Genomic DNA, 115,343 nt, shown 5'->3' with positions numbered 1-115,343 from the left:
TAAATATTGTTAATGCTTTGAGAGGAGGTTAAAAACAATCCTTTCAGATCTTTTCGCAGTTAAGTTCAAAATCATCAAAATGAGAAAGAATTTCATCTAATTTCCTCATTATTGGATCAAACTACTGTCTGGAATTAAATTAGATTATTAATTTGCAGCATCGGGGTTGATTTCCTATTTTTGCAAGCCAAATGTCAAATAAAATTATCATAGCAATAGACGGTCCCGCCGGTTCCGGTAAAAGTACTGCTGCTAAAAACATTGCTCAAAAGCTCGGATTCATATATTTGGATACGGGTGCAATGTACCGCGCAATAACTTTTCTTGCTCTCCGTGACGGAATTTCGGAAGATATCTCCGCTGTTATCGAATTGGCGAGGCGGATTAATCTTAAGCTAAGATTTGAAAACGGCATTACTAGAGTCTTTGCAAATGATGAAGAAGTTACCGAGCAGATTAGAAGCGCAGAAGTGAATGCAAAAGTGAGCGACATAAGTAAAATTCCTGAAGTTCGCTCGGAACTTGTAAAAATTCAGAAAAAGCTTGGCAACGAAGGCAATATTGTTGCCGAAGGACGAGATGTTACTACTGTCGTATTTCCTAATGCTGATCTGAAAGTTTTCCTAACAGCAACTATTGACGTCCGTACAAAAAGAAGATTGAGAGAATTTCAGGAAAAGAATTTTTCAATCACTTATGATGAAGTAAAAGAAAATCTTGAAAAGAGAGATAAGCTTGACAGCGGAAGAGAAGTTTCTCCTTTACGTAAAGCAGAAGATGCAATCGAGTTTGATAATTCTGCGTTAACTCCGGAACAAGATTTGGATTATTTATTGGTGAAGATTAAAGATGTGCTAAAAAAAAGTTAATGAAGTAACTGAGTGACTGAGTAAGAGATTTTGACTAACAGCTAATTGCCAAAAGCTTTTAGCTATAAAATACCATCACAAAAAACTGATGTATAACTAAACAAAAACTGCCAAGATTTCTTTGATGGTAGGATAATCGAAGCAGAGTAAGACAAGCAGGAGCTCAGATGTTCGAACAAGAAAAAGATACTGTTAAAAAAGTATCTAAAGTAAAAAAAGAAAGATTCATCAATGAAGATGAATACTCACCGGAAGATTTAAAAGAATTATCAAAACTTTATGCAGATTCATTTCGCGAATTTAAAGAAGGCGAAATTGTTACCGGAAAGATTGTTGGCATAAACGCAGATAACGTTGTTGTAGATGTCGGATTCAAATCCGACGGCTCAATTTCTAAAGCAGAATTCAATTCAACTGACGAAATTAAAATTGGCGAAAGCGTCGAAATCGTTATTGAAAGTGTTGAAGATGAAGACGGCAATCTTATCCTTTCCAAAAAGAGGGCAGACTTCCTTAGAATTTGGGGAAGAATCATGGATTCATTCGAAAACGAAAAAATCCTTCCTGGAAAAATTCTTAAACGTATTAAAGGCGGAATGGTTGTTGACTTGATGGGAATTGAAGCATTCCTTCCAGGTTCACAAATTGATATTCGCCCGGTTCGCGATTTTGATGCATTCGTCGGTCAGACAATGGATTTCAAAATTGTGAAGGTTAATGTTCCTACAGAAAATATAGTTGTATCCCACAAAGTTCTTATTGAAGAAACGATCTCCGATCAGCGAAAAGAAATTCTTGATAAGCTTGAGAAGGGACAAATTCTTGAAGGTACTGTTAAAGCAATTACGGATTTTGGTGTGTTTATTGATCTTGGCGGTGTTGACGGTCTTGTTCATATTACAGATTTAAGCTGGGGAAGAATTAATCATCCTAGCGAAGTTGTTAAACTTGATGAGAAGATTAAAGTTGTTGTTACAGATTTCGAAATGGAACGCAAGCGAATTTCACTTAGCTTGAAACAACTCTTGCCGCATCCATGGGAAAAAATTGAAGATAAATTAAAAATCGGCGATAAAGTTGCCGGTCGTGTTGTATCGCTTACAGATTACGGCGCTTTCATAGAGATCGAAAAAGGAATTGAAGGATTAATTCACATTTCTGAAATGAGCTGGACTCAGCATATCAGTCATCCTTCACAATTCGTTTCTATGGGACAAGTTGTTGAAGCTGTTGTCTTAAGTTTGGATAAGAATGACAAGAAAATTTCTCTTGGTATGAAACAGTTAACGCCTGATCCGTGGTCTGACCTATTAAAGAAATATCCGGTCGGTTCACAACATCAAGGAATCGCACGCAACTTAACAAATTTTGGTGTGTTCGTTGAACTTGAACCGGGTATTGACGGCTTAGTACATATCTCAGATTTATCATGGACTAAAAAAATACGCCACCCCGGTGAAGTAGTAAAGAAAGGTGATAAGATTGATGTTGTTGTTCTTGGTGTAGATACCGATTCAAGAAAAATTTCTCTTGGTCATAAACAGATAAACGAAAATCCTTGGGAAAATTTTGAGAAAGAGTATGCTGTTGGAAAGAAAGCAGACGGTAAGATTGTCCGCATCATCGAAAAAGGATTGATCGCGGAACTTTCACTTGGTGTTGATGGATTTATTCCTGCAACACAGCTGTCGACTTCCAAAATTAAAAATCTTTCTTTCTGTTTCCCAATCGGAACCAAATTGGAAATGAAAGTTGTTGAGTTCGATAAAGAGAACAAGAAAATTGTTCTTAGCGCACTCGCTGCTTTGAAAGAAAAATCAGATGAAGAAATTGCTCAATATATTACCGACTTTAAGTTGGAAAAAGTATCGGTCGCAGACGTAAAAACTGCCGATGCCGGTAAGTTCGATTCATCCGATTTCAATTTATATGAAGATGCTAAGCCGCAGACACAAAGAGAAAGTAATCGTCCGGCTGAAGAAGAAAAGAAAGAAACTACTGCTTAAGCTTGCAGCATTTAGCTCTTAGCAATTAAGATTGGGCTGTGTTTAATCAAATATGTTCTTATGTTTGAATTAAATGCAGCCCATTTTATTATAGAAATTTGAAAACCATTTTTTGTTAATCATGCTCTTGATCCTGATCTTTTCCGATAACGATCAAGTTCATGAGTAAGATCAAGAATTAAAGGTAGTAATGGCATCTAAAGTAGCATTCCATACATTAGGCTGTAAACTGAATTTTTCGGAAACATCTACGATCGGCAATCAATTTTTAAAACGCGGTTTCAAAATTGTTGATTATGAAGATGCAGCCGATGTGTACGTGATCAACACTTGCACGGTTACCGATAACGCGGACCGCGAATGCAGGCAAGTTGTTCGTCGCGCATTGCGGAATAATCCAAATGCGTTTGTGGTTGTTACCGGATGTTATGCGCAACTTCGTCCGGATGAGATTGCCAAGATTGACGGCGTAGATGCTGTTCTGGGAAGTAACGAAAAATTCAATCTTTTTTCATACTTAGAAAATTTTGAGAAGAAAGAATTATCGTGTATCCACGTTTCACCAACTGAAGAATTAAATTCGTTTAACTCTTCGTTTTCAACTGATGCCGATAGCCGGACACGTGCATTCTTCAAAGTTCAGGATGGATGCGATTATAAATGTTCATTCTGTACAATTCCATTAGCGCGCGGTAAAAGCAGAAGCGCTCAACCTGAAGAAGTAATAAAAGAATTTAAGGAATTACTCAAACAAGGGTACAAAGAAATAATTCTTACCGGCGTTAATGTTGGAGATTATAGTTCTCCTTCTAATCATGATCTTGCTCATACTCTTGATCATGATCAAGAGCAGGAAATGGATTTGTATGCATTGTTAAAGAATATGTTAAAAGTCGAAGGTGATTATAGAATAAGAATCAGTTCAATTGAACCGAATCTTCTTACAGATGATATTTTAGAATTGGCTTCGAGTGATCCAAGAATTAGCAATCATTTTCATATTCCGCTCCAAAGCGGCAGTTCGAAAATTTTGAAGTTGATGCAAAGACGTTACCGTGTCGAAGATTACAAAGAACTAATATTGAAAGCAAAGGGGAGAATAAAAGATTTAGGAATTGGCGTTGATGTTATAGTTGGTTTTCCCGGAGAAACAGAAGAAGATTTTTTGGATACTTATAATTTTCTACGTGATTTGCCGATCTCTTATCTTCATGTTTTTACTTATTCGGAAAGACCCAACACAAAAGCGATTGAAATGCCTAATTCGGTTGATGTTATTGAACGGAAGCGAAGAAGTAATATGTTGCGTATTCTAAGCGAGAAGAAACGTCATGAATTTTATCAGAGTATGATAGGCAAAGAATTAACTGTGTTGTTCGAACATGAGAACCATGATGGTTTTATGAAAGGATTTACTTCTAACTATGTAAGAATAAAAGCACTATACAATTCAGAAATAATTAATAAATTTGTGAAGGCAAAAATTAAGGAGGTTGATGAAAATATTTGTACGGCAGAGAAACTTGAAATCAATGAATTGTTAAAAATATCGCCAGGTTCAAAATGAAAAATATTATTTCTCTAGTTGTACTTATGTCATCAATTCTGATTGCCCAAACATCTTCTACAAAAAGTCTTGCTGAACTGAAACAAGCTACAGCAATCAGCCATCAGCTATCGGCAGTCAGCAATCAGCAGTCAGCAATCAGCAACCATACACCAGACATCCAGAATCCGCAATCTCAGAAGAAAAATCCGGCGCTTGCAATTTTATATTCTATGATATTACCCGGAATGGGTGAGCTTTACGCGAATGGTTACGAGAGCGGAAAATATTTTACAATAGCCGATGGTGTTTTGTGGGGTACCTTTACCGGATTTGATTTGTATGGAAATTGGCAGGCGAAAAATTACAAATCATTTGCAGAATCCAAAGCAGGCGCTAAACTTGACAACAAAGATTCGGAGTACTTTGCCAATATTGGTATTTATCAGAGTTTGGATGAATACAACAGCGTAATGGAATTAGATCGTAATTTTGAAAAAGTTTATAACCCGGCAACACATTACTGGAATTGGTCCAACCCTGATCAGCGTAAAGAGTACCGGAATATGTGGACCTCCAGCGAAGCTGCTTATACTAATGTTAGATTTGTTGTCGGTGCGTTAATATTGAACCGTGTTATAAGTGCAATTAATGCCGTTAGATTGGTTGCGGCTTATAATAAAAATCTTCCAAAAGAATTAAGCTGGAATGTTTATTTTAATATAGAAAACAGGCAGACAATTCCACAGACTATAACACTGAATTTCGTGTCAAAACTTTAAAACCGCCTTCAAAAAAATAATTCAGAAATAAATTTTCTTTGTAGCAAAAGGGCTTTGTTGAATTATTGATATCGCAAACTTCTCAAAGATGGCTAAATAATCTTCTTTTGCCGGGGTATCTAATAATTTTATTTTTTGATTTAATCTCCCATATGATGCAACTCTCATATTTTTAACATCCCATAGTACATATTCCAAGCCTGCTTCCAAAGAATATGAAGTTTCAGACCCCCTTCCCACACTAAGTCCTTTATCATCATTATACTTCAAGATAAATAAATCTGTAAAAAGAGCTAAATAGTCGGGCACTTCTGATTTAAAAATTTTTTTGTCGAAAGAAGGGATGAAAATTTCAAAATTATCAACAGTTTTGTTCTTAACTATTTGTTTTGAAAATTTAAAATCCTCCAGATTGGGTAAATTACTTGCACTACTTATTTTTGCTCGTGTATTATCTGCGATCAGTTGTGTCATATAATTATCAAATAATTCTACTTCTCTATTGGTAATCGGTTTCTTCTCGCGGTTTTTTTTATCTATCAGTAACTCTTTTTGTTGAATATCCAATAATTTTAAAATAAACGGCATTACCATCACTTTAACTGTTGTTTCATTTCTGCTTTTGTATTCTTGTGAGATATACTGGAATTGTGATGAACTTGAGCAACTTATTAATAAAACAGAAAAATATATTAATAGCATATACCGAGAAAGATTTTTAATAAGTGGATGGAATTTCATGTGGTTAGCTCAAATAATGATCTGAATGTTACTTAAAGAGACTTTTATATGTTCAAAAAGTTTTGGGTTAAAAAAAAAGCATTTCCTTTTGCATTAAAAAATTTTCCATTACTATCTTCATAAATATATTACATTAAAATTATTATATACATAAATTTGAACAGAAAAACTTTTTTCTATAAAAAAGGGCTGCAATTCTGCAGCCCTTTTTTGTAATTACCTATGACTTGTTCATTAATGCAAGTTAGGATTGGCAAGTCTTTCTCTATCCGGAATAGGCAGGTAATGCCATGTTCCTGCAGCTAAGTGCCAATTACCCGTTCTGTTCTGGTCCATTAGGCGAGTTCCTTGGCAGAACAATTCTTTATCGCGTTCAACCAATACACCATCCGTTGTAATGGATGTTAATGCACTGAGTGAGTGTGAATCTCTTACATCATTTACAAGGGCGAGGGCATTACCTGTCGCATTTCCTCTTAGGATTAATTCTGCAAGCATCAAATTATTTTCCTGCCATGTCATAACCGGCATAGGGGAATCTTGGTTAGGATATTTAATTTGATAATAGTAAGTAGCTCCGCTAGTGCCTTTTACCGTTTTTATTTTAATTCTGTTGGCTTCATTGGCATCTGCTGTTATATAATCGTTGAACCTGGAATTTACTCCTGCTTGAACGCGGCCGTTTCCAGCAAATCCCCACCACCAGGTCTGGCTTGTACTGCTATATAATGCATCGAATTCTGCATCACCTTTCGCCATTCCCAAGGCAGCATACGTTGCGGCATTTGTATAATCGCTTTTGGCTAAATATGCTTTTGCAATCAACGAATTTACAATCCTTGTGTCAGTCGCTTTTGAAGTAACAGTCAATGCGCTTTTAAGTTTGTCAATTGCCTGGTTTAATAAATCGGATTGTGCAATGAAAGGACCTGCATCAATAGTATTTCCGGGTTGATTTTGATTTAAACCAAAGTTTACTGCCATCAAATATCTTGCATAACCGCCATAGAGGTAACCGGTAAACAAACCATCATTCTGTATTGTAGTACTTGTAAAGGTTATAGTACCAATTCTTCTAACAAGGTCATCAGCATAGAATCTTAATGGACCAAGAGCTAAGGTAAGATTTGTCACTGATGCATTATTAGTTAATATCAACCCTTTATCTATCTCCTCGAATTGCGGAAAACTTGCTGTTGGAATGTCGCTTGTATATATAACTTGATCTGATAGCATATCAGATTCGCCAGCAAGCTGAGATGCAATGTTTGCAAATTGTTGTTTTACTCCTGCAACCAAGAATGGAACTTGCGCCTCGGTATTTAAGAGGTTATCCTGGGCTTGAGTTATTAACGGCTGTACATCCGAAACATAATCATTGCAGGCTACACCAAACAAGATTAGTACCGGGACGGCTAGAAGATATTTTATTTTATTCTTTTTCATTTTCATGTCTCCTTTCGTTATAAACCAATTCTTACCCAGAAATTCAGCGTTCTGGGCGATTGGAGAGTTAGGAAATCCTGTCCATAAGATAACGAACGTGAACCCGCAGTGTTAATTTCTGGATCGGCACCTGTATATTTAGTGAATCTAACAAGATTTCGTACTGAAAATCCGGCTGTTAAAGCTTTAACATAAGTATGGATGTCGAAATCCTTAAGAAGATCTGTGAAATCGTAACCCAAACTTAATTCACGTACTATTAAATAATCGCCGTCTTCTACATAATTTAATCCGTATGTGACATCGTAATGGGAATATTCATCCGCCGTCTGTTTATATTCAGGTGTTCCGGGAGTTATCGGTGTAACGTCAGTTGGTGCTACTCCAGGTGCAAGTGCAGATAATCCAAGTAATGCTCTCAACCTATTTACATATGGATTATTTCCAAATCTTGTTGCAAAGAATTTAGTATAATTCACCACTTTGAAATTGAGAGCCCATTGAGCTAAGGCATAAAGATTAAAATTCTTTAAGAATTTAAAATTAACAGAGAATGAACCGCTATGGTCCGGAGTCGGACTACCAAGATCTATTTTTGTAGCAACTCCATTTGCATCTACTGTTGGTTGAGGCGCTGAGTATTTTCCGGTTGTTGTACTTAAAATTGCACCGGTAGAAACAAATCCGAAAAATTCATGTTTCTTCATCCCTTCTTGTATCACATTGAAACCGAATCCATCATAAATTGGCTGAGCTCCGCCAAGACTTTCAACCATATTTGTTTGATAATTCCAAGTTAAACTTAGATCCAAATTATAATCGATTGACCTGATTGGAGAATATTGTATTAAAGTCTCCCATCCATGGCTCTTAATTGCACCAATGTTAAATGGTTGAGATGAAGCAGTTTTACCTGTTGATGGTGCATTCAATAAACCAATGATTGAATTAACCGCATTACCTTTGTAGTAAGTAAATTCAAGAGAGATATCTGTAAATAATTCAGTATCAAAACCTAATTCTAATTCTTTGACTCTTTCGGGCTGAATAGCAGAGTTACCGATGATTGAGAGTACAGCACCCGCGCCGTAACCGCCTGTTTGTGCTGTCCATAATAATGGTATGGCATCTGTTGTTCCCGGTAGCACACCGCTTTCTCCGTAAGCTGCACGCACTTTCAAAAGACCAACCCATAAAGGTAAAAAGTCATACTTATCTAAACGCACTGCAAAACTTGCTTTAGGATAAGTGATTGATGGTGCCTCTTCTCCGATTACACTAGCATAATCTTTTCTGAGACCGAGAGTTAGAAAATATTGATCGAGGTAACTGAATGAATGCTCAGTGAAAATACCAGCTTGTTTTAAATCAGTTATTCCTTCATCATAAAAAATAATTTTTCCAGCAGCTCCGATTGACGATATTAAATTTGAAGAGAATTGCTGTCCCTGTTGGGCACTAAATCTTAAAGTTTGAGTAAAAATTTGAGACCCGATTAATGATCTCACATTAATCATATCGAATAATTTAAAAGAATAATTTGCATTGAAATCGTATGTAAATTGTCTGTTATTTCTGTTATAGATATCCTTTTCGCCCGTAGTAATTAAACCACCACCATAGCTATATCCATAAGGAAATAATCTCTTTTCTTCCCATCCAGAATTATCGACACCGATACCTGCAACAACTTCGAGGTTTTCTATTGGTGTCCAAATAGCGGAAACATTCCCAATGAATTCGTTAACAATACTTTGATCATCCAGTACGCGCATTGCCGCATCCGAAGTGAATGTGTAAGATGTTGGTCTAAGCAAAGTATTACCAAGCCACCCGAAAACATTGTTATCGCCCCATGGTCTTAATAATTTGTTATAAACATAATTGGAACTTAACTTCAAAGTAAGATTATCCGATGGAAAAGAACTGACATTCAACCTAACAGAAGTTCTGTTTTCCGAATTCCCGGGTATAATTCCTAATTCACTCCGGTTCTCAATTGAAGTATAATATCTTAATCTAGTTCCTCCACCGGCAACATTAATTGCATGGCTTCGTAAATATCCTGTCACGAATATATTGTTTGCATCATTTGCACTTATGAAATCTCCGGTTTTGTATGAGTACATTTTCTGGTTATAACCGTAATTGAATTTGTAATCAATCGAAAGTCCTTGACCTAATCCTTGAGCTAATTTTCCGGCCTTGGTCGTAATTAAGACAACACCGTTTGAACCGTTTGTGCCATACATTGCCGCCGCCGCCGGGCCTTTTAAGAATTCAATCTTATCTATATCATCTGTATTTAGATTTGATAAAAGACTTGTACCCTGACCGCCGTTTCCAAAATAATTGATTTCAGTGTTATCTAATCTGGTTCCATCCAAGTAGATTGTTGGTTGTTCGTTACCGTTGAGACCGCCGCCTCCACGTACAAAGAATCTCCAGCCAGAACCAACGTTACCCGACGAAGTATTTAATTGGACTCCGGCAACTTTGCCTCCTACCAATTGTGAGAGACTGTTGTAAGTATTAATCGTAGATAGATTTGCAGCATCAACTCTTCCTACCGAAACTTCGGCTACTGCTTTAGCCGTTTTTGACGCGATACCTGTTACAACAATTTCTTCGTTCTGAAAAACATCTTCATCTAGAGCAAAGTTGTGCGTTATGTTTGTACCATTTAGTGTGACTCTGACAGTTTTCTTTTTATAATTTACAAAAGAAGCTGTTAGGTCGGCGCCTTGACCGTTAGCAAGACTTTTGGGTACATCAAAAGTGTAATTGCCCTCTAAATCTGTCGCAGCGCCGAGATTTAAAGTTTTCAGCATTACGTTGGCTCCAATCAATGCTTCGCCGGTTTTGGCATCCGTTACCTTACCGGAAACCTTAAATGTTTCCTGGGCGAAAAATAGACTGGGAACCAGAGCAAGAATGAGGAAGGACAGTAATAATCTTCTCATAGATTCTCCATGTAAGTTATTAATGAGATTAGTGAATTAATCAGTGCTTTGTTTATCAAAGTCCAAAAATTTAAAAACAAAATCTCAGTATTAAGGTACAATTCCAGATTAGGAATAAACATCAATCATGTTAAGAGAAAATGTAAGAGTAAAAGAAAGAGTATAAGGAAAAGAATAATTTAGCCGTGTAAAAAAATAATTCAAATTCTTCTTTAATGTAATTTATTTTGTTTATAAATACAATTATTACTTAAATATATTCGAAAATTTATCAACCCTTAGAATCCCGGGATGTATCCGATTGTTGAGATTAAATCCATTTGTGCTATTTGCAAGTTGGTCGATCCATGATGAAGGATGAATAATTGTAATTAATTAAAATCATTGAACGCACAGTACAATAAACAAACCTCACCTTTTAAGGTATTTTTTGGACTTGTGAATTAACAATTAAATATATTTATAGCCGTGTAAAAATAGATATCAGGTAAAACTTGTAATTCAAAATTGTTCAATACTAATCGAAAATAATTTTTTCCGGAGAAATAAACAACTTTTATCTATTCTATTATAAAAATTTACCCGCATGAAAATGTGGGATAATTATATTGAGGCATCGTGAACAATTATCGGCTAACTATTCAATATGACGGTTCCAATTATGCAGGCTGGCAGGTTCAGAAAAATGCCATGTCGGTTCAGCAAAAAGTTATTGATGCTGTTGAAGTCATAAATAAAGAACGTGTGAATTTAATCGGCTCAGGCAGAACGGATACCGGTGTTCATGCATGGGGACAGGTGGCTAACTTTAGAACTGTGAATGAATTGGACATTTATAAATTCAAGTACTCGCTCAATTCAATTCTGCCTAATGATATATCAATTATAAAGATGGGAAAAGTTGATGAAAATTTTCATGCCCGGTTTGATGCGAGAAGCAGAAGTTATATTTACATTTTCAGCCATCACAAATCACCTTTCTTTTATAAGTATTCTCATTACTATCCTCCAATAAATAAAATTGATTTTTCTGATCTGAATCGATTATCAAAAGTTTTATTAGGCGAGCACGATTTCACTTCCTTCTCAAAGAAAAATAAAGATATTGAAGACAAAATCTGCAACGTCTCAGAAATCTGGTGGAGAAAAGGGAAAGATATTTCAATGTTCTATATTACGGCAAACCGTTTTATGCACGGAATGGTTCGCACGATTGTAGGCACTTTACTTTATGCCGCTGAAAAAAATCTAGATGAAAATTATTTATTAAAAGTATTTGAAGAAAAAAACAGAGAAGAAGCAGCCGAAGCGGTTCCGGCAAAAGGTTTATTCTTATTTAAAGTGAGGTATTAACATGATAGATCTGACAAATAAAGTCGCAATTGTAACCGGCGGTTCACGCGGAATTGGCGAAGCATGCGTTAAATTGTTTTCGCAGGCAAATGCTTCTGTGGCGTTTACTTATAAAAATGCCGAAGATCAGGCCAAGAAACTTGAAAAAAAATTTGATCGATCATCTAATAATCAATTTCCTAAAGTGAAAGCATACCGCGTTGATATGGAATCCGAAAAAGAAATCAATGAAATGATTGTGAAAGTCTCCGATGAATTTGGAAAAATTGATATCCTTGTTCATAACGCCGGGATATGGAACGATGGCGCATTGGATGAAATGACTCTTGATCATTGGAATGAACTAATGAGAGTTAATCTCACTTCTACATTCATATTTTGTAAAGCCGCTGCACAGCAAATGAAGAAAAATAATTTCGGAAGAATGATATTGGTTTCATCAACTGCCGGTCAGCGTGGAGAGGCATTTCACTCACATTATGCGGCATCCAAGGGAGGAATTATTTCATTTACTAAATCACTTGCAGTTGAATTGGCACAATATAACATAACTGTAAATTCTGTTGCACCCGGTTGGGTTGATACGGAAATGTGCAGTAAAGTTTTTTCCGATGCTAAATACAAAGAGAGTGTTAGAAAAGAGATCCCTGTTGGAAGGATTGCGACTGCGGAGGATATTGCCGGTCCAATTTTATTTCTCGCTTCGGATCTTGCTCGCCACATTAACGGGGAAATACTAAATGTGAATGGCGGAAGTATTTTGTGCGGCTAATTCATTTTTGAATATTGAGTTCATTGTCATATATTTGAAACAGGTTGAAATATTTCAATGAAAGATTATAAATGGAATTTCTATCACAGATTCATCCGCGTATTGTTCATTTTCCGGTAGCATTTTTCATTATGTATTTTATTCTTGAAACGTTTGGAATGATTTTGAAAAAAGATCATTTGGTAAAAGCCGCTTACCTGTTGTTAATTGCCGGAGTTTTCACAGCACTTATAGCAGTACTAACCGGTAATCAGGCTTATACTGCAGCTAAATTGTTAATCGGTAAAAAAAGTGATCTGAATGAGCTTATCGAAATTCATGAAAATTATGCAACAATCACAGTCTGGTATTTTTCTGCTGTTCTAATTTTTAGGACTTACTTGATGGCTAAGAAAAAAATTTGGAAGTCAATAACTTCAGAAAACAACAACTTAAAATATGCATTTGTATTATTGGGATTGATAGGCTGTTATTTAATTTATATGACGGGAATTCATGGGGGAGATCTAGTCTTTCAACATGGAATTGGCACTCAGATCTTTGTAAAGTAAAATCACTCTATAAATAAATGAAAAAAATATTTTTATTAATTGTAATCTCTGCTTCTGTAGTCCTTGGACAATTTCGGCTTGGAGAAGCAAAAGGACTGTTCATGGGAATCGGTGTCGGTCCCCGTTTTCCTATAGGCGATATGTCTCAAAAGCATAATATCGGTATTGGCGCCGATGTAACCCTATCTTATACTGATAATATTTTCATTCCTTTTTTTATTTACACTTCAATCGGTTATGGACATTTTCCAGGTAGTCAAGCTTTTTATAAAACTAGCGATTATTCATCTTACTCAAGCAATGCACTAATACTAACAGGTGGCGTACGTTATTATTTCAAACCAATTCTCGAAAACATTGTACTGCTTATGCCGATTATTGATGTTGGCGCCGAGTTCGGATATTTTGAAAACCTAAATCAATTTAAAATTGGAAGCGGTAAGCAAGATTACTTGGAAGATATTGGTAAATTTGGTTTTCATGTCGGAGCCGGATTTTCGATGTTCATTTTGGATGTAATCACTTACTATAATTATTTACCGGCAAATCAATATTTATCATTCAACTTGAGAGCTAATATTCCAATCTTTGTAAAATTTTAATGAGGTTATTATGGAATACAAAAACATTTTATTTGAGATAAAAAATAATATTGCATTTGTTACAATCAACAGACCGGATAAATTAAATGCTCTCAATAATTCAACTCTTGATGAACTAAAAAATTGTTTTAACGAAATTAAATATGACAATACTGTTAATGTCGCAATTATAACTGGCGCAGGCGAGAAGGCTTTCGTTGCCGGGGCTGATATCTCCGAGCTAAATAAATTAAACACAGTTGAAGGAAAACTATTTTCAGAGAAGGGGCAAGAAGTTTTTAACATTATTGAAAAGCTGGGCAAACCGGTAATTGCGGTTGTAAACGGTTTTGCACTTGGCGGAGGATGTGAGTTAGCATTAGCATGTCATATACGTATTGCAAATGAAAAGGCAAAGTTTGGTCAGCCGGAAGTTAATCTCGGAATTATTCCCGGATACGGCGGAACCCAACGCTTAACTCGTTTAATAAATTCCGGTCTTTCCTCAGAATTGATTTTGACCGGTGAACCGATTAATTCAACTGAAGCACTGAGAATCGGTCTTGTGAATAAAGTTTATTCAAGTGAAGAGACAATGAGCAAAGCGATCGAGATGGCAGAAAAAATTTCTTCTAAAGGACAAATTGCCGTAAAAATGGCATTGCGAGCAATAGTCTCTCGTAGCGAAACATCTGAAGCCGAAGGTCAAAACCAGGAATCGAGTTTATTTGCTATCTGCTGCGGCACCGATGATTTTAAAGAAGGCACTTTAGCATTCCTGGAAAAAAGAAAACCAAATTTTAAAAATGAATAATCTCTAACGTAAAATTTTTATTCTGCATACTTAAATAACACAGATTGTAATTCTGTGTTCGGAAACCCTTGTGACAAACCGGAAACAAAAATTCATCAAGTATCTTTTTGCTTTAACAATTATTCTGTTAGTAACCGATATCTCGATAGATCATTTCAAGAAAAAGCAGAGACTCCCAGTTGTTAGTAAAATCTCCGTAAGGCAAATAGATTCCGTATTTAAAAAAGTGCTTGATGATTACGGTATACAGAGCAAGTGGATCTCAAGCAAAAAAGTAAAACCAACACAGGATGATTCAACTGTTGCACAATATTTTATAAAAATTCCTTCCGATATTCCCGTACCCTTTATTCTAAGGGATATAAATAACATTATAGAAAAAGATATAACCGGATTCATATCCGAAGAAAAGAAAATTTATGGCACAACTGAAATCAGAATTTACACAAACGAAATTTTAAAGCTGAGGGCAACACTTTCTCCGGATAAAAATATAATACGCACAAACAACGAATTGTCATTTATTATATCCGATGCTCTGGATTTGAGTGAAAGCAGTTTCAATGCTTTTTTATCGGTTCCTTATCCTCTTGCCTGTACGGTAGTCCCGGGTAAATCAATTATTCTAAAAGTTGATTCCTTGAAAAATTACAGAAAAGAATATGCAATGATTCTTAATAACGATATAAGCGATTCCGAAATGAAATTAAAACAAGAATTTCAAAAGGAATTGTTACGGGGATCAATAAAAAATATAATAAGCTCATTCAAAGATGCCCGGGTTTTTCTTGTGGATGAGAAATCGACATTATTCAATTCTCCCATTTACAATTTTGTTAGAGATGATTTTAAGATGCGCGGAATTACACTTTATCCCAAATCGGAGTTGATCGAGTTGAACGCTAAAGAGGATTCGGAACTATTTTCCAAATTCAAATTTTATTGCAACGACACTACGGGAGTTCATCAGAAACTTTTTATCAGTACATTCGAGAATTACGAGAAGATTTTGCCTGTACTTGTAAGACTTAAAAAGAAAGGTCATAAAATTATTCCTCTCTCAAAAACTTTTCTTATTCAAAAAACAAATTGAAACTTATTCCTTGACATTCCCGTCATTGTCCAATTCAACCGCATCTTCTCCAATCAAATTTTTCACCTGATCGGGAATTTTTTCGCGATCTCCAACTGCAACTACAACGAGCTCATCCGGAAAAACATTTTCAACAGCCGATTTAATCACACTTCCATCAGCGGCAGACTCAATTTTCGCTGTGTAATCTGCTAGTTCATTAAATGAAAGATTGTGAATGAGAAGTTGTTCGATATTCTTTGCTACTTGAGAATAAGTTTCAAAACGAGATGGAAATTGTTTAATCAAATATGATTTGGCAAATTCAATTTCTTCATGTGAAATGTTTTTGCGTATCCCTTCAAGTTCTTTAATTATTTCAGAAATAGAAGCGCCAGTATTTTCAATGTTCACTGCAGTGGATACTTCGAATGCACCGGCATCTTGAAAATATTGAAAACCCGAATTTGCGCCGTAAGTAAATCCTTTCTCTTCACGTAAATTATGATTGATGCGGCTTGAAAATTGTCCACCGAGAATTGTATTCATAATTCTTGCCGGTATGTAATCTTCGGCATTACGTTTTTTTGAAATATGCCCGACACGAATTTCGCTTTGGGCGGAATTTTCTTTGTGAACGAAGTAAAATTGTGTCGGATTTCTTTTAGGCATTTCGAAGGAAACTGATGATTTTATGGAACCTTCCCATCCGCCTAAATATTTATTGAATTGTTCAACAGCTTCTTCTTCGGTTAAATTGCCGACAACAATAAATTTGGTGTTGGATGCCGTAAAAATATCTTGATATAATTTTTTTACATCACCGTTCGAAATTTCATTTACCGAATTAACATACCCGATTTCCGGATATGCGTAATAAGTCTTTCCGAAGAGGACTTTATCAAAAGCAGTTGACGCAATAAATGATGGCTCATCTTTGAGTTGTAATATTCTGTCTAAAACTTTCTTCTTCTCTCTCGCAAAATCTTTTTCTTCGAACTTAGGTGACAAAATTACTTTGGAAAGTAATTCGAGAGAACGGATAAAATTTTCTTTCAGCGAAAGAAGAGTCATCGAAATCAAGTCGTGATTCGAATTAACAGAAAAAATAGATCCAAGTTTTTCAAATTCATCGCTTAACTGCAAAGAATCATATTCACCCGCACCTTCGTCAATCAAAAGGGAAGTCAAATACCCCAGTCCTCGTTTATCTGATGGATCGAATTTGCTTCCGGCTAAAACCAGAACATTTGTATATACTATCGGAAGCTTCTCTTTCCGAACGAAATAAAGACTTGCACCGTTAGATAGCTTAAGTTCTTTTACTTCAGGCAAATTAAACAATAAACTTTTTTCTGGTGCGGGCGCTGTTGATCTATCTATCATTTTTAACTCATCATTTTTCTTTTGAGCCGTCACTTTTGGGAATTACATTTAGTTCGACATGAGGCTTTATTAAATAATTTTTTGCAGCTTCAATTACTTGTTCACGGGTTACATTTTCATATCTCGATAAATCAAAAACGAATGAATCGGGTTCATTTAGGAAATAGTTGTAGTGATTCAAATGGTCAACGATCAAATCAAGTTTTTGAAGTGAATAAATATAAGATGACTTCAGACTGTTTTTTGCGCGTATCAGTTCATCGGTAGTAATTCCATTTTTGATCAGATCGGCAATCGTGTTCTCAATTTCAATCTTTATATCTCCCAGTTCAATTCCAGGCTTTGCGGTTGACACAATAATAAATGAACCATCCAGTTTAGCCGAATACTGGAATGATGAAATATCTTGTACAATCTGTTTTTCAAAGACAAGCGATTTTTGCAGACGCGCATTTTTGGATGAAGTCAATATATCGGAAAGAATATCAAGCGCCGCATCGTTTGTACTAAATGCTTTTTCTGTATGCCATGCTAAATAAATTCTCGGAAGTTGAACATTGTCTTCCATGATTATTTTTTTTGTTTCAGTTAAATTTTGTCTAGTTGTTTTTACTTCGGGGACTGAGATGCCCTTAGGAATATTTCCAAAATATTTATCAATTAAATCTTTTATTCTAGGGACATTAAAATTTCCGCCCACAACAAGAGTCGCATTATTCGGACAATAATAAGTGCTGAAAAATTTTTTTACATCGTCCAATTCAAATTTCGCAATGTCTTCCATCCAGCCAATTGTTGGCCATGAATATGGATGTTCTGCAGAAAATAAATTTGAAAATAATTTTTCCCAGGCCATTCCATACGGTTGATTTTCGTAATGCTGGCGCCGTTCATTCATTACTACATCTTTTTGGTTCTCAAGTTTCTCTTGTGTCAGTCCCGGAATCATAAATCCCATTCGATCGGATTCCAGCCAAAGTGGAAGTTCGAAATAATTTGCCGGAACCGTTTCATAATAATTTGTCCGGTCTATACTTGTGGAGCCGTTTAAACTTCCGCCAGCTTCTTGAACGTAACGGAAATGTCCTTCCTTTGGAATATTCTGAGAACCTTGAAACATCATATGTTCGAACAAATGCGCAAAACCAGTTTTACCCGGTTTTTCATTTGCCGATCCAACCCTGTACCATACATTTACCGCAACAAGAGGGAATGATTGATCGGGATATAGTATAACCTGCAATCCATTCGCAAGCGAATATTTTTCGTAATCAATCTTTAAAAGATTTTTAGTCATCAGTTTTCACTTAATTATTATTCAAAATGAATTCAATCCGATCGAGTCTGCCGTCAATATTTGTGCGTGGATAAATATCAAAAATTTTGCACAGCAATGGGTAGATATCAATATTCCATAAAGTGCCGGTGTGATAATTTTTCTTAAAACTAGGACCGGTAGCTAAAAAGATTCCATGCATATCTAACTGGTTGTTATCATATCCATGGTTCCCTTTCTCATCTCTTTCCGATTTTCTATGATAATTAGAAATAGCAGACCAGCCAAGATCAGCAATTACTACAATGGACGAGATAAACGGATGATCATTAAAATGATAATACTCCGGAATTTCATTGCGGTAATAGACTTTATAATGGTTCTCATTTTTCTTAAGAATATCATAAACCTCTTTTAGTTTTTCTTTCTGAGGTTCAACAAACATAATAGGACCCATATCAGAAAACTTACATTTATCTGATCCGGCAATTTTTTCAATATTAACTGTTCGCTCTTTAGAAACTTCCGTCATACCATGATCTGAAACAAAAATAACATTTACACTATCCTTCATTTTAATTTCATTCAGCTTCTGGAAAAGGTAACCGGCAATATAGTCGAGCCGTTTTATCGCTTCGTTCGTTTGAGGTGAGTCGGGACCAAAATCGTGACCTTGTGTATCGGTTTCGTGGCAATAAAGAGTTATAAAATGCGGACGCTTATCGGCTGGAAGTTTTAACCAATCTATAACCCCGTCAACTCGTTTTTCATACGGTCTATCGTGTTCGTAAGCTTCATTATATGTTGGTTTACGGTATGGAATTTTCAAAACAGATCCGGGCCAAAAATAGCTCGCCGTAATTATTCCTTGACGCTCGGCTGTTTCCCAAAACGCTTCTCCAAGATACCACCTTCCATCCTGCACTGCATTTGTATCGCTCATCCGGTAGAAAGTCTTATCAAATGGATCGGCAAAATTATTTAGAATTATTCCATGATGAGCAGGATACATTCCAGTTATAATTGAAATATGATTAGGAAAAGTTTTTGAAGGAAATGATGGACGTAGAGAAAGAGCGGAAACTCCCTCTTCTCTTATTTTTTCCAGGTTCGGTGAGATTCCCCGGTTTAGATAATCCCATCTAAATGCATCGAATGAAACTAAGATTACGTATGGTTTTTGAGCAATACTTATAGTTGTAATGAACAAAAGACTAATGAGAATAAGATATTTTTTCATATGAAAGATCCATCTGAGTTAAATATTGTCTGTAAATATAACGATGAAATAATTCTATATTGACTTTCTTGTGAGGCTAATCGAAAAATAGTTTTTCAGTGAATATAGTAGATAAAAATCCAAATATGTCAATAATCTAGATCGGATAAAAAATAATTTAAATCCCTTTTGACATTAAACGGATTTTCATATCTTCCAAGTGTAAAAAAAAATCTCCATGGCTAAATTAATTCAAAGAAAGTGAATTAAAAATAATATACTTCCTCTCAATGAATCTGAAAATGAATTTTTATACTCTAGGTCGCAATTCAAATATTTTTCCTCAAATTAAATCTAAAAACGATATTCTTTTAATTAATAATTCATCAACCTACTTAGGAGTAATCTATGAGAAAAGTTAAACAATTGATTTCCTTCTTCCTGTTTGTGGTTGTAATGTTTAGCTCTCAGTTAATGTATTCCCAGACAACTGCAGCCATTAATGGTACAATAGTTGATCAAAACGGAAGCCCATTACCGAGTGCTACAATTATTGCAATTCATTTACCATCAGGAACACAATATGGTACTACCGCACGAGCAGACGGAAAGTACAACTTGGTTAACTTACGAGTTGGAGGTCCATATAAAGTTACTGTTTCAATGATCGGTTATACGCCTCAAATTGAAGAAGGATTCAACCTAGAATTAAGCCAGAATTTACAAATCAATTTTAAACTTCCAGAACAGGCTGTTCAGCTTACCGGTGTAACGGTAACGGCAGAAAGAGGCGCAGTACTTAGTCAAGCAAGAACCGGTGCTGCTCAGAACGTCTCTCTTAAACAGATTGAACAAATTCCAACTATTAGCAGAAGGTTTTCAGATTTTGCTAAATTATCTCCTCTTTTCTCCGGTTTAAATGCACAAGCCGCAGGTAGAACAAGCAGATTCAATAACATTCAGATTGACGGAGCTCAGTACAACGACTTATTCGGTCTTGGTTCATCTGGTACACCTGGCGGTACTGCAGGTACAAATCCAATCAGTTTGGATGCTATCCAAGAGTTTCAAGTTGTTATTGCTCCTTATGATATCAGATATGGCGGATTCACAGGCGGTGGAATAAATGCAATTACCCGTTCCGGCTCAAATACTTTTTCCGGTTCAGCATTCTTATTTGGCAGAAATCAGAATTTCATTGGACAAAGAAATGCTATTACAGGGGAAGATAAAAAAGTTGCTGATTTTTCTAATTACCAATATGGTTTCCGTATTGGCGGTCCGATAGTTAAAGATAAACTTTTCTTCTTTGTAAATGGTGAAATGACTACAAATACAAGACCACTATACAATACATCATTACAAGTTGGATTTGGAAATAATACTGTAGCAGATTTGCAAGCAAAAGTTGATCAATTCAGAAATCTATTGATTGCAAAAGGAATGACAAATCCCGGTAGTTCTGATGTTTTCAGTTCTGAACAACCAAGCACGAAGTTGTTGTTAAGATTTGATTACAACTTAGGTGAGAATCATCAACTTTCTCTTACCAATAATTATGTTGATGCATATCAGGATAACTTAGCTGGTAGAGGTACATCTAGCATGAGTTTCGATTCCTATAATTATAGAATGAATAGCGTTACAAATTCAACTACTCTTAGATTAAACAGCCGTTTCGGCAACAATATCTCAAACGAACTAATTGTGGGTTACACAACAATTCGTGATCACAGAACAAATACTGGTGCCCTTACACCCAATGTATCTGTAAGCGAATTAAACCGTACATTTACAATGACAGCCGGTTTCGATCAGTATTCCGGAGCTAATCAGTTAGATCAAGATATTATTGAAGTAACTGATAACTTTTCTTATTACGCCGGAAATCATACTATCACGATCGGTACACACAATGAATTCTTCAAATTCAGAAATCTATTCATCAGAAATTTCTTGGGCTATTATCAATATAATAGTCTTGCAGATTTCCAGAATGATTTAGTTGCTACTTATTATCATGACTATTCAAGAACGCCCGACCCACAACCGTCCGCCGAATTCAGTGTAGCTCAATTTGGTTTCTACCTTCAGGATGAATGGGCGGTTTTACCACAGTTGAAATTGACTTACGGTGTACGTGTTGACATTCCTATTTTCCCGGATTCACCGGCAAAGAACGATTCTGTTTCAAAATATCTACCGGGAATGAGTACAGATCAAGTGCCATCAGGAAATCTTTTATGGTCTCCAAGAGTTGGTTTTAACTGGGATGTTTCCGGCGACAGAACAACTCAGATTAGAGGCGGTGTTGGTATTTTCACAGGCCGTCCGGCTTATGTATGGATTTCAAATAATTACGGCAATTCTGGTATGTTGATTGCCGAAGTCAGCGCCTTTGGTAAAACTTTACCATTTAGAGCTGATCCGAACAATCAGTATTTACCAGGTCAGCATGCTTCATTAGGTGCGCCAACTGTAAAATCTGAAATTGACTTGGCTGATCCAAATTTGAAAATGCCACAGTTGTTAAGATATAACTTAGGCGTAGATCAGGAATTACCATTCGGATTTGTTGGAACTGCGGAATTCCTTTATTCGCAATCAATCAATGACTTACTCTACAAGAAACTCAACCTTATGGCTCCTACTGGAAAAGTTGCACCTCTCGGCAGCGGTAATGACGGTCGTCCGATTTATGGCGGAACCAACAGCTACAATAATAATTTCAATGATATTATGTATCTATATAATACGAGCGATGGTTATCAGTACAATTTAGTTTTCCAGATTCAAAGAAATGTTGCGAGAGGATTCTCGGTTAGTACAGGTTACACTTACGGCAGATCATATGATCGTAATAGCGTAACTTCTTCACAAGCTCAATCTCAAATGAGATATTCAGCTGTCGACTTTGATCCGAATTCTCCGGCATTAACCACATCTGACTGGGAAATCCGTAACAGATTTTTTGCATCTGTTACATTCACACATGAATTCTTTAAGAATGCACCGACAGCGATCACATTATTCTACAACGGCCAAACCGGCTCGCCATTCTCATTCACTGCAAGAGGAACGGCATCGAACAATTTGAATAATGATGGATTTGATGGAAATGATTTATTCTACATTCCAAGAAACAGTAGTGAAATTCTTCTTGGATCAATTTCAAATAATCAGTTTGTTCCTTCAACAAAAGCAGGTACAACTTTCGCTGACTTAGATGCTTTTATTAAAAACAATTCTTACTTAAATGATAATCGTGGAAAGATTTCAGAAAGAAATGGTGCTTCTGCTCCTTGGAGAGAATATTTTGATCTTCATGTTGCTCAGGATATTCCTGACCTTTGGGGTTTAGGTGCATTCCAACTAACGCTTGATGTTCAGAACTTACTCAACTTACTAAATCCGGAATGGGGACATGTATATGATGTTGCTAATGATACCCCAACTTTTATTTCTTATCAAGGCAGAATTACTTACAACGGAAAAGCCAACACAGCAGTTTATAGTTTCACCAAACCTAAGGATAACGTGGTTTGGAGTTATTCAGACTTAGCCTCACGTTGGTCAATGCAGTTGGGAGTTAGATACTCTTTCTAATTCTGGAAGAAATGAAATAAAAAAAGAACCCCGCATTCAGCGGGGTTTTTTTTGAATGTTTCCACATTTTTCTATCAAGAAAAAAACTTTAATCGGGCTCTGATAAAAGAATCATTCCGTTAGTCTTAAGTGACTAATCCAATTGTTGCCAACAAATTTCTTTCCATTCATTTTGCAAATGATAATTAGTTCCAATTAAATAATCTCAATTATCATTTGTTAACAATTTCTTAATCATAAAAGATATTTGATCTTTTTAAGAAAATTGTTATTATTCTTCCCGAGTTCAAAAAATGTACTTCAAGTCTTTTATTAATTAAAATTTACTAACCTAGTGAGGAAAAATTTATGAGAAAAGCTAAACTATTTATTTCTTTTTTCGTGTTTGTGGTTTTACTACTTAGCTCTCAGTCGATGTATTCCCAAACTACTGCATCCATTAACGGAACAGTAGTTGATCAAAACGGGAGTCCATTACCGAGTGCTACAATTATTGCAGTCCATGTACCTTCAGGAACACAATTTGGTACAACTGCTCGCGCAGATGGAAAGTATAACTTGGTAAGTTTACGAGTTGGCGGTCCATACAAAGTAACAGTATCCATGATTGGATATACCACGCAAGTTGAAGAAGGTTTCAATCTGGAATTAAGTCAGAATTTACAAATCAATTTTAAACTTCCAGAACAAGCAGTTCAGCTTACCGGCGTAACGGTAACCGCTGAAAGAGGTGCGGTACTTAGTCAAGCAAGAACCGGTGCTGCACAGAACGTTTCATTAAAACAAATTGAAGAAATTCCTACACTCAACAGAACATTTGCAAGTTTCGCAAAACTTTCGCCTATGTTTTCGGGAACCTCAACTCAAGCGGCTGGTCGATCAAGCAGATTCAATAATATACAAATTGACGGAACTGCATATAACGATTTATTTGGTCTTGCATCATCGGGTACTCCCGGAGGACAGGCAGGAACCAACCCAATAAGTTTTGATGCTATTCGTGAATTCCAAGTTGTTATTGCACCTTACGATGTTAGAATGAGCGGATTTACAGGTGCCGGTATCAATGCTATCACACGTTCCGGTACAAACAATTTTAGCGGTTCTGTATTCTTTTTAGGGAGAAACCAGGATTTTACTGGACAAAGGAATCCAACTACTGGTGTAGACAAAAAAGTTACGGATTTTACGAGTTCGCAATACGGTTTCAGATTAGGCGGACCAATAATGAAGGATAAGCTTTTCTTCTTTATAAATGGAGAAATAACGACTGATAATAGACCGGTAGTTACACCATCTCTACAAACGGGTATTGGCTCCAATTCAGCCGCTCAACTTCAAGCACTTGTAGATCAATTTGCAGTCGCTTTAAGAGCTAAAGGAATGGAACCGGGTAGTTCAGCCGATTTCACAAGAAAAAGTCCAAGTACCAAATTATTGTTGAAATTTGATTACAACCTCTCTGATAACCACCAGTTAACATTACGACATAATTATGTTGACGCATATCAGGATAACCTCGCTGGTAGAGGTACTTCATCTATGAGTTTCGATTCGTATAATTACCGCTTCAACAGTACAACTAATTCAACTGCATTATTATTGAATAGCCATTTTGGAAATAATATGTCGAATGAATTAATCGTAGGTTATACTACAGTAAGAGAAAAGAGAACTGCAACTGGCGGACTAACACCTTTGGTTACTGTAAGAGAACTAAGTTCAACTTTTACAATGACTGCAGGTTTTGATAACTTCTCCGGCGCAAATTCGCTGGATCAAGATATTATCGAATTCACAGATAACTTCTCGTACTTTGTTGGTAACCATACTATAACAATTGGTACGCACAATGAATTTTTCAAATTCAAAAATTTGTTTATCCGGAATATTCTTGGAAACTATTCTTATAATAGTTTAGCTGATTTCAATGCGGACCTCCCGAATAGTTTTACAAGAACATATGCAAGGTTTGGAGATCAAAGCAGCAGGCCTGCAGCAAGTTTCAGTGTTGCGCAATTAGGTTTTTATGTTCAAGATGAATGGGCTGTTTTACCGCAATTTAAAATTACTTACGGTCTAAGAGTAGATGTACCAACATTCCCGGACGCTCCCGCACAGAATGACTCAGTTTCAAAATATTTTCCGGGAATCAGTACAAGTTCAGCACCTACTGGAAATCTTCTATGGTCTCCTCGTATTGGTTTTAACTACGATGTTTCGGGAGATAGAACCACACAAATTAGAGGCGGTGTAGGAATCTTTTCAGGCCGCGTTCCTTACGTCTGGATCTCAAATAATTATGGTAATTCAGGAATGTTAACACAGCAAATCGATCTGAAAACTGCAAGAACCAATTTAGTCTTCAGACCGGATCCTAATAATCAATATACAGTTGGGTCGAGTGCACTACTGGGAGCTCCGAGTGTTAGATCAGAAATCGATTTAGCCGATCCAAATCTTAAAATGCCGCAGCTAATTAAATTTAATGCTGCAGTTGATCAAGAGTTGCCGCTTGGTTTTGTTGGTACTGCAGAGTTTCTATATTCACAAACTGTTAATGATATTATTTATAGAAAACTCAATCTTAATCCAATAATCGGTTATGTTAGATTACCCAACGGGGATTATGAAGGTTCAATAAAGAGACCTATTTTCGGTGGTGAAAACTTGTATAACAATAATTTCACAGATGTTCTTCAGGCATATAATACGGGCGATGGTTATCAATATAATTTATCGTTCCAGGTTCAACGAAGTGTAGCAAGAGGTCTTTCTCTCAGCACAGCTTATAATTATATGCAGGCATTTGATCGCTCAAGCGTTACATCTTCTCAAGCTCAATCTCAAATGTCGTTTTTAGCAGTAGCCGGAGATCCAAATTCACCTCCACTAACAACAAGTGATTGGGAAATTACTCACAGAGCGTTTATATCAGCATCATTTGTTTGGGAATTCTTTAAAAACGCACCTACAACAATATCATTATTCTACAATGTTCAGTCCGGTAGGAAGTTCTCATTTACTTCACAATCCGGTTCAATAACTACCGGTACCGGAACAACCGATCTTAACGGTGACAATTATCCTGGTAATGATTTGTTTTATATTCCAAGAAACGCAAATGAAATTCTTATTGGTAAAATCACTAGCGGTCAATTTGTACCTGCCACAACTGCGGGAACAACTTACAACGACCTTGATGCGTTCATTAAAAATGATGAGTATTTAAATACTCACCGCGGTCAAATAGCTGAAAGAAACGGAGCTACAGCACCGTCGCGATCTTATCTTGACATGCATATTCAACAAGAAATTCCTGATTTCATGGGATTTGGTGCTTTCCAAGTTTCTTTGGATATTTCTAATGTACTCAATCTAATTAATCCAAATTGGGGTCAAGTGAAAGATGTTGATGGTTTTAACGATACAAAAAATGTCGTTACTTACCAGGGCAGGATTGCTTATCAAGGAAATGCTAATGTACCGGTTTATAGTTTTACAAAACCTGCAAATAATACTGTATTCGTTTATGATGATCTTTCTTCACGCTGGCAAATGCAGTTTAATGTTAGATACTCATTCTAATTTTGGTTTCTAATAATTACAAAAGAGCCCCGCAAATCCGGGGCTCTTTTTATTTTAAACATAGCGGAGTGAAAAATTTATTTATAGTTTGTGAATTGAACCGGGAATTCGAGATCGGCTTCTTTAATTAATTTCATTATAGCTTGTAGGTCGTCAATTTTTGTTGCTTGTACACGTACTTGTTCATCCTGAATTTGCGACGTCACTTTGAGTTTACTCTCTTTGATCATTTTGGTTACGGTCTTAGCATGCTCTTTGGAAATTCCGCTTTGAAGATCAATGGTTTGCTTCAATCTTGAATTTGCAGCCGGTTCGGGTTCGGAATATTTTAATGCTTTAATGGAAATGCCTCGCTTAATAAATTTTGTTTGAAGGATATCAATTGATTGTTTGCGGGAATAATCATCTTTTGTATTTAACGTTATCTGTTTTTCTTTCTTATTCAGAACAAGTTCTGTATGAGAATCCTTTAGATCATAGCGTTGAGCAATTTCTTTTATAGCCTGATTGAGGGCATTATCTACTTCTTGAAAATCAATTTCAGAAACGATATCGAAGGAATGATTCGTTGCCATATAGTCATCCTTTTTTTGATGTAAATTTAGATAAAATTATTCAAAGGTATTTCAGTTAGATCGAATGTCCCGGCACAATTCTATTATTAGCTAATTTATGCTTTGAAATTATGTAATCTAATTCTTATATTCTGCCAGTAATTCTAAGGGTTGAAACTTCTGGTAATATTTTCTTTTCCTAATTTCTATTTCTTTTCTTGCTCAGAATAATACTTGAAAGACCGCAAATTTTGAGATTATATAATATTTCATATTCGAGACAAATATTTTTCTTCTGTTTTATTCTTTTTGTGAATAATCTCAGTTTTGGATATGATGATGGAGCTATTAAGGATAATCTAATCCGTAAATTGGTTAATAGCGGATTTGAAAATATTCGTGTGAAGATAGATGATCAAAGAGTAATTATTGCTTATGAGAATCGAGTTTATAGATTTGATATTGAGGCAATGAAAGAGATACTCAAAATAGTGGTAACGGAATTAAACGATCAGCAAAAAATTATTTTGATTCCGCAAAACAGAAAAATTCCTATTGTATCCATAGAAACATCGGCGGAAGATTGTAAAAATTATTTCAACGGAATATTTTCCGGAAAGGAATTTGCTTCCAAACTAAAAATTGATTTCAACACGGATGATATATTTAAGGAAATTCAGGATGTTGAATTGATGAATTCTTCTTCATTTAAATTTGATATTGCCGTTAAACCACAATTAAAATTTGAATTCGGTCCTTATGAGAAACCGGTAATCTCTCAAATAAATGCCGTTCCGGAATTAAAAACTAGTTTTTGGAATGGGATGAGTTTCAACTATGAATTACTTATTCCAATTATTAACGAATTTGGAACCAGTGAGAATTCTGTTAGACCAGGTATTATTGCCTTGAACCAGGTGCTCAGACTTCCAAATGATTTTTTTGTCTCTTCATCAGTAGGATTTTTTACTCAGAACCGTTTTGGTTTGGATTTTGACTTGAAGAGATATTTTATGAATGGTGATTTTAATGTTGGACTTAATTTTGGATTAACAAGCTTCGTCTCATTTTCCGGGATGACCAAAATTCTCTATAATGAAATATTCAAATGGACAGGTTCTTTAAGTTTAGAATACAGAATTCCTAAATATGATTTGACTCTGGGCTTAATGGTTGGTAAATTCTTGATGGGAGATAATAGTTTTCGGATAGATGTTTCAAGAGAATTCGGTGAAATTGAAATAGGCTTTTTCGCCATTAGATCCAGCACAAGCGTCTCTAACGGGGGAATAAATATTACTATTCCTCTATTTCCAGCGAACTATTGGCGACCAAGTTTTGTTAGATTAAGATCAAACGAAAATTTTTCTTGGAGCTACCTAGTTAAAACAAATCCCGATCAGTTAATTGGGTTAAGATATAATACAGATAATAGAATTGGAATTTTTAATAAAAAACTGAATCCAAATTTTATAAAGAACTATTTCTCGATAAATTAATAAAGTAGAGTGAGGTACAATATGAAAAACCACAAGACTACTGCGATGTATACTGTTGGTTCATTTTTCTTCCTTATATTCGGATTATTATTACTCTCAAGTTGTGAGAGTTCTAGGATTGGACCGGAACTGCCACAACCAAATCCTCCTGCGGCGGCGGCTCAACCACTTATCTTGAACTCCTACGTTAAAGACGCATCGAATCAAATCGGAATTTCAGGTGCTACAGTTAAAATTGTCCGGACAGACGGTATTGTTTTAGCAACCTCTCTTTCCGATAATAGCGGAAAATTTTCTTATGATGCATCCGCCATTACAGATAACTCCTTATCTGTAAATGCTACCAAAGATGGTTATTCTTTTGGAAGCAGAATAGCCACCCTAAACAAAGTAGCAAATTCTGCAATTGTTTCAGATATACTGCTGACAAAATTACAAGTGGCTTCTACAACCGTTACTGTTGCCACGGGTGGAAATGCCTCTACTACAAATACACAATCGGTTTCAAATCAACCTTTAACTGTGCAAGTACCTTCAAATGCAGTCTCTTCTAATGTTCAACTTACTGTCTCCTCAATTCCGGCAGGACAAATTCCTCGGCCAACTGCCGCAAACACTTCAATTGTGAGTGCCGGACAATTCGGTCCTTCGGGTACACAGTTTTCTCAGCCTGTTACAATTTCCTTCCCGCTTCCTTATTCACGTACACCTGGAACAACTTTCTCCTTGATGCAACTGAATGAATCAACCGGTGCATATACAAACTCAGGCTTTACTGCTACGGTAAACGCTGATGGTACTTCAGCTTCTGCACAAGTTACGCACTTTACAACCTATACTTTGCAAGAAGGTGTTACACTTACTTTAAATACTCCTTCTTCTTCAACTGCAAATGAATTTTATATAGCTCTTACGAGCGGTTCAGAATCAAGAACGCTTTCAACTGTAAATGCAATTTCACTTTCTGGTACCGGAACTGTAAATGAACTCTGGCTGAAAGATGAGATTGCAAGTAGATTATCATTCTCAATTGGTTCTACATCTCAAACACTTTCTTTTAATATAATTGCCTTACCATCTCAGTATATACAAAATGGTGTTCAAGTTGGTCCAGCAGGGCATGAAAACGAAAAAGGAAATTGGGAATTCAGATCGTATTATGCCTTACAAACAACATCAACCACTGGAACTGCAACTGGCGCAAGTTGGACAAGAACTCTTACAGCCACAAATCAGCAGTGGTTAATAGTTCATCAAGGTTGGTACTGGGTACCTCATGATCAAGGTGGAATATTTTTTGGACCATTTTAAGATTTGATTTTTAGTCGGGGTGGGGAGATTCGAACTCCCGACCTCTTCGTCCCGAACGAAGCGCGCTAACCGGGCTGCGCTACACCCCGAAAAATGAACGGGGCTAAGATAAAATTTTTTACGGTTAGAAAAAACATTAAGATGTCAATTAAATTAATTACATCAAACAAAGGAGATAAAAAATGAAAAAAATTTCTATAATATTTTCTTTTTTATTGATTGTGTTTGTTGATATAAATCAAGCACAATTAGTAACCGATAGCTGGTCATTCGGTTTTGGCTTTAGATATCCTAGATATGTAAGTGCAAATGTTCAACCGCTTAACTCTAACTATGGCGGCTTTATTTCATTACAAAGAAATTTCTCCGAACATGTGGGGCTAAGATTGAGGCCAAGTTACTCTCATTTTGAAGGGGAGTTTACAGATGTAACTTTAACCAAAATAACTTCAAGCACGAACGCAATAATGGGAGACCTTGATTTTCTTTATTATTTTTTCCCTTGCGAACCGGTTTCACCTTATTTGTTTGTTGGTGCTGGTGCTGGTTTAAGAACGATAAAAAATAATGCAACAAAGACTTTGGATGAAAATGAAACCGTTCTAGCTTTCAATATTGGTACTGGTGTGGAAGTGGGTCTTGATTCAGATTGGAAAATCATGGCAGAGTTTGGTTACCATGTTACTAACAATTCTGAATTCGATGGTGCTATTGGCGCTGGAGAAATTAACGGACGCGATTCTTATTTTGGACTCAGTCTGGGTCTTAATTATCTCTTTGAGAAAGGTGAACCCTCAAAATATTGTCAGCTCTATTCCGGCATCACCCAAGAGTATAAGGATATGACTGATTACAATAAAATTGAATCGATGATAGTTAAACATATCCCTAAAGAAGTTGTAAAAGAAGTCGTTGTTGAAAAACCGGCTAAAGCAACTTCAATGATGGAAAAATGGGTTCTTATTGGTGTTAACTTCGATTTTAACAAATCAAAATTATTACCAGAATCATATCCAATTCTTTATGATGCTGCAAAGACTTTATTAAGAAATCCGGATATGAAAGTTGAGATACAAGGTTATACAGATAACATTGGATCTGAATCTTATAATATAAAGCTAGGCCAACGACGAGCTGATGTAGTGAAGGATTATCTCGTTTCCAAAGGAATTGCCGCAAACAGAATTAATGCAATTAGTTTTGGAGAAGGCGGTCCAGTTGCTGATAATAAAACAGCAGATGGTAGGGCAATGAACAGACGAATTGAATTTAAGGTGCAATAATTATTTTTGAAAGGGAGCTTCTAAGCTCCCTTTTTTTAATCACTATTTTGTTCTAATTGATTTTAAATCTAAGTTTGTATCAGAAAATATTTCCTTTAACTTTATCCGGAGAGATAGGCAAGGGATGAAACACAAAATAAAAATAGAAAACAAAAATGGAGACCTCGGCGACTGAATAGTCAACGAGGATTTTTTTTATATGGAAATAAAAGCGAAAATTATTGATGAAGAAGGTCTTAACCGGACCTTAACCCGTCTTGCTCACGAAATTCTTGAAAAGAACAAAGGTTCTAAAAATCTAGTTCTTATTGGAATGCGTACGCGTGGTGAATTCATTGGAGAAAGAATTAAAGAGAAGATCAGGGAAATTGACAAATCCGAACCAAATTTCGGTGTTCTAGATATTACCTTATACCGAGATGACTTCCGCACCCGTCTTAAACAGCCGGAAGTTTCAGTGACGAACATTACATTCGATGTAAATGACCGAGACATAATCCTTATTGATGATGTTCTCTATACCGGAAGAACTGTACGCGCTGCACTTGATGCGCTGATGGATCTTGGAAGACCTAATACTATACAACTTTGTGTTCTAGTTGATAGAGGACATCGCGAACTGCCGATACGTGCCGATTTTGTGGGGAAAAATATTCCAACTTCAATCAACGAAGAAATCCGTGTACGGATAAGAGAAACTGATGGTGAAGATGCTGTTTATTTAATAAACGTTCCAAGTAAAAATTAGAGAGAAAAAAATGTCATTATCAAGCAGACACTTATTGGGACTGAACGGAGTACCTAAGGAAGATCTTCAATTGATTCTTGATACTGCAACAACTTTTAGAGAGGTTCTAGAAAGACCAATCAAGAAGGTGCCGACTTTACAGGGCAAGACAATTGTAAATCTTTTTTATGAAGATTCGACACGAACAAGAATTTCTTTTGAACTTGCACAAAAACGTCTTTCCGCAGACACAATAAATTTTTCTACTTCTACAAGCAGCGTCAAAAAGGGAGAAACTTTTAAAGATACTGTGAGAAATATTGAAGCAATGAAAGTTGATATGATTGTTGTGCGGCATAAATCTGCCGGAGTACCGCAGTATCTCACAAGAATATCTAAAGCAAATATTATTAACGCCGGCGACGGTTTGCATGAACATCCGACGCAAGGATTGCTGGATATGTATTCAATCAGAGAACGCCTCGGTAAGTTAGAAGGTTTGAAAGTATGTATTGTTGGAGATGTTGCGCACAGCCGGGTTGCGCTCTCAAATATTTTTGGTTTGAAAACAATGGGTGCAACTGTTTCGGTGTGCGGACCGTTAACAATGATTCCGCTTGGAATCGAATCGCTCGGAGTAAAAATTTATACCAACATCGATGAAGCCATGCAAAAGAATGATGTTCTGAACGTTTTAAGGATTCAGCTGGAACGTAATGCCGGAACACGAATTCCATCATTAAGGGAATATCATAAATATTTTGGAATTACATCCGAACGAATTGAAAAACAAAATAAAGAAATTGTAATTCTTCATCCGGGACCAATTAACCGCGGTGTTGAAATTTCCTCTGAAGTTGCTGACGGACCGTATCAAGTTATTCTTGATCAAGTTACAAATGGTGTTGCTGTACGAATGGCAGTTCTATATTTACTTGGTACAATGCATTAATCTATAGGTGAAAAATGAAAATTATATTCAAACAAGTTGTTCTACTGAACCCCGATCAAAAATTAAATCAAAAAAATGATCTATTGATTGAAGACGGTATAATAAAAAAAATAGGCGGACTGAAAGAAGAAGATTTTAAATCATCCAAAATTTATGACTTTGAGAACAAATTTTGTGTACCCGGATTATTTGATATGCACGTTCATTTGCGCGAACCTGGTAGAGAAGATGAAGAAACGGTTGAAACCGGAAGTAACTCTGCAGCCGCAGGCGGATTCACAGGTGTTGCATGCATGCCGAATACAAATCCGGATATTGATTCTGCCGAGGTTGTCCGTTTTATAAAAGAGAAAGCTAAAAACCATCTTGTTGATGTTTATCCGGTAGCTGCAGCAACTCTTGCGCGTAAAGGTGAAGCTCTTTCTCCTATGTACGAATTATATGAAGCCGGAGCCATTGCTTTTTCAGATGACGGCGTTGCAATTAAGAATGCCGGTGTTTTAAGAAATGCTTTAGAGTATTCCAAAAATTTTGGAACTCCGATCATTGAACACTGCGAAGACGAAACACTTGCAGATGGGGCAATGAACGAAGGATTAAATTCAACAACACTTGGTCTGCAAGGAATTCCAAATGTTGCTGAAGATCTAATTGTTGCTAGAGATATTATGCTTGCCGAATTTATCGGAGGTAAAGTGCATATTGCTCACATCAGTTCAAAGAACTCGGTTGAACTTGTCCGGCAAGCTAAAAAGCGAGGAATTAATATTACCTCTGAAGTTGCACCGCATCATTTTACTCTGACAGACGATTCTCTAAAATCTTACGACACAAATTATAAAATGAATCCGCCTTTGCGAACCCGAGCCGATCTTGAAGCGTTGTTGGAGGGACTGAAAGATGGAACAATTGATTGTATCGCGAGTGATCATGCACCGCATTCTATCGAAGAAAAAGAGATGGAATTTATTTACGCACCAAACGGAATTGTAGGACTTGAAACTACTCTTGCATTAACCTTAAGCGAACTTGTTCACAAAAAACATTTAACTCTTGCTCAAGTAATTGAAAAACTTTCTATCAATCCAAGAAAAGTATTGAATCTTCCGGTTCCTCAGTTTAAAGAGGGTGCCCCAGCAAATCTTACTATTCTAGATCCGGATTTGATCTGGACTGTTGATGTTTCAAGTTTCAAATCCAAATCGAAAAATTCACCATTTGACAAAAGATTGATGACGGGTAAAGCTATAGCTGTTGTCAATAATCAGAAAATGTACTTCGAAGAAAAATATTTCCTTATCTAAAATTATTTTACTAAACTGTTCAGGGCTGTTCAATTATTGCTACAGCTCTGACGGTTCTTTCACACAAATCAATATTTTATATGAAAACCTGCCATCAAATTGAACTAAAAAGTAAGATTACTATCTCAAGTGATAGAAATTTCTTTGGCACTATGATTGAGTAATAGAATATAGAAATTTACGGAGGATGCAATGAAAACCTTAAAAAGAACTTTTTTATTAACTTTAATCGGTGGAATAATATTTCTCACTGGCTGTGATAATATGAACGGCTATCGTGATAATACACCGCCTGCACCACCGAAGAATGTTTATTCAGTTACCGGTGATAATAGGATCGATATATTTTGGGATTCTAATCCGGAGAATGATTTAGCCGGTTACAATATTTATTATTCCTACACTTATGACGGAAAATATACGCTTATCGGCAGTACACAAAATGATTCCTACATTGATGATGGCGCAAAAAACGGAGTAACCTACTATTATGCAGTTACAGCTTATGATTATGACGGCAATGAAAGCGAGCTAAGTAAAGACGAAGTTTATGATACACCAAGACCCGAAGGACTAAATCAAACCATTTTCGATTACACGCTATTTCCAAATAACTCCGGTTACGATTTCAGTAATTTTACTGTCCTTCCTTATAATGATAATTCGACTGATTTCTTCTTTGAAAATTACAATGGACAGTTTTACATCAATGTATGGGATGATTCTGAAATTCAAGATATGGGTCCAACGAAAGATATCTGGGATATAAGCTATGCACCACTTACCGGATGGATTCCATTAAAGCCAGATGAAAATGTTAAGTATGCGCCGGCAATTGTTGGTCACACATACGTAGTTAGAACTTGGGATCTCCATTATGCCAAAGTCAGAATTTATAGTCTAACAAGTGACAAAATGATTTTCGACTGGGCTTATCAATTAGTTGAAGGTAATAGAGAACTTAAAAGAGGACAAATTCCAGAGGTTAGAAAAACAATTCCTGCTAATGTTGAAAAGCAGTACTAAACTCGATGCACTATACTCCTTGTTGAAAAAGCATACCCGGGTGGTATGCTTTTTTATTTCTTTTGGTTTATTTTGCAAATAGTTAATTATTAAGTGAATATGCAATCACATCACAAATCATATCTGATTTTATTTTTGCTGCTTTCTGTATTCAGTTCCGCTTGGTATAATACTTCGGCACAGGAGACTAAAAGCAAAGAGGCGCAAAAAATTTTTTTAAGAATTGAAGAAGGAATAAATTCGGCAGCAGTAGATAAATTCTCGAATTATTTTAGTGCAAAAAATTACTTCAGTTTTAATGACGGTACTACGGGGTATTACAGTGCAAATCAATCTTACTATGTTATTAAAGATTTCTTAAGCATATATCAGCCAATTTCGTTTAAGCTGACAAATATTGTTACAGAAACAGCGACTCCTTTTGCTTCCGGAAATTTGAAGTACAACAATAAAGGTATTAGGGGTAATGCAATTGTATTTATCTCTCTGCAAATGACCGATAACAAATGGCACATCTCTCAGATAACAATAAATTAGAATGATCAAAAAAATATTCACACGAAATAGAATTTACTTTTCGCTGATAACATTTTTGTTGGTCTTAATTATTGTTTCGGGCATTATTTCTCCAATCATTCTGGAAAAAGAAAAAAATGATTGGGACAAAATTTTAATTGATAAAACAGATTTTTTTGAAAATAACATCAATCAAGCGTTCGACAATAAATCTAGTTTACTTATAACGACGGGTTACGAAGTAAAAAGAAAATTGCGCAGCCTTGTTACAAGTCCCGCCCTTGATCGGAAAAAGGTTATTAACCTTATAGCAGATCCAAAATTCCGGGATTTTTCTATCCATCTTTATAATTCCGAAATGAGTTTAGTTGCCTGGAATTCCGAGCCGATTCTTTCTTCTAACGAATTACAAAATCTCCCGCAATTTTTTAATCAAACATTTTTTAGCGGTAAAAAACTATTCACCTATCTATCGTTTGTAGATACACTGAAAGCAAATGAACAAGTTTATACGCTGGTCTCAAGTATTCCGATTGAAAAACATTTTTCGCTCACAAAGAAAGACGAGCCGTCATTTAACATAGTTGATTCGCTTTCGCGTGGTTTCTCAATTGGAATTGAAATCGAATACTCTCCGTTTGCAAAGTTGTCAAAAGACGGTAGAAAATATTCTTTTGCCGTTCTTAATAATTTCAAGAACAAAATTGCAGTTGCCACATTTGATAAACCCTCGCTCGAACTTAATCTAAACAGTATCCGTAAGTCGACCGAGATTATACAATATTTATTAACTGCTTTTATTGTAATGATTCTAGGGCTCTGGGCAAGAGTCTATTTGCGGCGCATAGATAAAAAAAGATACCGGTTCGCTCTCTTCACGGTTTATATGGCTCTACTTCGAACAATTCTCTTTTATTTTGGAATTCCATCTTCGTTTATTCATAACTCCTTAACAGATGCTTCTAATTTTTCTTCAGTATTTGTTTTTGGTATGGTCCGTTCACCATTGGAGTTTTTTATTACGGTTCTATTTCTTCTAATCATAGTTTTGATTGGCTATAAATATTTTTTAGAGTTCATATACAACCGATCTGAAACGAAATCCGCAAGTTTATTCAAAACCATGGCATCATTTATAATTTCTATTTTGTTATTCCTTCTTACCTACAGAGGAATTGGTGCCGCAATTCGCAGTGTGGTCTTCGATTCGACGATTCGTTACTTCAAAGATTTTTCTTTAATACCCTCTCCCGCCATTCTACTGATGAATTTCAATATTCTTATCCTTGGTTTGAGTGCCATCATCTTCTCATTAATCTTAATAACATTCATTTACTCTCAATATTCTTTTATGGAAGAAAAGAAAAAGAGAAATCTTTTAATATCGCTTTTTATTCTAACCCAGTTCTGTGGCTGGATTTTCGACGGACTTCAACTTGAGCCGCAAGGAACTCCACTTATTCGAATAGTCTATATAACAATTGTCTTTGTGCTTTTTTATCTTTTTCTCTTTAACAATAAGCCAAAAACGATAGCACTGATCTATTATGCTTTTGCGGCATCAATAATTTCTGTCAGCCTTCTTACATATTATAATTCTGAAATAGAAAGAGAATCGTTAAAAACAACCGCACATGAGTTGATCCGGACCGATGAAAACATGGTTGACTTCATGGTAGTACAAACATTGACTCAGGCAGTGCAAAACGAACGGATTCAAAATTCATACGCGGAATTAAAAGATCTATCATCAGATGCATTTGTTTTGTGGAGCAATAGTTTGCTCTATCGGGAGGGAATCCGCTCAGCAATAAATTTTTATGATACGCAAAAACAGTATTTAGGCGGATTTGAAACAGGCAAGGAGTTTTCTCGAGAATTGTTTGAAACTTATATTCAACATGCAGGAGACTCTTTAACAATTAACCGGCAATCCAATATCTTCGGAGATGAAAAAACATTCATTGGTATAGCGCCGGTAAAGATTAATGATCAGCTTGCGGGATATGCTCTTGTTTCTGCAATATATGAAGAAGACTATCTTAATTTTGCTGAATTTCCAAAATTTATAATTACAACCAAGGCGGGAATTTCTTCTGTAATTAATCTTGATAAACTCAAGATTTTTGATTTTCAGGATAACCAATTAAAATACACATACGGTAGTGCCATATTATCTAGCGATGATGAGAACTCAATCTTAAAATCTAATTTTACTAATCTGGATGAAGCATGGCTAAAACTGGACCTGAACGGTGAAAGAAATTTGATCTATGCTTTAAAAGTTAATTTACCAAAGAGCAATAAAATATTGGCAATTGCTCTTGAAGAAAAAAGCTTCTCATGGAATCTATCTGACTTCTTTAAAATCTTTTTTGTTCATACTATAATTATTGTAAGTCTTCTTCTGATATTTTCTGCTTTACGTTATAAAAAAAATAAAAATGTATTGGCATCCTACAGAACACGTTTAACCGGCGCATTCTTGGTTGTTTCGCTTATTCCGCTCTTTCTTATCGCAATCTATTTCAGAAATTTATCTGAAGGTAAAAATTCCGAGCTGGTTGAAAAACGATTAACCGAACTTACCGATCAGGTTAAATCTTATATATCGTTGTACTCTAATGATTCTTCTTTAAACCGGCAGGTAATTTTCGATAAAGCTGCACGTGATCTCAGCATCAGCTTTTCTATTTATGAAGATAAAAATTTGATCTACGATTCACACAAAGTGTACAGCGATATTGGATTACTACCGGCAACGCTAAATGATATTGTGTACTTAAATTGCTGGCTTGGCAGGGATCAAAAACTCTTTCTTAAAGAACCGATTGAAAATTATCCGGTTAATTCAGTTTATACTCTTGCTGACATTTCGGGATCCGGGTACATAATTCAAGTGAATGATCTTTTTAATAGAATTGTTCTTCCTCTTTCCGATGTTGAACTTGATATTTTTCTGTTTGGAATATTTTCTCTTGCCGTAATATTATTAGTTATTTTCAGTACGGTATTGGCAAATCAAATTTCTTCGCCGATCAGAAAATTAACCTATGCAACAAAATCTGTTGGCAGCGGAGATCTTAATGTTGAAGTAAATTACAAGACCACAGGAGAAATCAAAGAGCTTGTGGACGGATTTAATCAAATGGTTAAGAGAATAAAACAAAGCCAATCCGATCTTGCACAACTTGAACGCGAATCCGCATGGAAAGAGATGGCAAAACAAGTTGCTCATGAAATTAAAAATCCTCTAACACCGATGAAACTTTCTGTTCAGCAGCTTATTGCCGCTCACATTGATAAATCTCCCAAATTCGATTCAATTTTCGAAAAGGTTACTTCAACAATTATTTCTCAGATAGAAATATTAAAAAACATCGCTTCGGAATTTTCCAATTTTGCCCGTATGCCGAGAGTTAATATTGAAAAATTGAATGGAGTGGAAACTATAAGAGAATCGCTTAACCTGTTCGAAGATGAAGAAATATCGATAAATTTTTACTGTAAAGAAACAGAAATATTTATTAATGCCGATCAAGATCAACTGAAAAGAACCATTGTCAATCTAGTTCGCAACTCAATTCAGGCCGGGGCTAAGAATATTAAAACAGAATTATCTTTGCACGAAAATTTATGCGAAATTAGAATATCCGACGACGGAGAAGGAATAAGCAAAGAAAATTTTGAAAAAGTTTTCGAAAATAACTTTACCACAAAACGGGGCGGCATGGGTCTGGGTTTAAGTATGGCTAAAAGATTTATCAATGTACTCGGCGGAACGATATTGGTGGAAAGATCATCAAATGATGAAGGAACTACAATTTTAATCACAATTCCATTGGCAAACTAATGCACCAGCTTACTCCTCAACAGAAAGAAGCGATCAATTATAAAACGCACATCTCGTTGGCTGCAAATGCCGGCTCAGGAAAGACTTTTGTACTTTCAAAACGATTCGTAGAAATTTTTTTAAATGAAGAGATCGATCTGAGCAGTATCGTTGCAATAACTTTTACAGATAAATCGGCAGGAGAATTAAGTAAAAAAATTGCGAGTGAGGTTGATGAACGAATTGTATCCGAAACCGGTGTTCAGAAAAGGAGAAAACTTGAAAGTTTAAGGCGCCAGCTTGTATCTGCAAACATCTCAACGATCCATTCTTTTTGTATAAATATTTTAAGAGAATTTTCACCTGAGGCAGGAATTGATGCAAATTTTAATCCTATCGATCAAAATACATCCAGTGAACTAATTGAATTAAGCGTTGAAGAAACTATTAACAGCCTGATCGAGAACAAGGAATATTCCGGAGAGTTGAAATATCTGATCCGTTTCTTCGGTTCAAAAAAAATATTTACTCAACAGTTGGAAAATTCGATTAACAAGAGAAGAATCATTGAACAATTAAACGATTCTTTCTACTTAAAAGACGAAAATGAGATTGCCGGTTTGTTCAAGCAGAAATTTCAGAATGAATTTAAAGAATTATTTTCATCCCAAATTATAAATGGGCTTAATATAATTGGAATAATTAATGAATTTGTTCTACGCCAAAAATCAAATAATGAAACCGCTCTGGCAATACTAGAACAGCTCTCGAAATATTCAAAAGAAAAAATACTTGCCGGTCAGCTGGCAATACTAAGCTCAATTAAAAATTTATTGCTTACCAAAACCGATGGCAAATTACGCAACCGGGGATACTTAAGTAAGAACCGCGATGAACTGGAGAAAGAAATAGCAGAAGTTGAATCTCTATTGGCCGACCTAAATGATTTTCTTTCACTCGAAAAAACAGAAGAAGCAGAAAAAGAACTTGCCAACTTTGGTAAAGCATTTATAAAAATTCATCTTTATATGAAGAGTCTCTATACACAAAAAAAGAAGCAAAAAGGATTTCTCGATTTTGAAGATATTCTCCTTTTTACTCAGAAAATATTATTGAGAGACGAAGTGAGGAAATATCTGAGCGATAAATTCAAGTATATAATGATAGATGAATATCAGGATACGAACGAACTTCAATACGAAATATTTATGCCGATACTTGACCACCTGAAAAGCGGAAATTTATTTGTAGTCGGAGATGAGAAGCAGAGTATTTATATGTTCAGGAATGCGGAGCCTGAGGTTTTCGAGCGCACAAAAGAAGAAATTAATCTACCGGAAAATAAAGGACAAATATTAAGTCTGCCGCATAGCTTCAGAATGTCGCCTCAACTGGTTCTATTCACAAATCTGCTTTTCAAAAATTTATTTAAGAATCCAAATCCGCATTTCAACGATGTCGCACAGAGCAGCTTGATTTGCGCTAAGGATGAAACAGAAAAAGGAAACGTTGAATTTCTGCTTGCCGATGAAGATTCAGATGTTACAGAAAGTGAGTTGACCGCGAATAAAATTTTACAACTTGCATCTTTGAAAACAGATAGCGCAATTGCGTTCAAAGAAATTGCGGTTCTATGCCGCAAACGCGATTCATTTGCCGAATTGGAGAAATCATTCGTCAAGCACGGAATACCATTTACAATTGTCGGAGGAAAAGGATTTTACCAGCGGCAAACTATTTATGACATTTATAATTATTTGGCTTTTTTGCTCAATAAAGAAGATGATGCCGCGCTTGTCGGTCTTCTACGATCTCCGTTCTTCAGCCTTTCAGATTTGCAGCTTTATAAAATCTCGCTTGAAAATGGAAACTCGTTCTTCGAAAAAGTAATGAATTTATCGAACTCAAATATCGAAATTAAGATTGTGTGTGATAAGCTAAATGAAAATTTGAAAATTGCATATAACAGTGAAATATATTCAATTATTCGAAAGATACTTTTGGAGAGCGGATATTGGTCCGTAATTGCATCGAAACAAAATTCATCTCAAGAGCTGGCAAACAATGAAAAATTGCTTTCGCTCGCACGGACATTTTCTAAAAAGAGTTTTAAAAATTTATACGACTTCACAGTTTTCTTGCTCGAATCAATTGAAGGTTACGAAGACGAAGGGCAAGCTCAAGTGGCTCGAGATGAAAATACTGTAAAACTTCTTACAATCCATCAAGCAAAAGGACTTGAGTTCAAGGCAGTATTTCTTTACGGTTGCAATCAAAAAACTCAGGAAGATTCAATCCGGGCAAAATCTCTTAGCATTGATAAAAATTACGGATTGCTTACAAAAGTTCCGCTTAGTAAAAATTATTTCAACACTTATTCTTCCGCGCCCATTGCCGCACTTTATAATTATACAATCAAACGGAAAAATGCAGCTGAAGTTAAACGGCTTTTATATGTTGCCGTCACCCGCGCAATTAATTATCTTTTTATAACAGCCACACATAAGGAATTTAGTTGTAAACCCGGTACCTTCTTACATTTGTTTAGTGAAGGACTGGAAACAGATTTTACGACAGATAAAATTAGTCTTTCCTCCCAAGTTGATTACATGAAGTTTTCTGATGATAAATATGAATCATTTGCCAGAACGGTATCACTTACAATTCCGGTAACAACTAAACTTGATGAGACGGTTTCAGCTATCTCAGCGGCGGAGCAGAAGAAAGAAGAAATAATTCAACTCACTCAAAAAATTAATGATGTACCTAAAAGGGAAATAATTTCCGCTACAAAAATTTCGATGTTCACTCAATGTCCGGTTAAATATCAACTAACTTACGAGCTCGGTTACTCTACTATTTACAAGCTAATAAAAGAAAAAACGAATGATTATGAATTCAGCTCGAACGAAGATGATGAAATGCGTCCATTCGGGCAGATTAAAGGGAGACTTATTCACGCAGCTCTCAAAGATGAAATCAGCGGTGAGAAACTTCAAACATTTCTCTTAAGCAAAATTGCTGCAGAGGATTTTTCCGAAAATGAAACAGTAAGAAATAAGTTTATAACAACAATTGTCAATGATCTTGAACAATTTTACAAATCGGCAGGCTATTCCGAAATATCCTCGTCGAAAAATTATAAGAACGAATTTGAAATATATTGTGAAGAGGGAGAACATTATCTCTACGGAATTATTGATAGATTGATCATAGAGAAGGACAAACTGATTATTATTGATTATAAGACGGATAATATTACTTCCGAGCAGTTAATCTCGCGAACAGAAGATTATCTGCCGCAGCTTAAATTCTACGCATACATTCTTTCAAAACTTTTTAGGGAATGCGATCTGTTTGAATTGCGGATTATCTTTCTGAAATATGCCGACCACACGGGCTCATATCAAATTAACCGCAATGATTTAAAAATCTTCGGCACTGAATTGAATGAAGCAACAAGTAAAATTTATTCGGAACAATTTAAGCCGAATTTAAATCATTGTTCTAAATGCCATTATGCATTAGAAGGGAACAAATGCGTAAAATTATTTTCATAACCATTCCGGCAATTTTATTGTTGCTTCTAGTATATGCTTGTTCATCTTCACCGGTTATTCCACTTTACGAATATCCGCCCGATTGGAAAGACAAAGCGACTCGTGAAAAAACTATTGCAGATTACTCAAAATATCTTTCCGGCAGAAAAATCTTTTTAGATCCCGGGCACGGTGGAGAAGACCGGAAGAATAAAAATAAGGACGGAAGTGTAATTGAAGCCGATGTAAATTTGCGTGTTGCACTAAACTTGAAAAAATATCTTGAAGAAGCCGGAGCGCAAGTTTTTATTTCGCGCGAGATTGATAAAACTGTTGCACTTGCACTTCGATCTGAACTCGCGAATCAAAGCGGTGCGGAAATATTTATAAGCATTCACCATAACGCACCCTCAAAAGTTGAAGATGATTACACGAATTATACTGCAGTTTACTATCATGCGAAACAAACTGACTATGAATACGAGCCGTGCAATCATGATTTAGCCCGTTATATTGAACGTGATCTTTCATATGTGATGAGAAATCCGGGAGGACTCGGTTCGTTCGACGGAACATATTCCGATTATAATATTTATCCCGGTGAAGGATTTTCTGTGCTTCGCAAAACAAACATACCGGCAGTTTTAGTTGAGTGCGCGTTTCATACAAGTCATTTTGAAGAACTTCGTCTTAATAATGAAGAGTTCAACCAAATTCAAGCCTGGGGAATTTTTAGAGGAGTTGCAAAATATTTGCGTGCAGGTAAACCGGAAATAAATATTCTTGCCGATAGTTCGAAAATTGAGAACAATTTATTAAAGGTGTCATTAATGCTTACAGATTCTTCCGGTATCGATCCGAGGTCAATTCAAGTCTTCTTCAATAAAGAAGAAAAAGAATTTTCTTTTGATAAATTATCCGGCATTGTAAATGTCAAAATTGATTTACCAATTCCGGGCGAATATGCTCTTAAAGTAGTTGCCGCAAATAAAAATGGGAACTATTCGTTCCCATTCCATAAAAAAATTATTGTAAGTGACCTTCTTGAACCGGAAATTATTGATTGATTTTATTAAAGTGTATCGAATATTATTTCTTGAAGGTCATTGCGAGGAATGAAATGACGAAGCAATCCAGATTTTGACTAAAAAACTAATTTTCCTTTGCTTCGCTTCGCTCGCAAAGACAAATACAATATTCCGCCTTAGAATATCAATCAACTTTGCAGAGCTTTCTTTTTGTCAATCTTTTCCGTTACATATTTAAAAACAAAGAGTGCAACCGCTGCAACAAATCCAATTGCTAGAAAGTAATACCAGATATGACTTGCGTTTGAATAATATGCCGCACGTTGAACTTCCGTCAATCCGGCGGGTAATGTTTTCGGATCCGGGCAGTAAGCATCCAATAAAAATCCGCTCATTATAAAACCGGCTAATGATGAAACAAAATTATATAAATGACTGAAGCCGAGATATAAGCCTTCTTCACCTTTCGGAGCTTGCAAAGAAAAATATTCAAGATAACGCGGCGAGATAAAACATTCAGCCAATCCTTGAATGGCAATTCCGATAATCATCATCAGTGTTAATGGATGAAGAGAGAATAATCCAAAGATAGAAATCTGATGTGCAAATCCGCCTTCAAAACTCTGCCCCAACGACATCGCAAATGCCGAAAAGGGCATTAACAACATTCCGACAAAAATTGATGTAACTGCTTTTTTCTTTCTCATTAATTGAGTTACGAGTACAACAAAAAGAACAACAAAAAGGGGATTTACATTTGCGAGCCATTCTGGTTTGGCGCTTTCACCTAATAGACGGATCACATATTTAGGCATCGAGGCGTAAAGCTGACCTTGCGTAATCCAGAATCCCGAGACGATTAATATTAAGATTATTAGTCGCGGAGTTCGGACAACTTTTAAAAGTGTTCGGGCAATTTGTCTGATACTTTTTCTTTCGCCGGAGAAATTTTTCGGCTTGTAGAAAAGGAAAGTAAAGAGGAGCGCAATAAGAGCCATTGCGGAAGAAAAGAAATAAACATTTTCTAAACCAAGTCCTTGCCTTACAAATGGAACAAATGTTTTTCCAGCAAATGCACCGATATTTACGACCCAATAAAAAAGAGAATAACCTCGCGCACGATTTTCCTCGGTAGTAGTTTTAGCAACTGTTCCGGTAATCAGCGGCTTTATAAATGAACCTCCAAGCATTACTATCACTAAAAAGAAAAGTACTACAACTTTTGTATGAAGCATTGCTAGTGAGAAATAGCCTATAGATAAAAAAGTAAAAGTTAGTAACATTCCGTTTCGAAAGCCGATCTTATCTGCCATGGCGCCCATGAATGGAGTAAGAAAAAAGATTCCTGCATAAAAAATTCCGGCTATAACTCCCGTTTCTTTGTCGGAAAATCCCACAATGTTTGTCAAATACAAAGTAAGTACAATGAAAAAACTGTAGTAAGCGGCTCTCTCGAAGAGCTCCATCACATTTGCGATCCAAAAATCATTCGGAAATTTCCAGCCGGTTTTTGATTGGGTGTTTGTTTGTTGAGGCATAAGTTTCCAGTTGATGAAAAGTGAGCGGCAAGTTAGATAATTTCATTCACTTAAAAAATGTTAGATAATATTTTTTCATGTTTGCGGGAATTGAAAAGAAAAATTGCATAGATTCAACCCCGGAAATAATTGATTAATCGAAATAGTCCTTGAAAAATAACAGCATCTGTCTTTGCGAGCGGAGCGAAGCAAACTAATTCTTATTTATTGATCAAAAGAGAGATTGCTTCGTCACTTCACCTACCTGCCGGTAGGAAGGTTCCTCGCAATGACCCTTAATTAAAATTATTCAGAGAACCATTAAGTAAAACCTAAATGGATTAAAACGGAGTTCTAAATGAAAATTTATTCTAAACATGAATTGAACAACTACTCACTCTCGCTTACTTATGATGATATAAGTCTTATTCCTACAGAAGTGTCGCGTGTTAAAACGAGATCCGAAGTAAATATAAAATCCAATTTTTTAGGCAAAGATTTAGCAGTTCCGGTCGTTTCAAGTCCGATGGATACGGTAACAGGAATAGCAATGGCTAAAGAGCTTTCTGCTTCCGGATGTATTGGAATTGTCAACAGATTTGATTCCTCACTAAATGAATTATTTACAAATGGAAGTGTAGCCGAAGGCATTCAAGCTGTTTCCGTCAGTTTGAACGCCGAAGATGATTTGTTGGAAAAAATTGCAGCGAACAATTTGATAGTATGCATTGATACGGCTAACGCAAACAATGCCAACGTACTTCAAAAATGCGAAGAGATTAAGAAGAGATACAAAGTGAAAGTGATTGTCGGAAATATTGCTCACGGCGGAACACTTAAACAATTAGTTGATGCCGGAGCGGATGCAGTCCGGATCGGAATCGGCGGCGGAAGCATGTGCACAACATCGATTCAAACTGGAATTGGAATCGGACAAGTATCATCATTGATCGATACATACTTTGTACGTGAAGAACAGAAATTGAATATTGCGTTAATTGCCGACGGCGGAATTAAATCTCCAGGTGATGTAGCAAAAGCGCTTTCGGCGGGTGCGGATGCAGTTATGCTTGGAAGAATGCTAGCCGGCACTAAAGAAACTCCCGGCGAGGTAATTAAATACAGCGATCAGCTCTGGAAAAAATATCGCGGCTCCGCATCGTTTGGTGTTAAAATGAAAGGGGAGTTTATTGAAGGTGAAGAAACTATGGTTCCATACAAAGGTGCAGTAAAAAGTGTTATCAACGCAATATCCGACGGATTGAAAAGTGCTATGAGCTATTTGAATTGTGAATCGCTGAGTGAATTAAAAGAGAAAGACTCATTTGCGGTGTTGAGTACAAGTTCCTATCTGGAACGCTTGCCGAGGAAATAAGCATGTTATAAAAAATAATAGAACGCAGATTTTATAAGATGATTATGATTTTTCATGATCTATCATAATCAATCATGATGATCAGTGTTCTATTAGCGATTTATTCTTCTCTCTTAACTCTATCAATCGTAAATGCCGGAACACAAACCGAAACATATTCGCACGGCTGATCGAAGGGATTTGAGTAGCGTACACGGCTTCCTTTCTTCACACAAATTGACTGATTCTTTTCCAGAATAATTTCATCTCCGTCGACTTCAAATTTTTTCTTTCCGCTGAAGATAAAAGTGATCTCGTCAAACTCCGGAACTTGGAATGGTTCGGACCACCCCGCAGGTGCGATCATGTGAGCGAAGCTGTAATCTCCAATATCAATGCTTGCTTTGCCATAATGTTCTTCGATCAGTTTGCCGTCGGTGGTAGGAACGATAAAAGGGTTTGTTTGGAGTTCGTAGTTTTTCATATGCTTCCTTCTTTAATAAATTTCGATTCTTAGATTCTTAGTGACTTTGTGGCAATTAACAAATTGTCTTTGCCACCAAGACTCAAAGTCAGTAAGAAATTATATTTTTACTCTTTTCAATCGTAATGAATTGCTTACGACCGAAACGGAACTAAGGGACATTGCAAGTGCGCCGATCATGGGATTAAGCATTCCAAGTGCCGCAAGCGGAATTCCAACCGTATTATAAATAAAAGCCCAGAATAAATTTTGCTTTATTGTACTGATTGTATGCCGCGAAAGATTAATTGCTTTTGATACGCTTAATAAATTGCCTTGCACCAAAGTAATCTGTGCGGTCTCTATTGCAACATCGGTTCCGGTGCCGATGGCAATTCCCACATCAGCTTGAGCGAGTGCGGGAGAATCATTTATCCCGTCACCGACCATCGCAACGACTTCTCCTTTATTCTGATATTCTTTAACAATATCAGCTTTGCCCGCCGGTAGTACTTCCGCACGGAATTCCGAAATTCCTATTTTATTAGCGATTGTCTCTGCGGTTTTATAATTATCACCAGTGAGCATTACTGTCTTTATTTTCATTCGGTTTAATTCTTTTATTGCATTAACGGAACTCTCTTTCAGTTTATCCTCAACAGCAATCATTCCTTTAAGTTCACCATCAATCGCAATGTAAATAACTGTTCTGCCACCTGTACTTAATTTATCAAACTGCTCTTTCACAATTTCTGATTTGATTGAATACTCGCTCATCAGGTTCAAGTTTCCGATTAAAAGGGCATGTTCATTCACAATTCCCGTTAAACCAAATCCTGATAAATTTTGAAATGATCCCGGCTTCGAGAAAGAAATATTTTTCGATTTAGCCGCTTCAACAACCGCAATCGCCAATGGATGCCCGGAATTAGATTCGAGTGAAGCGCTAAGTTGAAGCAATTCATTTTCGGAAATATTAAAAGTCACAATTTCAGTAACTGCCGGTTTGCCTTCTGTAAGTGTCCCGGTTTTATCGAAGATGACAGTCGTAATTTTTTGCGCGATCTCTAAACTCTCTCCGTTGCGAATTAATATTCCATTTGACGCACCTAGTCCGCTTCCAACTATTATAGCTGTGGGTGTTGCAAGTCCAAGCGCGCACGGACAAGCAATAATTAAAACGGCAACAAAATTAATTAAAGCAACACTAAACGGATTATGTACGCCGATAAACATCCAAACTGTAAATGTGATGATTGCGATTAGAACAACAACCGGAACAAAAACAGCAGCAATCTTATCGACTAATTTTTGTATTGGCGGTTTAGATGATTGCGCTTGTTCTACGAGCCGTATGATTTGAGCCAGAACTGTATTATTCCCGATTTCAGTAACTCTAAAATTGAATGCACCGTTTTTGTTGATTGTACCGCTAATAACTTTTGAACCGATAATTTTTTCGGCTGGAATGCTTTCACCGGTGATCATTGCTTCGTCGATTGCGGAACTGCCCCAGACAATTATTCCATCTGCTGGAATTTTATCTCCCGGTTTGATTACAACAATATTTCCAACTTGCAGGTCGGAAATCTTTATTTCGGTTTCTTTTTCACCGATCAAGATTCTTGCGCTTTTCGGTTTGAGCTCAATTAATTTTTTTATTGCAGTATTGGTTTTCCTTTTGGCGTTATGCTCAAGTAGTTTTCCCATCAGAATGAGAGTAATAATAACACCGGCAGTTTCAAAATAAACATGCGGAAGTCCACCATGAATTGAGATAACATCCGGGAATAGAGTTGCAACTGTACTGTAGCCGTATGCTGCGCCCGTTCCAATTGCGACAAGAGAATTCATCTCTGCAGAAAAATGCTTGAGGTTAGTCCAGAATATTTTATAAAATCTTTTTCCGCTGATGAATATTACCGGCGTTATCAATATTAATAATATCTTATGAGTGCTGTCTACAGAGAAGGGCCAAATGTTTTTGAAGAAAGAATAATCCATCAACATGCTGATGGCAAAAACGGGAAGCGTCAGAATAAGAGCAAGAAGAAAATCTTTTTTGATTTCGGCAAAGTATTCATCCTTTTCTGAAATTGATGATGCATCACTCTCTGATTGCGATTTTGGATTGGCAGGAGATTCCAATTTTAATTTGTAGCCGTAATCTTGAACCGCCTCTGCAACAGAATCAAGATTAAAATCATCTTTTTCCACATCGAATGAAACTCGTTCCGTAGCAAGATTTACGTTTACATTTTTAACGCCCTCGAACTTGCTAATTATTTTTTCAACCCGCGTAACACAACTGGCACACGTCATTCCCTCAACGGGAAGATTGATCTGTTTCATTAGAAGTCCTTTCTATTTTACGACCTTATAGCCTGCTTCGGTAATGGCGTTCTCAATTGTTGATGAATTTACTTTTGTCTCGTCAAAATGTACTTTGGCCGAACCAATCTCAACTTCAGCAGAGATCAAATTTAATTTTGAAAGTTCTTTCTTTACAGCCATTACGCAATGACCGCAACTCATGCCTTCTATTTTGAATTCTTGTGTCGTCATTTTGAATCTCCTTGATTGTTTTATTTACACTGTAAAAATAATCCTTAGCAGGAATTTACCGTTACATAATTTTAGAAATTTGTTATAAACTTTACTGGTTTGTTTTGCTGGGGAAAATGACGATTAACTTATTTTGTCTAACGGTTTGCGCATATTTTTTGTAAGAGATCTAAATTGGCTGGCGGTGAATCCGGTAACCTTTTTGAATTGATTGGAAAGGTGCTGAACGCTGCTGTATCCTAATCTATAGGCAATCTCGCTAAGAGTTAGTTCCCCATATTTCAGAAGTTCTTTTGCCCGCTCAATTTTTTGCAGAATAATATATTGTTCAATTGTAATACTTTCTTGAGAAGAAAATAAACTGCTCAGATAATTATAATCGAGCCCAAGTTCCTTCTCAATAAGCAGCGAATATTTATGATTTTCACTTATGATCTTTTCGTTTTCGTAAATCGTTTTGATCAAGAAATTTTTAATCTTTTCAACCGCTTTTGCTTTTTTGTTTTCGATAAGTTCAAAACCGTTTTTTTCTAAAACTTCTTTTATCTTATCTAACGGTAATGCTTCCATGGATTGCTCTGTCTCAACTTCTCCTAGCGAGATATTTTTTATAGCTACGCCAAGCTTTTCCAACTCTTCCTTAACAACCTTAATACATCGGTTGCAAACCATGTTCTTGATATATAAAACGTTCTTTGGTTTCATGTCTAAAACAATATTATCCTTTCGGCTTTTCTTTTTTCGCTTTTACGTTTAGTGTGTATAAACTACTATCATTTTCTTCAACATATTTATCAAGAATTTCACCACCAAGCGAATTGGTAGGCTCATTCTCAATTTTCTTTTTAGAATCTTTAATTTTTGTCTCTTGCTTTGCATTCTCGGTGAGATTTTTCAGAATTGTTAATCTTTTATTCCGGTTTTTTGGTTTGTCAGTATTATTATCAGCTTTTTGTTGAGCAGAAATTTTTCCAATATCTTTTTTTTGATCTTCACCTTTTTCTTTTTCTGCAATTGATTTTTCTTTTTTATCGGCAAAAGGTCTAGGGATTGGTTTTAGATGGTCTTCAATAATTTCTTCTTGTTCTAATTGTTTGTGACTGTTCTTAAGCGGTTTAACCGTCTCTCCGTTTTTCAGTTTTACTTTATTATAGAAGTATGATAAAGCCAAAGTCAAGAGAGTTAACAGCAGAACAATTATTAAAGCAGTAGATATGATTGGGACTATTTCCATATCTCAAAATATAAAAATATCCTTTCTGCAACAATTTTCTTATTCTATGCTAAATTGCTTTGGTCGCTTGCGGTGTAGATAATGTAACCAAATCAAGATCTGATTTATCGCTATAGAAAGTTAGCAGATTAACATCTCCGTGATTTGTATAATGATTTGGTGAAAGTGTTCTTTTTATTTCTTCGTTTGTGAATTTGGTTTTATATCGTTCAGAATTATTCATAACCTCGATTCTCGCAGAAATCGGTTTCGGTTTATAATTGATTAGTTCTCTAGCGGAATTATCGTTTCTTTGTGTTTGTTCATTTTTCCGTCTTGAAACTTTTTCATTCTGAATGGATTGAACTGCCCGGGTATATTCATCTTGTCTATTCCTTATTCTCTCGGCGCTCAATTGAATTGCTTTATTTCTCTGGGGAATGGAACCTGCGATAATTGTCTGTCGGATAGCATTACTATTAATTAAAATAGGCTGAGGAACAAGACGGTTTCCGAGAGGATCTACATGTTTAAGGTAAACCGGAACATTATTTTTCGACTTCGCTTTGTAGATGACATAAGAAAGAAAGATTACAAATAGCATGAATGCCGTAAAAATTAGTATGCTTGTGTATATGATTGGCAATAGAGACATTTTAAAAACCATATTTTTGTTGATTTATAAACAAACATTGTACCAGCCACTAAATTGCGAATATGGTCTTATTTCACACATAATAGAATGATTTACCCGGTATTCCTTGTCTTAATTTGAGGCAAATATATTTATTGAGATGACCGGATTTTTTTCATTTTCTGAATCGTAGTTAATTAATTTGTTTTTACCCTGCTTTTTAATATTTTTTGACCCACTTTTATCTGTAACTCACTTAAAAATTAGAGGTTAGAGATGACCAAGGCAGATATTGTCGAAAAAGTTGCTTCCGGAACCGGATTAACGAAGTTAGAAACCGAAGCAATTGTTGAAGGTTTTTTAAATACCGTTATTGGTGCTTTGCGTGATGGTCGTGGAATTGAAATTCGTGGGTTTGGCAGTTATCGTGTAAAAAAGAAAAAAGCTCGCTATGCCCGTAATCCAAGAACTGGGGAAAAAGTTTATGTCGGAGATCATTATGTCCCGATGTTCAAGTTTTCCAAAGACTTTAAGTCTGCAGTAGATGCCGGAATGAAAGAAATGGATTTGAAAACCACCAAGGAATGATTTAGGAGAGTGAAATGAGAAGATGTTCAATTTGCGGAGAAGTTATAAATGAAGGTGACAAAACCTGTCCAAGTTGCGGTGCAGCCATTGTAAGTGAGATTAAAAACACAGATCCGGTTTCTGAAAAAAAATCTAGTAATACTAAAAGTGTGAGCAATAAAACTGAACCTGTTAAATCTGGAAAGAAAAAAATAGTTACTGAAGAGACAAAAAAAACAAAATCTCTTTCTTCAACAAAATTATTTTATTTGGTTCTATTTTTAATTTTGATCGGTGCAATAATTGTATATTCATCCGGTATTTTCGATTCGGCTCCGTCATCAATTCAATCTCAGCAAGTTGATCCGGACAATCCACATGCAGGCGTTGATCTAAATCATCTTGAACAGATTCAATCGCTAGAAGAAAGAATAAAGAAAAACCCAAATGATTATCCATCTCTATTGGAGCTTGCTCATTTGTTAAATGATAGCGGTTTGAAAGAGAGAGCTATAGAAAAATATAATCTTTACTTAAAAAAATATCCGAAAGAAGCAGATGTATTAGTTGATTTGGGAGTTTGTTATTTCGAGACGGGAAAGAATCCAGAAGCAATGTCTGCGATGGAGAAAGCATTAAAAATAAATCCGAAACATCAAATTGCTAATTTAAATCTCGGTATCGTAAATATGTCTGCAGGTAACACTGCTAATGCACTCGGTTATTGGAAAAAAGCAATTGAAATTGATTCGACTAACGAGATCGGACAAAAAGCAAAAGAATTAATTAAAACACATTAGAAGGAGAATGTAAATGCCTTGCGGTAGAAAAAGAAAACGCCACAAAATGGCTACTCACAAACGCAAAAAGCGTTTGAGAAAAAATCGTCATAAAAAGAAATTGAGATAATGTAATGGTTGATGTATGATGATTAATGTGGATTTTTTTCCATCATCCATCAACCATATTTCATCTTCGCTTAATAAGCCCCCTTAGCTCAGCTGGTAGAGCAGCTCATTCGTAATGAGCAGGTCGGCGGTTCGAATCCGCCAGGTGGCTCTAAAGTATACAAATGCCCGCTAGTTTTCTAACTTTGAAGAACCTTTCAGATAGATCTCCAAAAGCATCTAACTAACAAAACTAATTGACATCTAATTTTTACCTCTTGAATTCATAGCTGTTTGATTGTGAAAGAAATTAAGTCCTCTAATAATCGCTTCGTTTCTATCAAATTCTTTTTCGACATCTATAAATTCCTTCTCTTTTTTAGCCGTTCTTAAAAGTTTCCAGTTAATTTTCAATTCGATAAAAATGAAATAAGATATTATGAAGATGATGCCTAATATCACAATAATTCCGAGTGGAAGAATATCATTCATGGGATGCTCCTTCTTTTTTACCATTATTATCGGACCACTGATATGAAAGGTTAAATTTTAGTCCCAAGTATTTGTGATTTTACCCATCCTTAAGATTTTTCTCGCTATTTGAAGCAAAAAAACCTTGACAATCCCACATAAAAACAGTTATTTTGCATGCAAGTGGGTAATAGTGTTTAATTTTCCCAAATAGTGGATGGGTTATGTTTATAGGAAGCTTTAAATATTCAGCTGATGCAAAAGGAAGGGTAAGTATTCCCTCCATTTTTAAGAAATATGTCAATGAAGCCGCGAACGAAACATTCGTTATGACGCGGGGTATTGTACAGTGCATTGATATTTATCCTCAAGATTTCTGGAAAGAAGAAGTTCTAACCCGGATCAATCAGCTTGATGATTTTGACCCTGAAGAAGCTGCTTTTAAAAGAATGCTCTTTGAACTCGCAGCTGAATATAAACTTGATTCTCAATCACGATTGTTAATCCCAAAAAATCTTTTAGAGTTTGCCGGAATAGAAAGAGAAGTTTTTATACTCGGGCAGAATAAAAAAATTGAAATTTGGAATCCCGAGATCTATGAATCACATAAAAAAGAAAACACCAAACCGTTTGCTGAAATAGCAAAATTAATCATGCAGAAAAAACAGAAATGAGCCACGAACCGGTTCTCTTGAAAGAGAGCATTGATTTTTTGGTAACGCAAAAAGACGGAATTTACTTTGATGGTACGGCAGGATTCGGCGGACATTCTGAAAAAATATTAAACACATTAAATGAAAAAGGAAAATTGATTGCAACAGATAAAGATCTCACAGCTTTTGAATATAGCAAAAATAAATTTTCTGCCGACAAACGATTTTCAATTTTTCACACCGGCTTTACAAATATTGATTCTATTTCCAAGTTTGAGTTCATTGAACAATTTGATGGCATCTTAGTAGACTTAGGTGTTTCCTCATTTCAATTGGACACAATTGAAGCGGGATTTACATTCCGGGAGGACGCCGCCCTTGATCTCAGGATGAACAAAGCTGAAGGAATTTCCGCATCGGACTTGCTGAATAAATTTCCGCAAGAAGAAATTGCTAAAATTTTATATGAATACGGTGAAGAAAAAAACTCAAGACTCATCGCTAAAAAAATTACCGAATACAGATTAACGGAAAGAATTTCACGTACTTCTCAACTAAAAAAAATAATCGAACTTATAACACCGCAGCGGTTCTTGAATAAAACTCTGTCGCGTGTATTTCAGGCATTGAGAATTTTTGTAAATAATGAGCTTGAAGAACTAAAGCTCTTTATTGATAAATCGGTTTCACTTCTAAAACCCGGCGGAAGATTAGTGATTCTTAGTTATCATTCTTTGGAAGACAGAATTGTAAAAGAAAAAATTAAATATGAAAGTTTAGACTGTATCTGTCCTCCCGGAACGCCAATCTGTATCTGTGGAAAAATAAAACGGCTAAAATTAATAACTCATAAACCGGTAGTTCCTTCAGATTTGGAAATCGAAAATAATCGAAGATCTAGAAGTGCAAAAATGCGTGTAGCCGAAAGAGTCTAAAAAATGAAGGGATCGTCATTAAAAAATTTTATATCGATAGTTGTTGTTGTTTCACTCGTTCTTCTCGGTTATGTAATTGTTCGATCTGAGATTAAAAGAATCAACAGGGAAAAAATTACAAAGCAGGAAATGCTCAATGAAAAATATAAAAGGATTGAATCTTTGATGGTAGATGTACAAAAGCTGACTTCCGAAGAGGTGATTGTAAAGTTTGCACAGGATTCACTGGGATTACTTAGACCTACAGAAAATTTAGAAATGATTACAGTTTCGAAGGATCAAATAAAACAGATTGAGAAACTATTGAACCAAAAATATGATTAGCTCCCGCGCACTTATATTAGTCGGGTTTTTGCTGCTGATCTTTGTAGCGCTTGTTGCAAAACTTTTTTCCATACAAGTGGCAAAGCATGAATATTATTCGCTTGTTGCAGACCGTCAGCAAAATAAGCCGTTAACTGTAGTAGCCGAGCGCGGATTGATCAAAGATGCTAATGGGGAAGTTCTCAGTTATACAACCGACAACATTTCCTTTTTTGCCGATACACGCATGATGAATTCGAAAAGAATTGATTCCATTTCTGCAGCATTATCAAGAGTCTTTAATAAACCCGAAGAATATTATAAAAAAATAATTGCCGACGGTGCAGGCAATGTCTGCCTGGAAAAGAAAATTCCTATGGAGAAAGCACTCGAATTGAAGAAAACTGTAATTGAAGGACTTTTTCAGCAGGAAGATTTTTCAAGAGTTTATCCATACGGGAATTTGGCTTCGCATGTACTTGGTTTTGTTAACCGGGATATGGTTGGTGTAGAAGGAATTGAAAAAATTTATCAAGAAAAATTAGAAGGCACAGACGGTTACTTTAATTTTGAGAGAGACGTTCTTGGAAGAATTATATCGGTTGATGAAAATCTTTCCAGAGCAGCGGTTCCCGGAGATCAAATAATTCTTACAATAAATAAAACTTACCAAAAAATCCTTGAAGAAGAATTAGCCAATGGAATGAAAAAATTCGGCGGTGAATCTGCGGTCGGAATAATAATGAATCCTAATACCGGAGAAATTTATTCTCTAGCTAATTCACCGGATTTTGATCCGGCTAATTATGAAAACTCAACCGCAGACGCAAGAAGAGATAGAGCCATTACAGATCCATTCGAACCCGGTTCAACTATGAAATCAATTACTCTCTCAATTCTCCTTGATCAAAATCTTGTAAATGAAGACGAAGTTATTGATGTAGAAAATGGAAAGTATTTTATTAAGAATACTCCAATTATGGATACACACCCGAATTCTAAATTAACTGTACGCGGTGTGCTGGAACAATCGAGCAATGTTGGAATGGCAAAATTATCTGCCAGAGTAACAGATGACGTGCTGTACAAATATTTACGGGATTTCGGATTCAGCAATTCCACCCTAATTGAATTACCAAGTGAGTCTGCCGGTTCTTTAAAGAAACCAAGTGCGTTCTCCGGATTAACCAAACCTTTTCTATCATTTGGTTATGAGATTGCTTTAACTCCACTTCAATTAATTACTGCTTATTGCGCATTAATCAACGGCGGAACGCTTCTTCAGCCATATATTGTTAAAAAAATTACAGATCACACCGGAAAAGATTTGGAAGTTGCCGAAACAAGAAAAATTCGGACTGTAATAAGCAAATCAACATCGGACCGAATTCGGAATCTGATGGTTGGTGTAGTAGAGAATGGAACAGGTACCGCCGCGCGTCTTCAAAATGTTTTAGTGGGAGGCAAAACCGGCACTGCCCAACGTATTGTAAATAATTCTTATTCAAGTGCTCATCATAACTCTTCCTTCATTGGTTTTTTCCCGGCAGATAATCCTAAAATAGTTTGTTTGATTCTTGTAAATGCGCCTAGAGTCGGAGAATATGGCGGATTGGTTGCAGCTCCGGTTTTTCATGAAGTAGCAAAACGAATGATTGAAACTGATCTTAGTATTGTTCCAGACAAAAAAAATATTGAAAGAAAACAAAATTTAATAGATCAGCTTGTTGCTGATATTAAAACAACTCCTAAAGTAAAAACAACATCTTTTGCAGAAGTGGCTGATAAACATGTCACCAATATCTCATCAAGGAAATTTTTTAGCGGTAATAATTCTTCAATGCCGAATTTGATGAACCAATCCGTACGAGATGCAATAGCTCAATTAAATGAACTTGGTCTGAAGTGTAAAGTTTCCGGAACAGGGAAGGTTGTTTGGCAAAGTCTTGAACCAGGATCCAATATTGTTCCCGGTTCCGAATGCATTATTAAATGTGAACCTTCGATAAAAAAAATTTCAATGAGTGTTAATTAAATGAAGCTTTCCGAGATTTTAAATAATGTCAAAGCTATTCAAGTGATAGGAAATGCGGAATCGAAAGAAATCAGCAATATCACATTGGATTCTCGTAAAGTATCTGAGGGCTCTCTCTTTTTTGCCATTGCTGGCGAAAAACAAGACGGTCATAAATTTATTCAAGACGCAATCAATCAAGGCGCATCTGCTGTTGTTGTAAAGAATGCAAATGCTGTCCCCGATCAAATCTTTTCTCACAGCGGCTGTGTTAAAATCGTTGTTTCGGATAGCCGCAAATCACTCGCTGAGTTCTCTAATATTTTTTACGGTGAACCATCAAAGAGAATAAAATTGATTGGCATAACCGGAACAAAAGGAAAAACCACAACAGCTTTTTATCTGAAAAATGTTTTTCAGCATGCCGGGTTTAAAACCGGATTAATCGGGACGATAGCAAATTTCATTGGTGAGAAAGAAGTAAAAACTATGTTGACAACACCGCAATCCAGTGAAATTAATTCTCTGCTTGCACAAATGGTCAACGAAAAATGTACTCATTGTGTTATGGAAGTTTCATCTCACGCCTTGGCTTTGAATAGAGTTGACTATTTGAACTTTGATGCGGCGATTTTTACGAACATCACTTCCGATCATATGGATTACCACAAAACATTTGATCATTACTTTTCATCAAAAAAGATTTTGTTTGATATGATGCCGGCTGATGGTAAAATAATTTTTAATGCCGATGATTCCAGTTCATCCAAACTTGTAAAAGATTCACATGCGCAAAAACATTCTTACGGCAGTTTGGAGAACTCGGAATTTAGAATTCAGAATTTAGAGTACTCGCTGGATGGAACAACATTCGATTTATCATACAGCGAAAAGAATTATCAATTCAAAACCAGTTTGGTAGGACATTTTAACGCATTCAACGCAGCCTCGGCTTTTGCAACTGCTGTTGTAAGCGGTATAGATCCTCAAGTTGCCGTCGAAGGAATTAATACAACTCCGCAAGTTCCGGGAAGATTCGAAATAGTTTCCAGAAAAAATAAAAAAGTGATTGTTGATTATTCACACACAAGCGATTCACTTAAGCAAGCGCTTACTGCAGTTCATCATATTGTTAAGGATGAACGTTGTGTTTACACTGTCTTTGGATGCGGCGGTGACAGAGATAGAACTAAACGCCCGATTATGGGTGAGATAGCCGCTTCAATGAGCAAACGTGTTTATGTAACATCTGATAATCCAAGAACTGAAGATCCTTCCTTTATCATTGACGAAATTTTAAAGGGAATTAAAACCAATAACTACCGTGTAATTGAAAATCGTGAGGAAGCAATTCGATCTGCAATTCTAGAAAGCGAGGACGATGCAGTTATTCTCATTGCCGGCAAGGGACACGAGAACTACCAAGAAATTAACGGAGTGCGCAAGCACTTTTCAGATAAAGAACTTTCTCAAAAATATTTGGCAGAATGGGCAAAGTAAAAATTACTATTGAGGATTTATTCAACATTCCAAGCGCGGAGATTTATAATCCTGACGCTTACAAATCCTTGTCAACAGTAGAGATCGATTCGCGAAAAGTAAAAAAGGGATCTCTATTTGTAGCGATCAAAGGGGAAAAGTTCGATGGTCACGATTTTATTCTCGATGCTCTAAAGAAAGGGGCTTCCGCAGTAATTATTGATTCGAGGAAATTGAAGAAATTCAGTTTCCTCGAAATTCCGGTTATCGCAGTTGATGATACCGCAAAAGCATTTGGCGAACTTGCAAAAATTTGGCGTAATAAACTTTCTGCAAAAGTTATTTCGATTTCGGGAAGCAACGGTAAGACAACAGTAAAAGAGATGACTGCTGTTTTGCTTGCGGAAAAATATAAGGTGATAAAAACCGAAGCCAATAACAATAATCATATTGGAGTACCGCTTACAATTTTAAGTGCAGACAATAAATGCGAAGCGTTAATCCTTGAACAAGGAACAAATCATTTTGGAGAGATTCCTTATTCAGCAAAAATTTCTCAACCGGATTTTTCGTTAATTACAAATATTGGCGATGCACACTTAGAATTTTTGAAAAGTAAAGAAGGAATCTTCAAAGAGAAAGCCGCATTGTATAATGAAACTGTTAAACACGGCGGAATCGTATTCTTAAATATGGACGATCCGGTCATCAGAAAAAATGCGGAACTCTATAACTCAAAAGTTAAATATGGATTCAATGGCAAAGTTGATATTAAAGGAAAAGTAGTCGGTTATATGACAGATGGCAGAACGGAAATTCAAATCTCCTATAAAAACAAAAAAATCAAAACAGTTCTTCCAATTTATGGTGAATCTAATGCAAAGAATTTTTTGGCTGCATCGGCAATTGCATTAAAGTTAGGATTGACGCCGAAGCAGATTATAAATGGTGTTAAGAATTTTAAAGCAGTTCACGGCAGATTGGAAGTAATGAAATTCAAAAACGCTTTTCTTATTGATGATACTTATAACGCAAGTCCGGAATCTGTTATATCAGCAATCGAACTTGTAAAAAAAATAAAGACGTTTAAAAAGAAATTAATTGTTCTCGGCGATATGTATGAACTTGGTAAAAGTTCACCAAAGATTCACAAAGAATTAGCAAAATTATTTACTGCTGATAAAAATTTAACCGTGCTGACAACCGGAAATATGATGAAGCACATGCATTCGGAATTACGGAAAAATAAAGTAAGATCGATTCATTTTTATCTGCGGGAAGCATTAGCGCTCTATCTGAAATACGAAGAAATTGAAAACTCTGTGATACTTGTAAAAGGATCACGCGGAATGAAGATGGAAGAATTCGCAAACATTTTGGAGACAAGGTTTGAATAATGTTTTACTATCTATTTGATTATATAAATAAAATATTCAGCCCGCCGGGATTCGACGTGTTTCGATATCTGTCGTTCCGTTCAGCACTTTCTGCAATTACCGCATTGTTGATCTCTTTCATCTTTGGTCCAAAAATAATCGGCAAATTGAAAAAGAATCAAGTTGATCAGCCGATACGAGAAGAAGGACCGCAAACACATTTGAAGAAAGCGGGCACTCCAACAATGGGCGGACTTATAATTCTTATTTCTGTTGTCATTCCGGTTCTAATATGGAGCGATTTAAAAAGCAGCTACATCCTTCTTGTGTTATTCGGAACAGTTTTTCTTGGCGGTGTTGGTTTTCTTGATGACTATCTCAAAGTTGTAAAGAAACTTCCCAAAGGATTAATTGCACGCTACAAATTAATGGGACAAATTTTTGTAGGATTAGTTGTTGGTGCGGCAATTTATTATCTGCCGGAGTTTTCACAATTCAATACTCAAACAACATTGCCGTTTTTCAAAAACTTGAATTGGGATTTTTCTTACCTATATATACCGTGGGTTGTATTCATTATTACAGCCATTTCAAACGCCGTCAATTTGACTGATGGATTAGATGGACTTGCTATCGGAACAATAATAATAGTAATGATTGCTCTCGCGATTCTTACATACGTAACCGGCAATGTTATTTACGCAGATTATCTAAACATAATTTATTTGCCAGGCAGCGGTGAGTTAACTGTATTTATCGCCGCATTAATTGGAGCGGGTCTTGGATTTTTGTGGTTCAATTTTTATCCGGCTCAAATTTTTATGGGAGATACCGGATCACTCGCGCTTGGCGGTGCTTTTGGTGTGATGATGATTTTGATTAAGAAAGATTTACTTATTCCAATTCTTGGAGGAATCTTTTTCATTGAAACACTTTCGGTAGTTATCCAGCGCCTCTATTTCAAATACACAAAGAAAAGATTTGGAGAAGGGAAAAGAGTTTTTAAAATGGCGCCGATCCATCATCACTTTGAACAATTGAATTGGGCAGAGCCAAAAATTGTAATACGGTTTTATATCATAACAATCATTCTTGCAATAGTAAGTTTAGCGTCATTCAAGGTAAGATAGTGAATATCAACGGAATGAAAATATCGATCATTGGCGCGGTGAGAAGCGGAGTTGGTGCTGCGAAGCTGGCAAAAAAACTGGGCGCAATTCCATTTGTAAGCGATAGCGGATCAAAAGAAAAATTACAAAGCTCAATATCAGTTTTCGAATCTGAAGGAATTGCATACGAATGTGGCGCTCACTCAGAAAAAGTTTTTGATTGCGGTTTGATAATTACAAGTCCTGGTGTTCCCACTAATTCCGAAATTCTTAATACGGCACAAAAGAAAAATATTAAGGTGATCAGCGAGATTGAATTTGCTTCATGTTTTTGCAAAGGCGGTATTATTGCCATTACAGGAACAAACGGTAAAACAACAACAACAGCTTTGATGAATCATACTTTTAACGAAAGCGGAATAAAATGTTATTCTGCCGGAAATATCGGCGAAGCATTTTCCGAAATCGTTCTTGATGTGAAGAAAGATGAATACGTTGCTCTGGAGACATCAAGTTTTCAGCTGGACTTTATAGATAAATTCAAACCGAAATTTTCTATAACACTGAATATTACACCGGACCACCTTGACAGATACAATAATAATTATGATGAATACATTGCTGCAAAAATGAGAGTTGCAGAGAATCAAAATGAAAATGACTTTTTCATTTACAACGAAGATGATTCAAACATCAAAACAAATTTGAATAACAATAAAGTTCAGAGACTTGCCTTCTCTTTGATAAGCGAAATTCCAGCCGGCGCTTTTTATAAGGAAGGCAAGATGTTCTTCTCTTTATCAGGAGAAGTTACAGAAGTTTGTTCAAGTTCCGATCTTTTTATAAAAGGTGAGCATAACATCGCAAATGCACTTGCCGTATTGACGGTTTCAAAACTTTTAAATGTACCGAATGAGAAGATCAGAAAAGCTTTTTCTTCATTTAAAGGTGTAGAGCACAGAATAGAATTTGTCCGCGAGCTGAACGGTGTTGAATATTATAATGATTCGAAAGCGACAAATGTTGATTCTGTAATTGTAGCTTTGAAAAGTTTTACAAAACCGATCTACTTGATCCTTGGCGGTAAGGATAAAGGTAACAACTATGATGATATTCGAAATTTGGTTTTAGAACACGTCAAGAAAATTTATGCCATCGGAGTATCCGCGCAAAAAATTTATGATTATTTCCATTCAATAGTTGAAACGGAAAAAAAAGAATCGCTCGAAGAAGCGGTAGAATCTGGAAGGAAAGAAGCTATTAAAGATACTGTTCTGCTTCTATCGCCGGCATGCGCAAGTTTCGACATGTTTGATAATTACGAACATCGCGGAGAAGTTTTTAAAAACACTGTAAATAAATTGGTTTGATGAATACACTAGTCAAAATATTGATAGTTCTTGTTGTTGCTATGATAGCACTCGGAACAATTTTGGTTTTAACAGCCAGCGGTACGTATAGTTTATCAAAATTTAATAGCCTCTATTTTCTATTCAAAAGTCATTTGTGGAAAGTAGTAGCTGCAATTATCGCGATGATAATTTGCGCATACATTCCTTACGATAAATACCGTGCGCACACAAAAAAACTTTTGTTCTTAATCATCGCGGTTCTCGTTTTAACATTTTTATTTGCGCCTAAAGTTAAAGGAGCTTCACGCTGGATCGATTTGGGATTTTTTCAATTCCAACCATCAGAAGCAGCAAAAGTAATTTTAATAATGCACTTGGCGTTTATGATAGAAAAAATGGGCGATGATCTTCTTGATTTCACTAAAGGATTTGTCTACCCGTTGATATGGATCGGAATTGTGAGCGCACTTGTTCTAATTCAACCTAATGTAAGTACTAGTATAATAATAGCAATAACTTCATTTGCAATCCTTTTCGTTGCCGGAGCGCGTATAAAACATATTGCCGCTATTGTGATCCCGTCAATGGCAGTGGTTGGTTCAGTTGTAATGATTTTCAAACATTCACGTGAAAGAGTTATTACATTCATTCAAAGTTTGATTAACGGCGGAGATATCAATATTCAAGTTAAGCAGGCAAAGATTGCACTCGGTAGCGGCGGAATATTAGGAATCGGATTGGGACACAGCAGACAAAGTGATCTCTTCCTTCCGGAATCCTACGGAGATTTTATTTTTTCAATTCTTGGTGAGGAATTGGGATTCATTGGAACTGTAACGATCCTCTTTTTATTCCTGGTCTTATTTCTTACATGTCTTGTAATTGCAAAAAAAGCACAAGATAAATTTGGTCAGATGTTAGTCCTCGGTCTTGGCTTCAATATAATAGTCAGCGCGCTTATTAATGCTTGCGTTGTAACGGGATTAATTCCTACTACAGGAATTACACTACCGTTCATAAGTTTTGGCGGAACATCGATTATTCTTTTTGCAGTATCGATCGGAATTATAGTAAATGTTGGAAGACAGACAGTTAAAACAACAGAATTAAAAATTGCTCAGGTAGGATGAAAAACAAAATTCCATATCGGTTTGTGTTTGCGGGTGGTGGAACTGGAGGACATTTGTATCCTGCTCTTGCGGTTGCCCAACAAATTCGTTTGTTGAAACCGGAATCTGAAATATTGTTTGTCGGAGCTAAAAATAAAATTGAAGAAAGAATTGTTCCTGAATATGGTTTCAATTTCAAAGCAATTTGGGTCAGCGGTTTTTCAAGAAAATTAAATTTGAGCAATTTATTGTTTCCATTTAAACTCTTTGTCTCAATGATTCAATCTTTAGTAATCAATTTTAATTTCAAACCGCGTGTTGCCGTTGGAAGCGGTGCTTATGTATCCGGGCCTGTTATTTGGGCGGCATCCGTACTTGGCGCAAAAGTGATTCTGCTTGAACAGAATAGTTATCCAGGTGTTACAAACAGAATGCTCGAACGGAAAGCTCACGAAATTCATATAGCCTTCGAAGAATCAAAAAAATATTTCAGAGATGAATCAAAATTAAAATTAAGCGGCAACCCGATAAGAATTAATTTAAAACTAGGTGATAAAGCAGAAGCAGTAAAGAGTTTCGGTTTAGATCCTTCAAGAAAAGTTTTGTTGGTAGTTGGAGGAAGCGGCGGCGCTCGTTCTATCAATCTTGCCGTCGAATCAAATTTAGGGAAAATGATTGAAAGCGGAATTCAAATTATTTGGCAGACGGGTCAATTTTATTATATGCATTACAAAAATCTTGAAAATAAGTCCGTAAAAATATTTCCGTTCATTAGTGATATGTCTGCAGCCTATTCCGCATGCGATGTTGTTCTGGCACGGTCTGGTGCAACAACAATTGCCGAAGTAGCATTTCTAAAACTACCGGTAATATTCGTACCGTCGGAAAACGTCGCCGCAAATCATCAATACAAAAATGCCAAAGCATTGAAAGTGGCAAATGCTGCGGAGCTTATAGAAGACAAAAATTTAGCGGATGAATTATTGCCTGTCATCAATGAAATGATATTAAATGTATCACGCCATGAAATTATGAAAAAAAATATTGCGGCATTTGCACAACCTCAAGCTGCGAGAACAATTGCTGAAAACGCAATTAGTCTGGCAGAAAAAATTTAAGAGATATTGTTATGATGATGAACACAATTAAAAATATTCACTTTGTTGGTATTGGCGGAATAGGAATGAGCGGAATTGCGGAGATTCTACTTAGTCAAGGATTTCATATTTCAGGTTCAGATCTAAATAAATCGGAAGTTACAGACCGACTTGAAGGTCTTGGAATTAAAATTTATGAAGGACATTCAACTGCAAATCTTAAGGATGCTGATGTTCTCGTTTATTCATCTGCTGTTGCTCTTGAAAATCCGGAAGTAAAAGAAGCAATCGCTAGAAAAATCCCGGTTATAAAACGTTCTGAAATGCTTGCCGAATGTATGAGAATGAAATATGGAATTGGCATTGCCGGTACACATGGAAAGACAACCACAACTTCTATGGTAGGATTAGTTTTAACAGAAGCCGGAATTGACCCTACAATTATTGTCGGCGGAAAATTAAGCGGACTCGGGGGAACAAATGCCCGCCTTGGTAAAGGCGATTACATAGTAGTTGAAGCCGATGAGTTTGACAGAACATTTTTGAAATTGACACCGGTTATTGCAGCCCTAACAACACTTGAACGCGAACATCTGGATACATATAAAGATTTGGCAGATATAAAAACAGCATTTGTTGAATTTGCGAACAAAGTTCCTTTCTTCGGTTTTGTTGTATTGTGTTTAGATGAACCGGCGCTTCAAGATATAATTCCGCAGATCAATAAGAAAATTTTTACTTACGGTATTACACCGCAGGCCGATATACGTGCGGCAAATATCACGCATTCGGAAAAACATTCTGAGTTCAGCGTAATGTATCTCGGTAAAGATCTGGGAAAAATCCGGATTAATATTCCCGGAATTCATAATATTAAAAATTCACTCGTCGCAGTTACAATTGCTAAAGAGATGGGAGTTGAATTCAGCGTTATCAAAAAAGCGCTTGAGAAATTTTCCGGCGTCTACCGCCGCTTTGAAACTAAATATGATAATGATGTTCTTGTGATTGACGATTACGGACATCATCCAACTGAAATAAATGTAACACTCGATGGAATACGTAGAGGATGGAACAGAAGATTAGTAGCTGTATTTCAACCGCATTTATTCTCACGAACAAAAGATTTTTACGCGGAGTTCGGCAGATCATTTTTGAATTCCGATGTTTTTATCTGCACGGATGTTTATCCCGCACGCGAAAAACCGGTTGAAGGAATTACCGGTGAATTGATTTCAAATACAGCAAAACAGTTCGGACATAAGAATGTTTATTACGAACCGGACAAAACAAAAATACCGGAACTATTACAAAAAATTTATCAAAAGGGAGATATCATTATTACGCTAGGCGCTGGAGATATTTGGAAGTACGGTGAAAAATTTATTGAGCTATTGAAAACGAAGAATAAATCACCGCTAAGCGGGATCCATTTGGGATAATTGATGACGAAACTTGCAAAAATATTGAGTGTAACGTTCATGATCTTAATTATCGGATTGATGATTTACTTATCGGTCGGAATAAAATCAGATCCAGAAAACAAGATCAGCTTTATATCGCTGGAAGGGAATGAGCATCTTTCGAAGGACCAGTATTTAAGTTTTGCCAACTTGCTTGATAAAAATGCTTATGGAAATCTAACGCTGCAATTCATAAAAGATAGAATTGAGAAACATCCTTACGTTCAGAATGCAGATGTAAGATATGATGGCAGCGGCAAAGCATCCATTAGAATTACGGAAAAAGTTTTTGATTCAATTGTTTTAGATAGCAGTCGTCAGTACATATTAACTGAAAATTTGCAATTACTGCCGATGCTTCCGGAAACTCAAAAAATTGATTACCCGGTAATCTCAAACGTTTTTACAGGAAATGGTTTTAAAGTTCTGAGTTCAATGAGAAAAAATTTGGATGTTGTGACTGCTGCCAAAATTATTTCTACGGTAAGATTGCTGAATCCGGAATTGGACAAGGATTTTTCTTCAATTGATCTACAAAACGGCGGAGATATTATGTTGTATCTCTCATCGGCAGATTACCCAATCAAAATTGGACGCGGAAATGAGATTAAAAAAGTAATCTACTTTAATAGTCTTTGGCATTATCTGAAAGGTAAAGAAATAAATAATTACATGGAGTTTGTGGATTTACGATACAGCGGGCATGTATATCTTGGTATAATAGACTCGACTAACGGGTTAGTTAAGAATTTAGACGCGGGGCACAAGAAATCATGAAAAAAAATGTTATAGCCGGATTAGATCTTGGCACTACAAAAGTTTGTGCAGTTATTGCCGAACAAGTTGATAATAATCTAAACATTCTTGGATTTGGTGTAGCCCCATCTGAAGGATTGAATCGTGGTTTGGTTGCAAATATTTCTAAAACTGCGGAAGCAATTACAGAAGCAATGGGCATAGCATTGAATAGAGCCGGGCTTCAAGTAAAGGAAGTTAATGTTGGCGTTGCCGGTGAACATATTACAAGTTTGCGCCATAGAAATTATGTAACAATCAGCAATCCCGAAAAAGAAATCAACCAGCAGGATTTAGATAGATTACGTGCGGATGTTCAGACAATTAGAATTCCCTCCGACCGCCAAATACTTCATATCATACCTGAAGAATATTCTGTTGATCATCAGGGTGGAATTGAAGATCCGATTGGAATGTGCGGCTCGCGGCTTGAAGCAGTTAATCATGTTGTGCTGGCTTCTATTCCCGCAATTCAAAATATCAAAAAATCTGTTGAACGTGCCGGGTACATTGTTAAAGATTACGTTCTTCAGCCAATAGCTTCCAGTTTTGCTGTTCTTGAAGAGAACGAAAAAGATCTTGGCGTTCTTTTGATCGATATCGGTGGCGGAACGACAGATATTGCAATCTTTCACCGCAAATCAATCAAACACACAAAAGTAGTTGGTGTAGCCGGCAACCAGGTTACGAATGATATCCGCGAAACTCTTGGTATTGTTACCGGTGATGCTGAAAAATTGAAAAAAGAACACGGCTATGCAACAGAACATGCGATTGTAAGAGATGAAGATATTTTCATAAAAGGTGTTGGTGGCAGAGGAAATGTAAAAATACCATTGTCACTTCTTACCCAAATCATAAGCGTGAGAATGAAAGAATTGTTCTCAATTATTGATAATGAACTTCGACACGCGGGATTTAAAAATAAAATTAAAGCAGGTGTTGTTTTAACCGGCGGCGGTTCACTTTTAAAAGGATGCACGGAATTAGCAGAAGAAGTTTTTGGAATGCCCGCCCGAATCGGTGTTCCGCTCGATCTCGGCTCGGGACTTTCCAACGAAGTTGAAAGTCCGGAATTTGCAACTGTAGCAGGATTAATACGAGGAATTCCGGGAAGCAGATCGGAACAATTTACGACCGTAAAGACAACAGGTAAAGAGAGTAAATTAAATCTTGGCAAGACTTTCAAGAAAATACAAGAATTCTTTGATAAACTATAAATCAAATACCACAACAAGGAGGAATCATGTCTAATTCAGAAAAACGTCCACGCTTCATCACTTTGGAAACCCAAAGACCAATGTCGGCTCAATTAAAAGTAGTTGGAATTGGCGGCGGCGGTTGCAACGCAATTGATAGTATGATAGAGCGCGGACTGACCGGAGTTGAATTCATCGCAGTAAACACAGACGCACAGGTTCTCGAAGAAAGTTTGGCCACTCAAAAAATTCAGATTGGTACAAATGTAACTCGAGGATTAGGAGCCGGCGCAGATCCGAATGTAGGAAGAAAATCTGCAGAAGAAGACAGAGAAAAAATAACTCGTCATCTTGAAGGCGCGGATATGGTTTTTGTTACATCCGGAATGGGTGGCGGAACCGGTACTGGCGCAGCTCCAATCGTTGCGTCAATTGCAAAAAGTATGGGTGCGTTGGTGATTGGTATTGTTACAAAACCTTTCGGCTGGGAAGGTAAACAAAGAATGAAAAATGCGGATGAAGGCATTGCCGATCTTAAACAATATGTTGATAGTTTGATCGTGATTCCAAATGGAAGAATTCTAAGCATCATCGATACTGCAACCGCGGCAAAAGCAGCTTTCAATAAACCAAACGAAATATTGTATGAAGCTACTAGAGGTATTGCCGATATAATTACCGTGAAGGGAATTATTAATGTTGATTTTGCAGATGTTAGAACTGTAATGAGAGACAGTGGACAAGCATTGATGGGTTGCGGAATTGCAAGCGGTGAAAACCGTTCTGTTGAAGCTGCTCAGAAAGCAATTTCATCTCCGCTTCTTGAAGGTGTTTCAATCAAGGGTGCGAAAAATATTCTTCTAAATGTTACTGGTCCAACAAATATGACAATGCAGGAAGTTGAAGCAGGCAATAATGTAATATTTGAAGCTGCAGGTGAAGAAGCAAATGTAATCTTCGGAACTGTAATCAAAGACCAAATGAATGAATATGTTTCCTATACAGTTATAGCTACCGGATTTGAAACAAAGGCAAGTTCACATACTATCAGTAATCTTAAGACTGAAAAAGCAGAACGTAAACAGCAGGAAAAGAAAGTTGTGAACTATGGCGGATTTTCTGCAAAACACGGACATATGGAACTGGAAAACAGTGACGATCTGAACGTGCCGACAATCTTAAGAGTGAAAAAGAACAGTTTAGATTTGTTCGAGCAAAGTTCCATTGAAGCCGGATTCAAAAATGAACGTAACGATTACAGTGATAGTGATTACTTCAGTAATAAAAATCGGGATGAAGAAGATAGTTCTTCGTTCCTAAGAAAAATCATGGATTAAATATTTTCCTTTATTCTTAAATGTAAAGGAGAAATATGAACGCATTAATAGTATTGAGTGCAATGCTGCTTTTCATTGCACTCTTTGCAGCCAAAGCTGTAAGGGTTTTAAAATATTTGAAATCCGACCGGGAATAGTTTGTAAACATTAAAGGTCGCAATTGGTTTTCGCCTTGTTGTGGTAAACATAGAAATGAAAACCATTGCGGCCTTTATATTATTATCCATTGATAAATAGTTTTTCTTTTGCATATGGAATTGCTAATTTTGCCCACCAAAAGAAGATAGAACAAAATGAAAAAATTATTCCTTCTCGCATTAATATTATTTTATTCAACAACACTAATTGCCCAGGAGGGTGAGGACGTAGGCTGGGTTGCGCGTTTTGGCGCCGCATTGGGTGTTACTCCTACTTATGCCTTTCCTAATGTGGACCCAATAAATATTCAATTAAAAGAGATGAAGATTGATCCGCTCTCAACTTCGGGTATGTTTGTAATTGGAGGCGGAGGTTATGCTTATATAATGATGGTTGATAATTTAAGAATCGGCGGAATGGGTGTTACAGGTTCTCAAAGTACTACCGGGGTTGTTGGGGGACTCAACAGAGAAGTTAAATATAATTGCAGTTTTGGCGGTCTTACAATTGAATATACACTTCCATTCATTAAAAATATAGCTGTTTCAGTTGGTACAGTCTTAGGTATGGGTACTACAAGCATTGAAATTTATCAAAATTCCGGTTCTTTTAATTGGACAGACACATGGAAAAAAGTAAATGCCGGGACATCTTCAACTAATGTAAGTGATAAAATTGCCAATTCATTTTATTCAGTTACACCAACATTGAATGTTGATATCCCCATCAGCAGATTTATTGCGGTTCGAGTCGGCGGAGGTTATGTTGCATCTTTTGGAAACGACTGGAAAATTAATAATGACAAAAATCTAGATGGCACACCGTCAGATTTAAGCAGCAACTCATTTTTCATTCAAACCGGAATTTATTTCGGATTATTCGCATTCTAAATATGGCTGCAAAAAAAATACTTGTTACAGGCGGTGCCGGATTTATCGGCAGTAATTTCATTAATCATATCTTATCAACACGGGATGATTTTGAGATTATAAATCTGGATAAACTTACCTATGCGGGTAATTTAGAGAACCTAAAACCTAGCGAAGGGAAAAAGAATTATCATTTTGTAAAGGGTGATATCACAAATAACGAATTGGTAGATTACATCTTTAACAAATTTTCAATTAAATATGTAATTAACTTTGCGGCTGAATCGCATGTTGATAGAAGCATTCTCGGCTCAGAAGTTTTTTATAGAACAAATGTTGTCGGAACAAACGTTTTACTGGAAGCTGCACGCCGTTACGAATCGGAAAAATTTTTACAGATCTCAACAGATGAAGTTTACGGCAGTCTAGGTGCAACCGGATTATTTACAGAGAATACTCCACTCTCTCCGAACAGCCCTTATTCATCAAGTAAAACTGCGGCTGATATGGCGGTTCTTGCATTCCACCATACATACGGATTGCCAGTTTTAATTACGAGATGTTCGAACAATTATGGACCTCTTCAATTTCCGGAAAAGTTAATACCGTTGATGATTATAAATGCACTCGGTAATAAAAAATTACCGGTCTATGGCGATGGTTTAAATGTGCGCGATTGGATTTATGTATTAGATCATAACATAGCTGCAGAACTTGTATTTGAAAAAGGGAAGTCCGGTGAGGTTTATAATATTGGTGCAAGCAGAGAAATGAAGAATATTGATATTGTAAAGTTGATATTGCAAAAACTTGGAAAAAATGAAGATCTAATTGAATATGTTAAAGACCGTCCTGGGCACGACAGACGTTACGCTATAGATTCATCAAAAATTCAAAACGAACTTGGATGGAAGCCGACCGTTCAATTCGAGCAGGCTATAGGAGATACAATTGATTGGTATCTCCAGAACAAAAATTGGTGGCAGAGAATAATTTCCGGTGAGTATCAGAAATATTATGAACTTCAATACAAAAATCGTTAGATTTGTGACGTTCGAAAACCAACATGGAGTAATATACAACTGCCTCTTTTTACCTATCTTATTTGTCACATTTTTCAATTTTAACATAATCGAACTCATATGAAAAAAATACTTATTGTAATTACTTTACTTGTGACTTCGCTTTCATTTGCTCAGCAGAATGAACAGCAGTCATTAAAACAGTCTAACCTTTCAATGCTACAGCCTATTACGGTAACTGTCGGAGGAGATTTTATTGTGAACGGCTCATTCCCGGCTGTAAAATCCGAAAGGCTTGATCAATTCATAACCACTCTTTACACCGAGGCTCAGCAAAGAGCACTCAGCTCTCTAAACCAGCTTGAAACGATTAAACAGGTTGAGAAAGAAATTTCTAGATATGCTTTAAGAGATATTACTTTAAAACGATCGAACGGAGAGGTTGTAATAATCGATTTGCTCAAGTTCAGATTAACCGCGGATTTTAAATTTAATCCATACTTGATGAACGATGATGTAATCATATTTCCATCATATGATAACGATAGAAATATAGTCGATATCAACGGTGCAGTAAACAAACCCACAAAGTTTCAGTTTGTTGAGGGTGATAATCTCTCTGACGCAATACTTTTTGCCGGCGGAATTAATGCGGCTTATGACAATATCAAAACAGCAGAAATTTCTCGTCTGAATTCTTCAGGAGATAAAGAGGAAATTATTTCAATAGATATAAATAGTAATTTCCCATTGAAATACGGTGACAGAATTAGAATTATGGCCGATCAAAATCAGAAAAAAGTTTTTAAAGCTCTTGTTCTTGGCGAAGTTAAAAATCCGGGTTATGTTTATTTGAAACAAAATGGCTCTTTATTAGGTGAAGTAATTCAAAAAGCGGGCGGATTTACATCCAATGCAGATCTGACTCGCTCTGAAGTTATTCGAAATTATAACGCAGTCGAAATGCTTAAAAAATATCAGCTTACGGAAGATTATCTGAATAGTCCTGATAAACTACTTCTCCCCGAAACCCAGTTAAAAATGCAGCAGATGCAAGACGCGTTAACTTTATTAAGAACAAATAATCTTCAACTTGAAGACACATTATTTTTTAATATAGACAATCAGTTGAGAGTCTTACGGGGTGAAAGCCTTGTAGATTTTACAAAATTATCCGATCCGCAATCTGATGAAAGCAATTTCATAGTTAGAGATGGAGATATGGTCATTGTCCCTCAACCTTTTAATTATGTCTATGTATTTGGACAAGTTTCAAAATTTGGTTATGTAAAACATGCCGAAGGAAAAAATTATAAATATTATGTTGAGAAAGCTGGCGGTAAAACAGAAATGGCACGAGAAGATGATGATGAAATTGTTGTGATAAAAGGAAAAGGAAAAGCGTGGATCACAGAGGATAAAGAAAAATTAAAAATTGAACCAGGCGATTATGTCTTCGTTCCCAAAATCATTCCCCGAAATTTTAATTATTACTTGTCAAGGGTAAGTGGTATTGCAGGAACTATAGGAAGTGTGGCAACCATTATATTACTGCTAATACAGTTTGGAAAATAGTTAATCATCTAAGAAGGTTCTGAATGAGCGACCAACTGAACAATCAAGAAAGCAACGTAAAAGCTGGAAACACTTTTTTTGAATTTTTAACCGTGACGGTAAAATACCGCTGGTTCCTCTTTTTATTTGTATTTTTAATAACCGCAGGTGCAACTGGATATGCTTTACTTGTGCCTAAATGGTTTTTAGCAACCGCTTCCGTACTTCCGGCAGAAAAGACAGATTTACTATCTTCCATTACTGGGCTTTCAAATCTTGCTAAAGGATTTTCGGCTTCCAAAGGATTAGCGGCATTAACCGGAAGAAATTCAGAATCCGATAAATACGTTGCAATACTCAAAAGCGCTACAGTTACAGACGATGTAATTAAAAAATTCGATCTAAAAAAGGAATACGATAGAGAAGACGATTACTACGAGAAAGTAGTAAAAGATTGGCAGTCAAATTTTATTTTGGAAATTCAAGATGAAGGCAATTTGACAATTTCAGTGCTCGATAAAGATGCAAATAAAGCTGCTGAGATTGCTAATTATCTTGTCTTAAGACTAAATGAAATTAGTACTGTATTGGGAGTCCAGAATGCGAAAGCAAATAGAGAATTTGTTGAAAAGAGATACTTCCAAAGTGTAAATGATATTGCAAATCTTGAAACAAGTATGAAGTTATTTCAGCAGAAATACGGAGTGATAGCTGTTCCCGAACAAATTGAGGCTACTGTTAAATCAATGTCGAGCATTTATGTCGATCTATATAAAAAAGAAATTGAATTAAATGTGTTGAAACAAACTTACGGCAATGATCATCCTATGACATCCAATGCACAAATCGAATTGAATGAGCTGCAGAAAAAAATTAATCAATTAAATGCCGGCACTGATTCATCACAAAAAGATGTTAACCTTTTAATTCCATTCAAGAAAGCACCGGAACTTGGCAACGAGTATCTGAAAATATTCCGCAATTTAGAGATTCAATACAAAATCCTTGAATTTATTCAACCTCTTTACGAACAAGCAAAAATTGAGGAAGTGCGGAACACTCCTTCTGTTTTGGTGCTTGATAGAGCTACTCCGCCGGATAGAAAGGCAAAACCAAAAGGAACAATCTATGCGCTTGTTTCATTTGTCTCGTCAATTCTTGTCGGTTTCTTTTTTGTCTTTCTGAAAGAATTATTTATAAAATTTAAGAAAACAGATCCTGAAAAGCATCACTATATTTTTTCACAATTGAGATCGGATCTTTCAAAGCTGCCGTTCACTAAAAAGGCGAATCGTTAATGTCCGAAGCAATGAGAATTCGTAAGAACTCTCTTTACTCAACTCTTTCAATTACTTCACGGTTGATTGCTAATGTTGTCGTTTTTTGGGTATTGGCAAGGTATTATGGCCCAGCCATATTTGGTAAATTTACATTTGCTCATACTCTAACATTAATCTTTATACTTTTTGCGGATTTTGGAATTGATGTTCTTTTAACTAATGAAATAGCTAGAAATAGAAATAATGCGATTCAGATATTTCGACAATACTTTTCATTAAAATTGATTTTTACCTTGCTTGCATTATCGGGGATGTTGTTATTTGTTTTGTTCAATAATCTTGATCTGCAATCTAGAAGCCTGCTATTAATTTTTAGTTTATATGTTGTATTCAATACTCTATCTAATTTCCTATTCGCTTTTTTTAAAGGATATGAAAAATTAGAATACGAGATGAAAGTATCGCTATTCGTAAATATTTGTTTGTTTATTTTTACTTTGATTTTAATTGTAATAAAAGCAAATATATTATATGTCGCTGGCGTTTTTGTTATTACTCGATTTCTCGGTTTTGCTCTTGGACTGAAGTATTCTTTTATAGTTGAAAAGAATATATCCTATAAACTTGTATTCGGTGGCTTCGGAGAAATAAAAGATAAAGTACTTGTTTTTGGACTTCACCTTTTTTTTAATTATTTGTTTTTTCAGTTGGATACAATACTTTTGGCGTTGTGGAAAGGTGATTATGATGTTGGGATTTATCAATCTGCCTTTAAGCTGATCTTAATTCCATTAGTTATTCCAGATATATTAACGAATACATTAACTCCGGTGCTGGCTCGTTTCAATATAGAAAATCAAATCCAATGGAAAAGACTTGGAAACATTATGAATAAGGTCTTATTCATAATTGGGTTACCGATTTCAATTATACTGTTTGTTTCATCCGAGCAAATAATAAATATTATTTATGGTTCAAAGAATTATTGGCAGGCAATTCCAGTGCTTCGTGTATTTGCAATTATTCTTTTTATTAGATTCAATTTAGAAGCATTTGCACTAAATTTAACTACTTCTAATCGCCAAAATATTCGCATGTATGTTGTTATTATTGCAACACTTCTAAACTTTGTTCTTAATTATTTTATAATACCAGTTTATGGAGCTTTTGGAGCAGTAACTGTTTCTCTTATTACCAACTGTTTTGTCGGCTTTATATATTTTGTTGTAACTATTCCATCTTTTAATAAATCAGTCATGAACTTCAAAACATGGTTTGTGTTTATTATGTCGATGGGATTGTCTTTATTATTATGGTTATTTAAATCTGTGACAATATTTTTAATAGCTCCAACGGTAATAATTATATTCATCTTGATCGGTTATTTTTATTTTTTCACGAAGGAAGAAAAAAAATTGATTTTGCCTAAAGGGTCAGAATTCCTAGCTATAAAGTCACGGTTTTTCTAAGAGTACTCCATATGACAGTCATATCCTTCATATGTATATCAATTTTTCTTTTATTTACACTCTCTTTGTTTAAGAAAGATTCTGATATTTTTTCTCCAGCCAGATTATTTATTATAATTTGGTCAATGGCCATCGGATTAACAGAATTAAAATTTAGTAGATTTCAAATCCAGTGGACAAGTTATAGTTGGATTATGTTGTTCCTTTCATTAACCTCAATGTTAATCGGAATGTTTATTGTCTATGTAATTAATATTGACAAACCCATTAAGAAATTAGATCAAATTCGGAAATCGATTATTAATAATTCAATCAATTCCAGATTGCTTTTTCGTTATATAAATATTTTGGGAATAATGTACTTACTTTCGTTTGCAATTTCATTTGTAGTTATTGGATATGTCCCTTTGTTTACAAGTCTACCTGATGTAACGCGAACAAAATGGGGAATTTTTGGATTTGGACTCTTCATACAATCACTGCCGAGTATACTATACCTAATTATACTTTATAGTTTTATAGTAAAAGGGGAACTCAAAAGGAAAATTGTTTTAGCTGTATTGTTCTTATTAAGTGTTGTAACCTATCTTCTCTTATTACAAAGGTATTACATAGTATTTTCACTGATAATTTCGGGTGTTGCCATCTATTATGGATTGAGAAAATTGAAGACAAAAAACGTTATTAGCATTATCCTCATTCTTAGTTTTATTCTTTATGGAGTATCTACATTAAGGTTGAGCAGATATGCTCTTAATTTTCTTTATTATTTGAGCCGTATGAAATTTGATGTCAAGTATTCCATTTTCACAGAACCATATATGTACGTAGCAATGAACCTGGAGAATTTTGCAAATGCAGTAAATAAACTTGATAGATTTAGTTATGGAATATTTTCATTTGATTTTGTTTTAGCTCTTACGGGATTGAAACATACTTTAAGCGAATACTTACATATTTTTGATTACCCACATTTGATAACAAACAATTATAATACGTATACAATGTTTTTTATATACTACAGAGATTTTGGTATTATTGGTTTAGGATTCATCCCTCTTTTTCTGGGTATGGCTATTTCTACATCTTATTATAAAATGAGACGTAATCCAAATCTCAATACAATATCCATGTATGCTATTTGTGTATTTGTCATTCTCTTTTCTTTCTTTGTTCCCATAATTAGTTTTCTTCATTTTGCTTTTAATCTATTTCTAATTTATTTAATTACAAAACTGGTAATGGTGTCTAATACCACGCTCGAAAAGTAATGAGGCATTTTTTTAAACTTTGTTAGTTCTGTTATGAAATCGAAAAATCAAAGTAGGTATGCGAAACCTTCTAAAGTTGTAAAAGAGCATAAATAAATCAAAATAAATAAGTTTGCTTACTAAACTTTAGAGTTTCATTTAACAACACTAAATTCACCACTAGTGATATTCGTATATTCAGTTGATGCTTTAACATGATGACTGAATCCAATTTAGATGGTTGTGTAATTTATACAAATAGGAAATATCAATGAACATCTTGCGTTTTATTAAGTTTGGAATGAAATTCGTTTTACCGCCTGATATTTTTTTGCGGATATTAGTTTGGAAGCGCGGTTATCCAGAACCAGAATTAAGGTTAATTCCTTACTTGTGTGACAAATCAAAAGTTTCGATTGATGTAGGTGCGTCCGAAGGATTGTATACAACTCATATGTGTTTACATTCAAAAAGGTGCATCGCATTCGAACCTCGAGTTAATGCGGCAAAAGATTTGGAAAGACTTTTATCTGGCTTGAATCCACCAATACAAATTGAAACAACGGCTTTATCAAATAGAGCTGGAATTGCCAACTTGAAAGTTTTTCCTGCTGAGGTAGGACGTAGCACCATTGAGCATGAGAATCATATAGAAAAATACGGAAATATTGATAGTGTAACCGTGCCTGTTAAGAGACTTGATGACTTCGAATTTACAGAGGCAATTGGTTGCATAAAGATCGATGTTGAAGGTCACGAGGAATCAGTTTTACTTGGTGCCCATCTGTTGCTCTCCAGTAACCATCCGATAATACTGATCGAAATGGAAGAAAGACACAAATTGGGAACGATCAAAAAGGTTATTTCATTATTACAACAGTATGGTTATAATGGATTTTTTTATGAAAATGAACATTTAGAAAAGATAGAATTTTTCGAAAATAATATTCATCAAAATATTTCTAATGTTGAGAAAAAAGGAAAGTATATAAATAATTTCATTTTTTTTACTAATGAATCCAGGAATAGAATTCAACACCTTTTACGGTAGTGCTTTATATAAATTTTGGCGATCTTTCTCTATACATGATAAAAATATTCCAATTCGTGTATTTCAGATACATAATATTTGTCAAACTGATTTTTAAATAGCAATTGTATTGAATAATTTCACATTAATAACAAAATAGAACTTGGAGCTCTGAATGGGAAAATTCTTTATACCAAATCAGTTTAAAAAGATATATAAAGAGTATAGTCATAAAACCTTTTCCTTGTTGGATGTTGGTTGCGGCAATCATTCGGCACAAAAGGCTAAACAGTGGTTTCAAAATTGTAAATATTATGGTATAGATAAAGCTTGTTGCAATAATGATAATCTGGATTTTTCATTAATGGAAAAATACTACGAAATTGATCTTGAAAACGAAATTGAAAAACTTGATAATATCCCCAACAATTATTTTGACGTTATCATTTGTAGTCATGTTATAGAGCATATACCAAATGGGATAGAAGTTATCAATAGATTAACTAAGAAAATAAAAGTATTTGGAAGAATTTATATAGAGTTTCCTTCAGTAAAATCGTTATCTCTCCCTAGCATGCAGGATACTCTCCATTTTTGTGATGACCCTACTCATGTGAGAATTTATAGCATTCAGGAATTAGCCAATGAACTTCTTAAAAATAATTTTGGAATAATAAAAGCTGCCACACGCAGGGATTTGAAAAGAATAATATTTACTCCATTAGTATTGATACTTGATTGGTGGAAAACTCGTCGATTAGTGGCTTATGGCTTGTGGGATATTTTAGGTTTTGCGGATTATATTTATGCGGAGAAACGTAATTCATAATATTGCAATAAGAGAGTTTGCCATACCAACCTTATTATATAAAGTTGGTAAACATTTTCTAAATTAACAGGTATTTTAGATTAGTGAAGATATTAATCATAACTACACAAATCCCCTTCCCTCCTTTTAGAGGAGATAAATTAAAGATTTTTAATATTTGTAAAATACTTGTTAAGAGAAATGAGGTCAAAGTTGTAACATTTTTAAGGAAATCTTCCGAAGCGAGATATGTAGAAGAGCTTAAGGAAAAAGGTATTAATGTGGAAGTAGTAAAATTTCCTTATTTCAAATCAATACTAAATTTATTTCGATCGGTCATTTCTGCTGTTCCTTTTCAGGTGTCAGCATTTTATTCAAAAAAAATGCAATCAAAAATCTTTGAATTGACGTCGGTAGAAAAATATGATGTTATCTATTTTCACTTAATAAATACAGCACAATATTTGCCATTTATAAATGACATAGACGCTTTGAAAGTGATTGATTTTACGGATGCACTATCGCTTTACTTAACAAGGTATTTAGACTATGTAAAAAATCCCATTAAGAAGATGATATACAAATTGGAGTTAGGGAGAATAATTCGATATGAAAAAACAGCTAAATCTTTTGATACTCTTTTTATTTGTTCAGACGTTGATAAAGACTTTCTGGCAAGACAAAAAATTCATGATAATATACAATGTTTATTAAACGGATTTGATGAGAATGCATTCAAATATGAATTTATTCAGGCTGAAAGATTCAGAATCGTTTTTTCCGGTAATATGCCATATTTCCCGAACCAAGATGCCGCATTATATTTTGTAAAAGAAATATTTCCAATTGTACTGCTAAAAGTACCAACTGCCAAATTTTATATTGTTGGACAAAATCCTCCCAAAGAAATTTTAGATTTGCAATCAGAGAATATTATTGTGACCGGATTTGTATCTGATATCAAGAAGGAGTATTTACTTAGTGAAGTAAATGTGGCGCCAATTCGTATTGGTGCTGGTACTCCAAATAAAATAATCGAGTCATTGGCTCTTGGAATTCCAACAGTAGCTACTTCAATGTCGGTAAATGGATTTCCCGATGAATTAAAGAAGTTTGTCTTTACAGCGGATACACCAGAACTTTTCGCTGCCAGGATTATTGATATTTTTAATGATGGATCAATTCGTGGAAGATTGATGAAAGAGGGGAGTGAATTAGTCCACCGTCTTCTTGGATGGAATAGAATAGTAGAAAATTTTGAAGATTATTTGAACGAGCGTGTTGAAATAAAAAGAGAAAAATAAACTAATTCTCAACCATGTTAATCATGTGTTAATAACTTAGTGTAAATTACTGATAACCCTTCATGATAATTTTTCAAAGAAATACATTTAGATATATCTTCTTTTTTCTGTCTTAATTCTTCAAGTATCAGATCATAACTTGTTTCTAATGTTGTAATTGAATCGAGAAATGAATCGTAATTGCCGGATTCATAAGTTCTCCCAATATTAAATAATCTTATACTCTCATCCATCCCACCAATATTTGGTACAATGGGAATAATATTCAATGATAATGCTTCAAGAATTGAAAGTGGCGCGTTTTCATACCAAGAGGAAGTCATACAAAAATATTTTGCTAATTTAATATTGTTTACAAGTTCCTCGTTTTGAACAAATTTCTTAAAGACAATGCTGTCATTGCAATTCGAAGTTTTAGCAAGCTCTCTTAATTTATTTTCTTCTTCGCCTTCACCAATCAGAAGTAATCGAAAATCGTTGTTTGTTTTCATTTTCCAAAGAGAAAATGCAGCAATAAGAAATTCCAAATTTTTTTCTTTTGAAAATCTGCCAAAATAGCATATGAGATTCTCTTTCTTTGAATCAGATTTTGTCATATAGTTAATAATTGGATTTCTGATGACAATAATTTTTTTCTCATCAATTCCGTCTTCAATCATTTTATGTTTCAGAAAATCACTTGGAGAAATAAATTGATCGATAATATCCCGATGTCCCAATATATTATTTGCAACTAAACTTCGAATTCCCTTGAGAATCGAATGTATTCTTCCTCTTCTATCACATTTATCTTTAAAAATAAAAAATTTATATTTTTTACCAATACATTTTTCGCAAATATTATTATTTGCATAGTTGTATAAGCTTGCATTGGGGCAAATCAAATGAAAATCATGTAATGTCTGTATAACTCTGATATGATTATTTTTTTTTATTTTTTTTATGGCAAGAAGTATTGAGGGTGATATTGAAGCAAAAAATCCATGGAGATGAATAATGTCGATTGATTCTTTGTTAAGGAAATTTTTAAGAAGAAAATAATTATGAATCGAAAAAATATAGTTAAAAGAGCCTAAAATCTTGTTATCAACTTCCCAACTTGTGAAAGATATATCTGGGACTTCTGGGGAGTCCTTGAGTTTAACAAAGCCTGAGTAATTCTCGGCACTAATTAAATTGCATCGAGTAATATTGAAAATAGTTTCTGCGCCCCCCTTTCTATCATAACTATTGATATGTAATAATTTCAACTCATTCTCAAAATCAAAGTGAACAGAAACTAAATTTTTTAGAATTTTTATGCATTAAGCAAAGAGTGCTGATTTGGGACCAAATTAATTTGAGATTGATTCCTTGATTGAACCAAATACTCTTCCAACCTCAATTGTATCCATACAAAAATATTCATCATTTTTACAACTTGGAGTAAAAAAACATTTGCATTCTTTTGTTGGTTCTAAAATCTTTCCCAAACCAAACAGTTCGAACTCATTTTTGTTGAAAATATTGTTGAAAAGAACAATTTTTTTGTTGAGAGCTAATGTGATATGCATCGCCATCGTTACGCCCGTTACAACGAGATCGCACTTATCTACAAGATTTATAAATGTCTCTAAAGAAAAATGACCAAAATATTTGGCACCTGTGCATTCGGCGATTCGCTTATTCTTCTCATCTTCCTGTTCACCGCCAAGCAGTATAACTTCGAATCCGCTAACCAATAATTCTTTTACAAGTTGAATCCAATTCTTCTCAGGCCAAAGACGAGAGACCCAACGACCGCCGCAACCGGTATTTAATCCGATAACTTTTTTTGTTGTGTCAATTTGCCATTTAAGACCAAATTCTTCAAAAGTATCAAGAATATATTTTTCACCTTTGTAATCCAAACCGCAAATTTCAAATATTTCTTCGAGATAATTTTTTTTATTTGCTTTGTTTAGATCATCAAAAAGCCCGGTTAAATATTTATGTTCAGCATTATGATCTACGGGCTGAGGAAGTCCGTCTTTTAAAATGAAGCCCATCTTTTTCTTAGCCGTTAGTTGACTTGCAAGCGAGCAGGCTTCTTTATCCTTATCCAGATTGATTAAGAGATCAAATGAAACAGACTTTAGAAATAAGACCGATTCAAAATTAAATTTTAGAATTGTATGAACTTCTTGAGGAACAACTATCGGTGTGTGTGTTAACCAGTAAAATTTAGCATCCGGGTGTTCATTCTGAAGTCTTGTGAAGAGCGGTGTTGTTCTGATTACATCACCAATAGCACCGAGTTTAATGATTAAAATATTTTTAGTGTACTTTTTAAAGTATGGGCAATCTTCACAATGTACTGCATATTGCTTATGAGGTTTACACGGAACGTCTCCGCGGAAGAAAAGGCAATCGGTTTTTACAACCATCTAATAGATTTTTTTGTTGATTAATAGTGGGTAAAAATAAACAAATTGTATATCTGATGCTATTTTTCTTATTTTTTGTCTGAAGTTATAAAAGGCTGTTTAACCTCTACATTTTTTAATATGGATAACATTTAGTGAGAATATTAATAATAACGCCGCGTATTCCTTATCCGCCCTACCGAGGCGACAAACTCAAAATTTTTAATCTGTCAAAATCACTTGCAAAAAACAATTCGGTCACCGTTCTAACATTTCATGAGAACAAAAAAGATTTTGCTTATGTAACTGAATTAGAAAAGTTCGGAATTAATATTCAGACGGTCTCTCTACCAATTATTTCTTCATTAGTTAAAACACTTAGTGCGGTCTTTTTAAAAATTCCGTTCCAGGTCGCCTATTTCTCATCTAAAAAAATGGTGAAACTAATAAAGAAAACAATCGGGCAGAATGATTTTGATGTAATCTATTTTCATTTAATTAGAAGCGCTCAATATTTTGATGCTGCCGGAGATTCTAAAGCTTTAAAAGTGCTTGATTTTACAGATGCAGTTTCTCTTTATCTATCAAGATTTGCAGATGTAACAAAAAATCCAGTCAAGAAAATAGTTCTGAAAGAAGAGCTTTATAGAATTCAGAATTATGAAGCAGTTGCAAAAAATTTTGATACACTATTTATTTGCTCTGAAAAAGACAAAGATTATCTTGAAAAGAATAAACTTCATTCTAACATTCAGTTTCTACGGAATGGTTTCGATACCAGCCAATTCTCATCCTCCAAAATTCCTTTTATCAAAAACAGAATTATTTTTACAGGCAACATGCCTTATTTTCCAAACAGAGATGCAGCCATTTACTTTACAAAAGAAATTTTCCCGTTGGTGAGAGAAAATTACCCTACATCAAAATTTTATATTGTTGGTCAAAAGCCTCCGAGGGAATTGAAAAACTTAGCCTCGCCAAATATATTCGTTACAGGATTTGTGAAGGATATAAATACTGAATATCAGTTAAGTGAAGTCAATGTTGTTCCCATACGCTTTGGTGCCGGTACATTAAATAAAGTTATTGAAGCTTTAGCTCTGGGAATTCCAACGGTTGCTACAACAATGTCGATTGCCGGTCTTCCTAAGGAATTGAAAAAATACATTCTTCTTGCCGATAATCCGGAATCTTTTACAGATAAGATAATTTATGTTTTTGAGAATGAATCTGTTAGAAACGATATGATGAAAGAAGCTCAAGAAGTTGTTTCATCTTTATTAAGTTGGGATAAAATAGTCGGCGAATTCGAATTGTATCTCCAAAAAAGAATTCTGAAAAAATAAAAATAATTTTGGATCCGGAATCGAAAAAGTAACTAAAAATGTTTTCTCGCTTTCATTCGGGCAGCTAATCTCAAATGTTCTAAACATGATTGCGATAGTTATAGCTATACGCTTTCTCGGTGTTGAAAGTTTTGGAACGTTCAGCAGTTTACTTGCTGTTATTGGAATTCTTTCAAAATTCGTTGATTTCGGAATTGAACCGATAGTCTTTAGAGAATTTTCTAAAGAGAGAGATAATTTCCATCTTTTCAACAGCGCACTCTCGCTTCGTTTCTTTATTTATGTTCTTCTGGTTGTGGCATTCAATATCGCGGCACCGTTTTTTAATTATTCGACGAGAGAGATATTATTATCAAATATTCTTTTCACTACTATTGTGATGTCTTCCAAGCAAGTGAATATCCGCGAACTTCTTTCCACTCCCTTCAAAGTGAATCTTAAAATGCATTATCCAATGACACTTGCCGTATTGGATAATTTGATTCTTCTTTTAATGGTGGTATTTATTCCGTTCATGAAAGACGCTACGTTATATTTTGTTATCGTTTATGCTATTACGAACATACCGGGATTCATTCTATCGTTTTATTATTTGAGAAAAAAATATAACTACAAATATGAATTTACATTAGACCATGGAATTTGGCTTTTAAAGGAATCCTTACCGCTTTTTGGTTTTGTAATTCTTACAACAATATTTATGCAGATAGATATTGTTATTCTCAATTATTACAAAGGTCCTTATGATGTAGGTATTTACTCGGCAGGTGTAAGGTTAACAATGCCGTTGAGTATTATCCCTGGTGCAATAGTAACTACAGTATTTCCAATTTTGATTAAGAGAATGTCGGATCGGGTTAGTTCTGATTCTTTATCCAATCTAGTTATTAAACTTCTATACTTCATTTCTTTTATAATCGCAGCAGTTTTTACATTTGAGTCCGCTTCATTAGTGAAATTAATCTTCGGCGCACAATTTTTACCCGCGTCTCTACCGGCTTCAATTCTTTACTGGTGTCAGGTCTTTCTATTTTTTACTTTTTATACTCTGGTAGTTCTTATTGCGAAGAATCAACAATTTTACAATTTCATTTTCGGCGCAATTCAAGTTATTGTTAATTTGGGTCTGAATTTTTTATTAATCCCAAAATATTCTTTTCTAGGTGCTTCCTTAGCCAAGTTGATCGCAAGTTTCGCATCGTTTGTGTTTATACTTTTCATTATAAGCAAACTTGGGTATCGCCCATCAATAGGACGGTACAAAGTTTTACTCTGGTCATTTTTGATTTGTGGCGGTCTTTATCTACTTTCATTTCTTCCTGTTATTCCATACTTGCTGCTTTCGCCTATTTTTATTTTCTTTCTTACGTTAGGAATAAAGTTGTTTGGCGGAGAGGAACTTTTGATATTCTTCAAACTGGTTAATAAAGAAGAATCTGGAAAGCGATTTATTGAAAAATATAAATTGGAGTAATCTCCGTCAGTTTGCATTCTTTTTTCTAATTTTCATAAACCCAAATTCGACTGCTGCTTCACAGAATTTTTCAAAATTAGCATCACTTACTTCATGTCCAGAGGGCAATGGTTCTAATTCATAAAACATAATGCTGTCGAATTTAAAATCACGTGCAGCTTTGAATAAAGATCGGTATTCATTTGAATCTAATTGCGCGCTTATCCAGGGCATTCCGAATTTTTCTCCAATAAAACTTTTCCATTCGCCCCAAGTTTTCACCTGATCTATTCCAAGATTTTCATTGTCACCGTAACCGCTATATGTAATCAGATCAACAAATGGGAGAACTGTTGCGGCTTTATTTTCATCAAGTTCACTTACAATAAATTTTGCATGGGGATACAATTCTTCTTCGCTCAAAAAAGAAATGAGTTTTAGAAACTGTAAATAAGAATGACTTCTGCTAATCGGCTCATCAAAATAGTAAGCCCAAATTTTTCCTATTTCACGGATCTTCTTCAATTCTAATTCTTTATTTTTTATGAAATCAGGTAAATAAATCTGGTAGATAATATGCATTGAATCGAAGCCGGCTTGAGCAGCAACTGATTTTTCCTCATTTCCATAAATTGCAGCAACCAATAAATAGTTAAATCCCCAACGATCTTTTAATTCTTTCAACCGATCCGGGGATTTAAATCTATCATTGTGAGGCCAAATTCCAACCATCTTTCCCTCGACAACTTCGTAAGAATTCTTCTGAAATTGTTGAGCTGATAATTCAGAAACAGCAATTAAAATTATTGCCGAAAAAATGTTAAATAACTTAAATGAACGATTCATAAGCCATATCAATTTTTATGAAATTCCATTCTCAAATTAGAAATAAAAATCCAATCTTAAACGTATAACAGTTATATTTGCTTCAAAATATTACTCATTTACGCGGGAATAAATTAGGTAAAATGATTGACGTTTCCATCGTTATAATAAATTTCAATTCATTTTCGCTGTTGGATAATTGTCTTCAATCTTTGTTTGCCGAAACTCGAGGTGTGACTTTTGAAGTAATAACTGTTGATAACGGATCAACAGAAAAAGGTATTGATGAAATAGTAAAAAAATATCCAACGGTTAAGTTCATAAAAAATCAAAAAAGCGTTGGTTTTGCAGCAGCAAACAACCAGGGCTTTACTATTGCCGGTGGTAAATACATTCTAATGTTAAATGACGATGTGATTTTTATAGAAGATGCTATTACAAAAGTTATTGATTTTTCTAAAACAAAAAATGATAAAGCAATAATTGGATGCAAACTTCTGAATGAAGACAAATCCTATCAGATTTCAATTGTAGATTTCGATTCGCTGCCAAATCTCTTTGGAGAGAATTTATTTCTTTATAAATTATTTCCTGTGAATAAATATTTATCAAAGTATCACCAAAATTATACTAATCAAAATTTTCCTGTTGAAGTAGATGCAGTAAAGGGAGCTTTTCTTTTTATGGATCGCGAGATTTTAAAAAGACTTGGCGGGCTCGATGAAAGGTTTCATTTCTATTATGAAGAAACCGATTTTTGCTACCGTTGGAAGAATTTAGGCGGTAAAGTTTATTATTATCCGGGTGCTGAAATAGTTCATATCGGAGGAGCTAGTACAGACTCGAATCTCTGGTTCAAATATAGCAATCAGCATATTTCGAAAATTCAATTCTTTCAAAAACACTTTCATGGAATGAAATTAATTCTTGCATTAATATTGCATGAATTAGGACTGATTCTTCGTGTACCGCTTTATATTGTAAGCGGATTATTAAAAGCAGATTCAACGTTGATAAGAAAAGCGGTTTGTTATTTCCGGTCAATTTTTCTTTTCCCATCTAAATTTAGCGAGATTGATAAATGAAAAAAATTATGATTGTCTTCGGTACTCGTCCCGAAACAATCAAACTTGCACCAGTCATACAAGCTCTTAAAAGTGATAAATATTTTGAGACAATTGTATGTTCAACCGGTCAACATCGTGAGATGCTTCATCAAGTTTTGGATATTTTTAATCTTTCTGTGGATGATGATCTAGATCTAATGAAACCGGATCAGACACTTTTTGACATTACGGCAAATTCCTTAACACAATTGAAGTCTTCAATTGAAAAGTATAATCCGGATATTTTGATGGTGCAAGGTGATACCACTACAGCTTTCACTTCCGCCTTGGCTGCCTTTTATAAAAAGATTAAAATTGCACATGTTGAAGCCGGTTTACGAAGTTATGATTTGTTTCATCCATACCCTGAAGAAGCAAACAGAAGATTTATTTCTGTGCTCGCTAATTTTAATTTTGTTCCAACTTTGGATTCAAAAGAGAATTTGATTAAAGAGGGATTTGATCCTCGATCAATTTATGTTACCGGAAATACAGTTGTTGATGCACTTCATCAAATAAAATTAAAACTGGATAAACCTGAATTTGCAGATCAAATCCGAATGAATTTTGAAACAAAATACGGTAGTGGTCTTTTTAATAAGAAATTCATTCTTATTACTCTGCACAGGAGAGAAAAATTTGGCGATGAATTAGAAGAATTGTTAAGGACGTTAAAGGAATTAGCCGAAAAATATTCGGATTACAATTTTATTTATCCGGTGCATATGAATCCAAATGTAACCAACCCTGTAAGCAATATATTAAGTAAGACGAAAAATTTTATTCTGACGGAACCAATGGATTATCTACAATTTCTTTACCTTATGAGCAAATGTCATTTCATTATGAGTGATTCAGGAGGTGTACAGGAAGAATGCTTTGTCTTTAACAAACCGATAATTGTGATGCGCGAAGTAACTGAAAGAAATGAAGCCGTAAGGGCGGGATACGCATTTCTAACAGGAAGCAATAGAGAAAAAATTTTCACTCATTTCCGGGAAATTGATTTTAAACTAGAGAACGGATTTAATTATTTCACAACCGAAAATCCGTTCGGAGATGGAAATGCCTCTCAACGAATAGTAGAAATCCTTAAACAGAATTACCAAACTGAACAATAATAAAATGATTTCCGGTAGAGACATAATAATTTTTAATGACGATTGGGGAAGATTTCCATCTACTCTTCAACACATTGCGCGTGTGTTGATGAAACATAATAATCGAATTTATTGGGTCGGTTCAATTGGTCTGCGCCGACCGAAAATTAATAGCTCAGATTTAAAACGTGCCGTACAAAAAATATTTAAAGTTCTTTTTAAATCCGGAAAGAGCATTACCTTAAATGATGTTACACCGGAATTAATATTTCCTTTTATCATTCCTTTTCATGATTTCGGGATAATCAGGTTACTCAACACTTTTCTTATTTCAAAAGCGGTTAAAAAAGTTTTAGCTAAACATAAGGCGGTGAAACCGATTTTTATAACTTCCGCACCAATTACAGATCAACTTGTAGGAAGACTAGGAGAAGCCAGCGCATTTTATTATTGTGTTGATGATTATTCCTCAATGGATGGAGCATTTAAATCGATTCCGGGATTGGAAAAAAAATTAGTTGAAAAAGTTGACGGAGTATTTGCAGTGTCTGACTTTCTTCTTCGAACAAGAAAAAGATCAAAAGGAAATACTTTCTATGCGCCCCAAGGGGTTGAGACTAATCATTTTAAAAAGATAGACCAGCTTGCACCGCAAGTAAATGAAATGAAAAAACCGGTTATCGGTTTCTTCGGTTTGATCTCCGAGTGGATTGACTTGGATGTAATTTATGATTGCGTTGTTCATTATCCCGATTATACTTTTGTAATAATCGGAAAAACAGTGAGGGATTTAAGTCGCTTTTATGATTGTAAAAATTTTGCTTATTTGGGAGCGGTTGATTATAAGGAATTGATTAAATATGCTTCTGTGTTTGATGTTGGTTTAATTCCGTTTGAATTAAATGATGTTAGTATCGCTGCCAATCCCTTGAAATTGTTGGAGTATTTTTCTTTAGGAATTCCGGTTGTTTCTTCTAATTTGCCTGAAGTTTGTAAATTTAATGATCTTGTATTTGTGGCTAAGGATAAAACTGAATTTGTCCGGATGATTCGGATTGCAGTAGAAGATAATAAAGAAGAACGAAATCAATTGAGAATGAAGAAAGCCGAAGAATTTTCGTGGGAAGCTGTTACTGAAAAAGTTTTTAATACTGTTTTGCAAATTGAATCGCAAAAAACTAACTCATAAAACAGATAAGATCTTTTGAATGATATTAATTTTTGAAATAGCGCTTCTTTTAGTCTGTTTTGTAATAATAAATTCATTTGTGATTTACCCTGTAATAGTCTACCTGATCGGAAAAAACAAATCAATTAAAAATAAACATGAGTCCTTCCAACCAACAATTTCAGTTTTGATTGCAGCATACAATGAAGAAAAGGTAATTTCGGCACGGATAAAAAATCTTGCATCTCAAAATTATGACCTCAGTAAAGTTGAAGTATTTGTCGGGTCGGATTGCTCAAACGATTCTACTAACAATATTCTCCTTTCTTTGAAAAATGAATTTCCATGGCTAAAAGTTTTCATTTCAGAAAAACGAAGAGGAAAAGCGGGAATTCTAAATGATCTTATTAAGCAAGCTACTGGAGAAATTCTAGTCTTCACAGATGCGAATACGGATTTTCATACCAATGCTATTAAAAATCTTGTAATGGATTTTACAGATGAGAATATAGGCGGTGTTTGTGGCAAACTTGTTTTTGAAGATGAAGACAAAGATAGGGGTGACGGTGTTGAAGAAATTAATTACTGGAAATATGAGACGATAATTAAAAATTCGGAAGGAAATTGCGGAATATCTCTTGCGGCTAATGGAGGAATATTTGCAATTAGAAAAGAGTTATATGTTAATATACCAACAGATAAAGCTGTTACTGACGATCTTTTCATTTCGCTCTCTGTAGTATCAAAAGGGTGGAAATTCACTTATAGAAATGATGCATTGGCTTATGAAAATACGGGGAAAAATCTTGGAGCCGAATATATGAGAAAAGTAAGATTCAGCGCCACAAATTTTCAGACTCTCGTTGATTTCGGATCCATGCTTCTTAATAAGAATAAATTTTTAAGCTACGCTTTTTTTTCTCATAAGGTAACAAGATGGTTTTTACCGTTCTTGTTGATCCTAGTTTTTATTTTGAGCTGGTTTCTATCTTATCATAATTGGGCAGTTTTTTGGTTTTTCATTCTACAAATATTTTTTTATCTAATGGCTTTAATAGGATTCGTCTTCTCTACCTTGAAAATTAGAATACGGATTTTCTCACTTCCTTATTTTTTTGTTATCTCGAATATGGCTGTAGTTCAAGGATTTATAAAATTTATTAATAGAAAACATAGCGTAATCTGGCAATCAACCGAGAGATAAATGAAATACGACGTTATTCTAGTTGGCGCGGGAATAGTTGGTTTGGCTTCTGCATTAAAAATTTTGCAGAAAAATAATAGTCTCAAACTTTTAATCCTTGAAAAAGAAGATGGAGTAGCGAAACATCAAACCGGAAATAACAGCGGTGTAATTCATTCGGGTATTTATTACAAACCCGGCAGTTTGAAAGCACGCAACTGTGTAAACGGTTATAAGATGCTTATTGATTTCTGCAAAGAGAACGGAGTACGTTACAATATTTGTGGAAAAGTAATTGTTGCAACATCTGAAAATGAAATTCCATCAATGGAAAATATATTTAAGCGTGGCGAACAAAATGGTCTTACAGGATTAAAAAAACTTAATAAAAATGAGCTGAGAGAAATCGAACCTCACACTGAGGGTGTTGCCGGAATATTTGTTCCTCAAACTGGAATTATCGATTACACAGAAGTTTCTGAAAAATATCTTGAATTGATTAACGGATTTGATGCAAAGATTAAACTTGGCTGCAAAGTTGAAAATATTATTCTCAAGGATGGTGAGTGCGAAGTTATTACCAATGAAGGTTCGTATCAATCCAAAGTAGTTGTTACATGCGCCGGTTTGTTCGCTGATAGAATTACTAAAATCACACATCCTGATTTGCCTTTGCGTTTAATACCGTTCCGAGGAGAATATTACAAATTGAAAGATGAGAAAAAAAAATTTGTGAACTCGCTCATTTATCCGGTTCCCGACCCTGCTTTCCCATTTCTTGGAGTTCATTTTACTAGAATGATTGACGGGGAAGTTGAATGCGGACCCAATGCGGTGCTTTCTTTTAAGCGAGAAGGTTACACAAAAACTAGTTTTAACTTACGGGATACATTTGAAACGTTTTCATGGGGCGGATTTCATACTCTGATAAAAAAACATTGGAAAATGGGTATGGGAGAGTTTTACCGCTCTTATAACAAAAAAGCTTTTGTAAAAGCATTGAATAAATTAATTCCGGAAATTGTTGAAGATGATTTGATTCCAGGAGGAGCCGGAGTTCGAGCTCAAGCTTGTATTAATGACGGTAGTTTATTAGACGATTTTTATATCGTCGAAGATAAAAGAATTATTCATGTTTGTAACGCACCATCTCCGGCGGCTACAGCATCTTTATCAATTGGAGATTTTATAGCAGATAAAGTTTTGGAAAAATTATAGCCGGGTGTTATGGATAAAAGAACAGAAAAATTTTTCATACTAATAACAGATTTTATTGCCGTCAATCTTGCTTGGATTCTTTTCTTCTATCTGAGAGTCCAATCTGGTTGGTTTGAATTAATTGCTCAGCCGAATTTACTCCTCTCAATGATTGCGGTTTATTTCTATTGGTTAATAATTTTCACTTTTGTTGGAATGTACCGTACTTGGTTCGCTCTTTCCAGATTTGATGAACTCTCAACTCTTTTCAAAGCGTCGTTCGTAGGTGTTTTTATTTTATTCTTCCTGGTACTCTATGATGATTATACAACGGGCGTCTCAACATCAATTAGATTTTACATTTTTCTTTATTGGGGAATTTTTCTTTTTGTTGTTGGTGCTGGAAGATTATTCATCCGAAGTTTTCAAAGACGTTTGCTTGTTCAAGGAATTGGAAGAAGGAATGCGCTAATTATTGGCTTCAATTCCAAATCGAATGAAATTCATAAATCAATTACAAAATTTAGAGAACTAGGGCTGGATGTTGTTGCTTATGCTGCAGTAGATGAAGCCGAATTAAGGAAATCTTATAATAATGTTGCTGTAGTTGACACAATTCACAATTTAGAACTCGTGATAGATAAGTATTCAATTAAAAATGTAATCATTTCTCTCGGTCGTCATGAGGAAGAAACTATTCTTGAAGTTATTTCAAGGTGCGAGGGAAAAAATGTTGAGATCAAAATTGTCCCGGACTTATATGATATCATAAGCGGACAGGCAAAAGTATCTCAGTTATATGCTTTTCCATTAATTGATGTGATGCCGGAATTGATGCCGGAATGGGAGAAAAAAATAAAGAGACTGATGGATATCATACTTTCGTTCCTTCTCATTATTATAACTTCTCCGGCAACAATTATAACCTCATTCTTAATAAAATTGGAAAGCAAAGGACCGGTCTTTTACAGGCAAGAACGTTCCGGTATGAATGGAAAAGTTTTTAAAATTATAAAATTTAGAACAATGGTGGTAGATGCCGAAAAACACTCCGGTCCGGTTTGGTCTGTTAAGGATGATCCCCGGATTACACGGGTTGGAAAATTTATGCGTAAAGTCAGACTCGATGAAATTCCTCAGGCAATAAATATATTAAGAGGAGATATGAGTTTTGTTGGTCCACGTCCGGAACGTCCGTTTTTTGTCGAAAAACTATCTCATGAAATTCCGCTTTATAAACGACGGTTAAAAGTAAGACCCGGTATAACGGGCTGGGCGCAGGTAAAACATAAATATGACGAAACAATTGACGATGTGAAAGTTAAACTTCGTTATGATTTATTTTATATTGAGAACATGAGTTTAAGGATGGACTTCAAAATTCTTTTTAGAACTATTTTTGTAGTGCTTTTCGGAAAAGGGCACTTCGATTAATTGGAAAATATAATATGAAAGCTATCGTAATAATTCCAACATACAATGAAATTCATAATATCCAAAAACTCCTTTTGGATCTACTTAATATGTATTCTGCATTGGATATATTGGTGGTAGATGATAATTCTCCCGATGGTACTTCTCAGTATGTCGAAAAAATTGGTGAAAAGGAACCACGCGTTAAAATTATTAAGCGGGAAAAGAAAATGGGTCTTGGCACTGCTTATGTCGCCGGTTTTAAATATGCTCTTGAAAACGGTTATGACGTTGCCATAGAAATGGATGCTGATTACTCTCACGACCCAAAAGAATTAGAAAAGTTTTTAGAAAAAATAAATGATTATGATTTGATAATCGGAAGCCGTTACATTCATGGTGTACGGGTTATTAACTGGCCGATTAGGAGATTGTTACTAAGTTACTTTGCAAATCTTTACACAAAAATAATTACGGGAATGCCGGTAAAAGATGGTACTGGCGGATTCAAATGTTTTCGTAGAACAGTTTTAGAATCAATTGATCTCAATGCTATACATTCGAATGGCTATTCATTCCAAATAGAAATGAATTATAAAGCATGGAAAAAAGGATTCCGACTTCTTGAAGTTCCTATAACATTTACGGATAGAGTACAAGGTACTTCTAAGATGTCAAAGAAAATTGTTCGTGAAGCAATTTTTATGGTTTGGAAACTCCGGCTAAAAAGTATTTTCGGCACACTCAATTAAAGATGCGATGATTGATCTTTCAATAATAATTGTTAACTATAACGTAAAAGAATTTTTACTCAACCTTCTCGATTCAATACGTATTTCCGCAAAAAATATTTCTACAGAAATTATTGTAGTTGATAACGCCTCGGATGACGGAAGTGTTGAGATTCTGCGCGAAAGATTTCCAAACGTAAAATTGATTGCGAACAAAACTAACGTCGGTTTTGGTTCGGCAAACAACCAGGCTATGAAAATAGCTACCGGAAAATATTTTTTATTAATCAATCCAGATACAATTGTTCGCGAAGATACGTTCTCAAAGATGATTGAATTTTTTGAGAAGACTTCTCAAGTTGGAATTGCCGGTTGCAAAGTTCTTAATCCGGACGGAACTCTTCAGCTTGCATGCAGAAGGAGTTTCCCCGGTCCTTGGACTTCCTTTACAAAAGTAATTGGATTGAGCCGGCTATTTCCTAAGAGCCGTGCTTTTGCCCGTTATAATTTGACTTACCTTGATGAAAACCAATCTTTCGAAGTTGATGCGGTCAGCGGCGCATTTTTAATGATTAGAAAAGATGTTTATGAAAAAGTCGGCGGATTTGATGAACAGTTCTTTATGTATGGCGAAGACCTTGATCTTTGCTACCGCGTGCAGAAATCGAATTATAAGGTTTATTATGTTCATACAACAGAGATAATTCATTATAAAGGGGAGAGCACTAAGCGCAGCAGTTTAGACGAAACCAAAGTTTTTTATAATGCCATGCATCTCTTCGTGCGTAAACATTTTTCTTCATCTTTTCTGGTTGAGTCAATTTTACAATTGGCAATTATTTTCCGCAAACTGTTTGCGTTCGCTAACGTGTTTAAACTCTCAATCATTTCGATTGTGGTTGACTTCTTTCTCTTTTCCGGATCGGTTTTTTTAGCTGAAAAAATTTATTCGAATAAGCATTGGACCGGCTTTCCAGCATTTGCTCTACCCTGGATTTATTTTGTGCCGGCACTGATTCAAATTTTTATTTCAGCAATTGGCGGTGCCTATAGGAAAAATTCATTTTCAATTCTTCCTACATTCTTTTCACTATTATACGGACTAGTATTTCTTTCTGCGCTCACATATTTCTTTAAGCAATTTGCTTTCAGCCGGGCAGTTGTTCTTATTAGTTACGGACTCGCAATTGCAGTTTTATTGTTGTGGCGGATTACTTTAAAAGTAATTTTCAAATTGGGTTTAGAAACCGATACTAGAAAATCCCGTACACTCATAGTGGCAAGCGAAACTAAAGCAGAAGAACTTGCGGCAAAGTTAAAGACTACTTTCACAAGATTGTATAAAGTTGTCGGATTGATTGGTCTAACTAGGAAAAATGTCGGCGGAAGTATCGGAAATTTCAAAATTCTTGGAACAGTTGAAAACATCAAAAAAATTATATTAGATGAAAAAATTGATAAGGTAATTTTTTCTTCGGATGATCTCTCGTTCAATCGAATGTTTGCTCTTGTTGCCGAATGCCAGGGCGAGAATGTTGAGTTCCTTGTTGCGGGAAAGGAATCGGATTATCTAGTGGGGAAGTCATCAATAACTATGCTGGATGATATTCCTCTTCTCAAAGTTCAATATAATATTTCTTCATATTTTCAACGTGCGTTCAAACGATCGTTTGATCTTGTCTTAAGCCTCCTAATTTTGTTTTTGGTTTATCCTTTCATATATTTATTTCAGAAGTTCGCCTCGGAAAAAAATAAATTTTTTCAATTCATTCTTGAGACCCCGAGTGTATTCGCAGCTAAGAAAAGTTTTGTCGGACCACGAGAATCGTCTTATCACGGTGAATTGTATGTTGGTAAAAAAGGATTGACCGGATTTTGGTTTATTGAAAATTTATCTCAGTCCGATGAAGAAGAGATGAAAAAGCTCGATATCTTTTATGCAAAAAATCAAAATATTTGGCTCGACCTTGAAATAATGGGGAAAACGATTTCGAAAATGTTTTTTAGGATGTAATTAAAATGGCAAAAAATATACTGGATTTTGAAAAACCAATCATTGAACTCGAAAATAAAATCGAAGAGATGCGAAAGTATGAGGGACGTCTTGACATCGCAAAAGAGGTAAAAACTCTCGAAGAAAAGGTGCTTGACTTGAAAAAAGAAATTTATGACAATCTAACCCGTTGGCAAAGGGTACAGCTCGCGCGTCATCCTGAACGACCATATACTTTGGATTATATCTACATGATTACCGAAAATTTTATTGAACTTCATGGAGATCGGTTTTATAAGGATGATAAAGCAATTGTTGGCGGCTTTGCCAAAATTGATGACCAAAAAGTTATGATAATCGGTCATCAAAAAGGACGCGATACAAAATCAAATTTATACAGAAATTTTGGGATGTCGAATCCTGAAGGTTATCGGAAGGCATTGCGGTTGATGAAACTTGCGGAAAAATTCAAAATGCCCGTAATCACTTTGATCGACACTCCCGGTGCGTATCCCGGTCTTGAAGCTGAAGAACGCGGGCAAGCTGAAGCTATTGCTAAAAATCTTTTTGAGATGAGCCGTCTGCGTGTTCCAATAGTTGTTACAATTATCGGAGAAGGCGCAAGCGGCGGTGCATTGGGAATTGGAGTTGGCGACAGAATTTTAATGCTGCAGAATACCTGGTATTCCGTAATCAGTCCGGAATCATGTTCTAGTATTTTATGGCGGAGCTGGGAGTATAAAGAAACTGCAGCCGAGGCATTGAAACTTACTGCAGAAGATTTGTTAGCTCAAGGCATTATAGACCGGATTGTTCCGGAACCTCTTGGCGGTGCGCATAAAGATCATTCGAAAATGGCTGTTACTCTTAAAGCAATACTCAAGGAAGAACTTGAAACGCTTTTGAAAATCAAACCGGAAAAACTGGTACAAAATCGTTTAGAAAAATTTGCAAAGATGGGAGTTTATCAAGAAAGTTAGGAGTCCCTTTATTGAAATCTGCGGTGAAGCAAATCTTAACTGAATTAGGATTGATTGATAAGGTAAGATCATTTTATAACTCGGCAAAAACTTTCTCGCCGGCTATTTTAATTAATGAGCAAAAATTCAGACGTAACGGTTTGCCGGACGGATTTCCTGCACCTGATTCCGGATTGATATTTTTGATAATTGGATTGCGGTGGAGTGGTGTTTACTGGAATTCCGGCAAACAAGTTTTTGAAATGATGAAAAATGTACTTGAGAAGAATCAAATAAAACTTGACTCATCATTAAGTATACTCGATTTCGGATGCGGCTGCGGAAGAATTATAAGACATTTTTATTCATACTCGAAAAACAATAATTATTTTGGAAGTGATCTTAATCCTGAATTGATTAAATGGTCTAACAAAAATTTACCATTCGGAAATTTTTCTGTTAATGAAATCGCACCGCCGCTGACTTACCAAAATGAAATGTTTAACTTGATCTATGCACGTTCAGTTTTTACGCATATCGGTCCGGATCTGCAAAAAGAATGGATGAAAGAGTTCAACAGAATTCTGAAAACCGGCGGCTCATTTTATTTTACCACACATGGAGAGAGCACCTTTTCAAATTTGACAAAAATGGAATTTGTAGAACTGTCTAATAAAGGGATCTTTACTGTTAACCAATTGGTGGAGGGCGATAATAAATGCACGGTTTATCAGACCAGAAAATACGTTGAAGAAAATCTTCTAGATGGTTTTGAATTATTGGAATTTATTGCCGGAACCAGCGGTACAAACTCACCGCAGGATATTTATTTAATAAGAAAAAAATAATTTTCATATATCAGGAAAATAAATGCTCACTCACACGACAGAAATTCGTGTCCGTTACGCCGATACAGACAAAATGCAATTCGTTTACAATGGAAAATATTTAGAATACTTTGAAGTTGGCAGAACAGAATTATTACGTGCTGCGGGATTGGCTTATTCAGAGGTGGAAAAAGACGGGTATCAATTACCTTTGATTGAAGCCGGTTTGAAATATTTTAATCCTGCTGTATATGACGACATCTTACAAATCCAGGCAACGGTTAAAGTTTTACATTCTCCAAAGGTTCATATTGAATATATTGTTAAGCGGAAAGGTTCTGATGAATTGATTGCCGAAGGATTTACAACTCACGTATTCATTAGATTAGATACAAAGAAAGCCGTGCGCCCGCCTAAAATTTATGTTGAAGCGCTGACAAAATATTTTAGTAAGTAAATTTTAATTTTTGCCGGAGATTCTTTTCTTCGGTTTAATCCTGTATTGAAATGATAGAAAAAATAAAAGAACTCACCAAAGACACCGCCATATACGGCATTAGTACTATTATAGGAAGATTCCTTGGATTTTTTCTTGTCCCATTTTACACAAACGTAATCAATACACACGATTTTGGTATCTACTCTAATATATATGCTTATCTAGCTTTTCTAAATATTGTTTTCATTTATGGAATGGATGCGGCATTCATGAAATATGCATCCTTAAATGACAAAAGTGAAAAGAAGAGAATATTTTCTACAGCATACCTTTTTGTTTTTCTCACATCAATAGTATTATCAGTTTTTCTTTACTTATTGAAAACTCCGCTCAGTCATGTAATGGAAATTCCGGCAGAGTTAACTAAACTTTATTATTATCTAATTCTCATTTTAATTTTTGATACTCTCGCAATAGTGCCCTTTGCAAATCTACGTTTAGAAAGAAAAGCCGGTAAGTTTACGGCTATCAAACTCACAAACATTCTTTTAAATATTTCACTTAACTTCATTCTCGTTCTCAAATACAAGATGGGAATTGAAGCGATCTTTATTGCAAATCTAATTGCTTCAGCATTTTCATTTTTTGTTTTTACTCCCGATATATTTAAAATGCTTCACCTAAAAATTGATAAAGAATTACTTGTAAAGTATTTAAAATTTGGTTTGCCGTATTTACCGGCAAGTATGGCTGCGATGATTGTACAGGTTGTTGATAGACCGGTTGTTTTAGCAATGACAAATGAATCTACACTTGGAATTTATCAAGCCAATTATAAGCTTGGTATTTTCATGATGCTTTTTGCTTCAATGTTCCAATTTGCATGGCAGCCATTTTTCTTAACCAATGCAAAAGAAAAAAACGCCAAAGAGTTGTTTGCAAAAGTTCTAACCCTCTTTGTAATTGTCTCGAGCTTAATCTGGATTATACTAACATTATTTGTGGAAGATTTTGCGCGCTTCCAATTTCTTCCAGGTAAATCGATCATTGGAAAAGAATATTTAAGCGGGATTACGATCGTACCAATTATACTTCTGGCTTATCTCTTCAACGGAATCTATTATAATTTTCAAGCGGGAATTTATATTGAGGAGAAGACTAAATACTTTCCTTATGTAACCGGTGCCGGGGCAGTGGTCAACGTTGTCGTAAATATTTTATTGATTCCATTACTTGGAATTATTGGCGCCGCGCTTGCAACACTTGCAAGTTATATTGTTATGGCAGCGGGTCTTTATTTCTTTTCACAAAAATATTATCCGATTAAATATGAATTTGGAAAAATATTCAAAATTCTAGGTTTGATTTCAATCACTTGTTTACTCTACTATTACTTGTATTATCAGGTCGGACTTAATTTCTTTTACAAAATATTTTTGTTGGCTGGATTTGTTCTTTCACTTTTAGTTATGAAAGTGGTAGAAAAAAATGAAATTATCCGTTTGGTAAAAATGCTTTTTCGTGTCAAGTAGATTTTAATCTTCTTAAACTTTTTTAAAAGCAAGCAAAATAAATTTTTCTTTTATGTTAACTTCCCATTACAAAAATCAAGTATGATATGAAACCAATCAAAATAAAAATTCAGCACATTGCAAACTTATTCTCAGATATTCCTCTACCGGAATATGCAACCGAGGGCAGCAGCGGATTAGATCTGCGCGCTGCAGTTGAAACAGAAATGAAAATTGAAAAAGGGAAAGTCGGTTTGGTCCCGACAAACTTGCGTGTAGAAATTCCAGACGGGTATGAAATACAGATTAGACCACGAAGCGGACTAGCTGCAAAAAATGGAATCGGTGTTTTAAATTCTCCGGGAACTATTGATTCGGATTACCGTGGAGAAATAAAAGTAATCTTATTCAACTTTGGCGAGGATGATTTTATAATAAAACGCGGCGATAGAATTGCGCAAATGGTTTTATCCAAAGTTTACCGTGCAAATTTGATTTTAACTGATGAACTGAACAATAGTACTCGGGGCGAAGGCGGTTTTGGACACACGGGAAAAAAGTAATTGAAAATTTAGAATTGCGAATTGAGAATTAAAAAATTCTCCATTTGCAATCCGTAATTAGGAATTTAAATGTCGGATTTTATTCACTTACATAATCACTCTCATTATAGTCTGCAAGACGGTGCATGCACGGTTGAAGATTTAATCCATGCGGCACAGAAAAACGGAATGCATGCTGTAGCACTTACCGATCACGGTGTGATGTTCGGAGTAGGAGAGTTTTATAAGAAGGCGAAGAAAGCCGGAGTCAAACCGATCATCGGAATGGAAGCGTATATTGTGATAGATGGGACACGTTTCGACCGTAAGGGAGATGATCCGGATTATCCAAAAAGAAAAGCGAAACCATACAATCATCTTCTTCTTCTTGCCAAAAACGAAATCGGTTATAAAAATTTGATGAAACTTTCTACTATAGGTTACACAGAAGGTTTTTATTACCGTCCAAGAATTGATTTTGAAATGCTAACTAAATATAGCGAAGGATTGATATGTACTTCTGCCTGCCCTGCCGGACCAATAGCAACGCCGCTCATAAATGACGACTATGCAAAAGCGCGATCAACGGCAATTAGATTGAAAGAATTATTTGATGATGATTTCTATTTGGAAATTCAAGATCACGGAATGGAAGTTGAAAGACCGGTTCTTGAAGGAATGCCGAAACTTGCTCGCGATCTGGGAATTAAACTTGTTGCTACCAATGACATTCATTACATCGAAAAAGATCATTCGATTGCTCATAATATTTTAATTCATCTTGGTGATAAAACCGGAGCCGTTGATTATAAAGCATTAAGGTATGGAACCGATCAGATTTATTTCAAATCTGCCGATGAGATGAAAAAACTTTTCAAAAATTTTAACGGCGCAATTGAAAATACACTTGAGATTGAACAAAAAATTAATCTTCAAATTGATTTTAGCGGACATCAGTTTCCGCAGTTTCCAATTCCATCTGACTCTAAGGCAAATAATTTAGAAGAATATTTGGCAAAGCTTTCGGAAGAACGGCTTGAACAAAAGTTTAAAATCATAACTCCCGAAATTGAAGAGCGTTTCAAATTCGAATTGAAAGTTATCAATGAAATGGGGTATGCCGGATATTTTCTTGTTGTCCAGGATTTTATTAATGCAGCAAAGAAACGCGGTATTCCCGTAGGTCCCGGTCGCGGAAGTGCAGCAGGAAGCATCATTGCATATATTCTTGGAATTACAAATGTAGATCCTCTGAAATACGATTTACTTTTCGAAAGATTTCTAAATCCGGCACGTAAAACAATGCCCGATATAGATGTGGACTTTGCGGATGATCAGCGTGGAGAAGTAATTACTTACGTTAAAGAAAAGTACGGTGAAAAATCAGTTGCACAAATTATTACATTTAATAGATTGTCTTCGCGCGCAGTTTTAAAAGATGTTGCGCGTGTTCTGAAAATTTCTATTCCCACAGTTGAAAAAATAACAAAGTGGATTCCATCAAAGTTTGGACGTGTTTATGATCTTGACCAGGCGTTGAAAGAAGTGCCCGAACTTGCGTGGGTTAATAAATCTGACGATCCGCAAATTCAAGAATTAATAAAGTATGCGCGAATTCTTGAAGGAATGAATCGCAACGCTTCTAAACATGCAGCCGGCGTTGTAATCACTCCGGGTGAAGTGAGCGATTTCGTTCCTCTCGCAATTTATGGAGATGATAATTCGATTGTTACGCAATTCAATATGAAAGATCTGGAAGAAGCCGGTTTATTGAAAATGGATTTTCTTGGACTGCGGACGCTTTCTATTATAAGAGATACACTCGAACTAGTTAAACAAACCCGCAATCTTGAAATTGATATTGATAACATCCCCACCGATGATCCCAAAACATATGAGATGTTTAGCAAAGGTCAGACAACTGCGGTATTTCAGTTTGAAAGTAGTCCGATGCGTGAGTATCTGAAAAAACTTAAACCGAGTACAATTAATGATTTGGCTGCGATGAATGCTTTGTACCGTCCCGGTCCGATGGAATTTATAGATGACTTTATTTCGCGTAAACATGGAAGAAAACAAATAATTTATTTGGATCCTATTCTTGAACCGATATTGAAAGAGACAAACGGAATAATTGTTTATCAAGAACAGGTTATTCAGATTGCAAATAAAGTCGGAAATATGAGTCTTGCCGAAGCGGATTTGCTACGACGTGCGATGGGCAAAAAAGATTTAAAATCAATGGCAGAACAAAAAGAAAAATTTCTTGAAGGTGCAATTAAAAATCAAATCAGCAAAAAAGCTGCAGAAGAAATTTTTGAAGCGATTGATAAATTTGCCAATTACGGATTTAATAAAAGTCATGCGGTTGCGTATTCGATAGTAGCCTATCAAACCGCTTATTTGAAAGCAAATTACCTGGAAGAATTTCTTGCAGCAAATCTTTCCAACGAATATGGCAACACAGATAAAGTAACCAATCTCTTAGAAGATTGCCGTAAGCTTAATGTTAAAGTGATGCCACCCGATATAAATAACCCAACAGTAAAATTCACAGTCAAGAATAAAAAAATAATTTTTGGAATGAGTGCAATTAAGAATGTCGGTGTGAATGCTGTTGAAGAAATAAAATTAGCACATCAAAGAATAGGAAGAAGTTTTAAAAGCATTTATGATTTCTGTTCGAATGTTGATACGCGTGTTGTAAATAAGCGTGCGTTGGAAGGATTAGTTCTTTCCGGTGCGTTCGATCTCTGCGGCGGATCCCGTGCACAAAATTTTCTAGCTGTTGAAGATGCACTAAGTTTCGGCGGTAAAGCACAGTCTGTAAAAAATTCACATACGGATAGTCTATTCGGCGGGGATTCCGATGCGATGCACATACATGAACCCAAATTGCCGGATATCTCTCCATGGGAAGCCAAACACAGACTTGCTAAAGAAAGAGAAGTGCTTGGATTTTATTTAACCGATCATCCGTTAAGAAAATATGAAATTGAATACCGTTCATTTGCCACGGTTCATCTAGGTGAAACGGAAACATATAATTTTTCTGAATCCGTGCGCGCATGCGGAGTTGTAACTGAAGTCAGAACAAAAATTGATAAACGCGGAAATCAGATGGTGTTTTTTAAACTGGATGATTTCAGCGGTTCATGTGAATGTCTTATGTTTTCGAAAGTTTATAAAACTTGTGAAGATTTAATAATACCTGAGTCAACAATATTAGTAGCAGGAAGACTTGAAAGCAGCGGCGATGCGGTTAAACTTCATGTTGATGAAGCGCTTTCATTGGATGATGTAAAACAAAAACTTACCAAACGAATCGGATTAATTGTTGACACATCTTTACATGACAATTCAAAAATATCCGAGATAAAAAAATTGATGGAAGAATATGATGGTTCAATGCCCGTTTTAGTTTGTCTGAGAGAAGAAGGAATCAACCGTGAATTTCATATCAACTATAAAATTGCTTTCAATTCTGAATTCATTCTCAAAGTAAAAAAACTTCTTGGTGAAGAATCAGTTGTCTACTTTCCATCATAAGATTTCTAATGGACAACGATCACTTGTTTACTCTAAGTTAGATTTGATTTCATTTTCGTATTTCTTAAGTTTGGGCCGCAATAAACAAAGAAGGAAAAATAAATGGAACAGAAGTGGGCGCTGATATTAGGAGCTTCAAGCGGATTCGGCGGAGCGTCAGCAGTTGAACTTGCAAAACACGGCTACAGTATTTTCGGTATACATCTCGACCGCCAGGCAACAATGCCTCAAGTACAGCAAATAATAAAAAAAATTGAACGAACCGGGCAGAGAGCAATCTTCTTCAATATTAATGCTGCAGATCAAATAAAGATCAACGATACTCTTGATGAAATGACGGAACGGTTTGCAATTAAAGAACATCCGCAAGTTCATGTTTTAATTCACTCGCTCGCTTTTGGTACTTTAAAACCATTCATATCTAGGAATCCAAATGATTGTATTTCTCCGGCTCAAATGAGTATGACTTTAGAAGTCATGGCTCACTCATTGGTTTATTGGGCACAAGGATTAATTAACAGAGGATTGTTTGCGCACGGCGGTAGAATTTTTGCTCTTACAAGTGCCGGTTCTCATACAGTGATTCCAAACTACGGTGCTGTATCGGCAGCTAAAGCCGCATTAGAAGCTCACATTCGTCAACTCTCTGTTGAACTTGGCTTCATGAAAATTACTTGCAATTCAATTATGGCTGGTGTTACAGATACTCCTGCGGGAAACAAAATTCCAATGTTCGATAAAATGATGTACGCTGCTAAAATGAAAAATCCACATAACAGATTAACAACACCGGAAGATGTTGCAAGGGCAATTGTTCTGCTCTGCGATGAAAGAGCCGATTGGATTTCTGGTAATGTTCTTGGAGTTGACGGCGCTGAATACATTGTAAATTTCATCGGCGAAAAAACTAGTCAAATAATTAAATAACGGAAAGAGAGATGACAGAATTCGGATTTACCGAAGAACAAATAATGCTTCGCGATATGACTCGCGATTTTGTAAACAAAGAAATTAAACCTATTGCGGCAAAAATAGATTCTGATGAAAAAATTCCTATGGAGTTAATCAAACAACTTGGAGAGCTTGGATTTTTAGGTGTTGCGTTTCCCGAAGAATATGGCGGTGGAGGTTTTGGAGAAGTTGGTTACTGTTTAATGCAGGAAGAGATTGCCAGAGGATGTATGTCAACGGCTACATTTATCGGTGCTCATCAATCGATCGGATCCAATGTAATTTATCTTGGGGGAACAGAAGCACAGAAACAAAAATATCTTGTACCTCTTGCTAAAGGTGAAAAAATCGGTGCATTCTGTTTAACAGAAGCACAAGCCGGTTCGGATTCTTTTAATGTAAAAACCCGAGCTCGTCTTGAAGGCGATGAATGGGTAATCAACGGCGAGAAATTGTGGATCACAAACGGCGGTATTGCAGATATAGTTTCCGTTTTTGCGAGAACTGAAAAAGGGGTGAGTGCGTTTATTGTTGAAACAAGTACTCCAGGTTATCATGCTGGACCAGCAGAAAAGAAGATGGGAATAAAAGGAAGTTCAACCAATGCTATTACATTTGATAATGTTCGTATTCCAAAGGAAAATTTAATCGGTACAGATGGAAGAGGTTTTATTCTTGCTATGAAAACTTTAAATGCAGGAAGATTAGGTTTAGGTGCTGCATGTCTTGGCGCATCAAAAGAACTTCTGGAATTATCTGTTCAGTATGCTAAACAACGTAAACAGTTCGATCAGTCAATTTCTAATTTTCAAGCAATTCAATTTATGATTGCTGAAATGGCAACATTATTATATGCTATGGAATCTTTAGTCTATCGTACCGCGATGGATTACGATCTTAAAAAAGATGTTGGACGTACATCCGCAATCGTCAAAGTTTTTTGTTCGGAATCTTTGGATAAAATTGCAGATTATGCGGTCCAAATCCATGGAGGAATGGGTTATTCTCGTGAACTTCCAATAGAAAGATTTTACCGCGATTCACGTATAAATAGAATTTTCGAGGGGACAAGCGAAATACAAAAAGGAATTATTGCACGAGAAGTTTTAAAAAAGAACGGTGTTGTTTAAAAATATTTTTTATAATTTATTTGAGGAGTAGTTAATAAAATGAAACCAATTACTTTTACTGATGATAATTTTGATGGTGAAGCATTGAAATCGGAACTGCCTGTTGTTGTAGATTTCTGGGCTGCGTGGTGTGGTCCTTGCAGAATGATTGCCCCGATTATTGAACAACTAGCTGAAGAATACGAAGGTAAAGTTAAAGTCGGAAAACTTGATGTTGATGAGAATCAAGGTGTTGCAATTAAATATGGTGTTAGGAGTATACCGACAGTATTATTTTTGAAGGGCGGACAAGTGGTTGACACTGTAATAGGTGCGGTGCCAAAATCAATGTTTGTAGAAAAGCTTGCAAAAATAGTTTAGTTTTTAGTTAGTCATTGATGAAATTGTTTATTCAAATGACATATGTTTTTACAGCGCTATTCTTATGGAATAGCGTTTTATTTTCACAGCTGGATTTGTGGAAACATTTCGATAAAACCAATAGCGGCTTACCAACAAATACAATTCGCTCCGTTACACAAGATTCTAAAGGTAATTACTGGATCTGCACTTGGGATGCCGGTCTTGTAAAATTTAATGGAAAGAATTGGACTGTCTTCAACACACAAAATTCTGGATTGCCTAATAATTGTGCATATAGTATTACATTTGATAAAAAAGGAAATATATACATTGGAACAATGGGAGGAGGTCTCGCTGTCTTTGATGGAAAATCTAAGTGGAAAGTTTATGATATAAAAAATTCTCAAATACCGGAGAATTGGATCTACTCTGTTGCGCTGGATAAAAAATTAAATATTTGGGTAGGTACTTTTTCAGAAGGATTAGGTGTATTTGACGGGAAACAGTGGAAGATTTATAACAAGACGAATTCAATTTTGAATGATAACAAGGTTACATATATAGATATAGATAAATCTGACAATAAAATTCTAGCAACTCAAGCCGATCTTGTGTTTATAATTAATGGTAAATGGAAATCAGAATCTGATATGAAAGTGGATTCATTAGATTATATCGCATATTGGATTTCGAAAACGAAAGATGGTAAAAAATTGATAAGTTATAAATACAGTGGTGGAATTGTAATTTTTGATGGTAAAAATTTCCAGTCATATAAAAAATCAAATTCTAAAATCCCAATTGAAGGTTTTTATTCAGCAGTTGAAGATAATAAAAAAGTTATTTGGGCTGGCAGTTTTGGGGAGGGAGTTGTCAATTATAATGGTACAAAATGGGAACATTGGACTACTGCTAATTCACCTCTAAAGGATAACCGAATTTTTAATATCTTTGTTGATTCCAAAAACAATAAATGGTTTTCAACTTACTTTGGAGGAATTTCAATTTTTAATGAAGAAGGTGTTAAACTTAACTGAACTTGTTTTACTCCATAATAATTATGATGGAAAAATATTATGGTTGAGGCATCTTAAAAATTATTCTTAAGCATCAATAATTCCCACGAAAATGGATATTCAATGTAATTTTAATAAATTCTCCCCTGCCGGTAGATAAGTTTACTTGGGAATGACAATTTGAATATTTCTGATTTCTCAATAAAGATAATATTAGTTTTAAGATGATCTAAATTCTTATAGAATTTTCCTTTCGAATAAATTACGTGCTACAATTTTAGAGGTTAATTAATGAATGATACGGAGAAGAACTTCATTACCGATAATATCGATTTTTTTTGCTGCCCAAGGTGTAGCGGTGAATTGCAATATTCTGGTAATAATTTTAATTGCCTCAAGTGCGGTCAGTCTTTTCCAGTAGTTGATAGTATTCCAATGTTGTACTGGCCTAATGAGTGGGATAGAACGATAGGAGATGTTACAGAAGAAATAAAATCGTTTTATGAAGAAAATCCATTTCCGAACTATGATGAATTTGACAGTGTAGAGAGTTTAATTGACAAAGCTCGCAAAGGATTATTTGCCAAATTATTAGATGATCAAATTTTGTACAATGCTAACATTTTGGAATGCGGCTGTGGTACCGGACAAATGACGAATTTCTTATCTATTGCAAACAGAACTATTATCGGAACTGATATTTGTATGAATTCACTTAATCTTGCACACAAATTTAAAAATAGTAATAATTTAGATGATGCTCATTTCTATCAAATGAATCTATTCCGTCCTTGCTTCAAACCGAATACTTTTGATCTTGTTATTGCAAACGGAGTTCTTCATCATACAAGCAATCCATTCCTAGCATTTAAATCAATTTCGACACTCGTTAAACCTAATGGCTATATATTGATTGGTCTCTATCATAAATACGGAAGACTAATTACAAATTTTCGCAGAATAATTTTCAGAATTACAAAAGATAAATTTCAATTCATGGATCCTCGAACAGTAAACAAAGATATTAATCAAACAGTAAGAAAATCTTGGTTCATGGATCAGTATAAAAATCCTCACGAATCTAGACATACAATCAAGGAAGTTTTAAATTGGCTAGATAAAACTGGATTCACTTTTATTCATAGTATTCCAAAAACAGTACCGTTTACAAATATTAATGAATCTGAAAAGTTGTTTAAGCAAGAAAGATTAGGCAACTGGTTCGAAAGATTATTTGTAAATATTGAAATGATATTTAAAGGCCACAAAGAGGGAGGACTTTTTATTATTATTGCAAGGAAATCCTAGACTGGATAAATGCTTTAAAGAAAGATTCAGTTGAAAACTAATTAAAAATATTGAATCGTATTAGTTATTATATTTGTAAAAGAAAAATAAAAAATCCTATTGGACATTTAATATGAAGAGTTTCGCTAAATCTATTTCAAAGGACCAGTCAAAAGATACTGGAATGGTAGTCGTATTATTATTGTTATTATTAGGTTATTTCAATAAGAATACCACGTTTTATTTATTATCTATCGTTTTGTTGTTAATTGATATGATCGTTCCCGTAATATTTACTCCAGTGGCTTTTATATGGTTAGGTTTTTCAAAAGTTCTTGGAAACATAACTTCAAAAATTATTCTAACTGTTATTTTCTACATAATTGTTTGGCCTATAGCAATTTTAAGAAAAACTATGGGTAAAGATTCACTTCAACTTAAAAATTTTAAAAAAAGCGATGGTTCTACTTTTGTTGAGAGAAATTATACATATAAGGCAGCGGATCTAGAAAAACCTTATTAGAAAATATTAATAGGAGTAAAAATGGAATTTCTAAAAGATCTATGGGGATATTTAAAAGTTCGAAAAAAATTTTGGTTGTTGCCGCTTATTTTAATTTTACTCCTATTTGGAGTGCTAGTAGTTTTAACCAGCGGATCAGCAATTGCACCTCTGATTTATACAATTTTCTAAAAAAGGAAAACTATGACGAATGCTATCTTAGGCATTTCAGCATATTATCACGATAGCGCTGCCGCAATTTTAATAGATGGTGAAATCATTGCTGCCGCACAAGAAGAAAGATTTTCCCGCAAGAAACATGATTCGTCATTTCCCACTAATGCTGTAAATTATGTTCTTTCGGAAGCGGGAATTCAACTTAGTGATTTATCAGCAGTAGCATTTTACGATAAGCCCTATATAAAATTTGAAAGATTATTGGAAACATATCATGCATTCGCACCAAGAGGTTTAAAGAGTTTTCTTTCTTCAGTACCTGTCTGGATAAAAGAAAAACTTTTTATGAAGAAAATGCTTCGTGAGGAACTTGCAAAAATTGGTGATGAAAAAGTTTCGTTATTATTTCCTGAGCATCATTTATCACACGCGGCAAGTGCATTTTTTCCATCACCCTTTCAAGAAGCAGCTATACTTACAATTGATGGAGTTGGTGAATGGGCAACTTCTACACTAGGTTATGGAAACGGAAATAATATAACAATTTTCAAGGAGTTGCATTTTCCTCATTCGGTAGGATTACTCTACTCGGCTTTTACATATTATTCCGGTTTTAAGGTTAATAGCGGTGAATATAAACTAATGGGACTTGCACCATACGGAGATGCAAACTCAGAGCAAACCGTTGCGTTTAAAAGCAAAATATTAAACAAACTTGTAGATGTTCGTGAAGATGGTTCTATTCTTTTGAATATGGATTATTTTAATTTTGCCACCGGCTTAACAATGTCGAATGACAAAAAATGGATAGAACTTTTTGGAATACCTCCTCGCAAACCGGAATCTGAAATTACCCAGGCGTATATGAATTTAGCTTTAGCTATTCAGGAAGTAACTGAAGAGATAGTTCTCAAAATGGCAAAGACAGTTAAGGAATTAACAAATAGTAAATATTTAGTATTGGCTGGCGGTGTTGCTCTTAATAGTGTAGCCAATGGCAAACTTTTGCAAACAAAAATGTTTGATGATATATGGATACAACCTGCAGCTGGTGATGCTGGTGGTGCAATTGGCGCCGCCTATGCAGCATGGTTTATAAGTGAAGGAAATTCACGCTCTATCAACAGCAAATTGGATGCTATGAAGGGGACGTTTTTGGGCCCCGAATTAAATTCAAAAGATATTATTAGCATAATTAAAAAACATAATGCTCATTTTAAATATTATGAAGATTACAAATTACTTACTAAAGATGTTGCAAATCTTCTAGCAGAAGGAAAAGTAGTTGGTTGGGTCCAAGGGAGAATGGAATTCGGACCTCGGGCTTTGGGTAATCGTAGCATATTGGGCGATGCACGTCTTCCCGAAATGCAAAAAAGGATGAATCTAAAAATTAAATATCGAGAAGGGTTTAGACCATTTGCACCAACGGTTTTGGAAGAAGATATTCAAGAATATTTTGATTTGGACCGGCCCTCTCCATATATGCTATTAGTTGTACCTGTAAAAGAAAATCATCGGAAACCGTTCACAGAAAGTATCAATAATCAAAAACTTTTTGAAAGATTATATTATCCTCGTTCAGATATCCCGGCAGTAACCCATATAGATTATTCAGCAAGAGTACAAAGTGTCAATAAAAATTCCAATCCTCGTTATTGGGAACTTATTAATGAATTTAAAAATCAAACCGGATTTGGAATAATTGTAAATACAAGTTTCAATGTTAGAGGAGAACCAATCGTCTGCACACCGGCTGATGCGTATCTCTGTTTTATGCGAACTGATATGGATTGTTTAGTATTAGGAGATTATCTGTTCGATAAAAGAGAACAGAAGAAACTTAATAATGATTCTGATTGGAAAGATAAATTTAAATTGGATTAACTAGATTGTTTGTTAGCATGATCTTTTGCAATCATTATTTTTCAATTAATGAAAATATATTTCTGGGTATTTAAAATGTCGAAAAAAAACAAAGCTCATAAATCTTCAAAAAAAAATCAAAAATTTGATCAAGCGGAAAATGATATTGAGATAAATAATTCGGAAAATGAAAAGACTTCAAATAATAAGAAACAAGAATTAATACTTTCCCCCAAGAAGAAACGAATCTTCTTTGTAATATCAATTTTCTTGCCCATTATCATTATTGGAGTTCTTGAATTAGGATTGCGATTGTTTCACTTTGGTCCCGATTTATCTTTATTTGTTGAGAAGGAAATTTACGGAACTACGTATTATGTAATGAATCCGTTAGTGAAAGCCCGATACTTTCCACAATCTTCATTTGCTGAAGAAATGACAACGGATTACTTCAGAGTCCCTAAACCTCAAGGTACTTTTAGAATTTTTTGTCTAGGGGGATCTACCGCGGCTGGTTTTCCATATTGGCGTAATGCTTCTTTTGCTTCTTTTCTTCATCAACGCTTAAGTCGGCTTTTTCCCGAACGAAATATTGAAGTTATCAATCTTGGTATGACTGCCATAAACAGTTATACTGTTCTTGATATCGCGAAGGAACTTCCTAAATACGAACCTGATTTGATAATTGTTTATGATGGTCATAACGAATTTTATGGCGGACTTGGAGTAGCTTCAAATCTTACGATCAGTAGTTCGCGTTGGGTTACTCTACTCTATTTACAAATGATTCACAGTAAAGTTTTTCTTTTAATTCGTGAAACAGTGAATGGATTAAAATCATTGATTAGTAATAGTTCTGAAAAATCGACTCGAAACCTTACATTAGAACTTCTGGCTAAAGATAAATACATTCCTTACGGAAGTGAATTATATAAAGAAGCTGAAAATACATTTAAACAAAACTTGGATGATTTATGTTCTATTTGTAGTAATAACCATATTCCTTTAATTCTTTCAACCCAAGTCTCTAATCTGCGCGATATGCCTCCTTTTGTCTCTATAGTATCTAAAGAATTATCGGTAGAAAATAAAAGAATACTATCGCAACATATGTCAGTTGGTATGTTGGCCTGGGATAAGAAAAATTGGAAAGAAGCCATTGAGGAATTTCGAGCAGTTCTAAAAATTGATTATCAATATGCTTTAGCACATTTCAAAATTGCTGATTGTCTGGAAATGCTCGGCAATTCGAATGAGGCATATACTGAATATTTAAAAGCGCGTGATTATGACCAGTTACGTTTCCGTACTAGTAGTGATTTTAACAATTTGATTGAACAACACGAAGATAACACAACTACTGGTGTTGTTGATATGGAACAAATCTTTAGGTCACAGTCGCCCGATTCGCTTATAGGTAATAATATAATACTTGAGCATGTTCATCCTAACTCTTACGGATATTTTCTCATGGCAAAAGGATATGCTTCTGTAATGAGTAAAAGAAATATTATTGTGCCTTTCGAAGAGTGGACAAAGCATAATTCAGTTTCTGACGACAGTTTGTGGATAGAACGGCCTGTTACTAAACTTGATGAAAAAGTTGCTGCAAGACGAACTGAAATTTTGAAGTCAGGACAACCATTTAGAAAACAATATCAACAAATATCGGCGATAGCTGCTAATGACACTTTAGGACAAATTGCCGAACACGTTGTGGATGGTACATGGGGCTGGGTGAATGCACATAAAGTGGCAGCAGCATATTATTTGCATAAAAACGACTTGGATAATCTTGAGCATGAATATACAGCCATTGTTGATCTAAATCATTTTGATATTGATCCGCAACTAAACTTAGCTCAATTTTATTATAATCAAAAAAGGTTCATTGAATCAGAAAAGGTAATTCTTAATTCCCTAAACATTTATCCAAACATTTATGCTTATCGTCTGTTGGGAGATATCGCAATTAATAAAGGGAATATAAATGAGGCAATAAAGTTTTATAAAACAGCTCAAAGTTTTGAGTCATCAAAAATAGAAGATGTAGAAATTAGTTATCAACTAGCAACCGCATATGTTCAGAATGAACAATTACAACTGGCCGAAAATGAGTTACTTCGTGTTCTGAGCATAGATCCAAGCGAGATACGTTCGAGATTACTCTTGCAGAAAATTAGGCAAAATTTGAATACTCATTAATTACTTTTATCTTATAAGAAAATATTTCTTACTCTACGTATAGTAAGATTCTTATCATTTTTTTTTATATAAATCATGAACTCTATAATATTTTAATATTATCTCAAATTGGAAATAGTAATGCAAATTGCTATTAAATATTTTTTTGATAATTGATATTCTGGAGTAAGAAAGCTAAAATTTGCTTATTTGTTTATTCGGAATAGACTGGCTTTCTTCGAATTTCATGAATACTGGTTGGTAAGAAAATAATTTTTTTATTTAATTACTTGTAGTAACAATTGAAAATTGGATAAGTGTGTTAGCGGCTTTTGGCACGTAAAATAAGTTTCTTAATAAAAAAGATTTTCACACATTGGAAGGAAACTTAAAGAAATCAAAATTTCAAAGTTCAATTTGATCAATTAATAAGATAAGATACCCAAAAAGGAACTTGACAAATAAAAAACTGGATATTAAATTCATTTCAAGATTGGCGTAGGTATCTAAAACAATTCAAATATTCAACTTTACGCTTGATTTAGAAATAGCATTGAACTATCTTGGATTCGCTTCAAACGAAAAAAAAGATTTTTTTAATGTGTGTACTTTAGACTTACAAGGCAACTCATTTGTTCCCTAAAATGAAGGGCATAAAAACAGGATTAATTTTTAATTAATAAATATGTGGTAAAAATAATAATTCACTTCTAAACAAAAGAGGAGGTAGTGTTTGACGTTTTTGTTACAAGTTTTTTCTTTTCTAAAACCCTTTCTTAGTTATTCAACAAATAAGGAGTAAAAATATGCATCGAAAGATTTTTTACTTTTTGCTATTTCTAGTTCTTTGTCCTCTACTTATTAATGCAGGAACAAAGGGTAGAATCAAGGGAAAAGTAGTCGATTTGCAAACGGGCGAAGGCCTAATTGGAGCCAACGTTGTTATAGTTGGTACATCAGCGGGCAACAATACGGATGCAAGCGGCGAATTCCTAATTCAAAATTTGGACCCAGGTGTTTATACACTTAGAGCTTCATACGTGGGATACCAAACAATTACTATATCTAATGTGAGAGTAAATGCTGACATTACATCGTTCCAGAATTTTGAATTGCCGAGTCAGGATATTCAAGTTTCAACGGTAACGATTACAGCAACAAAACCGATTATCCAAAAGGATAATACAAACGCTGTTAGAATTACCACAAACGAAGATATATCTGCTCTTCCAGTACGTGGTTTCAATAGCTTTTTATCATTAACACCTGGTGTTTCAATAAATAACAATGAAATTCACGTTCGCGGAAGTCGTGCTGATGAAACAGGTTATTATGTTGAAGGTGTTTCGGTAAGAAACCCGCGCGGTGGCGGTAGAGCAGTAAGTATTTCACAAGATGCCATTG

94 protein-coding genes and 2 tRNA genes (2 of these 96 only partly in view) are annotated in these 115,343 nt (G+C 35.2%); 77 read left to right on the top strand and 19 right to left on the bottom strand.

Going from position 1 to position 115,343, the window contains the following annotated elements:
* The 5 genes from NTX65_17820 to NTX65_17800 all read left to right on the top strand — a co-directional run.
* Positions 1-32, top strand: partial view of an ABC transporter permease gene (locus NTX65_17820; protein ID MCX6171195.1) — the 3' portion only. The gene continues 1,138 nt to the left of window position 1, outside the view; 32 of the gene's 1,170 nt are visible here — the last part of the coding sequence; its start codon lies beyond the left edge, outside the window; its stop codon occupies positions 30-32.
* Between the two features lie 159 nt (positions 33-191).
* Entirely contained in the window at positions 192-869 is a 678-nt protein-coding gene (gene cmk / locus NTX65_17815) for a (d)CMP kinase (GenBank protein MCX6171194.1), read from the top strand.
* A 167-nt stretch (positions 870-1,036) separates the two neighbouring features.
* On the top strand, positions 1,037-2,875 hold the full coding sequence (gene rpsA, locus NTX65_17810; GenBank protein ID MCX6171193.1) for a 30S ribosomal protein S1: 1,839 nt from the start codon (positions 1,037-1,039) through the stop codon (positions 2,873-2,875).
* Positions 2,876-3,065: 190 nt separating this feature from the next.
* Positions 3,066-4,442 carry a tRNA (N(6)-L-threonylcarbamoyladenosine(37)-C(2))-methylthiotransferase MtaB gene (mtaB, locus tag NTX65_17805; protein ID MCX6171192.1) on the top strand — a complete coding sequence of 459 codons (1,377 nt, stop codon included), beginning with the start codon at positions 3,066-3,068 and terminating at the stop codon, positions 4,440-4,442.
* Positions 4,439-5,203, top strand: coding sequence for a hypothetical protein (locus tag NTX65_17800; protein MCX6171191.1), 765 nt, complete (start codon positions 4,439-4,441; stop codon positions 5,201-5,203). The genes mtaB and NTX65_17800 overlap by 4 nt, the downstream gene beginning before the upstream one ends.
* A 21-nt stretch (positions 5,204-5,224) precedes the next feature.
* On the opposite strand, the gene NTX65_17795 is transcribed toward NTX65_17800, so the two are convergent.
* From NTX65_17795 to NTX65_17785, 3 genes are all read right to left on the bottom strand, one after another.
* Positions 5,225-5,791 carry a hypothetical protein gene (locus tag NTX65_17795; protein MCX6171190.1) on the bottom strand — a complete coding sequence of 189 codons (567 nt, stop codon included), beginning with the start codon at positions 5,789-5,791 and terminating at the stop codon, positions 5,225-5,227.
* A 387-nt stretch (positions 5,792-6,178) separates the two neighbouring features.
* Positions 6,179-7,390: a hypothetical protein gene (locus NTX65_17790; GenBank protein ID MCX6171189.1), complete on the bottom strand. Its 1,212-nt coding sequence runs from the start codon at positions 7,388-7,390 to the stop codon at positions 6,179-6,181.
* A gap of 17 nt (positions 7,391-7,407) precedes the next feature.
* A complete protein-coding gene (locus tag NTX65_17785) occupies positions 7,408-10,353 on the bottom strand; it encodes a TonB-dependent receptor (GenBank protein ID MCX6171188.1) in 2,946 nt (981 codons plus the stop codon).
* Positions 10,354-10,971: 618 nt separating this feature from the next.
* Between NTX65_17785 and truA the strand changes: the two genes are divergently transcribed.
* The 6 genes from truA (at position 10,972) to NTX65_17755 (ending at position 15,517) form a co-directional block, all read left to right on the top strand.
* Complete coding sequence (gene truA, locus NTX65_17780; GenBank protein ID MCX6171187.1) at positions 10,972-11,706, top strand: tRNA pseudouridine(38-40) synthase TruA; 735 nt, start codon at positions 10,972-10,974, stop codon at positions 11,704-11,706.
* A 1-nt stretch (position 11,707) separates the two neighbouring features.
* Positions 11,708-12,478, top strand: a complete 771-nt coding sequence (fabG, locus tag NTX65_17775; GenBank protein ID MCX6171186.1) for a 3-oxoacyl-ACP reductase FabG — start codon at positions 11,708-11,710, stop codon at positions 12,476-12,478.
* Positions 12,479-12,549: 71 nt separating this feature from the next.
* Entirely contained in the window at positions 12,550-13,029 is a 480-nt protein-coding gene (locus NTX65_17770) for a DUF2231 domain-containing protein (protein MCX6171185.1), read from the top strand.
* A gap of 17 nt (positions 13,030-13,046) precedes the next feature.
* Positions 13,047-13,631, top strand: coding sequence for a hypothetical protein (locus tag NTX65_17765; protein ID MCX6171184.1), 585 nt, complete (start codon positions 13,047-13,049; stop codon positions 13,629-13,631).
* Positions 13,632-13,641: 10 nt separating this feature from the next.
* On the top strand, positions 13,642-14,424 hold the full coding sequence (locus NTX65_17760; GenBank protein MCX6171183.1) for an enoyl-CoA hydratase-related protein: 783 nt from the start codon (positions 13,642-13,644) through the stop codon (positions 14,422-14,424).
* 70 nt (positions 14,425-14,494) lie between these two features.
* Entirely contained in the window at positions 14,495-15,517 is a 1,023-nt protein-coding gene (locus tag NTX65_17755) for a hypothetical protein (protein ID MCX6171182.1), read from the top strand.
* A 3-nt stretch (positions 15,518-15,520) separates the two neighbouring features.
* On the opposite strand, the gene NTX65_17750 is transcribed toward NTX65_17755, so the two are convergent.
* Genes NTX65_17750 through NTX65_17740 form a run of 3 tightly spaced genes read right to left on the bottom strand, consistent with a single transcriptional unit; the run spans position 15,521 to position 19,398 of the window.
* The gene (locus NTX65_17750; GenBank protein ID MCX6171181.1) at positions 15,521-16,882 is read right to left on the bottom strand and encodes a pitrilysin family protein; all 1,362 of its coding nucleotides are present in this window, start codon (positions 16,880-16,882) and stop codon (positions 15,521-15,523) included.
* A 10-nt stretch (positions 16,883-16,892) separates the two neighbouring features.
* Positions 16,893-18,179: a pitrilysin family protein gene (locus tag NTX65_17745; protein MCX6171180.1), complete on the bottom strand. Its 1,287-nt coding sequence runs from the start codon at positions 18,177-18,179 to the stop codon at positions 16,893-16,895.
* Between the two features lie 10 nt (positions 18,180-18,189).
* Positions 18,190-19,398 (bottom strand): alkaline phosphatase family protein, encoded by a 1,209-nt coding sequence (locus tag NTX65_17740; protein MCX6171179.1) that lies wholly within the window; start codon positions 19,396-19,398, stop codon positions 18,190-18,192.
* A gap of 387 nt (positions 19,399-19,785) precedes the next feature.
* Between NTX65_17740 and NTX65_17735 the strand changes: the two genes are divergently transcribed.
* Together NTX65_17735 and NTX65_17730 are read left to right on the top strand one after the other, a co-directional pair.
* Positions 19,786-22,983 carry a carboxypeptidase regulatory-like domain-containing protein gene (locus NTX65_17735; protein MCX6171178.1) on the top strand — a complete coding sequence of 1,066 codons (3,198 nt, stop codon included), beginning with the start codon at positions 19,786-19,788 and terminating at the stop codon, positions 22,981-22,983.
* Between the two features lie 348 nt (positions 22,984-23,331).
* Positions 23,332-26,571 carry a carboxypeptidase regulatory-like domain-containing protein gene (locus tag NTX65_17730; GenBank protein MCX6171177.1) on the top strand — a complete coding sequence of 1,080 codons (3,240 nt, stop codon included), beginning with the start codon at positions 23,332-23,334 and terminating at the stop codon, positions 26,569-26,571.
* A 77-nt stretch (positions 26,572-26,648) separates the two neighbouring features.
* On the opposite strand, the gene NTX65_17725 is transcribed toward NTX65_17730, so the two are convergent.
* Positions 26,649-27,146: a YajQ family cyclic di-GMP-binding protein gene (locus NTX65_17725; GenBank protein ID MCX6171176.1), complete on the bottom strand. Its 498-nt coding sequence runs from the start codon at positions 27,144-27,146 to the stop codon at positions 26,649-26,651.
* Between the two features lie 230 nt (positions 27,147-27,376).
* Here NTX65_17725 and NTX65_17720 point away from each other — a divergent pair, with 230 nt between their 5' ends.
* Both NTX65_17720 and NTX65_17715 read left to right on the top strand, forming a co-directional pair.
* Positions 27,377-28,624: a YjbH domain-containing protein gene (locus NTX65_17720; protein ID MCX6171175.1), complete on the top strand. Its 1,248-nt coding sequence runs from the start codon at positions 27,377-27,379 to the stop codon at positions 28,622-28,624.
* 21 nt (positions 28,625-28,645) lie between these two features.
* Positions 28,646-29,935, top strand: coding sequence for a hypothetical protein (locus NTX65_17715; protein ID MCX6171174.1), 1,290 nt, complete (start codon positions 28,646-28,648; stop codon positions 29,933-29,935).
* A gap of 14 nt (positions 29,936-29,949) precedes the next feature.
* On the opposite strand, the gene NTX65_17710 is transcribed toward NTX65_17715, so the two are convergent.
* Positions 29,950-30,024, bottom strand: a tRNA-Pro gene (locus tag NTX65_17710).
* Positions 30,025-30,117: 93 nt separating this feature from the next.
* Between NTX65_17710 and NTX65_17705 the strand changes: the two genes are divergently transcribed.
* From NTX65_17705 to NTX65_17665, 9 genes are all read left to right on the top strand, one after another.
* Positions 30,118-31,218 (top strand): OmpA family protein, encoded by a 1,101-nt coding sequence (locus tag NTX65_17705; protein ID MCX6171173.1) that lies wholly within the window; start codon positions 30,118-30,120, stop codon positions 31,216-31,218.
* A 199-nt stretch (positions 31,219-31,417) separates the two neighbouring features.
* A complete protein-coding gene (pyrR, locus tag NTX65_17700; protein ID MCX6171172.1) occupies positions 31,418-31,966 on the top strand; it encodes a bifunctional pyr operon transcriptional regulator/uracil phosphoribosyltransferase PyrR in 549 nt (182 codons plus the stop codon).
* A gap of 10 nt (positions 31,967-31,976) precedes the next feature.
* Positions 31,977-32,897 carry an aspartate carbamoyltransferase catalytic subunit gene (locus NTX65_17695; protein ID MCX6171171.1) on the top strand — a complete coding sequence of 307 codons (921 nt, stop codon included), beginning with the start codon at positions 31,977-31,979 and terminating at the stop codon, positions 32,895-32,897.
* Positions 32,898-32,911: 14 nt separating this feature from the next.
* Entirely contained in the window at positions 32,912-34,201 is a 1,290-nt protein-coding gene (locus tag NTX65_17690) for a dihydroorotase (GenBank protein ID MCX6171170.1), read from the top strand.
* Between the two features lie 192 nt (positions 34,202-34,393).
* Positions 34,394-35,227, top strand: coding sequence for a hypothetical protein (locus NTX65_17685; protein MCX6171169.1), 834 nt, complete (start codon positions 34,394-34,396; stop codon positions 35,225-35,227).
* A gap of 99 nt (positions 35,228-35,326) precedes the next feature.
* A complete protein-coding gene (locus NTX65_17680; protein ID MCX6171168.1) occupies positions 35,327-35,764 on the top strand; it encodes a DUF4783 domain-containing protein in 438 nt (145 codons plus the stop codon).
* Position 35,765: 1 nt separating this feature from the next.
* Positions 35,766-39,596 (top strand): ATP-binding protein, encoded by a 3,831-nt coding sequence (locus NTX65_17675; GenBank protein ID MCX6171167.1) that lies wholly within the window; start codon positions 35,766-35,768, stop codon positions 39,594-39,596.
* Complete coding sequence (locus tag NTX65_17670; protein ID MCX6171166.1) at positions 39,596-43,135, top strand: UvrD-helicase domain-containing protein; 3,540 nt, start codon at positions 39,596-39,598, stop codon at positions 43,133-43,135. Before NTX65_17675 ends, NTX65_17670 begins: the two co-directional genes overlap by 1 nt.
* Positions 43,114-44,181, top strand: a complete 1,068-nt coding sequence (locus tag NTX65_17665; GenBank protein ID MCX6171165.1) for an N-acetylmuramoyl-L-alanine amidase — start codon at positions 43,114-43,116, stop codon at positions 44,179-44,181. Before NTX65_17670 ends, NTX65_17665 begins: the two co-directional genes overlap by 22 nt.
* Positions 44,182-44,330: 149 nt before the next feature.
* Here the strand turns inward: NTX65_17665 and NTX65_17660 are convergent, their stop codons facing one another.
* Complete coding sequence (locus NTX65_17660; GenBank protein ID MCX6171164.1) at positions 44,331-45,680, bottom strand: MFS transporter; 1,350 nt, start codon at positions 45,678-45,680, stop codon at positions 44,331-44,333.
* A gap of 337 nt (positions 45,681-46,017) precedes the next feature.
* On the opposite strand from NTX65_17660, the gene NTX65_17655 reads away from it, so the two are divergent.
* Entirely contained in the window at positions 46,018-47,034 is a 1,017-nt protein-coding gene (locus tag NTX65_17655; protein MCX6171163.1) for a guanosine monophosphate reductase, read from the top strand.
* A gap of 100 nt (positions 47,035-47,134) precedes the next feature.
* Here NTX65_17655 and NTX65_17650 read toward each other — a convergent pair whose 3' ends face one another.
* From NTX65_17650 to NTX65_17625, 6 genes are all read right to left on the bottom strand, one after another.
* The gene (locus NTX65_17650; protein MCX6171162.1) at positions 47,135-47,497 is read right to left on the bottom strand and encodes a cupin domain-containing protein; all 363 of its coding nucleotides are present in this window, start codon (positions 47,495-47,497) and stop codon (positions 47,135-47,137) included.
* A gap of 99 nt (positions 47,498-47,596) precedes the next feature.
* Positions 47,597-49,828 carry a heavy metal translocating P-type ATPase gene (locus tag NTX65_17645; protein ID MCX6171161.1) on the bottom strand — a complete coding sequence of 744 codons (2,232 nt, stop codon included), beginning with the start codon at positions 49,826-49,828 and terminating at the stop codon, positions 47,597-47,599.
* A 12-nt stretch (positions 49,829-49,840) separates the two neighbouring features.
* Positions 49,841-50,041 carry a cation transporter gene (locus tag NTX65_17640; GenBank protein MCX6171160.1) on the bottom strand — a complete coding sequence of 67 codons (201 nt, stop codon included), beginning with the start codon at positions 50,039-50,041 and terminating at the stop codon, positions 49,841-49,843.
* Between the two features lie 123 nt (positions 50,042-50,164).
* Positions 50,165-50,746 (bottom strand): AraC family transcriptional regulator, encoded by a 582-nt coding sequence (locus NTX65_17635; GenBank protein ID MCX6171159.1) that lies wholly within the window; start codon positions 50,744-50,746, stop codon positions 50,165-50,167.
* 13 nt (positions 50,747-50,759) lie between these two features.
* Entirely contained in the window at positions 50,760-51,275 is a 516-nt protein-coding gene (locus NTX65_17630) for a hypothetical protein (GenBank protein ID MCX6171158.1), read from the bottom strand.
* Positions 51,276-51,324: 49 nt separating this feature from the next.
* On the bottom strand, positions 51,325-51,909 hold the full coding sequence (locus tag NTX65_17625) for a hypothetical protein (GenBank protein MCX6171157.1): 585 nt from the start codon (positions 51,907-51,909) through the stop codon (positions 51,325-51,327).
* Between the two features lie 255 nt (positions 51,910-52,164).
* On the opposite strand from NTX65_17625, the gene NTX65_17620 reads away from it, so the two are divergent.
* The 3 genes from NTX65_17620 to NTX65_17610 all read left to right on the top strand — a co-directional run bounded on the left by NTX65_17620 (position 52,165) and on the right by NTX65_17610 (position 53,514).
* Positions 52,165-52,476, top strand: a complete 312-nt coding sequence (locus tag NTX65_17620) for an integration host factor subunit beta (GenBank protein ID MCX6171156.1) — start codon at positions 52,165-52,167, stop codon at positions 52,474-52,476.
* Between the two features lie 14 nt (positions 52,477-52,490).
* Positions 52,491-53,255: a tetratricopeptide repeat protein gene (locus NTX65_17615; protein MCX6171155.1), complete on the top strand. Its 765-nt coding sequence runs from the start codon at positions 52,491-52,493 to the stop codon at positions 53,253-53,255.
* A gap of 186 nt (positions 53,256-53,441) precedes the next feature.
* A tRNA-Thr gene (locus tag NTX65_17610) sits at positions 53,442-53,514 on the top strand.
* 92 nt (positions 53,515-53,606) lie between these two features.
* Here the strand turns inward: NTX65_17610 and NTX65_17605 are convergent.
* Complete coding sequence (locus tag NTX65_17605; protein MCX6171154.1) at positions 53,607-53,834, bottom strand: hypothetical protein; 228 nt, start codon at positions 53,832-53,834, stop codon at positions 53,607-53,609.
* A gap of 203 nt (positions 53,835-54,037) precedes the next feature.
* Here NTX65_17605 and mraZ point away from each other — a divergent pair, with 203 nt between their 5' ends.
* The 23 genes from mraZ (at position 54,038) to NTX65_17490 (ending at position 80,758) form a co-directional block, all read left to right on the top strand.
* Complete coding sequence (gene mraZ, locus NTX65_17600; protein ID MCX6171153.1) at positions 54,038-54,487, top strand: division/cell wall cluster transcriptional repressor MraZ; 450 nt, start codon at positions 54,038-54,040, stop codon at positions 54,485-54,487.
* Positions 54,484-55,401 carry a 16S rRNA (cytosine(1402)-N(4))-methyltransferase RsmH gene (gene rsmH / locus NTX65_17595; GenBank protein MCX6171152.1) on the top strand — a complete coding sequence of 306 codons (918 nt, stop codon included), beginning with the start codon at positions 54,484-54,486 and terminating at the stop codon, positions 55,399-55,401. Before mraZ ends, rsmH begins: the two co-directional genes overlap by 4 nt.
* A 3-nt stretch (positions 55,402-55,404) precedes the next feature.
* Positions 55,405-55,725 (top strand): hypothetical protein, encoded by a 321-nt coding sequence (locus NTX65_17590; protein MCX6171151.1) that lies wholly within the window; start codon positions 55,405-55,407, stop codon positions 55,723-55,725.
* A complete protein-coding gene (locus tag NTX65_17585; protein ID MCX6171150.1) occupies positions 55,718-57,739 on the top strand; it encodes a penicillin-binding protein in 2,022 nt (673 codons plus the stop codon). The genes NTX65_17590 and NTX65_17585 overlap by 8 nt, the downstream gene beginning before the upstream one ends.
* The gene (locus tag NTX65_17580) at positions 57,740-59,218 is read left to right on the top strand and encodes a UDP-N-acetylmuramoyl-L-alanyl-D-glutamate--2,6-diaminopimelate ligase (protein ID MCX6171149.1); all 1,479 of its coding nucleotides are present in this window, start codon (positions 57,740-57,742) and stop codon (positions 59,216-59,218) included.
* On the top strand, positions 59,206-60,594 hold the full coding sequence (locus NTX65_17575) for a UDP-N-acetylmuramoyl-tripeptide--D-alanyl-D-alanine ligase (protein MCX6171148.1): 1,389 nt from the start codon (positions 59,206-59,208) through the stop codon (positions 60,592-60,594). Before NTX65_17580 ends, NTX65_17575 begins: the two co-directional genes overlap by 13 nt.
* Positions 60,594-61,703 carry a phospho-N-acetylmuramoyl-pentapeptide-transferase gene (gene mraY, locus NTX65_17570; protein MCX6171147.1) on the top strand — a complete coding sequence of 370 codons (1,110 nt, stop codon included), beginning with the start codon at positions 60,594-60,596 and terminating at the stop codon, positions 61,701-61,703. Before NTX65_17575 ends, mraY begins: the two co-directional genes overlap by 1 nt.
* Positions 61,703-63,052: a UDP-N-acetylmuramoyl-L-alanine--D-glutamate ligase gene (murD, locus tag NTX65_17565; protein ID MCX6171146.1), complete on the top strand. Its 1,350-nt coding sequence runs from the start codon at positions 61,703-61,705 to the stop codon at positions 63,050-63,052. The genes mraY and murD overlap by 1 nt, the downstream gene beginning before the upstream one ends.
* Positions 63,052-64,164, top strand: coding sequence for an FtsW/RodA/SpoVE family cell cycle protein (locus tag NTX65_17560; protein ID MCX6171145.1), 1,113 nt, complete (start codon positions 63,052-63,054; stop codon positions 64,162-64,164). The genes murD and NTX65_17560 overlap by 1 nt, the downstream gene beginning before the upstream one ends.
* Positions 64,161-65,261: an undecaprenyldiphospho-muramoylpentapeptide beta-N-acetylglucosaminyltransferase gene (gene murG, locus NTX65_17555; protein MCX6171144.1), complete on the top strand. Its 1,101-nt coding sequence runs from the start codon at positions 64,161-64,163 to the stop codon at positions 65,259-65,261. The genes NTX65_17560 and murG overlap by 4 nt, the downstream gene beginning before the upstream one ends.
* A gap of 11 nt (positions 65,262-65,272) precedes the next feature.
* Positions 65,273-66,682: a UDP-N-acetylmuramate--L-alanine ligase gene (gene murC, locus NTX65_17550; GenBank protein MCX6171143.1), complete on the top strand. Its 1,410-nt coding sequence runs from the start codon at positions 65,273-65,275 to the stop codon at positions 66,680-66,682.
* A gap of 3 nt (positions 66,683-66,685) precedes the next feature.
* Positions 66,686-67,480: an FtsQ-type POTRA domain-containing protein gene (locus NTX65_17545; GenBank protein MCX6171142.1), complete on the top strand. Its 795-nt coding sequence runs from the start codon at positions 66,686-66,688 to the stop codon at positions 67,478-67,480.
* Entirely contained in the window at positions 67,477-68,718 is a 1,242-nt protein-coding gene (gene ftsA, locus NTX65_17540; protein MCX6171141.1) for a cell division protein FtsA, read from the top strand. Before NTX65_17545 ends, ftsA begins: the two co-directional genes overlap by 4 nt.
* 26 nt (positions 68,719-68,744) lie before the next feature.
* Positions 68,745-70,034: a cell division protein FtsZ gene (ftsZ, locus tag NTX65_17535; GenBank protein ID MCX6171140.1), complete on the top strand. Its 1,290-nt coding sequence runs from the start codon at positions 68,745-68,747 to the stop codon at positions 70,032-70,034.
* A gap of 293 nt (positions 70,035-70,327) precedes the next feature.
* On the top strand, positions 70,328-71,062 hold the full coding sequence (locus NTX65_17530; protein MCX6171139.1) for a hypothetical protein: 735 nt from the start codon (positions 70,328-70,330) through the stop codon (positions 71,060-71,062).
* 2 nt (positions 71,063-71,064) lie between these two features.
* Positions 71,065-72,084 (top strand): dTDP-glucose 4,6-dehydratase, encoded by a 1,020-nt coding sequence (gene rfbB / locus NTX65_17525; GenBank protein ID MCX6171138.1) that lies wholly within the window; start codon positions 71,065-71,067, stop codon positions 72,082-72,084.
* A 99-nt stretch (positions 72,085-72,183) separates the two neighbouring features.
* Positions 72,184-73,638 (top strand): SLBB domain-containing protein, encoded by a 1,455-nt coding sequence (locus NTX65_17520; protein ID MCX6171137.1) that lies wholly within the window; start codon positions 72,184-72,186, stop codon positions 73,636-73,638.
* A 23-nt stretch (positions 73,639-73,661) separates the two neighbouring features.
* Complete coding sequence (locus tag NTX65_17515) at positions 73,662-74,915, top strand: Wzz/FepE/Etk N-terminal domain-containing protein (protein MCX6171136.1); 1,254 nt, start codon at positions 73,662-73,664, stop codon at positions 74,913-74,915.
* 11 nt (positions 74,916-74,926) lie between these two features.
* Positions 74,927-76,366 (top strand): flippase, encoded by a 1,440-nt coding sequence (locus tag NTX65_17510; GenBank protein ID MCX6171135.1) that lies wholly within the window; start codon positions 74,927-74,929, stop codon positions 76,364-76,366.
* 11 nt (positions 76,367-76,377) lie between these two features.
* Positions 76,378-77,637: an O-antigen ligase gene (locus NTX65_17505; protein MCX6171134.1), complete on the top strand. Its 1,260-nt coding sequence runs from the start codon at positions 76,378-76,380 to the stop codon at positions 77,635-77,637.
* Between the two features lie 250 nt (positions 77,638-77,887).
* Positions 77,888-78,667, top strand: a complete 780-nt coding sequence (locus NTX65_17500; GenBank protein ID MCX6171133.1) for an FkbM family methyltransferase — start codon at positions 77,888-77,890, stop codon at positions 78,665-78,667.
* Between the two features lie 154 nt (positions 78,668-78,821).
* Entirely contained in the window at positions 78,822-79,475 is a 654-nt protein-coding gene (locus NTX65_17495; GenBank protein MCX6171132.1) for a class I SAM-dependent methyltransferase, read from the top strand.
* 83 nt (positions 79,476-79,558) lie between these two features.
* Positions 79,559-80,758: a glycosyltransferase gene (locus NTX65_17490; protein MCX6171131.1), complete on the top strand. Its 1,200-nt coding sequence runs from the start codon at positions 79,559-79,561 to the stop codon at positions 80,756-80,758.
* A gap of 17 nt (positions 80,759-80,775) precedes the next feature.
* Here the strand turns inward: NTX65_17490 and NTX65_17485 are convergent, their stop codons facing one another.
* On the bottom strand, positions 80,776-82,008 hold the full coding sequence (locus NTX65_17485) for a glycosyltransferase family 4 protein (protein ID MCX6171130.1): 1,233 nt from the start codon (positions 82,006-82,008) through the stop codon (positions 80,776-80,778).
* A gap of 84 nt (positions 82,009-82,092) precedes the next feature.
* Positions 82,093-83,163, bottom strand: a complete 1,071-nt coding sequence (locus NTX65_17480; GenBank protein ID MCX6171129.1) for a glycosyltransferase family 9 protein — start codon at positions 83,161-83,163, stop codon at positions 82,093-82,095.
* 134 nt (positions 83,164-83,297) lie between these two features.
* Here NTX65_17480 and NTX65_17475 point away from each other — a divergent pair, with 134 nt between their 5' ends.
* Both NTX65_17475 and NTX65_17470 read left to right on the top strand, forming a co-directional pair.
* Positions 83,298-84,488, top strand: coding sequence for a glycosyltransferase (locus tag NTX65_17475; GenBank protein MCX6171128.1), 1,191 nt, complete (start codon positions 83,298-83,300; stop codon positions 84,486-84,488).
* A 19-nt stretch (positions 84,489-84,507) separates the two neighbouring features.
* Positions 84,508-85,962: a flippase gene (locus tag NTX65_17470; protein MCX6171127.1), complete on the top strand. Its 1,455-nt coding sequence runs from the start codon at positions 84,508-84,510 to the stop codon at positions 85,960-85,962.
* 6 nt (positions 85,963-85,968) lie between these two features.
* On the opposite strand, the gene NTX65_17465 is transcribed toward NTX65_17470, so the two are convergent.
* Complete coding sequence (locus NTX65_17465; GenBank protein MCX6171126.1) at positions 85,969-86,787, bottom strand: hypothetical protein; 819 nt, start codon at positions 86,785-86,787, stop codon at positions 85,969-85,971.
* 122 nt (positions 86,788-86,909) lie between these two features.
* Between NTX65_17465 and NTX65_17460 the strand changes: the two genes are divergently transcribed.
* From NTX65_17460 to NTX65_17345, 24 genes are all read left to right on the top strand, one after another.
* Positions 86,910-87,851, top strand: a complete 942-nt coding sequence (locus NTX65_17460) for a glycosyltransferase family 2 protein (GenBank protein ID MCX6171125.1) — start codon at positions 86,910-86,912, stop codon at positions 87,849-87,851.
* Positions 87,848-88,993: a UDP-N-acetylglucosamine 2-epimerase (non-hydrolyzing) gene (wecB, locus tag NTX65_17455; GenBank protein ID MCX6171124.1), complete on the top strand. Its 1,146-nt coding sequence runs from the start codon at positions 87,848-87,850 to the stop codon at positions 88,991-88,993. The genes NTX65_17460 and wecB overlap by 4 nt, the downstream gene beginning before the upstream one ends.
* A gap of 4 nt (positions 88,994-88,997) precedes the next feature.
* Positions 88,998-90,161, top strand: a complete 1,164-nt coding sequence (locus NTX65_17450) for a glycosyltransferase (protein ID MCX6171123.1) — start codon at positions 88,998-89,000, stop codon at positions 90,159-90,161.
* Between the two features lie 19 nt (positions 90,162-90,180).
* On the top strand, positions 90,181-91,344 hold the full coding sequence (locus tag NTX65_17445; protein MCX6171122.1) for a glycosyltransferase: 1,164 nt from the start codon (positions 90,181-90,183) through the stop codon (positions 91,342-91,344).
* Positions 91,345-92,541 (top strand): L-2-hydroxyglutarate oxidase, encoded by a 1,197-nt coding sequence (gene lhgO, locus NTX65_17440; protein MCX6171121.1) that lies wholly within the window; start codon positions 91,345-91,347, stop codon positions 92,539-92,541.
* A gap of 9 nt (positions 92,542-92,550) precedes the next feature.
* A complete protein-coding gene (locus NTX65_17435) occupies positions 92,551-93,954 on the top strand; it encodes a sugar transferase (GenBank protein ID MCX6171120.1) in 1,404 nt (467 codons plus the stop codon).
* 14 nt (positions 93,955-93,968) lie between these two features.
* Positions 93,969-94,685, top strand: a complete 717-nt coding sequence (locus NTX65_17430; GenBank protein MCX6171119.1) for a polyprenol monophosphomannose synthase — start codon at positions 93,969-93,971, stop codon at positions 94,683-94,685.
* 7 nt (positions 94,686-94,692) lie between these two features.
* Complete coding sequence (locus NTX65_17425; GenBank protein ID MCX6171118.1) at positions 94,693-96,678, top strand: glycosyltransferase; 1,986 nt, start codon at positions 94,693-94,695, stop codon at positions 96,676-96,678.
* Between the two features lie 5 nt (positions 96,679-96,683).
* On the top strand, positions 96,684-97,637 hold the full coding sequence (locus tag NTX65_17420; protein ID MCX6171117.1) for an acetyl-CoA carboxylase carboxyltransferase subunit alpha: 954 nt from the start codon (positions 96,684-96,686) through the stop codon (positions 97,635-97,637).
* A 23-nt stretch (positions 97,638-97,660) separates the two neighbouring features.
* On the top strand, positions 97,661-98,464 hold the full coding sequence (locus NTX65_17415; GenBank protein MCX6171116.1) for a class I SAM-dependent methyltransferase: 804 nt from the start codon (positions 97,661-97,663) through the stop codon (positions 98,462-98,464).
* 22 nt (positions 98,465-98,486) lie between these two features.
* Positions 98,487-98,900: a thioesterase family protein gene (locus NTX65_17410; protein ID MCX6171115.1), complete on the top strand. Its 414-nt coding sequence runs from the start codon at positions 98,487-98,489 to the stop codon at positions 98,898-98,900.
* Positions 98,901-98,950: 50 nt separating this feature from the next.
* Positions 98,951-100,414 (top strand): polysaccharide biosynthesis C-terminal domain-containing protein, encoded by a 1,464-nt coding sequence (locus NTX65_17405; protein MCX6171114.1) that lies wholly within the window; start codon positions 98,951-98,953, stop codon positions 100,412-100,414.
* Positions 100,415-100,500: 86 nt separating this feature from the next.
* On the top strand, positions 100,501-100,956 hold the full coding sequence (dut, locus tag NTX65_17400) for a dUTP diphosphatase (GenBank protein ID MCX6171113.1): 456 nt from the start codon (positions 100,501-100,503) through the stop codon (positions 100,954-100,956).
* A gap of 69 nt (positions 100,957-101,025) precedes the next feature.
* Positions 101,026-104,484 carry a DNA polymerase III subunit alpha gene (gene dnaE, locus NTX65_17395; GenBank protein MCX6171112.1) on the top strand — a complete coding sequence of 1,153 codons (3,459 nt, stop codon included), beginning with the start codon at positions 101,026-101,028 and terminating at the stop codon, positions 104,482-104,484.
* A 102-nt stretch (positions 104,485-104,586) separates the two neighbouring features.
* Positions 104,587-105,411, top strand: a complete 825-nt coding sequence (locus tag NTX65_17390; protein MCX6171111.1) for an SDR family oxidoreductase — start codon at positions 104,587-104,589, stop codon at positions 105,409-105,411.
* Positions 105,412-105,422: 11 nt separating this feature from the next.
* A complete protein-coding gene (locus NTX65_17385) occupies positions 105,423-106,565 on the top strand; it encodes an acyl-CoA dehydrogenase family protein (protein ID MCX6171110.1) in 1,143 nt (380 codons plus the stop codon).
* A gap of 39 nt (positions 106,566-106,604) precedes the next feature.
* Positions 106,605-106,925, top strand: a complete 321-nt coding sequence (gene trxA / locus NTX65_17380; GenBank protein ID MCX6171109.1) for a thioredoxin — start codon at positions 106,605-106,607, stop codon at positions 106,923-106,925.
* A 17-nt stretch (positions 106,926-106,942) separates the two neighbouring features.
* Positions 106,943-107,944 (top strand): hypothetical protein, encoded by a 1,002-nt coding sequence (locus tag NTX65_17375; protein ID MCX6171108.1) that lies wholly within the window; start codon positions 106,943-106,945, stop codon positions 107,942-107,944.
* Positions 107,945-108,214: 270 nt separating this feature from the next.
* On the top strand, positions 108,215-109,231 hold the full coding sequence (locus tag NTX65_17370; GenBank protein ID MCX6171107.1) for a class I SAM-dependent methyltransferase: 1,017 nt from the start codon (positions 108,215-108,217) through the stop codon (positions 109,229-109,231).
* A 112-nt stretch (positions 109,232-109,343) separates the two neighbouring features.
* The gene (locus NTX65_17365) at positions 109,344-109,733 is read left to right on the top strand and encodes an SxtJ family membrane protein (GenBank protein ID MCX6171106.1); all 390 of its coding nucleotides are present in this window, start codon (positions 109,344-109,346) and stop codon (positions 109,731-109,733) included.
* Positions 109,734-109,754: 21 nt separating this feature from the next.
* A complete protein-coding gene (locus tag NTX65_17360; GenBank protein MCX6171105.1) occupies positions 109,755-109,904 on the top strand; it encodes a DUF5989 family protein in 150 nt (49 codons plus the stop codon).
* Between the two features lie 12 nt (positions 109,905-109,916).
* Positions 109,917-111,776 carry a carbamoyltransferase gene (locus NTX65_17355; protein MCX6171104.1) on the top strand — a complete coding sequence of 620 codons (1,860 nt, stop codon included), beginning with the start codon at positions 109,917-109,919 and terminating at the stop codon, positions 111,774-111,776.
* Between the two features lie 75 nt (positions 111,777-111,851).
* Positions 111,852-113,960 (top strand): tetratricopeptide repeat protein, encoded by a 2,109-nt coding sequence (locus NTX65_17350; GenBank protein ID MCX6171103.1) that lies wholly within the window; start codon positions 111,852-111,854, stop codon positions 113,958-113,960.
* 785 nt (positions 113,961-114,745) lie between these two features.
* Positions 114,746-115,343, top strand: the beginning of a protein-coding gene (locus NTX65_17345; GenBank protein MCX6171102.1) for a TonB-dependent receptor. Its footprint extends 2,411 nt past the window's final position; only the first 598 of its 3,009 coding nucleotides appear in the window; the start codon lies at positions 114,746-114,748; its stop codon lies beyond the right edge, outside the window.

It is taken from the genome of Ignavibacteriales bacterium, assembly GCA_026390795.1.
Taxonomy (GTDB): domain Bacteria; phylum Bacteroidota; class Ignavibacteria; order Ignavibacteriales; family Melioribacteraceae; genus Fen-1258.
This window is presented reverse-complemented; position numbering and strand designations above follow the sequence as displayed.

Coding starts and splice junctions, on each gene's coding strand:
- NTX65_17405 (MCX6171114.1), top strand. CDS start 98,951: ATGATAGAAAAAATAAAAGAACTCACCAAAGACACCGCCATATACGGC.
- NTX65_17640 (MCX6171160.1), bottom strand. CDS start 50,041: ATGACGACACAAGAATTCAAAATAGAAGGCATGAGTTGCGGTCATTGC.
- NTX65_17500 (MCX6171133.1), top strand. CDS start 77,888: ATGAACATCTTGCGTTTTATTAAGTTTGGAATGAAATTCGTTTTACCG.
- NTX65_17680 (MCX6171168.1), top strand. CDS start 35,327: ATGCAATCACATCACAAATCATATCTGATTTTATTTTTGCTGCTTTCT.
- NTX65_17655 (MCX6171163.1), top strand. CDS start 46,018: ATGAAAATTTATTCTAAACATGAATTGAACAACTACTCACTCTCGCTT.
- NTX65_17650 (MCX6171162.1), bottom strand. CDS start 47,497: ATGAAAAACTACGAACTCCAAACAAACCCTTTTATCGTTCCTACCACC.
- NTX65_17465 (MCX6171126.1), bottom strand. CDS start 86,787: ATGAATCGTTCATTTAAGTTATTTAACATTTTTTCGGCAATAATTTTA.
- cmk (MCX6171194.1), top strand. CDS start 192: ATGTCAAATAAAATTATCATAGCAATAGACGGTCCCGCCGGTTCCGGT.
- NTX65_17430 (MCX6171119.1), top strand. CDS start 93,969: ATGAAAGCTATCGTAATAATTCCAACATACAATGAAATTCATAATATC.
- NTX65_17435 (MCX6171120.1), top strand. CDS start 92,551: ATGGATAAAAGAACAGAAAAATTTTTCATACTAATAACAGATTTTATT.
- wecB (MCX6171124.1), top strand. CDS start 87,848: ATGAAAAAAATTATGATTGTCTTCGGTACTCGTCCCGAAACAATCAAA.
- NTX65_17705 (MCX6171173.1), top strand. CDS start 30,118: ATGAAAAAAATTTCTATAATATTTTCTTTTTTATTGATTGTGTTTGTT.
- lhgO (MCX6171121.1), top strand. CDS start 91,345: ATGAAATACGACGTTATTCTAGTTGGCGCGGGAATAGTTGGTTTGGCT.
- trxA (MCX6171109.1), top strand. CDS start 106,605: ATGAAACCAATTACTTTTACTGATGATAATTTTGATGGTGAAGCATTG.
- NTX65_17545 (MCX6171142.1), top strand. CDS start 66,686: ATGACGAAACTTGCAAAAATATTGAGTGTAACGTTCATGATCTTAATT.
- NTX65_17460 (MCX6171125.1), top strand. CDS start 86,910: ATGATTGACGTTTCCATCGTTATAATAAATTTCAATTCATTTTCGCTG.
- dnaE (MCX6171112.1), top strand. CDS start 101,026: ATGTCGGATTTTATTCACTTACATAATCACTCTCATTATAGTCTGCAA.
- NTX65_17605 (MCX6171154.1), bottom strand. CDS start 53,834: ATGAATGATATTCTTCCACTCGGAATTATTGTGATATTAGGCATCATC.
- NTX65_17480 (MCX6171129.1), bottom strand. CDS start 83,163: ATGGTTGTAAAAACCGATTGCCTTTTCTTCCGCGGAGACGTTCCGTGT.
- NTX65_17355 (MCX6171104.1), top strand. CDS start 109,917: ATGACGAATGCTATCTTAGGCATTTCAGCATATTATCACGATAGCGCT.
- ftsZ (MCX6171140.1), top strand. CDS start 68,745: ATGTCTAATTCAGAAAAACGTCCACGCTTCATCACTTTGGAAACCCAA.
- NTX65_17665 (MCX6171165.1), top strand. CDS start 43,114: ATGCGTAAAATTATTTTCATAACCATTCCGGCAATTTTATTGTTGCTT.
- rpsA (MCX6171193.1), top strand. CDS start 1,037: ATGTTCGAACAAGAAAAAGATACTGTTAAAAAAGTATCTAAAGTAAAA.
- dut (MCX6171113.1), top strand. CDS start 100,501: ATGAAACCAATCAAAATAAAAATTCAGCACATTGCAAACTTATTCTCA.
- NTX65_17360 (MCX6171105.1), top strand. CDS start 109,755: ATGGAATTTCTAAAAGATCTATGGGGATATTTAAAAGTTCGAAAAAAA.
- mtaB (MCX6171192.1), top strand. CDS start 3,066: ATGGCATCTAAAGTAGCATTCCATACATTAGGCTGTAAACTGAATTTT.
- NTX65_17520 (MCX6171137.1), top strand. CDS start 72,184: ATGAAAAAAATACTTATTGTAATTACTTTACTTGTGACTTCGCTTTCA.
- NTX65_17685 (MCX6171169.1), top strand. CDS start 34,394: ATGAAAACCTTAAAAAGAACTTTTTTATTAACTTTAATCGGTGGAATA.
- NTX65_17645 (MCX6171161.1), bottom strand. CDS start 49,828: ATGAAACAGATCAATCTTCCCGTTGAGGGAATGACGTGTGCCAGTTGT.
- NTX65_17510 (MCX6171135.1), top strand. CDS start 74,927: ATGAGAATTCGTAAGAACTCTCTTTACTCAACTCTTTCAATTACTTCA.
- NTX65_17795 (MCX6171190.1), bottom strand. CDS start 5,791: ATGCCGTTTATTTTAAAATTATTGGATATTCAACAAAAAGAGTTACTG.
- NTX65_17735 (MCX6171178.1), top strand. CDS start 19,786: ATGAGAAAAGTTAAACAATTGATTTCCTTCTTCCTGTTTGTGGTTGTA.
- NTX65_17365 (MCX6171106.1), top strand. CDS start 109,344: ATGAAGAGTTTCGCTAAATCTATTTCAAAGGACCAGTCAAAAGATACT.
- NTX65_17530 (MCX6171139.1), top strand. CDS start 70,328: ATGAAAAAATTATTCCTTCTCGCATTAATATTATTTTATTCAACAACA.
- NTX65_17425 (MCX6171118.1), top strand. CDS start 94,693: ATGATTGATCTTTCAATAATAATTGTTAACTATAACGTAAAAGAATTT.
- NTX65_17660 (MCX6171164.1), bottom strand. CDS start 45,680: ATGCCTCAACAAACAAACACCCAATCAAAAACCGGCTGGAAATTTCCG.
- NTX65_17740 (MCX6171179.1), bottom strand. CDS start 19,398: ATGAAAAAATATCTTATTCTCATTAGTCTTTTGTTCATTACAACTATA.
- NTX65_17790 (MCX6171189.1), bottom strand. CDS start 7,390: ATGAAAAAGAATAAAATAAAATATCTTCTAGCCGTCCCGGTACTAATC.
- NTX65_17420 (MCX6171117.1), top strand. CDS start 96,684: ATGGCAAAAAATATACTGGATTTTGAAAAACCAATCATTGAACTCGAA.
- NTX65_17800 (MCX6171191.1), top strand. CDS start 4,439: ATGAAAAATATTATTTCTCTAGTTGTACTTATGTCATCAATTCTGATT.
- NTX65_17560 (MCX6171145.1), top strand. CDS start 63,052: ATGAATACACTAGTCAAAATATTGATAGTTCTTGTTGTTGCTATGATA.
- pyrR (MCX6171172.1), top strand. CDS start 31,418: ATGGAAATAAAAGCGAAAATTATTGATGAAGAAGGTCTTAACCGGACC.
- rsmH (MCX6171152.1), top strand. CDS start 54,484: ATGAGCCACGAACCGGTTCTCTTGAAAGAGAGCATTGATTTTTTGGTA.
- ftsA (MCX6171141.1), top strand. CDS start 67,477: ATGAAAAAAAATGTTATAGCCGGATTAGATCTTGGCACTACAAAAGTT.
- NTX65_17730 (MCX6171177.1), top strand. CDS start 23,332: ATGAGAAAAGCTAAACTATTTATTTCTTTTTTCGTGTTTGTGGTTTTA.
- NTX65_17765 (MCX6171184.1), top strand. CDS start 13,047: ATGAAAAAAATATTTTTATTAATTGTAATCTCTGCTTCTGTAGTCCTT.
- mraZ (MCX6171153.1), top strand. CDS start 54,038: ATGTTTATAGGAAGCTTTAAATATTCAGCTGATGCAAAAGGAAGGGTA.
- NTX65_17575 (MCX6171148.1), top strand. CDS start 59,206: ATGGGCAAAGTAAAAATTACTATTGAGGATTTATTCAACATTCCAAGC.
- murC (MCX6171143.1), top strand. CDS start 65,273: ATGATGATGAACACAATTAAAAATATTCACTTTGTTGGTATTGGCGGA.
- NTX65_17760 (MCX6171183.1), top strand. CDS start 13,642: ATGGAATACAAAAACATTTTATTTGAGATAAAAAATAATATTGCATTT.
- NTX65_17350 (MCX6171103.1), top strand. CDS start 111,852: ATGTCGAAAAAAAACAAAGCTCATAAATCTTCAAAAAAAAATCAAAAA.
- NTX65_17370 (MCX6171107.1), top strand. CDS start 108,215: ATGAATGATACGGAGAAGAACTTCATTACCGATAATATCGATTTTTTT.
- NTX65_17450 (MCX6171123.1), top strand. CDS start 88,998: ATGATTTCCGGTAGAGACATAATAATTTTTAATGACGATTGGGGAAGA.
- NTX65_17495 (MCX6171132.1), top strand. CDS start 78,822: ATGGGAAAATTCTTTATACCAAATCAGTTTAAAAAGATATATAAAGAG.
- NTX65_17585 (MCX6171150.1), top strand. CDS start 55,718: ATGATTAGCTCCCGCGCACTTATATTAGTCGGGTTTTTGCTGCTGATC.
- NTX65_17385 (MCX6171110.1), top strand. CDS start 105,423: ATGACAGAATTCGGATTTACCGAAGAACAAATAATGCTTCGCGATATG.
- NTX65_17445 (MCX6171122.1), top strand. CDS start 90,181: ATGATATTAATTTTTGAAATAGCGCTTCTTTTAGTCTGTTTTGTAATA.
- NTX65_17715 (MCX6171174.1), top strand. CDS start 28,646: ATGAAAAACCACAAGACTACTGCGATGTATACTGTTGGTTCATTTTTC.
- NTX65_17670 (MCX6171166.1), top strand. CDS start 39,596: ATGCACCAGCTTACTCCTCAACAGAAAGAAGCGATCAATTATAAAACG.
- NTX65_17690 (MCX6171170.1), top strand. CDS start 32,912: ATGAAAATTATATTCAAACAAGTTGTTCTACTGAACCCCGATCAAAAA.
- NTX65_17725 (MCX6171176.1), bottom strand. CDS start 27,146: ATGGCAACGAATCATTCCTTCGATATCGTTTCTGAAATTGATTTTCAA.
- NTX65_17750 (MCX6171181.1), bottom strand. CDS start 16,882: ATGATAGATAGATCAACAGCGCCCGCACCAGAAAAAAGTTTATTGTTT.
- NTX65_17630 (MCX6171158.1), bottom strand. CDS start 51,275: ATGGAAATAGTCCCAATCATATCTACTGCTTTAATAATTGTTCTGCTG.
- NTX65_17515 (MCX6171136.1), top strand. CDS start 73,662: ATGAGCGACCAACTGAACAATCAAGAAAGCAACGTAAAAGCTGGAAAC.
- NTX65_17745 (MCX6171180.1), bottom strand. CDS start 18,179: ATGACTAAAAATCTTTTAAAGATTGATTACGAAAAATATTCGCTTGCG.
- NTX65_17675 (MCX6171167.1), top strand. CDS start 35,766: ATGATCAAAAAAATATTCACACGAAATAGAATTTACTTTTCGCTGATA.
- NTX65_17580 (MCX6171149.1), top strand. CDS start 57,740: ATGAAGCTTTCCGAGATTTTAAATAATGTCAAAGCTATTCAAGTGATA.
- NTX65_17625 (MCX6171157.1), bottom strand. CDS start 51,909: ATGTCTCTATTGCCAATCATATACACAAGCATACTAATTTTTACGGCA.
- fabG (MCX6171186.1), top strand. CDS start 11,708: ATGATAGATCTGACAAATAAAGTCGCAATTGTAACCGGCGGTTCACGC.
- NTX65_17505 (MCX6171134.1), top strand. CDS start 76,378: ATGACAGTCATATCCTTCATATGTATATCAATTTTTCTTTTATTTACA.
- NTX65_17785 (MCX6171188.1), bottom strand. CDS start 10,353: ATGAGAAGATTATTACTGTCCTTCCTCATTCTTGCTCTGGTTCCCAGT.
- NTX65_17375 (MCX6171108.1), top strand. CDS start 106,943: ATGAAATTGTTTATTCAAATGACATATGTTTTTACAGCGCTATTCTTA.
- rfbB (MCX6171138.1), top strand. CDS start 71,065: ATGGCTGCAAAAAAAATACTTGTTACAGGCGGTGCCGGATTTATCGGC.
- NTX65_17770 (MCX6171185.1), top strand. CDS start 12,550: ATGGAATTTCTATCACAGATTCATCCGCGTATTGTTCATTTTCCGGTA.
- NTX65_17390 (MCX6171111.1), top strand. CDS start 104,587: ATGGAACAGAAGTGGGCGCTGATATTAGGAGCTTCAAGCGGATTCGGC.
- NTX65_17695 (MCX6171171.1), top strand. CDS start 31,977: ATGTCATTATCAAGCAGACACTTATTGGGACTGAACGGAGTACCTAAG.
- NTX65_17410 (MCX6171115.1), top strand. CDS start 98,487: ATGCTCACTCACACGACAGAAATTCGTGTCCGTTACGCCGATACAGAC.
- murG (MCX6171144.1), top strand. CDS start 64,161: ATGAAAAACAAAATTCCATATCGGTTTGTGTTTGCGGGTGGTGGAACT.
- mraY (MCX6171147.1), top strand. CDS start 60,594: ATGTTTTACTATCTATTTGATTATATAAATAAAATATTCAGCCCGCCG.
- NTX65_17615 (MCX6171155.1), top strand. CDS start 52,491: ATGAGAAGATGTTCAATTTGCGGAGAAGTTATAAATGAAGGTGACAAA.
- NTX65_17590 (MCX6171151.1), top strand. CDS start 55,405: ATGAAGGGATCGTCATTAAAAAATTTTATATCGATAGTTGTTGTTGTT.
- NTX65_17620 (MCX6171156.1), top strand. CDS start 52,165: ATGACCAAGGCAGATATTGTCGAAAAAGTTGCTTCCGGAACCGGATTA.
- NTX65_17635 (MCX6171159.1), bottom strand. CDS start 50,746: ATGAAACCAAAGAACGTTTTATATATCAAGAACATGGTTTGCAACCGA.